Raw genomic sequence first — 115,343 nt, 5'->3', positions numbered from 1 at the left:
AGCGTGGACTCGCTACGCTCCGGTCCACTTCCGGTACAGCCGAACAACCCATATAGGGCGGTGGTCAGCGTAAGTACACGCAGTGTCATGAGGGTTAGATGGATAACAGAAGCTCTTGCAGCGAAGGTATCTATTTTTTGGGTGATCTCAGCACCACGCACGGGCAGCGCCCGGCTACCGCCGGGCGCTGCTAACGTCTTGTCTACGTGTGCACTGTAGGTTCGTCGTGACCGTTGTGTTCAGCGGCCCTGCCGTTTGCCGGTGCCGCCTCCTTACGCACCAGCCCGTCGGGCAGGCTCATGCCGCTCTGCTTCAGGAAGTCGTTGAGCTGCGGTACCATCCCGTACAGGCCCTGCACGAAATTGCCTACCCCCTGTCCGTTGCCACTGTCGTACACGACTACCTTATCGATGTCCACGTCCTTGATGGCATCGGTCTGGATACGGGTCAGCTCGGCCAGTTTGTCGAGCATCAGGTAGTTGATGGCGCTCTGGGAGTCACCTCCTGCGGCGGTGACCAGCTTCTGGAAGCCTTCGGCCTGTTTGCGCAGCAGCTCTTCCATACCCTGGGCCTCGGCCTGGTACTTAAGCAGCGCGGCGTCGGCTTCACCGCGCGCGATCTCGCGCCGCTTTTCGGCCTCGGCCTGGGCGGCGATGATAGCCTTCTGCTTGTCGATGTTGGCTACCACCACCTGTTCGGCTTCCATGCGGGCCTGTTCGGTGGCCGCGCGGGCCAGTTCCGCGTCGCGCTCGGCCTTGTAGGCTTCCTCCCGGGCGTTGGCCTCAGCCACCTTGCGGGCGGCTTCGGCGCGGCGGCGGGCCTCGGCCATGGCCACATCGCGGGCGGCGTTACTCTCGGCAATCTTGATCTCGGAAGTATTTTTACCCTCCGTGGCTTCGGCCCGGGCGGCGGCCTCCCCGATCTGGGCGGTACTCTCGGCCTCCGATACCTTCACGCGGCGTTCGCGCTGGGCCTCGGCCTCCCCGATCTCCGCGCGGCTGTTGGCGGCTGCGATCTGAATGCGCTGGCTCTGTAGGGCGGCGGCCTCTCCAATCTCGGCCCGGCTATTAGCATCCGCTACCTTCGAGCGCTGATCTTGCTGCGCTTCGGCCTCGCCAATGCTACCGGTGCGTAGCTCATTGGCCACCTTGATCTTGGCATCGTTGATGGCCTTGGCGGCCGCTTCCTGGCCCAGCGCTTTGATGTAGCCAGATTCATCCTGGATATCGGTCACGTTCACGTTGATCAGTTCCAGACCGATCTTGTGCAGCTCCTCGCCGACGTTGCGGTACACACTTTCCACGAATTTGTCGCGGTCGATGTTCAATTCTTCGATGTCCATATTGGCGATCACCAGGCGCATCTGCCCCATGATGATGTCGTGGCTCAGGTTCGAAATGCTGGAGCGATCCAGGGCCAGCAGGCGCTCGGCGGCGGCCAGCATCAGGTGCGGCTTGTTGCTGATGCCTACGGTAAACTGCGCCGGTACGCTCACGCGGATGTTCTGCTTCGAAAGCGCATCCTGCAGGTTCACGTCGATGGATAGCGGCGTCAGGTCCAGGTACTGATAATCCTGTATCACGGGCCACACAAAGGTGCCGCCCCCCGCATAACACTTCGCCGAGGCATCACTGCCCGTACGTCCGTAGACGACCAGGATCTTGTCGGAGGGGCAGCGCTTGTACCGGCTTACCAGCCAAAAGACGAATAAGAGAAGTACACCGAGTATCGCGCCCGGGATCATTAAGAGTTCCATGATAAAATAATTTAGGGGTGTATGTGGGTATGAGGTATACGTGCGGGCGGAGCACCGCAGGTGCGAAGTTTAGGTCGTGGGCTGTGGACTGACCAGCAGAATTCCATCCACCCCCAGTTCATCCACCAGAATAGGTGTGCCGGTAGCGATCTCTTCTCCAGCGGCACTGCGCGCTTTGAATTCGCGCATGCCTCCCCGGACACTGACGCGGACGATGCCCTCTCCAGTAGCCGGAATGCGTAGGTAGACCTGCCCCGGCTGCAGTAGTGCGTCGTCCACCGTCCAGTTCACGTTCTCCTCCTGCTGGAGTAGCGTCCAGACTACCCACTTCATCAGGTAGACCGCCACCGCACCTGCGGCCACGCCACTTACAACGGCCAGTACCGGATTAGTCGACGACAGGAGAATGAGCTTTGCCGTCCACGATCCGATGGAGAGAAAGGTGAGCCCCCCCTTCACTACTCCGACGTCCATCCCACCCGCGGCATCGGTGTCCGAATCCAGGTCCAGATCGAAGTCCAGCTCCAATCCGCCGATAATGCCGAGCAGAAGCAGCAGGACCAGCAGGCCGCCGCAGATGATGGAAATATAGGTGAGTACAAGGATCATCGGCCAATCAATTTAATACATATTTAACGTTCGGCCCGGGGGGCATCGTTTTATTACGCCAGTGAGATTGGTCGAGGGGTCCGGCTCCTTGGTCGAGGATCGTTATACTAAAACGGCCCGAATGACCGCAGTAGGATCATTCGGGCCGCCGATACGCTAGGGGTGAGATGCTTTAGCGGGAAGCCTGTCCCCGCACGAACTCCAGGGTGCTGATCGCGCCCATTACCGCCTCCGGACTCTTCGAGTCCGCCGCAAAGCGCAGAAAGACGGGCTGCTCACCCGACGTACTGACCGACACCGGGATGTCCACCTGATTCGCACCGTAAGTAGATACTCCCTGACTGAGCGTAGCCTGGCCGATCACTTCCCCATTACGGGGATCGCCGGAGACAAGCTCGATGGTTCCGCCCGAGGTTACGTTAGGGACGAGCATCACCTCGGCCCGGATGGTACTGATACCGGACAGGTCCATCGCACCGTAGGATACCCAGCTATCGTTAGTAGCTACCAGTATGTCAGCGTCCTCGTCACTGAGGGGATTGTCCTTTGCCTCGACGTGGTACGCCATAACCCGCTGACCGTCCGTAAACTTATGGGCGGCGACCTTGGGTGACCGGAGTACGACCACGTCGGTAGTAGTGAGGCGGGGCAAATTGCCCTCCGCGCCCTTATCCGTATAGCTGGCCTGCAGGTAGTAGCGGCCGGGCACGCCGGTGCGGTGCTTATCCAGGGCGATGCTACCCTTTGCCGGACGGCTTTGCGCATTGGGTGCGGGGCCCGCCAGGGAGAGAATGTAGTCGGCCATCTGTTTGGCTTCGGATTCGGGCAGGTCCGGGTGGGCGCTCATATTTTGCTCGCCCCAGACGCCGTGTCCACCGCTGATGATCTTACCGGCCAGGTAGTCCGTAGCGGCGGGGTCTTTGCGGTAGCGGTCGGCGACGGCCTGGTAGCTCGGTCCGATGCTCGCTTCGGCCTCCATGTGGCAGCCGGCACAGTCGCTGCCCGCGATGAGCTCCTTACCGATCGCGAAGGCGGTATTCGCTCCGGCGACCTGGTGGCCGCGGGCGATCTGTACGAGGTCTTCCCCCTCCAGGTAGTCTACCGTTACGGTCACTGCCTTGGGGTCGATACCGGCGGCCAGGCTACCGTCTTCTGAGTCCGACACGTTCACGCTGTAGTCCAGCTGCTCGCCCGGAAAATAAAAGGAGCGGTTGCCGGACATCGCGATCTGCACCTCCGGTACGCTGTTGCCTACGATCACTTCATGGTCCGTGCTGCTTACGTTGCCTTGCCCGTCGTCGATACTGGCGGTGAGGGTATGCGTACCCTTTTCCGTGATCTGGTAGTCGAGCTGCTTGCCGGTAGCAATTTGCTCGCCGTCGAGCATCCAGGTTACGCTGATGGGATCACCGTCGTAGTCTACACTCTTACTTGCATCGGCCTGCAGCTGGAAGGGAGCTGCTCCGATAGCGGCGATCACCTCTACGGCGGGCACCGGTGGGCGGTTGCCACCATTGTATTTGATGCGCAGTAGGCGGGCATCGGTATTGCGACTAAACCACTTGCGGCCGTACTCGATCACGTAGAGGCTACCGTCGGGACCGAAGAGCATATCCATCGGGTGCCGCAGATCCGTACTGGGCAGGAAGGGCTCGAATTCGGTGACGTAGCCGGTCTCGTCCAGCGTAGCGGCCATAATGTGGTCCCGCATCCAGTCGTAGAAGAAGAACTTTTCGTCGTAGTAGGCGGGAAACTTGACCTCGCTATCGCCAAAGTCAGCCTGGTAGTACACCGGTCCGGCCATAGCATTGCGCCCACCCTCCCCCAGGCTGGGAAATTCCTCGCTCGTCGCATAGGGGTAATAGATCATGGCGGGCTGCGCTGGAGGAAGCTCCCGTGCCCCGGTGTTGTACTTGCTGTCATTGATGGGCGCTGCCGGATCAAAGGCTGCGCCGAGCGTACCGTCGGCAAAGTCGCGCCGGTGGTAGGGCTTATTGTCCCCGATGAACAGGGGCCAGCCGAAGTAGCCCGCCTGGCGGGCTACGTTGACCTCATCGTGTCCGCGTGGCCCCATACCGGTGCTGTCCTCTCCGGCATCCGGACCCACGTCTCCCCAGTATACATTACCGTTGTGCTGATCTACGTGGATGCGAAATGGATTGCGCATCCCCATGGCATAGATCTCTGGCCGACCGACCGATGCGTCCGTAAAGAGGTTCCCCTCGGGGATGGTGTAGCTACCGTCTTCCTCGACGCGAATGCGGACGATACCGCCCCGCAGGTCCATGGTGTTGGAGGATGACCGGCGGGCATCGTAGTTGGGCTCTTCCCGGCTGTCGTCGATGGGTGAGTACCCGTCGGACTCGAAGGGATTGGTGTTGTCCCCGATGGATAAATGTAGCAACCCACTACCCCCAAACTCAACACTGCCGCCGGAGTGGCAGCAGCGGTTGCGATCAGTGGGTACGTCGAGGATGACTTGTTCGGACGATTCATCCAGGGAGTTGTTGGCGAATTTGAAGCGCGACAATCGGTTAACGGATTCCTCCCCATTCGGACTATAGTAAAGATACAGCCAGTGGTTGGTCTTGAAGTCGGGATCCAGCGCCAGGCCGAGCATGCCGTCTTCGAACTCCGTCCATACGTCCATGGTGTGTACCTCGGCTACGGCGTCGAAGTCCGGATCGTAGACCTTGATGGGGCCCTTACGCTCGATCCAGATGGGGCGGCCGTCCGGTAACAACTCCAGCTCCATCGGCTCATTCATGCCGGACACCAGGGTCTCTACCGGAAAGCGGTTCTCCTCCGGGGTGGACTTCACCGCAGCGTAGCTCACCGGCTTATTCTCGCCGAACAGGTAGGTCAGTGCGCCACTGATGTGCTTGACAAAGTCGGGCTCTACGTACGATTCGTTGGTGTGGCCGAGACCGGTGTAAAACATGCGACCGTTACTGATGGGCTTGTACCAGGCGATGGGGTGTACCTCACCGTTCTCGCCGCCCTCGTAGGTACTTTCATCTACCCGCATGAGGGTAGTAAAGTCATCCTTGATGCTCTTGTAGTTGTACCACTCGTCGTTTCTCACCCAGGTATCGTCCAGGAATTCGGTGGCGGGGTGGTTGTGGTTGTCTACCAGAATGGTCGCCTGGGGCTGACCGCTCGGGTGGCTCTGGAAATAGGCTCCCACCAGCTCATTGTACCAGGGCCAGTCGTACTCGGTGTCAGCGGCGGCGTGTATACCCATCCAGCTACCACCGGCTTCCATGAAGCGCTCCAGCTCACGCTGCTGCCCCTCGTCGAGGATGTCGCCGGTAGTGCTCAAAAACACCACCACATTGTACTTGCTGAGATCGTCCTGATTGAATACGGAGGCGTCTTCCGAGAAGTCGACGGAGAAATTCTCCGTCTCGGCCAGCTTGCGGAACATGTCCTGGCCCGCTCCGATGGATTCATGCCTAAACCCCGCTGTTTTAGAGAAGACCAGCACACTGCGGGTGTCCGCCCCGCCCCCGCAGCCGAAGGCGAGAAACAGGATAACCCCTAGAATGAAAAGCACGACAGCTGGCTGGAGTGGCTGAGCGGTGTTATTCGTCATAGTATTTTCGGTATGTGTCGTACTACAAACGGTGTCACCTTGCTTTGGTTTTACCGCTTATTTGTTGGAACCCTTGATTCACCGACGTTAAGTCGGTTGTTTCACACAATACTAGACTAAAATTTTAAACTGTCATATGACAACGTTCGGTATGGCGTAAAAAAAGACGCAAGATCTTCATCTTGCGTCTCGGGAGAATACAGTTTGTCGGCTCAGCTTGGTTTACATCTTGGCTACGATGCCGGCGATGTTGAACTTGCCCTGGATGGTCTTTGCGGCAGCCTGCGCTTCCGTCACGTTGACGAAGGCTCCGGCGTAGACCCGGTTGATTACTTCGCCGTCCGGCTTAGTGATCGCGCGGTAGTACACGTCATTGATGCCCTGTTCTTTCAGCTCCTCTACCCGGCGTAGGGCGTAAGTCTCGTTGTTGTAGGCGGCTAGTTGTACTGCATAGGTACCCGAGGCCGGTGCCGGTGTCGCAGCGATTGCTGCTGGACGGGGGGCCGATGCACCGCGGGCGGCCTGCTGCTCGGGGACGGTGGGCGTGGGAGGATCTACACGTACTGCAGCGGCAGCGGGGCGTGCCACGGCGTAGCGGTTGAAGGTGGCGGGCTGCTCGACGGCGGACTTGGGCGTACTGTCGTTCGTAGTGCCGTAGGTAGCGGGGCTGGCTGCGGTATCACCGGTGGGCACGGGGTTCCAGTTGCTGAATCCGGCGCGCTCCAGGCTGACCGCGCCACGACCGGCGATGCCGAGGCGGGCGGCGGCTGTTTCGCTGAGCGTAACCAGGCAGTCGGTGCACTCCTGTCCCTTATCGGTGACCCGCACGACTACGGTACGTCCATTTTCCGTGTTGGTGACCCGGAGTAGGGTACCGAGTGGCAGGGCGGGGTGACCGCCGGTCATTTCGGTGGCTTCGTAGGTCTCGCCGTAGGCCGTTTGCTTGCCACGGGCGCTAGCATCGTACACGCCGGCTACACCCTGCTCGCGCTCGGGCAGCGTACCGTCGTAGGTCTTTACTTCACTGGCCTGCACTTCCTTGGGGTGTGCAGCGGGGGCTGAATGACTGGTGTTCCACTCGAAGCTCTGCGCACTAAGCAGGGCAGAAGCGGAGAGGAACGTACTGAGGAGAAGAAGTTTCATATGTGACAGGGTTGGGATTCACTAAAAACGGAGCGAATCATCTATATATCCGGGCACGCAAGGCCCGTATGGGTAAATGTAACGGGCCACCGCCCCATTTGCTCGATAAATGACACAAATTATTTGAAATTTAACTTATTGAATGGTCAGCGTGTCCGTCGTCCACTTATCGACTTCGCGCCAGGCGTAGCGCTCGTCTTCCCAGCGCAGCAGCTCCACCGTACTGTAGCCCTTGTAGTTCAGGAACCAAGTTTCGATGATGCGCTTAGCCGCATCGTTACCCAGACTGAAGTCCAGAAAATTATCGGCCAGGTAGACACGGTCGGCCGCCGCTGCGGGCACGGCGATGATCTTGGTGTCGATCTCTCCGCGGTCGCGCAGCAGGAGCGTAGCGATGGGCTGCACGTGCAGTTGCGTACCCGTTGGTACACTCTCCCCGATCACCAGCACGTCGAGCGCGTCGCCGTCCCCACCCCGCGCCCGGTCCATCAGCGTGGAGGGTACGAAGCCGTAGTTGCCCGGGTAGGGCAGAAAGTTGATCACGCGCTGCGCGCCGTCGGCCAGGGTATCGTTAACGTAGCCGCTCTGCGGATGGTATTCGATCTTGTGATTCGTGCCGGCGGGGATCTCCACGATGACATTGAGGTACTCCCCTGCCCTGCTCGCAATCGTATAGGGGTCGACCGTGTCGGCAACTAAGGTAGTCGCGCCGCCGTCCGTCACGGTTGGGTTTGGGTCGCAGGCGAGCAGTAGCCCCAGCAGGAGCAAAAAGAACGTACGCATCATATAGGATAGGACTCAGTAAGGGCACAAGGTCACCATAATTATTCTTCGAAGTAGCCCAGGGTACCCCCCACCCAAGTCTTGCCGGCGTTGTACCGCACACCGATCATCTCCCCCTTCGACAGCCGCACGAGGTTGTTGACCAGAACCGGGCGGTCGGCGTCCGGCGGCCAGAGGTACATCATGCGCAGTTCTACACGTGCCGGCTCGTCGAGCGTCTCTACGATCGGCACGTATGTCACCTTCTTTTGCAGAATGTAGTGCTCGGGCGTATCCAGTGCCTCCAGGTCTGCCACCGTAGGATGAAGGTTCACACCCATACCGGCGAAGCTGTAGAGGGGTTTGAGGACGTAGTCAGTCAGCGGCTCGGGATACTGGTCCAGCTCGGAGACAAAGTGGGTCTCGGGCACGTAGGGCGAGTCCATAAAGGGCAGGCTGTACTTGCTGATGAGGAAGAACCAGTTCGGGTGCCCGGCCCACTCTACATCGACCCGCTCGATCATGTTGAATTGCCGCCTGAGCTCCGGATGAGCCTTGAGGTCGTCAAAGATGACGCGGTTGTAGATCCTGCGCACCTGCGTCCGCGCCCCCTTATTGTCGTAGTAGAGTTTGCCGTCGGTCAGCTCCAGCTCACTGATGCAGAGCTCGGCGATGCCAAGCTCGGCGGCCGCTACGACCAGGTCGATGCGCGTAGTCTGCACCTTGGGGTCTACTTCGAGGATAACAACGTGCTCGGGAGCCTGATCACCCAGGATGGTACGGCGCAAAAGCTCCAAATACTCCTCGGGCGTAGAGCCATCGAAGCGTGCGGAAAAGCCCTTCGGCACGGGGAAGAACTGGCGAAAGCTCCGGTCCAGCAGCGACTGAAAGTGGTACAGCGAGGGAAAGCCCTGTACCTCGACCAGCTGGGGGGTCAGGCTGCCATCCTCGTCGCGGCATACCCCGAAGTCGAGTTGCATGAACAGGGGGCGGTCCGACTGATTGGGTACGTTTTCACCTTCGGGGATGGCCGCCGCCGCCCGCTCGGCGTAGCCAGGTGCGGCGATGACCGATAGTACGTCGTCACAGGCTGCCAGCACCCGCTCGCGGAACGCGCGGGGGAAGAATACGGGGGTTTCCGCAACGTGAAACTTGGGGGTGAGGCCGTACTGTCCGCCCAGCCAGTCCATCATGGCCCGGTAGGCTTCGTTGGTAAAGGCATCGTTGTACTGGCGGCGGAGGGCAGGAATCATAGGTCACCTAACCCCGCGCCGGTTTACTTGTTTGCACCTAGGCCTTGGCGATCGGGTCCTGGTGGTCTACCGTTCCTACTCCGCCGTCGTTGTCGAGGTCCTGGTGAAAGATGCGCTCCATCAGGGCGAAGAGCCGTGGGTGCTTCTGGGCGAAGGCCGCCGGCCGGTTGAAGAAGTACTCGGCGGCTACGGCGAAGAACTCGGCCTTGTTGGTAGTGGCGTAGTTGTCGATATCCGAGCCACCGCGCTCGATGGCTTCCATCTCCCCGCGCATCATCTCCACCCAGGGGATGAGGTACTGATTGTCCAGGAAGTAGTCGGGGATGCCGTCCGTCTCGCCGTCCGCCTTATCGAGCAAGTGGGTAAATTCGTGGATGCCGGTATTGTCGCGTCCGCTATTGGCAAAGCCGCGCCGCAGGGCCTGCTGACTGAGCAGCAGCTTGCCGTTCATGTAGCCGCCGCCCACCATGCCGGCGATATTTCGGCCCTTGCCTTCGGTAGCGAAGGTGTCCTTATTGAAGGTGGTCTTATACAGCAGTACCTCGCGCAGTTTAGGGTACTGGTTCCAGTTCTCGAAGCCGAAGGTGGGGATGAGTCCGCTGGCGGCCACCAGCACCCGGTCCAGCTCGGTCACTTCGGTGTCTACGCCCGTAATGGTCACCCGCTGGAAGAAGTAGCGCATCCGCTGCTGGAAGCGCTTCTTTTGCTTGCGGTCCAGTGTCTTGTAGAAGGTCACCTGCTTGCGCAGCAGCCGCCGCCATTGCTTCCTGAACTCCGGTAGCGGCCCCATAGGCTCCTCGCGAAAGATGTAGTAGAACAGTCCCCCGGCAATCGCCAGTACGAGCAGGGCGACGAGGGTAGCTTCAGTAGTCATAAGGTAGAAGGATGGGGCGGGGTCGCAGGTGCGGTGTGTTGATTAGATGTAGTAAGTGGGGGTGTTTGTTCTGTTGGGTAGTTCTGTAGTTCTGTGGTATTGTAGTTGGGTAGTTCGGTAAGAGTGGTGAGGTTCGGTGGTTGGGCTTGGGGTAGGTAGGCTGGCGAAGTTTGGTAGGTAGTACATTGCCCCTTAGCAATCTCTGCACCTGCGGCCCCGCCCCCCGGTGATGTCTACCACGCCTCCAACATCTACCACATCTCCACCGCCGGCCCTACAGAACTACTCCCCCCCATGAACATCCTACCCCGTTTCCTACGCTACGTGCAGATCGATACCCAGTCGGATGCCAGCTCGCCGACGCAGCCGTCTACCGAGAAACAAAAAGACCTGGGCCGGCTGCTAGCCCGGGAACTGCGCGAGCTCGGCCTGGCGGATGCCGAATTGGACGCCCACGGCTACGTGTATGCGACCCTGCCGGCTAGCCCCGGACAGGAAGCCGTACCCACGATCTGCTTCTGTGCGCATATGGATACTAGTCCGGATGCAAGCGGTAGCGGCGTCAAGCCGATAGTGCACGAAAATTATGAGGGGCAAGACCTGGTGCTGCCCGACGATCCGCGCGTGGTCCTGCGGGCGGATGACTTCGACGGGCTGCGGCAAAATATCGGCCACACGATCGTCACGGCCAGCGGCACTACCCTGCTGGGTGCGGATAACAAATCTGGCCTGGCTGCGATCATGGCTGCCGTGGAGTACCTGCTAGAACATCCAGAGATCCCCCACGGGCGACTGCGGATCCTGTTCACGCCAGACGAGGAGATCGGCCGCGGCGTGAATGCAGTGGATATGAACAAGCTGGATGCCGACTTCGGTTACACCATCGACGGAGAAACGCGGGGCAGCGTGGAGGACGAGACCTTCAGCGCCGACGCCGCCGTGATCAATATCGCGGGCGTAAGCAGTCACCCGGGCTTCGCGAAGGGCAAGCTGGAGAACGCCGTGAAGATCGCCGCTGACATCCTGGCCGCGCTGCCGAAGGACCGGTTGAGTCCGGAAACGACGGCGGATAAGGAAGGCTTTATTCACCCCGTGGCCGTGACCGGCAAGGCCGAGAGCGCACGGATCGACCTGATCCTGCGGGACTTTGTCACGGCCCGTCTGGAGGATCACGCCCAGCTACTGCGAGACGTAATTCAGGAGGTGGGTCCGCGCTACCCCAATAGCTTCATCCACCTGGAGGTGACCGAGCAGTACCGCAACATGAAGGAGGTACTCGACCTGCACCCCCGCGTATTGCAGCTAGCGGAGCGGGCGATCACCGCCGTGGGTTTGGAACTGCGGCGCGCACACATTCGCGGTGGCACCGATGGCTCGCGGCTGAGTTTTATGGGGCTACCTTGTCCGAATATCTTTGCCGGCGAGCACGCCTTCCACTCCCACTACGAATGGGCTAGTGTCTACGAAATGCAAAAAGCAGCTGAGGTCATCGTCGAGATCAGCCGCCTGAATACCCTACCCCACCAATGATCTGGAAAACTACCCCCACCCTGGAAGGCCTCAATGCCATGGGCCCACGCACCCTGGGCGATACCCTGGGCATGAATTTTATCGAGATCGGCGACGACTACCTGGTCGCCGAGATGCCGGTAGACGAGCGCACCGTACAGCCCTTTCGCCTACTGCACGGCGGGGCCTCCGTTGCCCTGGCCGAGACCCTGGGTAGCGTGGCGGGCTTTCTGTCCCTGTCGGAGCCTGATACGCACATCGTAGTGGGGGTAGACATCAATGCCACCCACCTGCGCAGTGTGCCGGAAGGCGGGCGGGTACGGGGCACCGTGCGGCCGGTACGGGTGGGTAATACGGTGCAGGTGTGGGAGATTCACATCCACGATCAACGCGATAAACTGGTCTGCGTGTCGCGCATTACCTGCCAGGTGGTGAAGCGCAGGTAGAAATTTGGAAAAAATATCGCCCCAGCTAAAGCCGGTGAATATTCCGTGACGGTACCGCTGGCCGGGAATTATTTTCTCAATTTACCCCGGCCTCCCCAGCAAATTGCGTATGCAAACCTGAGAGCGGGGCTTACGTTGCACCATATGCACCGATATTACTGCTCAATGCTTTGACGGTCAGTACATAAGGTGCTAATTTCGCACTTACTCATCTACACTACCATGATCACATCCACTTTCGTCAAATCTAAGAAAGCGTACAAGGTATCCTTCGAGCTCGCCCAGGAGCGGGTCGGAGCAGACCGCGACGTACGTGTACTCGGCAACTTCAACGACTGGAGCTGGGACCAGGGCGTAAAGCTCAGCTCGGGCAAGAACGGCTACACCGGAGCTACCGAACTGACCCCCGGCACCTACCAGTTTCGCTACCTGGTCGATGGACACCACTGGGCCAACGACGATACCGTAGACAGCTACTCGGATAGCGGACACGGATCTACGAACTGCTGCTTCACCCTGGACGAGGTCAAGGAAGACAAGAGTACGGACAAGAAGCCCGCCGCGAAAAAGTCTGCCGCTAAAAAGCCCGCCGCGAAGAAAGCAACTGCCAAGAAGGACGATGCCATCGAAGCAGCTACCAGCGCTCCGGCCAGCAAGCCGGTCGTGACCCCCAAGGCCACCGCCAAGAAAAAGCCCGCAGCGAAGAAGCCTGCCGCCAAGAAACCCGCCACGAAGAAGGCCGCCAAGGCCAAAACCGACGACCTGAAGAAGATCGAAGGCGTAGGCCCGAAGATCGCCGGTCTACTCAATGAGGCGGGGATCAACAGCTTCGCCGAGCTGGCCAAGGCCAGCGAGAAGCAACTCGCCGACGTACTACAGAAAGCCGGTGCGCGCTTCCGCCTGGCCCAGCACGATACCTGGCAGGAGCAGGCCACCCTAGCTGCCAACGGCAAGATGGACGAGTTGAAGAAGCTTCAGGACACCCTCAAGGGCGGCAAGAAGTAGGCAGCTACTCCTCCGCGGGTGGATACGCGTATAGTTCGGAATAGTAGCGGTCGTACTCGGGCTTGACCAGTGCGCCGATTACTGCATCGACGATGAATCCAGGCCACCAGAGCAGGTTGACCAGGGTCACGGCGTTGAGTCGCGTGGTCATGAGCTGACTCACGGGCTGATGCCCCTCCAGTTCGAAGGTTACGTAGCGCGAGCGCGTGCGGCGGGGCACCTTGGTGATCAGGGGGGTGCGGCCCAGCGGGTGCCCTTCCAGGTAGACCATCGCGCCGGAGGGCTGGGAGGTGAAGTAGATATCGTCCGCCGTACCGGTGAATACCGTAGCGCAGCTGCTGGACACGAACACGACCAGTAGAAAGGGTAGATACTTGAACATGGCTTTTGCTTGGATTAGCTAATGAATATCGCGATTCATACCCTGCCCAGCCGCTATCCGCAGGAAGTATAGGAAGGATTTAACATCCCCTACCCTTTCACGTTACGGTCCTTAACTATTTACCATTTAACTTCTTTCCGCCCGTGCCCGTCGCTACCTCCGTCACCGCCCACTCCCGCTTTACCGATTACGATATCAACCTGTTCCGGGCCGGCAAGAACTTCCGCCTGTACGATAAGCTGGGCAGCCACGTCATCGAGGTAGCCGGCGAGCGCGGTACCTACTTCGCCGTCTGGGCACCCAGCGCACGCGCCGTACACGTCTTCGGTGATTTCAATAGTTGGGACAAGCAGGCCCACCCCCTTAACGCCCGCTGGGATAGCAGCGGCATCTACGAGGGCTTTATCCCGGGCGTAGAGAACGGCGCTGTCTATAAGTACGCGGTACAGGCACAGAACGGGGACTGGCTCGAAAAGGGCGACCCCTTCGCCCGCCTCTGGGAAGTACCACCCAAGACGGCCAGCGTAGTCTGGGATACCTACTACGAGTGGAACGACACCGACTGGATGAAGGACCGCTACCAGCACAATGGTATCGACCGGCCCTATTCGGTCTACGAGGTGCACCTCGGCAGCTGGAAGAAAACGGAGAAGAATGAGTCCCTCAACTACCGCGACCTAGCCACCGAACTGGTCGACTACCTCACGCGGATGAACTACACCCACGTGGAGTTCCTGCCCGTTATGGAGCACCCCTACTTCCCGAGCTGGGGCTACCAGATCACCGGCTACTTCGCCCCCTCCAGCCGCTTCGGCGGACCGCAGGACTTCATGGCCCTAGTTGATGCGCTGCACGCCGCCGGCATCGGCGTCATCCTGGACTGGGTACCCAGTCACTTCCCCAACGATGCTCACGGCCTGGCGCAGTTCGATGGTACCCACCTGTACGACCACGCCGATCCGCGCAAGGGATTTCATCCCGACTGGAAGAGTGCCATTTTTAATTACGGACGCAACGAAGTGCGCTCCTTCCTCATCTCTAACGCCCTGTTCTGGCTCGACCGCTACCACATCGACGGACTGCGGGTAGACGCGGTAGCCTCCATGCTCTACCTCGATTACAGCCGCAAAGCTGGCGAGTGGATCCCCAATGAGTACGGCGGCAACGAAAATCTCGAGGCCATCAGCTTCCTGCGGGAGTTCAACGAGGCGGTCTACAAGGACTACCCCGACACGATGACCATTGCTGAAGAGTCGACCGCCTTCAGCGGCGTCAGCCGGCCTACCTACGTGGGCGGACTCGGCTTCGGACAAAAGTGGATGATGGGCTGGATGCACGACACCCTCAAGTACTTCAAGGAGGACCCCATTAACCGCAGCTTCCACCACAATACCCTGACCTTCTCCCTGGCCTACGCCTTCAGCGAGAACTTCATGCTGCCCCTGAGCCACGATGAAGTAGTGCACGGTAAGGGTCCCCTGATCGACCGCATGCCCGGCGATGAATGGCAGCGCTTCGCCAACCTCCGGCTCCTGTATGGCTACATGATGACCCACCCCGGCAGCAAACTCAACTTCATGGGCGGCGAATTCGGCCAGACCACCGAGTGGAGCATCGAGCGCGGACTGGACTGGAGTCTCACCGACTACCGGCCCCACGCTACCCTGCAGCAGTTCGTCGCCGACCTCAACAAGATGTACCGCGAGACCACCGCACTCTACGCCCAGGCCTACGATCCCCGCGGCTTCGAGTGGATCGACATCGGCGATCACCAGAACAGCGTACTGAGCTACCTGCGCCGTGGTAAGAACGACCGGGATATCGTAGCCGTAGTGCACAACTTCACCCCCACCGTGCGTGCGGATTACCGCCTTGGCGTCCCCTTTGCGGGCACCTACACCCCCGTCATCAATAGCGACGATGAGCAGTACGGCGGTACCGGCAACTATACCCAGACGTCCCTGCAATCCGTACCCAGCGAGTGGAACGGCCGGCCGAACCACGTCGAGCTTACCCTCCCTCCTCTGGCTACCGTCGTGCTTCGCTTCGAGGCATCATCCAGCGTGGATGCTGTAACGACTGCTAAGAAAAAGCAGCCAGCGGCTAAGAAAGCCGCCAAGTCCAAGACCACGGCAAAGAAGAAATAGTCCGCCTAGAACAGGATACAGACCGGGATGGGGGCTGTCGTACGCGTTACGAAGTCCAGCATCCCGGTCTGTTGGTTTCTGGCTAGGGTGGTGATATTCTTCGACCGCTGGTTAGCGACCAGCAGGTATGCTTCGTCGGGTGAGAGGGCGAAGTTGCGCGGCCAGTCGCCGGCGACCGATTCGTGCTCCAGCGCGGTGAGCGCTCCGGTACCCGCATCGATGCTATATACTACGATACTATTGTGCCCACGGTTAGAGCCATACAGGAAGCGGCCGTCGCTGCTCACGTGGATATCCGCGCAAAAACTCTCCCCCGTAAAGTCATCCGGTAGCGTAGACCAGCTTTCGACTACGGATAGGTCGGTACCGTCCATCGCGATCTGCGTTACGGTACTGTTGAGCTCATTGATCACGTAGATCCACTTCCCGTTGGGGTGGATGGTCAGGTGACGGGGACCGGCGCCGTCTTCCATCTTCACGGCGGGCGGCGTGGCGGGGCGCAGGGTATTCGCGCGTTTATCCAGCGTATAGTGCCATACCTCATCCGTGCCGAGGTCTACGGCGAGTACTTCCGTATCGTCGTTCAGGTAGTAGGACGAGTGGGCGTGCGGCGTTTCTGCTCCCCGCGCCCGATGGTCCTGCACGTCGAGGCGCTCGGAGAGCACGCCGTCGGTGGCCAGTCGCCACAGTTCCAGCGTACCGCCGCCGTAGGTCGCTACGGTGACGTAGCCATCCCGGGTCACGTTAATATGGCAGGGACCGGGGGCACTGGTAGGGCGGCGGTTGAGTAGCTCCAGATCGCTGCCGTTTACCCGGAAGGAGGCTACGCTTCCCCCGCCGTTTACTTCTTCCACCGCCACTAATCGGCTACGGTCGGGCGTGTAAGCGAGGAAGCTCGGACTGGAAGCTTCGGCGACGCGTCCGTTGTTGGTCAGGGTACCGTCGCTGTTGAGCGTGAAATGGTAGATACCGGGTTCATGGACGCCGTCGTCGTTGTAGGTACCCAGAAAGAACCCAGCGGCCGATGCGCCGTCGCGGCCGGGAGCCCCGTCTTTTCCGTCTTCCCCCCTCCCCACGGTACAGGAAAGAGCGAGCAGAAGGGACAGCAGGGCGGGGAGTAGGTAGCGCATGGGGTGAATATACACCCCCGCACGGTTTGCCCTACCGAGGTCGTACCGATAGCCCCACAAATACATTCCGTCCCGGTGCCGGCTGGTAGTACCGGCCACCGAACTGCGGATTGAGGTCGTTGCCAAAACTCATCCGCTCGTCCAGCAGGTTGCTACCGCCGAGGTAGAAGTCGTAGGTCGCAGCGCCCACCCGGCGCCGGTAGCCGATCCGTGCCCGCAGCAGGTGGTAAGCCTCGCCGTACACCGTATTTGCGTCGTTCATGGGGATGGCGTCGGTGTAGTTCTCGGTCAGCGTAGCGTACAGGCCAAGGGGCAGGTGGACGCGCGCCTCCAGATTGACCACGTGCGGTGCCGTGCCGGGCAGTCGGTTGCCGGAGTAGTCCGCACCGCGCTGCTCATAGTCGCCGTAGCGAAAGCGGTGGTAGGTGTAGCTGCCGTACAGCTCCAGCCAGTCGGTCGCTACGTAGTCCAGGCTCAACTCCGTACCGTACTGATCGGTGTTGCCGGCATTGCGGAAGAGGCTGGTGCCCCGCGCATCGGAAAAGGTGCTAATGGTCTCGCTGAGGCGCAGGTAAAACAGACTGGCGGTATAGGCGAGCGCTCCCCGACTCCCCTTGGTGCCCAGCTCGTAGTTCGTGCCCCGCTCGGGACGCAGTCCGGTATTGATGCTGCCTTCGTTCGTCCGGAACTCATCCAGCGTGGGCGGACTGAAACCACTACTCACGCTCCCGTACAGACTGTACCCACCAAAGTCGCGGAGCACCGAAAAGCGCGGACTGAGGACAGTCTGAAAGGAGCTTTCTACTATTCCGGGATTCCCATCCGCGTCAAAGGTGCGGTCTACGCGGTAGCTGAGGTCGTTCAGGCTCAGGCCCACCGAAATTTTCCAGTTTCCGAAGTCCTGACTAGCCTGACCGAACACGTTCTGCTGCCGGCTGGTCACTTCATCACTGAAGTTGAGGTCCGTAGGGCTACCCGCCTCGTTACCGAAGTTGTTGGCCATGCGGTACTGTAGCTGCTGTTCGGTGCCGAGCGAGAGTTTGAGGACGCTACCCGCAAAGGGCATGCGGTAATCCGTGACGAAGCGGCCACCGAGCCCGAGGTTCGTCTCCCGCTTATAGTCGAAGTTGAAGGGGTGATCGAAGTAGAAGCCGGTACCGTAGCCGGTGACCTGACTGCTCCAGCGGCCCCGCTCCCAGTTGTGGGTGACGCCCAGCAGCAGGTTATCGTAGTTGATACTGGCGTTGGTCTCCGCGCTGCCGGGCCGGGCCTGCCGGGGGTTCGCGGCGTACTGCTCGACGTTGAGTCCACCGGGTAGGTCGTAGCCGAGACGGGTGTACAGCAGATGGAGCGACAGTGCACGTCCCGGACTGATCGCCAGACGAGTAGACGACTGCACGGTCTGCCGGCTTAGCGCACTGTGGTCACGGTAGCCGTCCGTCTGCTGGTGGGCTACGCGTAGCTGAGTCATCGCATTACCGGAACGAAACTGCACCTGCGCCCCCGCCCGCAAAAAGCCGTAGGAGCCGGCCGCTACGTCCGCGCGCGCCGGACCGCTGAGTGTATCGGTGGATAGCAGCAGCGTACCCGCTGTACCCGCGCCGTAGATGCTGCCCGACGGACCGCGCAGCAGCTCCACCCGGTCGATGTTGCCGATATCGAGGAAGTTGAGCTGGGTGTCGCCGCCGGGCTCGGTGAGGGGGATGCCGTTCCAGTAGACCTTGATGTTGCGCACGCCGAAGGGGCTGCGCAGGGTGCTGCCGCGCACGCTGATCCGGTAGCTCCCCGGTGCCCGCTCTTCAAAACGCACGCCGGGCAGGCGGTTCATGGCGGGCAGCAGGTCATTGGCCGGATACTGCCGCAGTTCGGCCGTGCGCAGGGTGCTCACGCTGGCGGCTACCCGGTAGGCGGGGGCGTCGTCGCGAAAGCCGGTGACGGTGGCGTCCGGCAGCGTAAAGGTCGTGTCGGACTGGGCACCTACCGTAGCGGTCAGGAGACAACAGAATAGCAGGAATCGCATGGGCGCTGGTTAGCCGCGTTCTACCGGACAGGTCATGCAGTGGCTTCCTCCCCTGCCCCGACTCAGTTCCGCGCTCGGCAGGGTGATGATGGTCTTGGTCAGGTCCGTAACAGCTACTTCGCCCGCTTGGATGCGTTCCAGCAGCCGTTTCGCGCCGGTGATGGTGTAGCCGCTGCGCTGCAGGGTTTCGGCGGTGACCGGATTACGGTCGTAGGTCAGGGCAATGCCGGGGCGCAGGGCGACCAGGTTGCAGCCGTCCGTCCACTGCTCCCGCTCCTGGAAGGGGCTGCGGCCGTTGCCGGCAGCGATGAAGTTGGCCTGTGGATCGATCTCGGCCAGGATAAAGGCCTTCAGACTGGCGTAGGTATCGGACGTACCATCGTGCCGCCAGACTTCCACGCCCGCCTGCCGCCCACCCTCGGCGATGATGGGCTGGTAGCAGACGTAGTCGTGCGTATCGATCTGGGTGAAGATGGTGTCCAGGTGCATGAAGCTGCGCTCGGCCGGCACGCTGACGCGCACGACCTGCTTGACTACGCCCTTCTTAAACAGCAGATCCGCTAGTTTGCGAATGCTGTAGGTATTGCTGCGCTCGCTGTCGCCAATCAGCAGACAGTCAGCATTTAACAGCATCACGTCACCACCCTCCATAAACACCTTCTCGCCGAGTTTGCTAGGGGGGAAGGCGTCTACGTTATTGAGGTTGATGACCCGCCCTTCGTTCCACAGCTTAGCGAACATGGGGTGGGCTACGATCACTAGGCGGGTGAGGAAGTTCTCACGGCTGCGGGCCTGTTTGGCAGCCTTGGTGATGAGCACGTGATCGTTGATGGTCACGGCGATGTCCCGGGTAAAGATGAAGTTGGGGATGGGATCGAAGAGTGTCCGTTCGGCCTGCTTGTCGAAGCCGGTGATCAGTACGTCGGCCAGTTGCGCGGCGGGCAGTTCGGCGAGCTTAGCGGCGTAGGTGACCGGTAGTTCCTCAAAGTTGATGATCAGATCGAGGGTCTCGCGGGTTGCTTCGGCGGAGGCCTCGATGGCTTCGGTCAGTAACGTACCGATCTCTAGCACCCCGTCCTGCCCCACGAAGGCGCGTAGGATAGCGGTGAATACGTCGTGCTCTTCCTGCAGGCGGGGCAGGTAGACGATGTCGTCGAAGAGCAACTCTTCGGCCCGGCGCGGGGTGATGGTGGCGGTACCCGCATCGGGGCGATGTACGATCACCCGGCGCAGGGCGGCAATTTCAGAATTAACTTGGATGGGCATGGTCGCGAAGGTAGTGCGGCAGCGGGGGCGCGACCGCTGGTGCGGAGCAAATCCAAAAAAAAGCTAAAAAAGCGGGTAACATCCCACCATCCGTCCGAAATTAGCCGTTAGCCCCGTAGCTACCGAGACGACACATGAAAGGAGTATTCACCGCCACCCTTATTTTACTGTTCCTGATCCCCCCGGCTGTTGCGGGGGCAATCGACTGGACGACCGATGACAACTCCGACCAGGAGGCCTACATCGAGCGCTTCAAGCGCATCGCTATGGAAGAGATGGAACGCTCCGGCGTACCCGCCAGCATCAAACTGGCCCAGGGCATCCTGGAGAGCAACTCCGGCAAGAGCTACCTGGCCCGCAATGCCAAGAACCACTTCGGGATTAAGTGCGGTGCCAACTGGAACGGCGACAAGGTATACCGCGAGGATGACGACTACGACGACCGCGGCCGCCTCACCAAGAGTTGCTTTCGGCAGTACCGCAATGCGGACGCCAGCTACGTGGCCCATTCTGAGTTCCTGCGCGATCCGCGCAAAAGTTTCCGCTACGGCTTCCTGTTCCGCCTGGAACCCACCGACTACAAGGCCTGGGCCAGGGGACTGCGCAAGTCGGGCTACGCCACCAACCCCCGCTACCCGGAGTTGCTGATCACGCTGATCGAGCGGCACCAGCTGTACCAGTACGACGTGCCCGGGGCCACCACGCCCGTCAATATCGAAGTGCCCGTAGAGGAGGCCATCACGGGTATCCTGCAGCAAAACGATGTGAGCTACTTCGTCAGCGAGGCTCCCCTGAGCGTCCAGGAGGTGGCCCGACGGGTAGACCTCAGCGTGCGCCGCCTGCTCGACTACAACGAGGGGCTGGTCTCGGCCAGTCAGCTGGTCAATAGCAAGGAGCGGATCTATATCCAAAAGAAGCGCCGCAGCTACCGCGGCGGTGAGCGCTATCACATGGTGCGCGAGGGGGAAACCCTCTACGACATCGCCCAGCGCTACGGACTGCGCCTCAGCAACCTGGCCCGTCGTAACCGCGTAGGCGAGCAGGCAAATCCTGCTACCGGTGAGCAGATCAAACTGCGGGGCGGCAGAGTGCGCACCGCCCCCAGGTTGGAACGGTCGCAAACGCCCGCACGTCCACCCACCGACTTCGCACCGGCTCCCGAGCCCACTACTCCTACCACCCCGCCCGCACGGGTAGATGACGACGGATTCCTGGATATGGGCGAACCCGTATCCCCTAATACGCCAATGCCCACCCCCGATCCGCGGCCGGTCACGGCGCCCGAACAACCCGTCATCGTGCCCCCCGGGCAGACGCCCACCACTGCCCCCAACCCAGCTACGGCGGGCTACCATGCGGTGCAGGCCGGTGACACACTCTACGGCATCAGCCGCAAGTACGGCGTGCCCGTCGACACCCTCAAGCGGCTCAACGCCCTGACTGGCAACGGCATCTCGGTGGGCCAGCAGCTCCGCATTCGGTAACTTCGTTCCATGCGTACGTTTTTCTTGCTTTGTTGCCTTGCCCCCGTACTACTCTGTGCGCAGTTGATCGAAGAGGAAGGGGTATACGGAGAAGACTGGGGCGGCTACTTCTACGGTCTGCGGGGAGGTCTCGGACTGGGCAGTCAGGACTGGTCCAATATCGAAACGGAGCTCAATCTAGGTTTCCACGGCGATGTGTTCTACGAGACCCTTTCGCCCAACTCTTCCTTCAGCTTTTGGGCTCAGCTCGGCTACCACCAACGGGGCAGCCGCATCAGTCGGCGACGGGTGCTGACCTTTCAGGGCAACCAGATCCGGCTGCCAGCGGATGATTTCGTGTTCAATAATATCTCGCTGGCACTGGGGGGCAAGCAGGTAGTCAGCTTCCTGGGCCTGGCCGATCTGTACTACCTGCTGGGCGTGCGGGCAGAGTATAACGTGAGTACCAATCTGGGGGAATACGACCGCCTGAATTCTACCCAGGGCGGACTGGCCTTCCGGCAAGATTATCCCGTGGACAGCTATGAGTTCATCAACCGCTTCGTGTACGGTGTCTCCGCCGGCGGCGGGCTGAATATGCCGCTGACGGATCGGCTGGGCGGCTACGTCGAATTAGTCGTGCAACCCGACCTGAACTTCCAGTACAATCAGGGAGCGATCAACAATGTGCTCAACCCCGCCGGCCCGGGCAACCGCACGATCGGGGAGCGCGCAATCCGCAACGTCACCATCGAGCTCTCGGTGGGCCTGCGCCTGCTCAGGAAGTGGACCTACGTAGACTGAGCGTGGCGGTAACGGACTGGTTTCGCGGACTGGGTAGCCTGTTCTTCCCCAATGTATGCCTACACTGTCAGGTGGCTACCGCGCGGGCCAGTGACCTGCTGTGTGTAGGCTGTGAGGCACAGCTCCCCATGACGGACAATTGGCGCCTTCCGGAAAACGATGTGACGGATCGCCTGGCCGGTCGCCTGCCCATCGTATACGGGGCTTCGGCCTACACCTTCCGGGAGGGTACGGTGTGTCAGCAACTCATTCACGCGCTCAAGTACCACCACCGGCCCGACGTCGGGCGCCAGCTCGGGCAGCGGTTCGGGGAGGTGCTGCGGCAGGTCCCGGCCCTAACGGATGTTACCGGTCTGGTCCCCGTACCGATTTATGACCGGCGCCGCCACGAGCGGGGCTACAATCAGGCGGAGGCCATCGCGGAGGGGCTCGGTGAGGCGCTGGGCAAACCTACCTACGCCGATGCCCTACGCAGACGCTCCTTTCAGGGCTCACAGACCAAGCGCAGCAAACTGGAGCGACTGGAGAATGTACAGGATTCGTTCGCCGCGGGGCGGGGCGACTTCCGACAGGACCACCTCGTACTGGTGGATGATGTACTTACTACGGGAGCTACCCTGGACTTCTGCGGAAACGTACTGCTGAGCCGACATCCGGGACTTCGGTTGAGTGTGCTGACCCTGGCGGTGGCCGAGCGCTAAGGGGGTGCCTGAGCCAAGTTTTACATACCTTTGCGCATGGATAACAACCAAAGCTACCCCGACCGCTTCGCTACCCAGGGCCTGACCTTCGACGACGTCCTGCTGCTGCCTGCGTACTCCGAAGTACTACCACGGGAAGTAGACCTCTCCAGCCAGCTGACCCGCGGCCTGCGGCTCAACGCACCGATCGTTTCCGCCGCCATGGACACCGTCACCGATGGGCGGCTCGCTATCGCAATTGCCCGGCAGGGAGGGATCGGGATCGTCCATAAGAACATGACCATTTCGCAGCAGGCCGAGCAGGTCCGCATGGTGAAGCGATCGGAGTCCGGCATGATCGTCGACCCCGTCACGCTGAAGCATGACGCCACGGTGGCCGATGCCAAGAATCTGATGTCCAAGCACCGGATCGGAGGTATCCCCATCGTCAATGACTCCTTCGCCCTGGTAGGCATCCTCACGAACCGGGACCTCCGCTTCGAAACGGCCTCTTCGCGGCCGATCAGCGAAGTGATGACGACAGAGAATCTCGTCACCGCCCCGGTAGGCACCAATCTGGACCAGGCCAAGGAGATCCTTCAGGGCTACAAGATCGAGAAGCTGCCGGTAGTGGATGGTGACGGCATGCTGGTCGGCCTGATCACCTATAAGGATATTTTGAAGGTGCAGGACTACCCCGATGCCTGTAAGGACAGCTTCGGTCGGCTCGTAGTGGGCGGAGCTATCGGTGTCACCGCGGATATGCTCGAACGGGTGCAGGCCCTGGTGGATGTCAACGTAGACGTGATCACCATCGATACCGCCCACGGGCATAGTCGTGGAGTACTGGATGCGGTACGGCGCACTAAGGATCGCTTTCCGGACCTACAGGTCATCGGAGGCAACGTAGCCACGGGAGCTGCGGCTAAGGCGCTGGCGGACGCCGGTGCGGACGGGGTCAAGGTGGGTGTCGGCCCCGGCTCCATCTGTACCACCCGCATCGTAGCCGGTGTAGGCGTGCCGCAGTTGACGGCCATCTCAAACGCAGCCTACGCCCTGCGCGGTACGGGTGTACCGGTCATCGGAGACGGTGGCATCCGCTACTCGGGCGATATCGTCAAGGCCCTGGCCGCCGGGGCGAGTACGATCATGGCCGGCAGCCTCTTTGCGGGGGTGGACGAGAGTCCGGGAGAAACTATACTCTACGATGGCCGCAAGTTCAAGGTCTACCGCGGTATGGGCTCGTTGGGCGCGATGAACAAGGGCAGCAAGGACCGCTACTTTCAGGACGTAGAGGATGACGTAAAGAAGCTGGTACCGGAAGGCATCGAAGGGCGCATCCCCTATAAGGGTAGTCTGGCCGAAGTAGTCAATCAGTACCTCGGCGGCCTACGGGCGGGTATGGGCTACTGTGGCGCCCCCACGATCGAAGCGCTGAAGAAAGCGGACTTCATCCGCATTACGGGTGCCGGCATGACCGAATCGCACCCCCATAACATCACGATCACCAAGGAAGCACCGAACTACAGCCGGCGCTGATCTTCATTTACTACTGTTCCTGATCCAGCGCACGTCGACTTAGTACCGCGTCAGTGAGCGCGCGGGCACGCTGCTCCAGATCGATGGCTAGTACCTCGCGGTTCACCCGCACGACGCGCTCGCGGGTCGGGGTGGGTAATCCGCTGTACCCATGAAGCGCGCCTAGAATAGCTCCGGTCACGGCCGCTACGGTATCGTTGTCCCGGCCGTAGTTCGTCACGAACTCCATGGCCGGTTGAAACTGGTAGTTGGAAAACAGCAGGGCGGTCAGGTTGATGAGGTATACCTCTCCGGCGTGGAAAGGGACGTCCTGACGGGCAGCGGCCAGCAGCTCGTACGCCCGCCGGGTCTGCGCGTAGGTCAGGCTATCGTAGGTGTAAGCGGGTGGCAGTTCCAGGTCCATAGCGCGTGCATCCGCTACCGTGACGCGCCGCGCGCTACGGACGATGGCCCGCGCCTGTTTGAACTGCTGGTAAGCGATACGGCCCAGCAGTCGGGAGCGGAAAAAGCCCCGGGGATCTACCTCGCGAAGTACCCGCGTGAAGTCGGCCGGTCTGGCCGTAGGCAGAAAGGCTACGGAAGTAAGTGCAGCGGTAAGTCCGCTAAGGTCGCGGGCGTAGCCTAGGTCGAAGAGCGCAATACCGTAGGCCGCCTCGTAGGCCTCATCCGGCCGGCCGGGGAAGGCGGCACCCACCACCGGGGCGTAGAGCATACCGGCGCACGACATTTCGCCCCCGTAGAAGCCCGATAGCGCATCGCGGTATCCATCGATGTCGCCCGCAGCATAGGCCCGCGTGATGCGGGCCCACTCCTGGAGCCAGGTCACGCGACGCATAGCGTCTTCAAGGGGCTCGGGTTCCAGGCCACTCGTTTCTTTCAGCTCGGCAATGCTGCTGGCGTAGCGGGTATTGAGAAAGGCACTGAAGCGGCCGGGGTCGAGTATCAGGGGGGTGGCCGGCGGCCGCTCATGGTGCTCCCCCACCACGTACTCCACCAGCAGATCCTTCCACCGGGTGTCGTCGGTACCGGCACCCGGTGGAAGATTATAGTTCCAGGGGCCTTCGGGACTGGGCTCCCGCAACACCAGGTCGAGACTGTCCACGTAGCCGTACTCTTCGCTGATGTCCGTTTGGCTCCACATCTCGGTAGGGGCTCCCATAGCATCGCCGATAGCCGAACCGATCAGGCTACCCAGAATTTTATCGTAGAGTACCGTGTCACTGAGGGCTAGCTCCTGATAGTCGGCTTCGAGGTAGGCGGCGGGTTCCGGCACGGGGGGTGGAGGTATTGTGGGGGAGTCCGGGGTACACGCGCCAAGGAGCACACCAAGGCCCAGCAAAAAGCTAGCTGACCCGGTAGAAGAACTGTTCATGATGGGGTCTAAGGTAGGTCCGGCGACCGGCTCAACATAAAAAAAGGCCCGCCGGAATACCGACGGACCACTTACATACACTCACCTTATTGTATTCGCTTGAATAGTGTTCCTGCATAACTGGATTATGCGCATTGTGTTTAAAATTCTGTCTATATATTAATAGTGTGAATGTATTGCCCACGACGAGGTGTACAGGAAGACAGATCGATCGCCCGCAGTGGTTATCTTTGCGCGCTAACCCTTACCCTATGTTACGAGTCTCCTACGTGTTCTTTGCCCTCATGCTTTTACTGCTTTCCGTCGGATGTGGTGAGGATGAGGATGACTGCCTCAACAGTGAAATGACGCTGGAAGAGTACCGGATCGCCAATTCCATACAGGCTACGGAGGGCACCGGCGGGCTATTCTACGTCATTCTCGAGCCGGGAGAAGCCCTGCGGCCAAGCCCGACGAGCCAGGTGGTCGTAACGTACCGGGGATATACTACGGAGGACGAGACCTTCGACGAGACGCCCAGCAACACTACCCGGACCTTCCAGCTCAACTCGCTGATCGCGGGCTGGCAGCAGGGTATCCCGCTAGTCGGTACGGGCGGCAAGATCCAGCTATTCGTCCCCTCGGCCCTGGCCTACGGTCCGAATCAGGCGGGCAATATTTGTCCGAATACCGACCTGATCTTCGACATCGAGCTCGTCGGATTCAACGATCAATAAGGGCAGCGGCGATCGACCAACTGACGCACGAGGAAGTAGCCCGCAGCGCGCGCACCTATCCCATCACGCTCCTCTGTCCGGACTGGCACGACGCCCGCAACGTTGGCGCGGCCTTTCGCCTCGCCGATGCAGCGGGCCTGGCCGGTCTGGTGCTGAGCGGGAGTACACCCACCCCACCCCATCCGAAAATTGCCAGGACGGCCCGGTCTACGGTCCGGGCCGTGCCCTACGAGGTGATCACCGATCCGCTGCAGTACATCGAAACTGCCAGGCGGCAGGGTAAGCTCATTCTCGGACTGGAGATCACCTCACAGAGCACGTCGCTATTCACGTACCGACTGCCACATGACCGGGAGATCCTTCTTCTGGCCGGCACTGAATCCAGCGGACTCAGCGCCCCACTACTGGCAGCATGCGACGCTACGGTACACCTGCCGATGCACGGACAGAATACCTCAATGAACGTGGCGGCCGCTCTGGGGGCGGCGGTATACCTACTCTTGATGCAGTTGCAGTAGCGCGATCACTTCGGGGTCTTCCGCAAGCTCGGGGTGCCAGTTGAAGAGTTGCTCGCGCTGATCGTAGTAGTTGCTCAGGGCTTCGTTCAGTAGGATGAGGGCCTGCTTGCGGCGATTACAGATCATAAAAATGGCCACCGTGCCGTAGGCCAGGGCGTCATCCATATACCGCTGCTGTACGTCTTCCAGCATACGGACTGCCTCGCGCTCCCGCCCGTGCTCCACCAGAAAGAGGGCATAGGACACGTAGGCATCACTAAACTGCTCTTCCAAGTCTACGGCCTTAAGAAATGCCTGCTCGGCCTCCAGTGGGGCATTGGTGGCCGAGCTGCACAGCGCCAGTCCGAGCCAGCAGTCGGCCGTATGGTTGGGCAGCTCTACGGCGCGGCCGTAATTGTAGGCTGCTACCCCCCACTTCTCCTGCGCTACACAGCACTCGGCGATGTACTGGTAGATATCGTACATCTCCGGGTCGATCTCCAGCGCGCGGAAGTAGGCTCGCTTGGCATTGACGTAGTCTTCTAGCAATTGGTAGCTGCGACCGATGCGCATACTGGTTTCGTAGCTTTCTTCGGCGTCCTCGGCCTCGAAGTAGGCGGTATATGCGCGTAGTGCCGGCTCGTACATTTCCAGGTCGAACAACTTATCGGCGTACTCCAGGTCGTAGCTGCTACGGGCCTCATTGAGCGAGCGGGCACTGGCAAAGGCGTCCAGGGCCGCCAGATCGTTGCCGCCGTCATCGTACCACATTCCGAGGTAAAACCAGGTGATATCATTGAAGGGGTCGCGGTCTACCTGCCGCTGAAGGATGCGACCTATGTCCTGACGGAAGGGGTCGAGCTCGGGAGCGTTGAGCAGCTCATCGTAGGCCGGTTCCTGATAGGGATCGAGGCGGATGGCTTCGGTGAGGGCTTCGAAGCTTTCCCGGAAGCGATTTTCCTGCATACAGAGCAGTCCGTCGAAGAAGGCCAGCAGACTGAGCTTCTCGTCCTGGCTCACTACGTTATACAGCTGATCGAGGGCGGCGCGGGCCTCTTCCTGATGCTCGAAGTGCACGAACACCTCCAGGCGCAGCATCATCACCTCCTCGTCGTTGGGGGCGTAGATATTGAGTTGTTCCAGGGTGGCCAGGGCATCGTCTTCTTCCAGGTTGATCTTGTGGATCAGTGCTTTCCACTTGTAGAAGTCGGGGGTATAGGCATGCTGACTGATGGCCAGGTCGGCGACCTCCAGGGTCTGGTCGTAGTCGTGCTGACCGAAGTAGTGGATGAGCAACTCCTCAAATTCTTCCTCCGCCAGGAAAAGCGGACGTTGCTTCTGCGTAGCGGTTTCGTAGCGGGCCACGAGGGCTATCAGCGCCTTTTCACGCTGGTCGTTACTCTTTCTGTTCATACCGGTGTGCGCCCCCGGCATAGCCTCCTGGGCCATTGGCTGGGGATCGTGGGTAAAATACGAATTCAGGGGCAGAAAGTTGCGCAGTACTTTTACCCCCGCCGCGAAATACCACGACCCCTCCCGGCACGTTTACACCTTCCGCTACCAAACCGACACTATGACCTCCCGCCCTACCCTGATTCTACTCCTTGTACTACTGGCCTGCACCGTCTACGCCCAGGAGCTCTACAACGTTCGCGTCGGCACCTTCCAGGATGCACGCTCCGATGACTTCACCGAACTGCAGGAACTAGGCTTCGTATACGGACTGCCCCGGGAGGGTCAGCTAGTGGAAGTCTACATCGGCAATTACAGTAGCCAGGACAAGGCTACGGCAGTGACCGAGGACCTCCGCAAGCGGGGCTACCGCAATGCCGCCCCCTTCTCGATCCCCGGCACGAGCGAAAGCCCGGTACCCTACATCCAGATCGCCCTACGCGGTCGCAACCGTGCGCTCAACTGGGCCAGCCTGGAGCGCGCCGGCAAACTCTACATCGACGCTACCGATGGTACGACCAAGGTAGTCACCGGTCCGTATGCCTCCCCGGCCGACGCCACCCAGGCACTCGCCGATATCCGGGGGCTGGGGTTCGCCGATGCCTTCGTCAAGTCGCTGCGGCCCAAGAGCCTCATCCCCGTAGGTGTCTTCGAAACCGGGATCAAGAAACCCCTGATCCCCATCGAACTACGTCAGCCACAGCCCGACGCACAAGCCGACCAGGACTCCACCGCACCCGCGACCGCGCCCGCTAACACTCAAACGATGCCGGCCCAGGTGCCCGTGACCAGTACGCCACCTCCGGCACCCGCATCGGCAACGGCACCAACCCCGGCGCCAGCGCCAGCGGAAAACACCCCCCTACTGGGGGAGGAAGCGGTCGCGGCCAGTCAGCCCCCCGCTACCGTCCCCGTAGCGGAACCGATGCGCGTTGACCGTCCCGGCCTGCCCACCATTCAGATGCGGCCTAAGCGGCACAGCACCGCTGAACTACAGCGCGTACTGAAGGAAAAAGGATTCTACGACGGGGCTATCGACGGACTGTACGGCCCCGGAACCACCAAGGCGTACGAAGCAGCCTGGACCCAACTCGCCCCCCTACGTAAGTACCGCATCCTGGCCGCTGCGGAGGGTGACGGTGCGGCCCCCGGCAACGCGCCCGCCAGCTGGCCCGAAGTGGCCGTGGCCCTGGCCGTCGCTGACGACCTGGCCGCCGGACTCGGCGATGCGGAAGTAGCCCAGGCTATGCAGCGCGAGCGTGGCGCCTTACTGAATGCCACGGCTCCTCTGGTAGCCGCTACCGCCGCTCGGGCGAAAACCTGGGAAACCACCGTATGGACCAACCTCGATGAGTGGGCTACGCAGGACCCCCTGCACGCACAGCTCCTGAGTGCGCTACGGGTCGCTTACTACCAGTCGCAAACCCGCCTGGAGGCCATGTATGCGCAACGGGGAATGGACGCCATCGCCGCGCGCGACCTCGCCACTGCCAGCCTGCAGAATCTGCTCGGCGCACAGCTGGACCGGTTTCTGTAGCGGGTTTACTCCTCTTCCATGGCGCGCTGTAGCCCGTCGTATGCTTCGCGCTGCTCGATGATCATGGTGTACAGCAGGTCCTTCAGCTCGGTGATACCCTCGCCGGTGATACTGGAGATGTACAGGCTGGGTAAGCCCTGAGGTACCTCGGCGGCGCGCAGCTGCTTGAGCTCCTCGTCGACCATATCGGCCCGGGTGAGGGCGAGTACGCGAGGCTTATCGAGCAATTCCGGATTGTACTGCTCGAGTTCATGCAGCAGTGTACGGTACTGCCCCTGCAGGTCATCGGCGTCCGCCGGAATGCAGAATAACAGCGTGGCGTTGCGCTCGATGTGCCGCAGGAAGCGATGACCGAGGCCCTTACCCAGGTGAGCGTCCTTGATGATACCGGGAATGTCGGCCATGGCAAAGGATTGGCCGTCGCGGTACTGCACCATGCCGATATTGGGCACGATGGTAGTGAACTCGTAGTTGGCGATCTCGGGCTTAGCGGCGGTCAGTACGCTCAGCAGCGTGGACTTACCCACATTGGGTAGCCCGACCAGACCTACATCGGCCAGCACCTTGAGCTCCAAAATGTACCAGGCCTCGATGCCAGCCTCGCCGGGCTGTGCGTAGTCGGGGCTCTGGTTGGTGGACGACTTGAAGTGGGAGTTACCAAGTCCGCCGCGGCCACCCTGCACCAGGATGCGCTCCGTGCCGTGCTCCGTGACCTCGAAAAGTGCTTCGCCGGTCTCGGCGTCGCGCGCGATGGTGCCCAGGGGTACGTCCAGGATCACGTCAGCCCCGGTGGCGCCCGACTTATTGTTGTCGGTGCCGCGCTCGCCGGATTCGGCGCGGATGTGCTTTTTGTATTTGAACTGCAGCAGCGTCCAGAGATTGCGGTTGCCGCGCAGGATGATGTGTCCGCCGCGTCCGCCGTCGCCGCCGTCCGGACCACCTTTGGGAATGCCCTTGGCGCGATAGAAATGCCTGGACCCCGGTCCTCCGCTGCCGGAGGTGAGGTTGATCTTTACGTAGTCAACAAAATTTGCGCGTGCCATACCCCCCGTTTTACTTGATTAGTCCTGTTCTGCCGGCCGTACGATAGCGGCGATGTCGTTGGCTACTTCCTGCATGGTCTGTGCACCGTTGACCTTATGGGCTAGACCCAGCTTGTCGTAGTAATCGTAGACCGGTGCGGTGTAATTGATGAAATTGCTGTAGCGGGTACGGATCACTTCTTCCTTCGCATCGTCGGCCCGGCCACTGGTGGCCGCCCGGCCGAGGATACGCTTGACGATGGTGTCCACGTCTACGTCCAGTAGGATGAGCGCATCGATACCGGCGCATTTTTCCTCCATGAGGTCGTTGAGGGCTGCAGCCTGGGGATCCGTACGGGGGAAGCCATCGAAGATGATGCCTGGCACGTCCGGGTTTTCCACTACCCGTTTACGCAACATAGCGATGGTGACCTCGTCGGGTACCAGGTGGCCACGGTCCATGTAGTTGCGGGCCTGCTGCCCGAGCGGTGTGTTGCGGCTGAGCTCTTCGCGGAACATATCGCCGGTGCTGATGTGCAGGAAGCCGTGTTGCTCGACGAGGAAGGCGGCCTGGGTACCTTTCCCCGATCCCGGAGGGCCGAAAAGAATCAAATTATACATGGAGTCGAAGCGTGAGTGGGCGGCAAAGATAGGTTTTACCTAGGCACGTTCCAGTAGCGCCCGCAGACTGGCGTAAATCGGCTCGTCTTCGCGTAGCACGTCCTGCAGGCTACGCCACTGCGCCAGCACGATGCCCTCGCCGGCTTCGGGCACCAGTTGCTGCTGTTCGGTCGTCATGCGGAACCAGTAGGTAGGCTTGAGGATGCGGTTGCCCTTTTTGCTCCGGTAGGTGTGGTAGGTGGTGGGCAGGGCCTCCCCTAGCTCGATCTGCTCCAGGCCGGTCTCCTCCTCTACTTCCCGCAGGGCGGCAGCGGCGGCCTCTTCGCCCTCGTCGAGCTTGCCCTTCGGCAGATCCCAGTAGTCGCGCCGGAAGATGAACAGCTGCTTCTCATTCGTCACGTTGGTCACTACGCCGCCGGCGGCCTCTACCCATTTATAGTGCGAGCGGAAGTCGTTCCAGAGCTCCTCCACGTCGGGGGCAGTTAGGGCTACGGAGGTCACCTTAGGGCTCCCTTTTTCCAGCGTATCGGCGTAGTTGAGCAGGCTCTTGCGTTTGCCGGTGTAGCGGGCGGCCAGGTGGGTGGCCGGGTTGCCGTTGATCGGGGGGGCGGCGGCATCCTGTGGCAGCAGGTACAGCGGTCGGTCGTTGATATAGATTACGTACATTGGCGCGAAATTAAGGACCCCATGGACACATCCCGGCACATAGCGCGCCGCCTGCTCGAAGTAGGGGCGGTGAAGCTACAGCCCCGCAAGCCCTTTACCTGGGCGAGCGGTCTGCGGTCGCCCATTTATTGCGACAATCGCGTGCTCCTGTCCTTCCCGTCCATTCGCTCCGAGGTCGTAGAGGCCCTGTGCGCGGCCGCCGGTGCGATGGACGTACAGGGGGTAGCCGGAGTAGCTACCGCCGGCATTCCCCACGGCGCCCTACTGGCCGATCGACTGAGCCTGCCCTTTATTTATATCCGAAGTTCCGCCAAAGCGCACGGCCGGCAAAACCAGATCGAGGGCCGGCTGACGACTGGTGATCGCTACATCGTCGTGGAAGATCTGATCTCCACGGGGGGCAGCAGCCTGAAGGCGATCGACGCGCTGCGCGCCGCCGGCGGACGGGCAGCGGCTGCCCTGGCCATATTCACCTATCAGTTGCCGGCGGCGCAGCAGGCGTTCGAGCAGGCTGCGGTACCCCTGCATACGCTGAGTGACTACACCGCCCTGGTAGAGGTGGCACGGGAGTCGGGTAAGATCACGGCAGATGAAGCGGCAACCCTCGCTGAGTGGCGGTCCGATCCCCGGGCCTGGAGCAAAAACTTTTCGGCCTAGTCAGGGCTTTGCCATGTAGCTACACGCTTTTCTTCCCACCGACACGTATTGTACAAACCGACACCCCATGCCCATTCTAGACGAGCAGGTCGAGGCCTTCCTACACCGCTATCTCAACAACGCCTCCCCCACCGGATTCGAGAGTAGCGGACAGAAGCTTTGGCTTGACTACCTCCGACCCTACGTCGATGAGGTCGCCCTGGATACTTACGGCACGGCGTACGGCGTCATCAATCCCGGTCGGGACTACCGCGTAGTGATCGAGGGGCACGCGGACGAGATCAGCTGGTTCGTACACTACATCACCGATGCGGGCCACCTGTACGTCGTCCGCAACGGCGGCAGCGACCATACCATCGCACCCTCCAAGCGGGTCAATATTCACGGCGATAAGGGCATCGTACGCGGCGTATTCGGCTGGCCGGCCATCCATACCCGCCGCGGCGAGGATGCCAAGCTGCAGCCTAAGCTGGAAAACATCTTCATCGACGTAGGTGCCAAGGACAAGGAGGAAGTACTCGAGATGGGCGTCCACGTAGGCAGCGTCATCACCTACCCCGACGAGCTGGAGATCATGAACGACCGCTACTACTGCGGCCGCGCGCTGGACAACCGCATGGGGGGCTTCTGCATCGCGCAGGTGGCCCGCCTGCTCAAGGAGCGCAAGATCGATCTGCCCTTCTCCCTCTACATCGTTAACGCGGTACAGGAGGAAGTAGGCTTGCGCGGTGCTCAGATGATCACCGACCGCATCAAGCCGCAGGTAGCGATCGTCACGGATGTGACCCACGACACCACCACCCCCATGCTGGACAAAAAGAAGGTGGGCGACGTGCAGGCCGGTAAGGGACCCAGCGTCACCTACGCCCCGGCAGTACACAATAAGCTACTCAAGCTCATCATCGACACGGCCGCCGAACAGGAAATCGACATCCAGCGCGAAGCCAGCAGCCGCGCTACGGGTACTGACACCGACGCCTTTGCCTACTCCAATGGTGGCGTAGCCTCCGCCCTGATCAGCCTGCCCCTCAAGTACATGCACACCACCGTAGAAATGGCGGCGAAGAGCGACGTAGAGGGAGTGATCGAGCTTATACTGGCTAGTCTGACCAAGATCGAAGACGGCATGAGCTTCAACTACTTTGAAGTGTAGTACCGTTCTTGGGAGATTATGCGTAATCCGCTGCTGAACTGGCTCTTCTACGGGCACCTGTGGATCGCACTGGCCGCGCTGGCACTGAGCTGGCAGTCTACCTACCTGGCCACCGGCGATCCAGCGCTATACGCTAGTCACTACTTCGTATTCTTTGCTACACTGGGTGTGTATACCAGTCACCGAGCACTCAGTTTCCAGCGTACCAGGGGCTACCCTACGGGCAGGCGGTACCGCCTGATCTCCCGGCAGCCCGTGGCTTCCGCCCTGGTGGCCATCCTTAGCCTGACCGTGGCCGCAGCCATCGCCACCCAGTTTGCCGCGGCAGCCTTCTGGCCGGTCATCCTGGCCCTGCCCTTCACCTTTTTTTACCTTATCCCCCTGTTCCCCGGCGGACCACGCCTGCGCGACTTACCCTACCTCAAGGTAGTCTGGGTAGCCCTGGCTTGGGCCCTGATGACCGATACCTTCGTAGCCGAAGGCGTACGCTCCGTAGGTAGCGAAAGCTTCATCCGTTTTGCTCTGATCCTGGCCGTAGCCCTCCTCTTCGACTCCCGCGATGTAGTGCTGGATCGCCGGCAGGGCGTACGGACCCTGGCTGCGCAACGCCCCGGTCTGAACCGTTCGGTCGCCATGCTACTGTTGTTGGGCTGCGGACTGCTATCCTACCTGAGCTACCCGACCGCCCAGGGACTACCGCTACTGTTAGCCTATGCCGCGGCCGCACTAGTAGGCCGATTCACCCGGGCGGATCGAGGAGAAGATTTCTATGCCGTCTACGTCAACGGTCTATTGCTCCTCCCCCCCCTATGCCTACTTCTCGGTTTGCTTAGTTAGGCCCCGTACCACAATCAGCGCAGCGCCGAATGCACTGGCCTGTGGGGCATGAGCCACTTCCACCCGCCGGCCCGCCCGCTGAGCGAGCAGTTCGACCCAGCCGGCCGAGCGCGTGAATCCGCCGCTGGCGTAAATGATCTCGGAGGGGCAGGTAGCCGCTTCCAGCTGCCGCAGAATTTCCACCACATTATCCGTCACACCGAGCAGCACGGCCCGCACCAGGTCGACGGGTGTATGGTGACCGCGCAGTCCGGTGAAGGCCGCCGTAGCCAGCGCATCCCAAATGGGTGCCCGCTCCCCGTATAGGTAGGGGGCGAACTGTAAGTCGGTGTCCGGAGCCGCCACCGCTGCCTCGATCATCTCGCCGATGGAGCCGAAGTGTCCACGCAGTAGTTCGTAGGTCCACTCTAGCACCTTGCCCCCGTTGTTGGTCGCGCCGCCCAGCACGAAGTAATCGTCGAATAGGATGTAGTTGAACAGCCGGTCCTCCGTAGCAGCGGCCGTGCCCCGGTGGGTAGCCCGCACGGCTCCGCTGGTGCCGATGGTGAGCGATACCCGGCCGGGCTCCATCAGCCCGCTGCCTAGGTTGGCCAGACAGCCGTCGGAGCCACCGATGAATAGTGCGACGTCCGCTACGCCGAGGCGATCGGCTACCTCGGGGCGCCAGTGCAGGCGGGTCGTGGCTGGTACTACCCGTGGGGTACGCAACGGGAGCGAGGTACCATCACCGGCTAACTGCAGTGCCGGCGGGTGCCAGTCCCGGGTCGTCAGGTCGAGCAGCCCGGTGGCGCTGGCTAGTTGCTCGTCCAGAAGCTTGCCGTCGGTAGTCCAGCGGTCGACGAGGTAGGACTTGAGGTCCGAGAGGTAGGTCGCGGCCGCGATACGCTCGGGCTGCGCTTGTGCGAGCCAGCGCAATTTGACCAGCGGAGACATCGGGTGCACGGGGGTACCGGTACGTCGGAGCAGCTCCCTGCGCTGTGCCTCGTCGAAGTCCTGCATCACCGTTTCGGCGCGGACGTCCGCCCAGGTCAGGATGGGCCCGAGGGGGTTGCCCGCTGCATCCAGTAAGAGCACTCCGTGCATCGGACAACTAATGCTCATACCGAGCGGCCGCCTGGGCAGTTCGGCGATCAGTTGCCCGATCAGCCCCTCGGCTACGGCTACGATGTCCGCTACCTCCTGCACGGCCGCACCCGCTTCGGGGTGATGGAGGGGGTAGGCTCCGGTGCGTTCCTGGATCAGATCACCGGCTGCGGTGAAGGCAGCGAGCTTGGCGGAGGTGGTCCCCAGGTCTAGACCCAGGTAGAGGGGGGCGGTAGGCATGTGCGTGAAGGTACGGCTGGCTTCTTCCGGCGGCGTCGTAGCTTTGCTTGATGAAGCCTACCCTACCCCTCTTCGTTGCCCTTCTGACCTTTCTCTGCACCGGCGTACGCGCCCAGCAGCCCGTTACGGTAGCCGATATGCAGGCCTGGAAACAGCTGCGGGGCGAAGCCCTGAGTGCGGATGGTGAACACGTGGTGTACCGCCTGAGTCCCGACCTGGGCGACGGCGAAACCATACTGTACCGCGCGGCCGACGGACAGGAGCGCCGCTTCCCCCGTATGGACGACGGCCGCTTCTCCTACGATGGCAAGTACCTGGTCGGGATGGTACGGCCCAGCCGCGATACCGTCCTGCACTACAAGCGCCTGGAGGAGGAAAAGCAGCTCAAAACGATGGACACCCTGCTGGTCTACGACCTGGCCACCGCCCGGGAACAGCGCTACCCCGGTGTGTACGAGGTGAAACTAAGTGAGCGCTCCGCCGAGGTATTCGCCTATACCACCGCCTCCATACTAGAGGACAGCCTGCGTAAGGACCTCGATGAAGACGCCCGCCGCCTTGTAGTGCGGCGCTTCGGTAGTCAGGACAGCTTCTACCTGGAGGGGGTGATGGAGTTTCAGGTAGCGCGCGACCGACCCATCGTAGTGGCCCGCCGCACGGCCAAGGACAGCACCTGGACCGACGGCGTACTACGGATCGATCCCAGCGAACTGGAGTGGCAGAACCTCAGCGTGGGCCCGGCCAACTACGCCGGTCTGACCGTGAGCCACGACGGCAGCCACGTAGCTTTCCTGAGTAGCGACAAGCAGGAAACGGAGGGTAAGCAGCTGCCCTTCCACCTGCACTACTGGTCTACGGGCAGCGACTCGGCCTACATCGTAACGGGTCGCGACATGGACTGGCTACCGAAGGGCTACCGGATCAGCGACGACCGGCGCCCGGCCTTCTCCGCCGCCGGCAAGTACCTGTTCTTCGGCACTACGCCCCGCCGGCCGGAATTGGATAGCACCGAGCTCGCCAGCGAACTGGCCGACGTAGAAGTCTGGACCACCGAAGACCCCCAACTGTACACCCAGCAGAACAGCAGCCTGGAGCAGGACCGCAAGTTCACCTACCTGGCCATGTACCGCACGGGGGTGGATGAGTTCGTGCAGCTCGCTACCACGGACTATCCGGAAAGCAGCCGGCCCGCCGAAGGCCGCGGCGACTATATCATGCTGTACACCGACAGCCCCTACGCCAAGGAGACCATGTGGGAGGGCGGACCGGCCGCCCGCGATATCGTACTAGTGAACCTGCGGACCGGTGTGCGCACCCCCCTGGCCGAGGGCGAGCGCGGCTACTACAATTGGTCGCCCGAAGGCAAGTACGTAAGCTGGTATAACCCGGGCGACTCGGTCTACCGCGCCTATAACGTAGACCGTAAAACGCTCGCTACCATCACCTCACTCGAGATCGGCACCTTCTTCGACGAGCGCAACGATCAGCCCAACGATCCCTACCCCTACGGCGTGGCCGGCTGGACCGAAGACGATGACGCGATCGTAGTCTACGACCGCTACGACCTCTGGCAGCTCGACCCCGATGGCTCGGGCAGTCCCCAGCGTCTCACTCAAGGCAGGGAACAAGGCGTCCGCTACCGCTACGAAGACCTGGACCCGGAGCGCCGCGCGCTCGACGAAGTGATGGTACTCACGACCCAGGTCGACAGCACCTACTACGGTGGCTTTGCCGTGCTGAACGACGGGCGCGTGGAGCAGCTCGCTACCGGCCCGTACACCTACAACGACTTCCACAAAGCCCGGCAGGCCGAGCGCTACGTATACACCCGCGAGAGCTACACCGACTACCCCAACCTGCGGCTGACCACCGACCTGGCTGGGGAGGCGACCATGATCTCCGATGCCAACCCCCAGCAGTCCGACTTCAGCTGGGGCAGCATGGAGGAGTACCGCTGGATCGACCACGAAGGCCGCGAACTACGCGGTCTACTGGTGAAGCCGGCAGACTTCGATTCTACCCGGCAGTACCCGATGCTGGTCAATTTCTACGAACGTAGCAGTGAGGGGCTTTACCGCCACCGCACCCCCGTACCCGGCCGCAGTTCCATCAACTATCCCCACTACGCCAGCCGGGGGTACATCATCTTTAATCCCGACGTAGTGTACCGCGAAGGCTACCCCGGCGAGAGTGCCTACAACTGCGTGATGAGTGGGATCAGTAGTCTGCTAACGAAGGGCTACGTAGACCGTGATCGCATCGGCCTGCAGGGCCACAGCTGGGGCGGCTACCAGGCCGCCTACCTGGCGACCAAGACGGACCTCTTCGCCGCCATCGAATCCGGTGCCCCGGTCGTGAATATGTTCTCGGCATACGGCGGTATCCGTTGGGGCAGCGGCCTGAGCCGGCAGTTCCAGTACGAGCGCACGCAGAGCCGCATCGGCGGTACCCCCTGGGAGTACCCGCTGCGCTACATCGAAAACTCCCCCATCTTCACCACTGACAAGATCAACACCCCGATCCTCATCCTGCACAACGACGAGGACGGTGCCGTACCCTGGTACCAGGGCATCGAGTGGTTCACCGCCCTGCGCCGTCTCGGCAAACCCGCCTGGTTCCTCAACTATCGCGGTGAACCGCACTGGCCGGTCAAGACGCCTAACCGTGCTGACTTTCAGACCCGTATGGCGCAGTTCTTCGACCATTACTTACTGGATCAACCCATGCCGCTATGGATGCAGAAAGGCGTGAGTCCCCTGGAGCGCGGCATCGATCAGAACCTGGAGCTGACCGAGGAATAGCCTAGCGCAGGCGTACCTCGCGCAGCGCAAAGGTCCGCTTCACTCCCCCGTGCAGGAGGATCAGCCGTCCGTCCGGGTCCACCCCCTGTATGCAGGCACTTAGCCGCTCCCCAGTTGCAGTTACTTCGAACTCTGCCATCTGTTCGCGCAGGTAGAGCCGCTCGTGGTAGGCGTCATAGAGTGTGGCGTAGCGCCCGGCCTCCAGTACATCGTACCAGGCGGTGAGATGAGCGAACAGGGTATCCCGTACGGTGTCAAGCGAAAGTGAAGTACCCAGTTGCAGGGCCAGCGAAGTTGCCGTTCGGTCGAGGGGCGCGGGAAAGTGACTTTCGTTGACGTTGAGACCGATACCGGCCACGGCCCACTGCAGTTGCGTGCCGCGCAGTCCGTTTTGCAGCAGTACGCCGGCGATCTTTTGGTCGCCTACGTACACGTCGTTCGGCCACTTGACAGTGACGGCCTTCCCGGGCAGGTGCTGCTGTACGGTATCGGCTACGGACAGGGCGATGAACTGCGTGAGGGCCAGGAGCCGGTCGACTGACAGGTGGTCAGGTCGCAGCAGCACACTTAGGGTCAGATTGGCACCCGGGCTACTGTGCCAGTGATTGCTTCCCTGCCCGCGGCCGGCGGTTTGTTCGTGGGTGAGGTAGACGGCCCCGTGGGGCGGCGGTGCGCTGGTGCCAAGGTCCGTGACCAGGGCGGTATTGGTGGAGGCTAGCCGTGCGAACTGTTTGGCAACTTTAGGAACCAGCACTCTGTTTGATTTGTACGATTCCTAACGGAACGATTATTGCTACCTTACAGTACCCAACGTATCAGTTTGACTACATCCACCACTACTACGCGTAAGACGGTCAGCCCCCACCTGGAGCAACGACTAGACGTGATCCTGGACAGCATCCAGGATATCAAAGGTAAAAACATCACCCGGCTCGACTTACGCAAGCTCGACGATCGGCCCGCGGAATTCTTCTTCATCTGTGAGGGTGACTCCACCACCCAGGTGCGGGCTATTGCGGAAAACATCCACCGGCGCATGAAGCACGAGCTCGGCGAGTTGACCAAAAACCCCATCGGCAGTCGGCCGGCTAACTGGGTGTGCCTGGACTACTTCGACACCGTGGTCCACGTTTTCTACCCGGAGACGCGCGCCTACTACCAGATCGAAGATCTGTGGAGCGACGCCATTGCGACAGAATACGAGAGCCTCTAGCGGGCCCACCACCAAAATAAGTGTGGCGTGCCAACGAAAAGCACTTCCGCACGTTAGCCATAAGATATGAGCACAAATAATAAGAACGCCAACCCCGAGGAAACCGGCGGTCCGAAATTCCAGAGCTACTGGATCTACGCGATCATGTCCGTGGTCCTGTTGGCCCTCGTGCTGACGAACTGGGGCACCGGTGCGTCCAGTGAGATCCAGCTCAACCGCCTCAACGATATGATCAAGGACAACGCCGTCCAGTCGATCAAACTCGTCAACAGTGACCGGGCCGAGATCTTCATCAAGGAAGACAAGAAGTCCGAACCCGCCTACGAAGACGCTGCCCCGGAAGGTATGGGCGGCTCCCGCTACGATTACTACCTCGAAGTAGCCGACCCCGGATCGTTCAACGACTTCATCAATAAGGCCTACGAAGAGCAGGGCGTCCCCTTCGCCGAGCGCGTCCGCGTAGACGCCGAGCGCCGCACCGACTACCTCGGTAATGCCCTACAGTGGCTGCTCCCCCTGGCCGTGATCGCATTCATCTGGATCATCCTCATGCGCCGACTGGGTAGCGGAGGTGGTGGCCCCGGCGGACAGATCTTCAACATCGGCAAGTCAAAAGCCACCCTGTTCGACCAGAACAGTAAGGTGAACATCACCTTCGCCGACGTAGCCGGTCTGGACGAAGCCAAGGACGAGGTCATGGAGGTCGTCGACTTCCTCAAGAATCCTAAGAAATACACCGCCCTGGGTGGTAAGATTCCCAAGGGTGTACTCCTAGTAGGCCCTCCCGGTACCGGTAAGACCCTACTCGCCAAGGCCGTAGCCGGTGAGGCGGGCGTACCATTCTTCACGATGTCGGGCTCCGACTTCGTAGAGATGTTCGTCGGCGTAGGTGCCAGCCGCGTCCGCGATCTGTTCAAGCAGGCCCGCGAGAAGGCCCCCTGTATCATCTTCATCGACGAGATCGATGCCATCGGCCGTGCCCGTGGCCGCGCCAATATGCAGGGCGGTAACGACGAACGGGAGAATACCCTGAACCAGTTGCTGGTAGAGATGGATGGTTTTAGTACCGACAAGGGGGTCATCCTCATGGCTGCTACTAACCGCCCCGACGTACTCGACCCCGCGCTGCTGCGCCCCGGCCGTTTCGACCGGCAGATCGGTATCGACCGGCCCGACCTGAAGGGACGGGAAGCCATCTTCAAGGTGCACCTTAAGACGATCAAGACCAACGATACGGTCAACCCCGAGGTACTCTCCGAGATGACGCCCGGCTTCGCCGGTGCCGAGATCGCCAATATCTGTAATGAGGCTGCCCTCATCGCCGCCCGTCGCAATCAGGATAGCATCGGCCTGGACGACTTCAACTACGCCCTCGATAAGGTCATCGGCGGACTGGAGAAGAAAAACAAGCTCATCAGCCCCGATGAAAAGAAGATCATCGCCTACCACGAGGCCGGTCACGCCATCTGTGGCTGGTACCTGGAGCACGCGATGCCCCTGGTGAAAGTAACGATCGTACCCCGCGGTGTTGCCGCCCTCGGCTACGCTCAGTATCTACCCAAGGAGCAGTACATCACCCGCACCGAGCAGATGCTGGATATGATGTGTATGACCTTTGGTGGACGTGCCGCCGAGGAGGTAGTGTTTGACAAGATCAGCACCGGTGCCCAGAATGACCTGGATAAGGTGACCAAGATGGCCTACGATATGATCACGGTCTACGGTATGAACCCCAACGTAGGGCAGGTCAGTTTCTACGGTATGAGCCGCGACGCCTACCAGCGCCCCTACTCAGACAGTACCGCTACGCTGATCGACGATCAGGTGCGGGAGTTGCTCGACGGACAGTACCAGCGCGCCAAGCAGTTGCTGGTGGTCAAGCGGGAAGAAGTCAACAAGCTGGCCGAGGCACTCCTCGAGAAGGAGGTGCTGAGCCGCAAGGACCTCGAAACGCTGATCGGCCCCCGCCCCGCGGATGCCGAAGAAGGCTACCAGGAATGGGCCGGCGTAGTCGATAACGCCCAGGACCTGGATGCTACCGGACTGATTACCCCCTAGTCTGGCATAGTCCCCTGTACGATGGCCCCGTTACCCTTGCGTAACGGGGCCATCGTTGCTTTAGGTGGGCTTTGCGCTCCGTGTGGTATCTTCACGTACCGAAATATCGAGCCTAGTTCACTTGCCTTTGACCGATACAGTACCAGCCGTTGACGCCCTGCTTCAGATGCATCAGGATGCCTTTGACTTAGTCACTGAGGGCGTGCTGTGGGTCGACGTGACCGGGCGGGTGCAATTTGGTAACGAGAGCGCGGCCACACTGCTGGGTTACAGCCGCAACGCACTCGTGCGTACGAGCTATTTCGAGATCAACCCCCACTTCAGTATGCTGGGGTGGAAACGGTTCTGGAACCGCCTACAGGAGAACACCAGCGAGCGCCTGGACACGGAGTTTGTAAATGCCGACGGTAAGCTGTTCAGCATCCGGGGGCGGGCCGGCTTCGATATCTACAGCATCGATCCCGAGCTGTGCCTGGTGATCTTTCATGCCACCGAAGCAGGCAAGCGCGATGCGGACCTGCTCGATGTAGTGCAGCGCGACGGCAAGATCGGCGCCTGGGAAGTCAACCTGACCACTAATCAGGTATTCATCACTCCCATCATCCGCCGCTGGCTGGGCCTGACCCCGGATCGCGCCTTCTACCCCGCTATCGAGTTTCTGACCCTGCTGCAGGGTCGCGTCGTTTCCACGGTGTACGGCGACCTGCGTATCGCCTACAAGAAGCTACGGGGTACTACGGACCACGTGACGGTAGAACTACCCGTCGTCACCACCGCCGCAGATAAACAGACCTCTCCCACCATATACACCGCCCGCGCTCAGTCGGTCGAGAATGAACTGGAAGTGTATAAGGTATATGGCACCCTTACGCGCGGTGGAGATGTGTTAGCCGACGCCCTCCCGCATCAATCCGCAGACGAGGAGCTACTGCGTACCGCGCTTGACCGGCAGACGGACGCCGTATTCTTAGTGAGCTATGCCGACCGTAAGATCGCCTACGTCAATGACCGGGCTAGTGAGCTGACGGGCTACTCCCGCAATCAGCTGATCGGATCACCCGCCTCCCGGCTCGCCGACCCTGCACGAGCCGAAGAGATCGCAGCGCTCTACGAAGAAGTGCGGGAGCGGAAATATATAGAGCGACAGACCGTTGTGGCCCACCGCGACGGGACGCACAATCCCCTGTTCTCCCGCATCTATTACTACGGTAAGGACGATCAGGAATACCTGCTCATCATCGCACAGGACAGCCGGGAAGAGGTCCAGCTCTCCGAGAACCTGCAACTCTACGTAAAGACGCTCGACGCACTCAATGAGTGGGTGATCTGGCTGAACCCGACCAACGAAGTGGTCCTCCTGAACGAGGCGGCACGCCGCAAACTACGGCGCAAGACCAGTCGGTCCCTGGAGGGCCTGTCCATCAGCGAGTTAATGCCCGATCTGACCATCCCGGCCCTGTCCGATATCAGACAGGAGCAAATCGACGGACGCTTTCGGGCAGCGCTGGATTACATCTACACCAATCCCAGCGGCGAGGACCGCACCCTACAGGTCCGCTTCGCCCAGGTAGCAGCCGGCGCGCAGTTTTTTCTATGCCTGATCTGCCGCGACGTGACCCAGCAGTACAACAACAAGCGGCGACTACAGAATACCAAGCGCCGCGTGGACGAGCTCACCCGCCAGCTGCAGAGTGAGAACGAAACCCTGCGCGAACAGGTCGAGCAGATCAATACCTCGGGTTCTATCATCACCGCATCGACCAAATACCAGCAGGTACTCGGTCAGATCGCTCAGGTGGCCGACACGGACGCGACCGTCCTGGTCACCGGAGAGACGGGTACCGGTAAGGAATTGCTGGCCCAGTCGATCCACAAATTCAGCCGGCGTAGCCGCAAGCCACTCGTGAGTGTCAACTGCGCCGCCCTGCCCGAATCCCTGATCGAGAGTGAGCTGTTCGGTCACGAACGGGGGGCCTTTACCGGGGCCATCGCCCAGAAGAAGGGCCGCTTCGAACAGGCGGATGGCGGCACGATCTTCCTCGACGAGATCGGAGAGCTTCCCCTGGACATGCAGGCCAAGCTCCTGCGCGTACTGCAGGAAGGCGAAATTCAGCGCATCGGCTCCACCGATCCCATTACGGTGGACGTACGCATCGTAGCGGCTACCAACCGCGATCTAGAACAGATGATCGGCCTGGGTACCTTCCGGGAGGATCTCTTCTACCGGCTCAATGTATTCCCCATCCATAACATGCCCCTGCGGGAACGGAAGGAGGACATTCCCGTACTGATTAAACACTTTGCCAAAGTGTATTCCGACCGGATGGGGCGCAACATCACCCACATCAATCCCAGCGACATTGAAACGCTGACCAACTACGAGTTTCCCGGCAACGTCCGCGAACTGATCAACCTGGTCGAGCGGGCCGTCATTACCTCCACCGCCTCGACCCTCAACCTGCGCGCCAGCCTGAATGCCCTGCGGCGACCCGACCGCAATGACGAGACCTCCTTTCGCAGCGAGCGCATCATCCCCTTCGAGGCGATGCAGAAGCAGTACATCACCGAGGCACTGAAGCGCACGGGCGGCAAGGTTACCGGCCCCGGGGGCGCGGCGGAGCTGCTGGACCTCAACGGCCGCACCCTGATGTCCAAGATGAATAAGCTCGGCATCGACCGGAACAAGTTCACGGGCTGATCCACTCCCCGCCTACCGGGCTACACCGCATCTTAGGGGCATGAAACTGCAACTGGACCGTACGGACCTCGTCGTATTCGAAAGCGCGCTTTTCCGTACCGTCTCTACCCTGATCGTAGGTCAGGACTACCTACTCCTGGTTGACCCCAACTGGCTCCCCGGCGAAGTACAGACCATCGCCGACCGGATCGCTCCGCTGACCGCCGGACGGACATGCTACCTGCTCTTTACGCATTCCGACTACGATCACATCATCGGCTACGGCAAGTTTGCGGGATTCAAGACCATCGCTTCACGCGCATTCGTAGAAAATACGGGGCAGAATAAGGTGCTCCAGCAGATCCGGGACTTCGACGACGAGAACTACATCACTCGCGACTACCCCATCAGCTACCCCGCGATAGACCTACCCATTGAAGGAGATGATGTAGAGCTACAACTCGGAGGCGACACCTACGTATTCTACCAGGCGCCCGGGCACAACGCGGACGGACTCCTAACCTTCAACCGCAGTCGCGGTATCCTTATCGTAGGCGACTACCTGAGCAACATCGAGTTTCCATACATCTACCATTCGGTAACCGACTACCGGGCTACATTAGATAAGCTGGAAACACTGATCCAGACGGGGAACGTGAAGGTGCTCGTAACCGGACACGGCGATCACTCCAGCGACCGGTCGGAAATGGCGCAGCGTATCCAGGAGTCGCGCCAGTACATCAATGCCCTTGAGCGCAGTGTGCTGGAGGAAACCCCCTTCGACCTGGAAGCCCTTTTCCGCCGGTACGCCTACCCGGGCATCATGCGCAAGTTTCATGAGGCGAACGTGCAGTTGGTCACCGCTTCCGCACCGGCGTTCCCCGCCCTGCTGCACTACGAGGTGGCCCACCGGATACTGACGGGCTACATGAACTACTACTACCGCTTCAAACTGATCACGAAGCGGGCACGGATACGCTTCGAGGAACGCGACTGGCACGGCACTCAGGCCGACGCCCGCAGCCGCATCACGCTGTACCGCGACGAGGTGAATGCCACCACCCGGCAGCTGCAGGAGCTGATGGTGCAGCAGGAAGAAGATCACGCCTTCTGGGGCAAGGTGCGCGAGGCCTTCGCCGAGGATATCGCCCACTTCAATACGCGCAACATCGCCGAAACCTTCTTCAACTCGGTCTACCGCTTCGCCTACGGGATCGGCGCTGATCCGGAGGTGATGTTCGTAGTGCGCACGGGCAGCTACCGGGAGTACCGGGGGCTGTCGACGATCACCTTCGACTTCGCGCTGGCCGCCTACGAACTGACGGACATCGTTCGTGAAGTACTGGACCGCTTCCCATTTGCCGTAGCCTGGGACAATCGGGAGCGGGATATTACGCTGGTAGCCGATCGCTGGCGCGGCTTCATCCGCGAGCGGGGCGGGCGGCACCCGGGCGATCAGATCGAGGTACTGCAGTCGGTGTTCTACCGCAACAAAACGGCCTACATCGTGGGGCGCTTTCTGTCGCGCGGGGCGGTGTTTCCTTTCATCCTGCCCCTCCTCCACCCTACCGGCCGGGGCGTGCTGATCGACGCGCTGCTGCTGGAGGCTGACCAAGTCGTGTCCATCTTCAGCTACCACCGCTCGTACTTCCTGGCCGACATCAGCGTACCGAGCGATATGGTCGACTTCCTGCAGACCTTTATGCCCAGCAAGCGCATCAGCGAGCTGTACAATGCGATCGGCTTTGAGAAGCACGGCAAGACGGTGTTCTACCGCGAGCTGCTGCGTCACTTCAACCGGCACCCGGCACGGGATGAGCCCTTCGAGAGCGCGCCCGGAATCGCCGGCATGGTGATGTACGTCTTCACCACGCCGAAGCTCAATATGGTCTTCAAGGTGATCCGCGACCACTTCGCTCCCCCCAAGCAGGTGACGGCCGCTACCGTAAAGGCGCGCTACGACCTGGTCAAGCGGCACGACCGGGTGGGCCGCATGGCCGATAGCTACCTGTTCGAAAAGCTGGTGCTGCCACGCGATCGCTTTAGCGAAGAATGTCTGGCCGAACTGCTCCACACCGCCCCCTCGAAGGTGGTGGTGCAGGACGATCAGGTACTGCTGAGTCACGTGTACATCGAAAAGAAAATGACGCCGCTGAACCTCTACCTGCAGACGGCCGACGAAGCCATGGCCCGCAAGGCATTGCGCGACTACGGCCGGGCCATCAAGCAGCTCGCCGCGGCCAATATCTTTCCGGGCGATCTGCTGCTGAAGAACTTCGGAGTCACTCGCGTCAACCGGGTCGTCTTCTACGACTACGACGAGATCGAGCACGTCACCGACTGCAACTTCCGCCACATCCCCGAGCCCCGTACGCCCGAACAGGAGATGGCCTCCCAGCCCTGGTACTACGTGGGGCCGCGCGACGTGTTCCCCGAGGAGTTCCCGGGCTTCCTGATGCGGGCCGGCCCCCACCTGGACTACCTCCGCGCGCAACACGGGGAGATCTTCGACGCCGACTTCTGGAACGACCTCAAGCAGCGACTCCTGGCCGGTGAGATCATGGACGTGTTCCCCTACCGCACCGGCTGGCGGTTCCTGCAGTAACCGGCTACCGATCGGGCACCACCCGCCACTTGGTGCGTAGGGTGGTCGTCTTTCCGTAGCTCAATTTGCGGTAATCACCCTGTAATTCCAGCTCCACGAAGCCCCGGGGGGGATCGATATATACCTCCAGGGGGGCATGTCCAGGAGCCACGCGGTAGAAGTCCTGCACCACCGTATGCTTTTCCAGGATCAGCCCATCGGTATAGTAGCGCACCGGCACACTATCCAGATCAGCGAACACCTTGGTCGTGGCCGTATGCCGTTCGTCAAAGTGAATGACTCGCAGGCTGTCTTGTGATTCCACCACCCGCCGGGCATCCCCCACCGTGCGCACTGAGTCGGCAAAGAACACTATCCGACCGGTGTAGGGCAGTCGGGTCACTTCCCATGCCGCTACACTGCGCGTGGTGGGTCCGTTGTATGTCAACCAGTAGGTGAGGCCGATGTCGCTGTCCGGACCGAGGCGGTAGCGCTTCTGCAGGACCAGCCCGCTGCTGTCCTCCCGACTCTCCAGTAAGATCGAGTGCTCCTCTACTTTTTGTACGGTATAGGGTTCGCGGTCCAGGGTGGCGGGCGGCGGCCAGTCCCAGTCGGCCTGCGGGCTCGGCCAGGCGGTACTGCCATAGGTGAAGCCACTGCTATCGCGCACTACGTACAGCAGTTCGCGGTCTCCATACGTCACGCTAGTGAGGCGGGCGCCGTAGGCGGGGTCTACCGTCAGGCTGATGGAGTCGCGGGTGATCGTCAACGGCCCTCCATAATCTACCTCCGTAATATCCTGGGGGGCGGGGTCGCAGGTGCAGAGCAAAATGACAACTAGCAGTAGCGCGGCGCGGCTTATCATACGGGGGCGGTTGACACCTCGGCGGGGGCGGCGACGGTCTCCGGAGGAGTGCCTTCCTGAACGTAGCTGTAGGTGATATTGAGGTTGCGTACCTGGGAGAAAGGAATGACCAGGTACTCCCCCGGCATATCGTAGTTAGGCGGTTGACGTGTGGTACCCTCGTCGGCCGGTAGCACGCCGGACAGGTCGAGGTTGTGCCGGCGGATGGCGCTGCTGATAAATACCTGATCAATGACCTGTTCCCGGTTCAGGGAGTAATTCTCGAGTACCCCGGAGTAGAGGACGGCATTGCCGCCGCTGCCGTCCACCAGAATGTCGACCCAGATGAAATTGACTTTTCCGCGCCGCTCGGCCGGTAGTACGTAGCCGGTGAAGTAGCGGTCCCAGTCGTTGAGTACGCGCAAACCCTTATACCGCTGGTCGTAGCCGCGGCGCAGCACCACTTGCTGTAGCGCATACCCCAGGCCCACGCCGGTAGCCGAAAGAAACAGGGTGTAGCCCAGAAAAGGGACGACCGAATCCGTCAGGACTTGATAATCTTCGGCGGCAAGCGCGCCACCGGTACCGAGTAGATAGAGGATACGGGCGTCGGGAGGGGATCCGAGCGCCTGGGTCACCAGACCGCCCAGGGTGTGCAGAACGAGGGCGACGACAACCATGATGACGGCCTCGCTGAGCAGGCTGAAATCCAGACTGCGGCGGATGGAATTACTGCGTATGTAGGCGTAGCGAAAGCCAATGCCCGGCAGCAATAGTAAAATGGTCAGTAGGGCGCCAAAGGCCAGGCTCACGCTTCGGCGTCCGTTGATTGTTGCAGTTGCTCTGACGTGAGCTCACTGACGGAGACGGTATGGTACACCTTGCCGTCTACCTCGAACGCGCGCTTGAATCCGCTGCTGGGATCCTGGGCGGCAATGGCCGACTTCAGGGCCGCACGCTTGGCCTCCGGGGAGAGCTTGCGGAATTCTTCAGACTGGTAAGCGCGCATGATAGAAACGGTTTGCGGGGGAAAGTAAGGGCTTTATTTGTAATCTTACAAACTAACGCTGTTCCCCAGCCCCTGGTTTGCCCGACCCCCTATGACCCCCACCGATCGCCTGCTCCAGCTCGCCCCCGACGCCAAGACCCTCGAGAGCGGCCGCCGCCTGTTCTACAGCCGCCGCTGGCGGCTGCTGGGCGGAGACGGCGAATGGCTCTGGGGAGAGTTCGACGTGAACAGCAAGCGGCCCATCCAGTCGGCCGTACAGGTCGTAGAGGGCAAATTCCACTGCAGCTGCCGCGCCCGCGCCCGCCCCTGCGCGCATGACCTGGCCCTGATCCTGATCCTCAAGAATAACGCCGACCGCTTCACCGTAGGCCAGCCGCCGGACTGGCTCCGCTCCGTACAGTTTCAGACCACCAAGGCACCACGGGTAACTAAGGACGTAACCAAGGCGGACGACCGGCTCACCGCCCGGCTCGTCCTCATGGACAGCGGCATCGATGAGCTCGAACTGCGGCTGCTCGACGTGGCCCGCCGCGGACTGGCCGATACCCTGGCGCAGGGTGACGATAGCTGGCTTACGACCGCCGCCCGCCTCACCGACGCCAAGCTGCCCGGACTAGCCGGGCGGGTGCGTCAACTGGCTAGTCTGGACACGGACGGTACTACGAGCGAACTGGCCCGCGGACTGGGCGATCTCTACCTCTTTCTCCGCGCCTGGCGGATCCGGGATGAGCTTACCCCCGAGCGGCAGGACGAGCTCTACCAACTCGCCGGAATCACCACTAAGAAAGACGAGCTGCTTCGGCGACCGGTCACCTCTGACCACTGGCTGGTGGTAGGTACGGTAAATGGACAGGAAGATCGCCTACGCTACCGCCGCGTGTGGCTCCGGGGGGAACAGAGCCGTCGGTATGCCCTGATCCTGGACTTCGCCTTCGGGGAATTTCCCTTCGAGCAGTCGTGGCCCCTATCGGCCTCCTTCGAGGGTGGGTTGCACTACTATCCAGGCAATTATCCCCAGCGGGCGGTGTTCCCGGAGCCTCGACCCGGGGGTAGGCCCTACGACGGACTCAGCGGCTACGATACCTTCACCGGCATGCTCGACAACTACCGCAGGGCCCTGGGGGTGAACCCCTGGCTGCAGCAGTATCCGGTATATCTCAATGGGGTGCGACCGGTCAAGGGGGGTGAGCAGTTCCTGATAGTCGATGCGGATGGGCTTTCCTTCCCGCTGCCGTCTGACTACCCGGACTTCTACCGCCTACTGGCCGTCAGCGGGGGAGGTCCGCTGGCATTGTTCGCCGAGTTTGACGGCTACCGCCTGCGGCCCCTCAGCCTGCTTACGGAACTGGGTTTGGTGCCTGCATAGCTTCCAGCGTAGCGCGTAGCATGCGCCACTTGCCCTGCAGATCGCGCTTTCGTTGCACCTGCGTGTATCCGCCCGAACGGAATAACTGCAGGACTTGCTCGCTATTGTGGGCATTGGTTTCTACGTACACCATGCCGCCGGGGCGGAGGAGGATTTTGCCGGTGTTGAATACGTGGCGGTAGAACAAAAGTGGATCGTCTTCCGGCACGAAGAGGGCCAGGCGGGGCTCGAAGGCGAGCGTGGACCGGCTCATGTGCTTTTCCTCCGAGGGGGGGATATAGGGCGGGTTCGACACCAGTAGGTCATACTGGGCGGCAGGAAGTACCGCGCTCGCCTCCGCCATATCCTGCTGGTGGAAGGTGATGTGTACGTCTCTCTCCCTAGCATTCTTGCGGGCAACGGCGAGGGCGGCTTCGCTGACGTCGAGGGCTTCCAGTGTCCACTCCGGACGGCGCATCTTGAGCGCCAGGGGGATGCAGCCCGAACCCGTGCCCAGATCGAGCGCGCGCCGCTGACTACCGCCCACATGCTCTTCCAGGATCCATTCGACCAGCTCTTCGGTCTCCGGGCGGGGGATGAGGACGGCGGGGGTGACGTGAAGCTGCAAACCGTAGAAGTCGGCCACCCCCGTGACGTACTGCACCGGCTCACCGGCCAGCAGCCGGTTGAGGGTGGCCCAGGCCAGCACCTCTTCGTCGGGACTGAGCAGGCGCGGCCGCTGTCCCTGCCGGTAGCCGAACACGTCTTCCAGCACCAGCCGAGTGACAGAGCGGGCCTCTCCCCTACCCAGCAGGGGGCGGAGGGTCTTGGCAAAGTGGGTGGTCAGCTCATCGGTACGCATGGTCGCCTAGAAGCTGTTCTTCCACATCATCGACTCCATGGGCCGCTCGCTGACGCGATTGTACTTCGCATTGGGCTTCTTGTTGTAGTAATTCTCAATGTCGCCCTCTACGGCAAAGTAGATCAGCTGTCCGATCGGCATACCGGCATACACGCGCACGGGGTGGGTGCAGCTGATCTCCAGCGTCCAGTGGTTGCAAAAGCCTACATCGCCCTTTCCGGCCGTGGCGTGGATGTCGATACCCAGCCGGCCCACGCTGCTCTTACCCTCCAGGAAGGGCACGCTGCTGTGCGTCTCGGTATACTCCAGGGTGACGCCGAGGTAGAGGGTATTGGGGTGCAGCACGAAGCCCTCCTCTCCGATCTCCATTTCTTCGATCTCGTTGTGCTTGCGGGCGTCCAGGATGTGATCCTTGTAGCGGGCCAGGTGCTTGCCGAGGTGTACGTCGTAGCTGTTGGTCCCCAGGTTGGCCCGGTCGTAGGGGCGTATCACGATCTCGCCCCGGTCGATGGCGGTCAGTATTTTCTTATCACTCCAGATCATGCGGGCAAGATAGGCTACTAGATATCGGAGAAGTCGCCGCTACAGGGTCACCTCGTAAGGTCCGGCCGGCACGAAGTCTTCCAGCCAGTAATCTGTACTGTACACTGTGATCCGAAAGCTTCGCTCCCCCTGCGGCTCGCTTTTGATCTGGTAGAGCAGATTCTTCGCGGCGGCAAATTCACCGCTTTTCAATTCGTCTTCGTACAGCCGGTGTAGCAGGGCGTGTCCGTCCATGGCGGGTGCCATCAGACGCAGGAGCAGGGCAGCCTTGGGATTTTGCAGACGCTTGGCCCCTTCTTCATCCTTAGCGGTGACGGTGAAGACTACTTCCCGACCGTCGGGCTTGGGGTGTCCGCCGTTGTAGGCGGCGTAGAGCAGGGTACCTACGCGGAAGAAATTGCGGTGGTGCACCGGTTCGGGATACTCCTCCCAGAGCCGCTCGGTGTCCATCTCGTGGCTGCTATTCTGTCGCTGACCGGGCGTCAGGGCATCCTCGGGAAAGACGTACTTCATGAGCAGATCGGCCGCCTCGGGCTTCTCCAGGTCGGCGATGGACATGAACGCCATCTCCTGCACTTCCTTGTCGGATAGTTCGGAGGCATCACCGTAGTCGGTCAGCTCGAGCAGTTTGCGGTAGTCGTCCGTTGTCCAGTCGCCGGGCAGTTCACCGATCGATTCGGAGGAGACAGGCGTGATGGCAAAGGTGTGGGTGTCGGTCATAGTATCCGAACACGGGGCCGGGTAGCTTGTGCGGGCGGGGCCGCGGGTGCGGGCTTTTGCGCGCGGGCGGACCAGTCAGGCCGCAACACCCACCCGCGCCAAATCGTTAACGCACAACAAGCCGCACCGATGTACCGTAAACTCCCCCTGCTGTTCCTGCTCCTCGTCCTGACCACCGTGGCCCGTGCCTCTACCATCCTGATCCCGATGGACGATACCCAGACCGATCACCTGAAGGCCTACGGCATCACCTACTGGGTACTCGACAACAATATCGAGGCTTGGTGGCTACTCAATTATCGCGGCGGCAGTTTCGCCTTCCAGCACAGCCGGGCCTTCGAGCGGGAGTGCCTGACGCGGGGCGTAAAGTACGAGGTCATTCCCGACGCCCGCTTCAACGGCATCCTGGCCGAGATCGCGAATCCGGAAAAGAATATGGACGCGATGAAGCTCGATAAGGCCCCGAAGATCGCCGTCTATACCCCCGACTACAACTTCCGCGAGGGCACCGACGTGCAGCCCTGGGACGATGCCGTGACGCTGGTACTTACCTACGCCGAGATCCCCTACGAGACCGTGTACGACAACGAGGTCCTGGACGACAAGCTCGCCGAATACGACTGGCTGCACCTGCACCATGAGGATTTCACCGGGCAGTTCGGCCGCTTCTACCGCAGCTTCCACACCGCCCCCTGGTACCGCCGGCAGGTCGCCTACCAGGAAGAGCTCGCCGCGGCTAATGGCTACGAGAAGGTCAGTCAGCTTAAGCTCGGCGTGGTCAAGAAGGTCAAGGAGTACGTCGGCGGCGGCGGCTTCATGTTCGCTATGTGCTCGGCTACCGATAGCTACGATATTGCCCTGGCGGCGGACGGCACCGACATCGCAGCCCAGTACTACGACGGCGACGCGATCGACCCCAATGCACAGTCCAAACTCGACTACAGCAAGACCTTCGCCTTCGAAAATTTCCAGCTGGAGCGCAACCCCTTGGAGTACGAGTTCAGCGACATCGACCACAATCCCCGTCCGGTCACCGAAGAGCAGGACTACTTCAGCCTCTTCGAGTTCAGCGCCAAGTGGGATCCGGTCCCCAGCATGCTTACCCAAAACCACGTGCGCTCCGTCAAGGGCTTTATGGGGCAGACCACCGCCTTCACCAACAGCCATATCAAGAGCAACATCCTAGTCCTCGGCGAAAATAAACCCGCCCAGGAAGCCCGCTACCTCCACGGGCAGTTCGGCGAGGGCTTCTTCACCTTCTACGGGGGCCATGACCCTGCGGATTATCGCCACCTGGTCAATGATCCGGAGACGGATTTGAGTTTGCACCCTAATAGTCCGGGGTATCGGTTGATCTTGAATAATATTTTGTTTCCTGCGGCTAAGAAGAAGGAGCGGAAGACTTGAGTTTTTTTTGGGGGGGGGGTGCCTGCGGCACTCTGGGAGGGGTTTAAACACGGATTGCGCGGATTTTGGGCACGGATTCGCACGGAGGTAACGTAGGTGAGAATGGGAGACGTTAGATGATGTAGCGTTTTATGCCTTGTTGTAGATTCTCTACATTGAAGTTGATGAGTAGGCCCAGCCGGATATCGGATAGGCGCATGTAGGTGAGCAACTGAGCGGTGAAGATGGGCGCAAGGGTATCGACTGCTTTGAGTTCCAGAATGACTTTATTGTCTACCAGAACATCTAGCTTATAGGCGGATTTAACGTGAATTCCGCGATAGAGTAAGGGTACTTCCAATTGATGTTGCACCTGCAGCCCAGTCTCTTTTAGTTCGTGGACTAGGCAGGCTTCATAGGCAGATTCCATTAGTCCAGGTCCGAGTGCCTTGTGCACCTTGAATGCCGCGCCGCGTATAGCGTAGGTCAGTTTTTCGTGTAGCATAGCACAAAAGACCGGCACACCACTCTACTATTTGTAGAGTGCCGTTAAATTATATTGTCGCGAAGTACCTATCACGTATCCGTGTTAATCCGTGCTCCAAATCCGCGCAATCCGTGTTTAGCCCTCACCCACAGGCAACTCCTCCAACACCACCGGATCATACACAAAACTATGCTCCGGCACCAGCCCCTGCACCCCATCGAAGTACCGGTAGATAAAATCAAAATCCGCCCGTACGTCGCCGGTAGGATAGAAAGGCTCCGAAAACTCGATCACCTTATTGCCGAAGTCGAACTTGGCGAAGACCATCGGTACACCGGCTTCGCGGGCGATCCAGTAGAAGCCCGTGCGGAAGCGGTCGACCTTCTTGCGGGTGCCCTCCATGGCGATACAGAGCTTGAACTCCTCGCGTTCGGCAAAGATCTTGGCTACGGCCTGGGTGAAGTTGGTCCGCTTTTCGCGCACGACCGGCACACCGCCGAAGCCCTTCATGATCAGGCCGGCCGGCCCCTTGAAGAGGGTGGACTTGGCCACAAACTGAATATACTGCCCCAATACCGCCCGGGAGTAAAGGCCGTAGGGGAAGTCTCGATTGGTGGTGTGCGGACCGGTCGGCACGACGCATTTCTTGGGCCAGTTGCCCTTGTTGTGGTCCACTACACGCATGCCATTGAGGCGCAGCATAAAACGGGCTAACCAGGCGGGCATCATGGGCGGGCGGGGGTTTCAATGGCTTCAAAAAATCCGGTCGCGCGGTTTTTCCGCACGCCATCCCAGGTAAAGTACCTACCATTCATGGCGATGTAGACACCCGCCGGTAGGGACTGCACAAAGGCCAGTGCGCTACCCAAGTTAAAGAATCCGTCGGACGAGCTGCCAAAGGCATACGGGATCATTGCCCCGGTGATGACGATGGTCTTGCCGCGAATGTCTTCGCTAGCCAGGTAGTGGGCGGTCTCCGACATGGTATCCGTGCCGTGGGTGATCAGGATCTGATTGGTGCCGACGGACCGGCAGTTATTGGCAATATTCTGGCGGTCCTGATCCGTGAGTTCTAGGCTATCGACCATCATGAGCGTACGGATACTCACATCGAGGGTCGACCGACCTACCTCCAGCATCTTGGGCAGACTACTGTCCTTGAAGTACAGCTTGCCCGTGACGAAATCGTACTCCTTATCGAAGGTGCCGCCGGTGATAAAAATCTGGATCACGCGCCGTACTTTTCAATAACCATTGCACTGGCGCCCCCGCCCCCGTTGCAGAGGGTGGCCAGACCGTACTGGCCGTCGCGGGAGTGGAGCGTGTTGATCAAAGTGACCAGGATGCGTGCGCCGGAGGTGCCCAGGGGGTGGCCCAGGGAGACGCCGCCGCCGTTCACGTTCATGTTCTTGCCGTCCAGGCCGAGCTCCTTACTGAAGGCCATGGGTACTACGGCGAAGGCCTCGTTGACCTCCATGTAGTCGATATCGCTCATGGCCAGTCCGGCGCGCTCTACGGCCAGGGGGGCCGCCTTGGTGGGCGCGGTGGTGAACCACTGCGGCTCGTGGGCGGCATCGGCGAAGGACATGATCTTGGCGATCGGCTTAAGGCCCAGCTCATCGACCACTTTCTGACTGACGAGCACCAGAGCGGCGGCACCGTCGTTGATGGTGCTGGCGTTGGCGGCCGTGACCGTCCCCTCCTTGCCGAAGGCGGGGCGCAGGGAGGCCATCTTGTCGAACTTGACCTTCTTGTACTCCTCGTCTTCGGTGACCACCACGTCGTCGCCCCGGCGCTGGGGTACGTGCACGGCTACGATCTCGCGGCCGAAGGTGCCGTTGGCGGTGGATTCGGCACTGCGTTTGTAGGACTCGGTGGCGTAGGCATCCTGCTCCTCGCGGCTGAAGCCGTACTTCACGGCGGTGGCGTCGGCGCAGGTGCCCATGGCATTCTGGTCGTAGGCATCGGTGAGGCCGTCCTTGCTGAGTCCGTCGATGAGCTTGCGGTCGCCGTACTTGGCACCCCAACGGGCGTCGGGGACGTAGTAGGGGATGTTGCTCATGCTTTCCATGCCGCCGGCGACGACCACGTCGTTGTGGCCGAGCATGATGGACTGGGCGCCGAACATGACGGTCTTCATGCCGCTGCTACACACCTTGTTGACGGTCGTGCAGGGCACCGTGTTCGGGATACCGGCACCAAGGGCAGCCTGCCGGGCGGGGGCCTGGCCGAGGTTGGCACTTACCACATTACCCATATAGACCTCCTGTACCCGATCGGGGGCGATACCGGCGCGCTCCAGGGCACCCTTGATGGCTGCGGTACCCAGCTGGGTAGCGGACAGGGAGGATAGTACTCCACCGAACGACCCGATGGGAGTACGGACGGCGGCAACGATGTAGACGGGGGGATGGTGGTGTGCGGGCATGAAGGACAGTATTTTGGCCAAAGATAGTTGCCAAGTCAACAGTGCCAAGCCGTAAATGGCTGGCTGGGGGGCCGGTACCCGCGCGTCCCTCCCGGGACCGACTTACCTTCGCGGCCATGAAGCACATCAGCGAGCTCCTCACCCTACTCGACCTCGATCGCCTGGAGGTCAATCTGTTCCGCGGCCAGAGCCGCTCGGTGGGCTCGGCGCGGGTGTTCGGCGGACAGGTACTGGCCCAGTCGCTGGCTGCGGCCATGCAAACCGTACCCGAAGACCGCTACGTGCACAGCCTGCACGGCTACTTTGTGCTGCCAGGGGATCTGGACATTCCCATCGTTTTCGAGGTAGACCGCATCCGCGACGGCGGCAGCTTTACGACCCGGGCGGTACGCGCCATCCAGAACGGCAAGGCGATCTTCTTTCTCACGGCCAGCTTCCAGCTCGACCAGCAGGGCTTCGAGCACCAGGCCACCATCCCGGACGTACTCTCCCCGGACGAACTAGTGAGCTACGAGGGCATGGCCAAGCAGTTCGGCGAGCAGCTGCCCGAAAATATCCGGCGTATCCTGAGTATTGAACGTCCCCTGGAATTCCGTCCGGTCGAATTCCTCAACCCCTTCGCCCACGAAAAGTATGCCCCCAGCCGCAACGTCTGGCTGCGCACCAAGGGGGAGATGCCCGACGACCGCCGGCTCCAGGCCCTGGTCCTGGCCTACACTAGCGACTACAACCTGCTGACCACCGCCCTGCTCCCCCACGGTCGGGCCACCGACTACCGCAATCTGCAGATGGCCAGCCTCGACCACGCCATGTGGTTCCACCGCCCGTTTCGGGTTGACGACTGGTTGCTCTACAGCATGGACAGTCCCAGTGCCAGCGGCGCACGCGGTTTTACCCGGGGCAACATCTTCGACCAAGAGGGTAAGCTGGTCGCCAGCGTAGTACAGGAAGGCCTCCTGCGCGAGAAAGCCTAAGCCTGCGGACAGACCGACATACCAGTCAGATTCTCAGTACCTTTGCGCCCGTTTAGCCCCTCACCCGCACAGCGGTCTACCGAGCGAAGCGATCTACCCCGCGAAGCGGTCTACCAGCCGAAGGCGTCTAACGAGCCGAAAGCGATCTAACCCCCCTACCCTATGTTAAGCGCCACCGGCATCTACCAGCAGTACGGCGACCGGATCCTCTTCGACCGGGTCACCTTCACGATCGGCACCCGCGACAAGCTCGGCCTGGTCGGCCGCAACGGAGCCGGTAAGTCGACCATGCTCAAGATCATCGCCGGTGATATCAGCCCCGACGAAGGCAAGGTGGAACGGGAAAGCGGCTCCACCCTCGGCTTCCTGCACCAGGAAATGGATATGCCCACCGGCAATACCGTCATGGAAGAGACCCTGACGGCCTTCGCCCACATCACCGAGATGGAGGAGCGGCTGGAGGAACTCAACCAGGAAATGGAAGTCCGCACCGACTACACCTCCGATTCCTACTCCGAGATGCTGGAGGAGTTTACTCACTTGACGGAGCGCTTCGCCCTGGTCGGCGGCATCACGATGGAAGCCGAGGCGGAAAAGGTACTCAAGGGACTGGGCTTCAAGAACGGCGACTTCGACCGGCAGACCACCGAGTTCTCCGGCGGCTGGCAGATGCGCATCCTGCTGGCCAAGATGCTGCTGCAACGCCCCGACTACCTGCTGCTGGACGAACCGACGAACCACCTCGATATCGAGTCCATCATCTGGCTGGAAAACTGGCTGTCTAGCTACTCCGGCGCGGTCATCACGATCAGTCACGATAAGCAGTTTCTGGACAACGTCACCAACCGCACCCTGGAGATCGAACTGGGGAGCGTCTACGACTACAAGGCCGGCTACTCCAAGTACGTAGAGCTTCAGGCCGAGCGCCGCGAAAAGGCCGAGTCTGCCTACCTCAACCAGCAAAAGGTGATCGCCGACAAGGAGCGCACCATCAGCCGCTTCATGGCTAAGGCCACCAAGACGAAGATGGCGCAGTCCATGCAGAAGCAGCTCGACAAGATCGAGCGCATCGAGCTCGACGTGACCGACAAGTCGGTCATGAACCTTCGCTTCCCGCCCGCCCCCCGCTCCGGCGCGATCACCATGAAGGCCCGCCACATCACCAAGACCTACGGCAAGCTCAACGTACTGCGCGGCGTAGACCTCAAGGTGGATCGCGGCAACCGCGTGGCCTTCGTCGGGCAGAACGGTCAGGGTAAGACCACCCTGGCCAAGATCCTGATCGGTAAACTGCCCGCCACCCAGGGGGAGGTCGAGCTCGGACACAACGTCAGCGTAGGCTACTACGCCCAGAATCAGAGCGATGCCCTGGATGGCAACAAGACGCTACTGGAGACGATGGAGGAGGCCAGTCCGCCCGAAATGCGCACTCGCCTGCGGCAGACCCTCGGCGCCTTCCTCTTCTCCGGTGAGGATCAGGATAAGAAGGTCATGGTACTCTCCGGCGGCGAGCGCGCCCGTCTGGCCCTGGCCTGTATGCTGCTGCGCCCCTTCAACCTGCTGGTGCTCGATGAGCCGACCAACCACCTGGACATGGCCAGTAAGGATATGCTGAAGTCGGCCCTGATGGATTACGACGGCACCCTGCTCGTAGTGAGCCACGACCGTGAGTTCCTAGCCGGTCTGACCGACCGCACCGTAGAGTTTCGGGACCATAAGCTGTACGAGCACATTGGCGATGTCAATACCTTCCTGGAAAAGCGGCAGCTGGACGATATGCGCAGCGTCGAGCTGCAGAAGCCGGTGGATAGCCAATCCGCCGCTCCCGCGTCGAAGCCGAAGAATAGCCCCAGTCAGGACGAACAGCGGCGCCTGCAGAAGGACGTCGCCAACGCGGAGCGCAAGATCGAGCGCCTGGAGGGAGAGATCGAGCAGATCCACCTCAAGATGTCAGACCCCTCCTTCTACGACGATGAGGCGCGCGTAGCCTCCGTCACGGCCAAGCTCAAGGACAAGCAGGACAAGCTGGCAAGCGTCATGAAGACCTGGGAAGCGGCCAGTCTGGCGCTGGAATAAGCCGGTCTACGAACTCCCTACGGGACGTCGGATTGCGGACCGTTTCCTCCGCCCACCACCGAATATTCTGTCGGTACGGGTAACCGACTTAATTTATTCCTAAATCCCCGCCTCTGCTTATACTTTTCACTTGTGGCAAACGTATATTACGAAGAAGCGAGGGCGAGTAATTCCACCGCCCCGCCGTTCGTAATCTTCCTGAAGCTAAGCCCCGAATGAAACGTATTGCCGCCCGGCTGGTCATCCTTCTTACCTGCGTACTGGCCTTTGCCAATACGAACCTGACCAACCTCGGCAATCCCGATGCGTACCAGCGCTTCTCCATCCCCTTCTACACCCAGGCGGTCGACCTGACCTACGACCCGGGCATGCTGATCGAAGACCCCAAGGCGCTGACCAATGCCTCCATCCGCGCGACCTACAATCAGCTCGAGCGCCGCCCCACCCAGGTCCTCCTGAACCACCTGCTGGCCGCCAAGGCACACTACCGCCTCAACGACTTCCTGTTCTACAAACTGGCCAAATCCACCGTCGAGGCGGTCTACCGCGGCGAGTCCGTCAATGCCCAGCGGATCACGCTCTACAAACTATTAGTTGATAGTGGCTTCGACGCCCGCCTGACCTTCCGGGGCGAGGAGGTATTCATCAACGTGTACACCACCCAGGAGCTCTTCGAGGTACCCATCATCGAGACCGATGGTCGCCCCTACGCCAACCTCAGCTGCCTGGGCGGAAGCTGCGAGGGCCGCCAGCGGCTATATATCTTCAACGACCACCCCAATCCCCGGGGCAAGTCCTTCGGCTTTCAGCTCCAGAGCTGGCCTACCCTGGCCGAGCAGCCCGTGGCCAAAGACCTCGAGTTCACCTTTCACGGCGTACGGCAGCAGCTACAGGTCACCTTCGATCAGACGATGGTCGACATCATGTCCGACTACCCCTTCATCCACGAGTACTGCTACCTGGAGACCCCGCTGTCGCCCATCCTCACCGAGAGCTTGCTGCCCCAGCTCAGTGGCTACATGCAGGGTATGGATACCCAGCAGCAGCTGGAGCTTTTGGCCAGCTTCACCCGCTCGGCCTTCGCCTACAAGGAAGACAACGAGTACTTCGGCCGCTCCAAGCCGATGGTACCCGAAGAGCTGTTCGGGTACAGCTACTCCGACTGCGAGGATCGCTCGGCGCTCTTCTTCGCCCTGGTGCGTGACCTGCTCGACTTGCCCATGGCCGTCATCGCTTACGAGGATCACCTGACGGTAGCCGTCGGCTCCGATATGGAGGGTGATTCGTTCCACTACAAGGGGCAGCGCTACGTGTTCTGCGATCCCACCGGTCCGCGCAATAGCAGCCGGATCGGACAGGTTCCCCCCGGCTATGAAGATAAATCTTTTACCGTCATTGGAACCTACAACTAGCTGATTATCAGCTTTCTATACCCCGGTAAATTTACTATTCGGTACAGTTAGCGCCAATTGCTACATTTGCGGCCTGAAACACGGGGAACAATTCACTACCTCGCGGCTTTTTTAGGTACTTAAACTTCTACCCGTATGTACTGGACGCTCGAACTCGCTTCTCACCTAGAGGACGCTCCCTGGCCCGCCACCCGTGATGAACTCATCGACTTTGCCATCCGCTCCGGTAGCCCCCTGGAAGTGATCGAGAACCTCCAGGCCATGGAGGACGAGGGCGAGACCTACGAGGCCATCGACGATATCTGGCCCGATTATCCCCGCAAAGACGACTTCCTCTTCAACGAGGACGAATACTAGCCCCCCCAGGCGGTCACTAGTGCACAAAGCCGGTAGGTAACCCTTACCGGCTTTGTTCGTATCATGCCCCGTCCTCCGTGAAGTAAACTCCGTGTATTCCGTGTTTAACAAGCCCCTCACCATTGCCATCGACGGCTACTCCGCCTGCGGGAAGTCTACCCTAGCCCGTGCCCTGGCCAAGCGGCTGGGCTACAGCTACATCGATACCGGCGCCATGTACCGTGCCGTCACCCTACACCTCCAGCGCCAGAACGTAGATCTTGACGACGAGGGCGCGGTCGCCGGTGCCATGCAATCCCTCCGCATCACCTTCCGCCCCTCCGACAATCACGTGCTGCTCAACGGCGAGGACGTCGAGTCCGAGATTCGCGGACTGGCAGTAAGTAAGCTGGTCTCCCCCGTCGCCGCACTGTCCATCGTACGGCGGGCCATGGTGGAGCAGCAACGGCAAATGGGCAAGGACGGCGGCGTCATTCTCGATGGTCGCGACATCGGCACGGTGGTGTTCCCCGATGCAGACCTCAAGCTGTTCGTCACCGCCGATCTGGATACCCGGGTCGACCGCCGCCTGCGGGAACTGCGCGGAGCGGGCCGGGAAGTACAGCGGGTGGACGTAGCCGCCAACCTGGAGGAACGCGACTACATCGATAGCCACCGGGACGATAGCCCCCTACGGCAGGCAGACGATGCCATCCTCCTCGACAACACCGACCTCGGACTGGACGAACTCGTAGATCGCGGCGCCGCCCTGGTAGCCGACCTCAGAGCAGACCGATAAGGAACTGGAAGATCTGCACCGTCACGTAGACCAACAGGATCATCATCAGCAGGATCGAGCCAATCACGGCCAGCACGACCGGCCAGACGCTGCCGGTGTGCTTGCCTTCCTCATAGTACTCCCGCATCAGCTCGGCGTTGCGGTAGTTAGCCTTGTACACCAGGTCGAAAATGTTGCCCAGCACGGGGATCGAGCCGACGAAGGCATCCAGGATCACGTTGACCATCATGCGCGCTACCAGCAGTGGGCTGGCACCGTTCTTGGCCATCGTCGCAACCAGCGTGCCCGACATACCCAGTGACAGGATATCCCCCGCACCGGGGACCAGACCGAGAATGAAATCCAGCCCGAAGCGCACGCCGGTACCGGGGATACGGAATTTGGTATCCAACACCCGGCTGAAGGTATCGACCCAGCGGAGCTGGGGAATACTGCGTTGCTTTTCGGTAAGAATGGGGTGGTCGGGGGTATGCATAGGGGATGATCGGGCTGACTGATAAAGCGCAGCGGTGCCACCGGTGTTCGCCGCTGCGCTCGTTCGCTCGCCCTTACTCCGTAGCGAGGAAGCTGGCTTTGTCCGGATAGGTGATCTGCTGCTCTTCCGCTACCCCTTCGTTCAGGCGCCGGACCTCGGCGAGCAGTGCATCTACTTCCTCCTGCAATGCGGCGATCTCTCCACGCAACCGCCGGGCCTCCGCAACCTGACTGTCAGAGGGTTGGCCGGGGAAGCCCGCTACGTTACCGTACAGACTAGTCACTGATTCCCCGAGTTGCTCGCCTTCATTCACGTAGCCGTCTCCGCCCAGGAACACAAGCTGCGATTGAAGCTGTCGGGCCTGCTCGGTCAGCGCGGTATGACCGGATGTATCGGCCTGCTCGGCTACGTGCTCCAGTACGGCGTGTAGGTAGGCGACCTGTTCGGTATCGTCGTACAGCTGCAGCAGCAGTTCGCGATGACTGTTGCGGTCGGCCAGGGAATACGGGCTACCCGGCCGCGGGGCCAGCGTGAAGGCCGTCTCGTAGGTATTCTTTCCCTTAATCAACTTGACCCGATAGGTGCCGGCTTCCAGGCTTGGGCCCGTACGTGCACCCCAGCGAGCCATCCTGTTGTCAGTGGGCGGCGACTTGGGTTTTTCCGTAGTGATGGGTAACGATACGGCATTGAGGCCCGCACTCTTACCCGCCTGCAGCGTACGGATCAGCTGGGTGTCGCGGTAAATCTCCACGTACATCTTGCCGAAGGTGTGCCGCTTGTCGGCGTAGTACAGAATACGCGCGTCGTTACTGGGGTTCTGCCCCACGAAGTGGCCGCTGCCGCCTAGCCGACCCGTCCCGCCGCTCAGGCCGTCATAGAAGTAGGTCGTATCGGTTTGTAAAAAGGTGATCCCGTTGCCCATCAGATCGGGGTAAGTTGCCGGAGGGCCTCCAAGTCATCCAGGATGATCACGCCACGGCCGTGGGTGGCCATCACCAGGTCCCCGTCGCGGGGGTGAATCACCATATCGCGGATCCCGACCGGGGGCACGTTATTGCGAAACGGTGCCCAGCTAGCGCCGCCGTCCAGGCTGATGTACAGTCCGAACTCCGTACCGAGAAAGAGTAGGTCGGGGTTCACCAGATCCTGACGTACACTGAGGGCATAGCCTGAGAGCGATTCATCCGTGAGACGCGTCCACTGCTGGCCGCCATCGTCCGTCCGGTAGAGGTAGGGGGTCTGGTCGCCCGTCCGGTGGGCATCGAAGGTGACCAGCGCCGAGAGGGGGTCGTGCGGACTGGGCTCCACAAAGGTGACCCAGGCACCGGCGGGCAGCTCCGGATCGCTGGGGTTGACCAGGGTCCAGCTGGCCCCGCCGTCCCGGGTGAGTTGCAGGTTGCCGTCGTCGGTGCCTACCCAGACGATAGCATCATCCAGGGGGCTTTCCGCGACGCTGTAGATCGTCGTGTAGTTCTCGGCACCGGAGTTATCGATACTCAGTCCACCACTGATATACTGCTTCTGGTAGCTGCTGTCGTTGGTGGTCAGGTCGGGACTGATGCGTTCCCAGCTGTCACCGTCATCACTGGAGCGGTACAGGTACTGACTGGCGAAGTACAGCCGCTCGCCATCCTGACTGAGGTGGATGGGGGCGTTCCAGTTGTAGCGCAGCTCGTCGGTGTCGGCGGTGCGGTAGGGGGTGATGGTCTTGGACTGGCCCGTGCGCTCGTCCCAGCGTCTGAATGTACCGCCCTGGTACTCGCTGAATACGATATGGGGTTTGGCGGGATGGCGGAAGCTGTAGAATCCGTCGCCGCCGAGGGTGACGGTCCAGTCGCTGTTGGTGATACCGCCGGAGCTCTGGCTGGGACCGTACCAGCTGCCATTATCCTGTAGTCCGCCGTAGACGCGGTAGGGCTCCGCGTTATCGACGCTCACGTGGTAGAACTGACTGAGCGGCAGGTTATTCCACATGCGGAAGGTATAGCCGCGGTCGGTGCTTTCGTACACGCCGCCGTCAGTGCCCACCAGGATGTGCTTACCGTCGGTGGGGTCGATCCAGATATCGTGGAAGTCGGAGTGCACGTGGCCCGGCATATCCCGCCAGAGCTCACCGGCGGTCTCCGTGATGATGCCGGTCAGGCCGCACTTGGCTACGATGCTGTCGTTGGAGGGATCTACGGTCAAACTGGCAAAGTAAAAGGGGCGGATCTGGTTGTTGAAGCTGCGGTCCACCAGTTTCCAGGTATCGCCGCCGTCGGCACTGCGGTACATGCCCTTGGTTTCCTTCGTGCCCGTTTCTATGGTAGCGTAGACGACCTCGCTATTGCTGGGCGCCACGGCTACCCCGATACGGCCCAGCGTCTCCTGGGGTAGCCCCTCAGTGAGTTTGTCCCAGTTCGCTCCGCCGTCCTGCGTACGGTATAGTCCGGAGGTACCCTTATAGCCCGAGTCGAAGCTATAGGGCGTGCGCCGATGACTCCACATCGCTACGAAGAGCACGTCCGGTTGCTGCGGATCGAGGCTGATACTGGCGGCCCCCGTGCTCTGGTCCAGGTAGAGCACCTTGGTCCAGCTCGCTCCCCCGTCAGTAGTCTTGAACACGCCGCGCTGGGTTCCATCGCTCCAGAGCGGTCCCATGGCTGCTACGTAGGCGACGTCGGGATTTTCGGGGTGCACGACGATGCCGCTGATGCGCTCCGTGCTGTCTAATCCGACGGACTGCCAGCGCCGCCCCCCATCGCTGCTGCGGTACACGCCCGTTCCCACGCTGACACTATTACGCACCCAGGCCTCCCCGGTACCTGCATAGACCACCTTCGGATCGCTGGGCGCAAGAGCTAGTGCACCGATACTCTGACTGTAGTCGTCGAATATCGGTGTCACGGTATTCCCACCGTCGGTCGTTTTCCAGATGCCGCCGCCACCGGCGCCTACGTAGACCGTATTGGCATCGTCTGGGTGGACGACCAGGCAGCTTACCCGTCCGCTCATGGCAGCCGGGCCGATCTGGCGGGCGCGCAGGTCACCGAACATGGACGTGCTGGTGGTGAAGTCCTGAGCGGACAGGCCAAAGGTCACGGCCAGTGCCGCGAGGAGGGAACAAAAACGTTGCATAGTGGGATGCGCTAACGTGAGGAGCGGGGTCGCCATACCGGATAAATCCTGCACCTGCGACCCCGCCCTAAAAAATAGATGAGTGTACGTGTATGGTGGCGGCTTACTTCAGGATGAACATGCTGTCCTGTACCTCGGGATTGATCTTCACCTCGGTGAAGGTCATCTGCATGAGGGTCTGTCCGTTCGCCTTTTGCTCCATGTACATGGGTATCATGAGGTCCTCCACTTCCTGGTAGTCACTCATGTAGCTCTCTACGATCATGCCCTTCATCTGGCCGCCCTGACTGACCTGCTCGGCCATGATGGGTACCATGGTCTCGGTGTCGAAGTAGTAGGTACGGTCGTAGCCCTCGTCGTTGGTGACCTTCACGCCGTAGGTGGGGGTGCCCTCGATCTCCTTGCCTTCGACGGCCGTGAGGGTGAAGCCACGCGCTTCGCTGTCAATAAACTCGCTCAGGAAGGGGCTATTGGCCAGATCGGCGGCCTCCTCCTCGCTCATCTGCTTGGGCTCGGTGATGCCCTGCATGGGAAAGAGGATGTAGCCCGTGGTGCCGTCGTAGGTCTGCGTCATGGGGCTACCCTGGATGTCTAGGCTGAGGCGCATTTTGTCTCCCTCGGCGGTGGTGATGGTCATGGGGAACTCCATGCCGCCCATCCCGGCCGTGCCCTGCATGGTGGTGGCTTTGACGGCTAGCCAGGCGTCTTTGCCGCCGATCATTTCGATGTAGGCGTCGCCGATCTCGCGGGGGCTGGGCGTGACCGCATCCTGCGCCAGCAGGGCAACACTCATGAAGAGGAGCGTGAAGAGGGTAGTCAATCGTTTCATAGGGTGGATTGTTGTGTCGTCAAATATAAGACGGGCGGGGCCGCGGGTGCGCCGTTTTTCGATGAATGCGGGCTAGCGGGGGATCAAATGCGCCACATCGTGCAGGCCGTGCCGGCCTGACCTGACAAAGTTTCCGCACCGTCGCCTTGGTCCTACATTTGCCCCCCAATGGCGTGCTAAAACGATTTTTGAAGATGAGCAAGAAGAACCCCGAACAACCCATCGTCGACGATGAGATGCTGAACCATAGCGATGCCGCCCCCGAGGACCAGGTACTCGAACAGGACCTGAAGACCGACGGTGATCTGCAGCAGGAGCTGCCCGATACCGTTGATATGGAGGAGCTGCAGCAGCGCCTCCAGGAAAAGGAAGACCGCTACCTGCGCCTGTATGCCGAGTTTGACAACTACAAGCGGCGGACCCAGCGCGAGCGGCTCGAAATGATGGATACCGCCGGCAGCAAGACCATGAAGGCCCTGCTACCCGTACTGGACGATTTCGACCGGGCCGCCCAGCTCGCCACCGAGGATGAAGCCACGGCCGAAATATGGAACAACGGGATCGGACTGGTCCAGAAGAAGTTGCTAGCGGCCCTATCCTCCCAGGGGCTCAAAGCCATGGACAGCACCGGAAAGGACTTCAACGCCGACCTGTACGAGGCGGTCACCGAGATCCCCTCCCCCGACATGGCGGGCAAAGTAGTGGACACCATCGAACGCGGATACACCCTCAACGGCCGCATCATTCGCCACGCCAAAGTGGTGGTAGGTAAGTAGCCCACGCGCTCCCCTACCCTAATACATTAAGCAATAGCCCGATGGCCAGAGATTATTACGAGGTACTCGGCGTGCCCAAAAACGCCGATTCCGATGCCCTAAAAAAGGCCTACCGCAAGCTGGCCATGAAGTACCACCCTGACCGCAACCCGGATAACACGGTCGCGGAGGAGAAATTCAAGGAAGCGGCCGAGGCTTACGATGTCCTCAACGATGGGGACAAACGGGCTCGCTACGACCGCTTCGGCCACGCCGGCGTGAACGGCCAGAGCGGATTCGGCGGCGGCGGCCCCGGTGGTATGACGATGGAGGATATCATGTCCCAATTTGGCGACATGTTCGGCGACGGCGGCGGTGGCGGCGGCTTCGGCTCTTTCTTCGGCGGTGCGGCGGGCGGCGGCTCCCGCCGGCAGCCCCGGGGCGAGCGCGGCTCCAATCTGCGCATCAAGGTCCCCCTGGAGCTGGAAGAGATCGCCGAGGGCGTAGCCAAGCGCATCAAGGTCAAGCGGCAGCGCGAGTGCGAAGTCTGTGACGGCAGTGGTGCTAAGGATGCCGAGAGCGTCGAGACCTGCCGTACCTGTGGCGGTGCCGGCGTCGTACGCCAGGTACGCTCCACCTTCATCGGACAGATGGCCACCACGGCCACCTGCCCGACCTGCTCGGGCACCGGCACGCAGATCAAGGCGACCTGCAACAACTGTAAAGGCGACGGCCGCGTGTACGGCGAAGACACCATCGAGGTCAATATTCCCGCGGGTGTAGAAGAAGGTATGCAGCTCAGTATGCGCGGCAAGGGCAATGCCGGCCGCCGCGGCGGACCTCCCGGCGATCTGCTGATCAACATTCAGGAGAAGCCGCACGAGGAACTCCAGCGCGACGGACAGAAGCTGATCTACGATCTCTACCTCAACTTCGCCGATGCCGCCCTGGGCACCTCCGTAGAAGTACCCACCATCGGTAGCAAGGTGAAGATCAAGGTGCCGGCCGGTACGCAGTCGGGCAAGATCTTCCGCCTGCGCGGTAAGGGTCTGCCCGCCCTGCAGAGCCACGGCCGCGGCGATCAGCTCATCCACGTCAATATCTGGACACCCAAGAAGCTCAGTCGCGAAGAGACCGAGCTACTCGAACGCATGCGCGACATGGAGAACTTCGACCCCAAGCTCGAAAAGGGCGATAAGGGCTTCTTCGAACGCATGAAGGAGTACTTCACGTGAACCCCTGGCGTAGCGGCTTAGCCCTCGTGCTCTGCATGCTCTGTGTAGCGTGTGGACCGGATATCGTCTATGAGGACTCCTCCGCACTACCCGCTACTGGTTGGCCCTACGGTGATAGCCTTACCTATACCTTCCCGGTTACGGATACGAGCAGTCGCTACGACCTGGTCCTCACCGTCGAGCACACCGAAGACTTCGCCTTCCAGAACTTCTACGTGCGATTGAACACTCAGTTACCGGGTGGCACCCAGCGGATTCAGCCGCTGTCGCTGCAGCTGGCGGATAACTTTGGAGAATGGTACGGAGACTGTAGCGGTGGTAACTGCACGACCGAAATCGCCCTACAGGAAGGTACACGCTTTACGGAGCTAGGGGAGCACCGACTAGTGGTCACCCAATTTTCTCGCGAGGAGATACTACCGGAGGTTACCGGTATGGGCTTTCGTATCGTGCGGCACTAGTACCCAGCGAATAGCACCTCGGCCCTAGCCCAGGTAACTCCGCAGCAGATTCTTGTTCCGGCTACGCCGTAGCCGTCGGATGGCGCGTTCCTTGATCTGCCGTACCCGCTCGCGGGTGAGGTCGAAGCGGTCGCCGATCTCTTCCAGGTTGAGCTGCTCTTCCCCGTCTAGTCCGAAGTAGGCGGCCAGTACGGCGCGCTCGCGGGGGGCCAGCAGGTTCAGGTTGGCGGCTACCTCCTTGCTGAGGCTCTCTCCCATCACCTTGAGGTCGGGATTAGAGTTTTCGTCGTTGGCCAAGGTATCCAGCATGGTGATGTCGGAGTCGTCTCCGGCCACGGGGGCATCGAAGCTCAAATGGCGCATACGGCCTCGCATGGCACGCTCAACGTCGGCTACGCTGATCTGTAGTACTTCGGCGAGTTCCTCCGGTTCCGGGTCGCGCTCGAACTGCTGCTGAAAGCTGGCGATGGCCTGCGTCACTTTGGTATAGCCGGCCGATTTGTTATTGGGCATGCGCACCAGTCGGCTGTACTCGACGATGGCCTGCATGATGCTCTGGCGGATCCACCAGACGGCGTAGGAGATGAACTTGAAGCCCCGCGTCTCGTCGAACCGCTTGGCGGCCTTGATGAGTCCTACGTTGCCTTCGTTGATCAGGTCGGACAGGCTCAGGCCCTGGTTCTGGTACTGCTTGGCCACAGAGACTACGAAGCGCAGGTTGGCCTTGGTGAGTCGTTCGAGGGCCAGCTGATCGCCGTCGCGGATGCGGGCGGCGAGTTCGGCTTCGTCTTCGGGCGTCAACAGGTCGATCTTACCGATATCGGTGAGATACTTTTCCAGGGCGATACTCTCGCGGCTGGTGATTTTATTACTGATCTTTAGCTGACGCATTCTGACTTACCTTTTCAAGGGCTGGGTTTTATGCCCCCGGCACACTCCGGAGGGGGTTACACGAATTAGAGTCCTAATATAGAACAACTTTAGGCGCTACCCTACTATAATGCGTATACCCTACCTAAAAGTTACTATGGGCCGGTATATTCCGCTTACTAGCACCGTCGATGCCCTAACTTTCCAATACGTCCGTCCGTTGTATCGGCACCCCATCCCCGAATTAGCCCGTACACTATGGCCAGCAAACTGTACAGTATTTTTTCCCTGAAGTGTCCGACCTGCCACCGGGGAGAGCTTTTCCCTACGCCCTCTTTCTCCTTCAGCCGGCCCTTCGATCAGTACACCCACTGTCCGGCCTGCGGGCAGACCTACTTTCCCGAGCCCGGCTTCTACTACGGCTCGATGTTCATCTCCTACATCGGCTCGGGCTTCTTCTGCCTGGGCATCGTCATGTTCTTCCGCTGGATCCTGGACTGGTCCATGATCGGCTCCTTCATCGCCCTGCTGGTCATTGTGGGTGTCTTGTTCGTCTGGTGGTTCCGCGTGGCCCGTTCGGTCTGGCTCGGCATGGTCTACGGCTTTAAGCCAGACGTAGCTGCCGCCGTCGACGCAGGCACTCTGCACATCCCCCCTCCCGAAACGTCCAACCGCACCTAAGCCATGGCCAAGAAAAACTACGCCCCCAAGCAGCCCGTCAGCCAGGACAATCCCTTTGCCGCCCTCTCCCGGCTCACGGATCTCCCCCCTCCCCCCAAGAACCTCCCCGATCAGTCCAACACCGAGGGCGGGGACGCAGGTGCAACTATGCATGACGCCCTCCGGGTGCAGGTAGACCGCAAATACCGCCGCGGCAAAGCCGCCACCCTGGTCACCGGCTTCACCGGCCCCGACGATGTCCTCCAGGCCCTCGGCAAATCCCTCAAAGTACAGTGCGGCGTAGGCGGCTCGGTCAAGGACGGCACCATCATCATCCAGGGCGATCAGCGTGAGCGGGTCATCGAGCTGTTATTAGCCGAAGGCTACGTAAACACTAAGCGTAGCGGGGGGTAGGTCGCCTTCGGCTTGTTAGATCGCCTTCGGCTCGTTAGACCCTTCGGGGTAGATCGCTTCGCTGGTTAGACCCTTCGGGGGTAGACCGCTAAAGCGGGTAGACGGTACGAGGCAGGCCGTCTACCCGCGTAGCGGTCTACCCCGCCGAAGGTGGTCTACCCGCGACAGCGGTCTAACGAGCCGAAGGCGATCTACCCGCGAAGCGGTCTAATAAGCGCAGCGACCCTACCCTTTGAAGCTAGACTTGAGTCCCACAGTGAGGTTGAAGACCGGGCGGTCGGTGGTGCTGTCCGGGTCGACGGTGAAGTAGCCCTGGCGGAGGAACTGGAAGCTCTCCCCTACCCCGGCGGAGGCTAGCGCCTGCTCACCCTTGGCGGTGACTACGGTGAGGCTGTTGGGATTGATGAACTCCAGGAAGTCCCGGTCGGGATGGTCCATGGGGGTGGGATCGGTGAAGAGGGGCTCGTACAGGCGGACCTCCAGATCGGTGGCGGTGGCAGCATCCACCCAGTGGAGGGTGCCCTTTGCCTTGACGCCGCTGGTGTCTTCGCCGGAGCGGGAGTCGGGGTAGTATGTGCAGTTGATCTGAGTGACGTTGCCCGCTTCGTCCTCCTCGTGGCCTTCGCAGTGGATGATGTAGGCGCTCTTCAGGCGGACGTCCTTGCCCGGGGCCAGGCGGTAGTACTTGCGGTTCTGGGGTTCCTTGCGGAAGTCACTGCGCTCGACGTACAGTTCGCGGCTGAAGGGCAGGGCGCGGGTGCCGCGGCTCTCGTCTTCGGGGTTGTTTTCGGTATCCAATTGCTCGGTTTGTCCGTCCGGGTAGTTGGTGATGACGAGCTTGACCGGATCGAGGACGGCCATGTAGCGGTCGGCATCACGGTTCATGACCTCGCGGACTTTGAACTCCAGTAGGTCGAGCGTCTGCTGGTTGTCGCGGCGGGTGACGCCGGTGTCGATGCAGAAGTTGCGAATGGCCTCCGCGGGGAAGCCCTTGCGGCGCAGACCGGCCAGGGTGCTCATGCGGGGATCGTCCCAGCCGTCGACCACGCCTTCTTCGATCAGGAGTTTCAGCTTGCGCTTGGAGGTAATGAAGTAGTCGACGTTCATGCGGGCAAACTCGATCTGCCGGCTGGGAAAGATCTCCAGCGCCTCGATGAGCCAGTTGTAGAGATCGCGGTGGTGGCGGAACTCCAGACTACAGAGCGAGTGAGTGATCTGCTCGATCGAGTCACTCTGCCCGTGGGCGAAGTCGTATAGGGGGTAGATGCACCAGGTGTCGCCCGTGCGGTGGTGGGCTTCGTGCTTGATGCGGTACAGGACCGGGTCGCGCAGGAGTAGGTTGGGGTGAGCCATATCGATTTTGGCCCGGAGCACCTTCGATCCGTCCGTAAACTCCCCGGCCTTCATGCCTTCGAACAGGCGGCGGTTCTCCGCCGGACTGCGGTCCCGAAACGGACTATTAGTACCCGGCACGCCAATATCCCCCTTCTGGGCTTCGATCTCGGCGGCGGTGGAATCATCTACGTAAGCCAGTCCCTTATCAATCAGCCGCAGGGCCAGTTGGTACAGCTCGTCGAAGTAGTCGGAGGCGTAGCGGGTGTCTCCCACCCAGGTGTAGCCTAGCCACTTGATGTCGTTCTGGATGTTGTCGACGAACTGCGTCTCCTCGGTGCTGGGATTGGTATCGTCCATCCGCAGATTGGTCGTGCCCCCGAATTTCTTGGCGATCTCGAAGTTGATGACGACCGCCTTGGCGTGACCGATATGGAGGTAGCCATTGGGCTCGGGCGGGAAGCGGGTATGGATACGACCGCCGTGCTTGCCGTTCGCGAGGTCTTCTGCGATGAGTTCCTCGATGAAGTTATCGCTGGTCTTGGGGGGGGTGGACATGGGCTACGTGCTGTGGACCGGCAAAGGTAGGTCAGCCCAATGGTACGTAGCACCCTGCTGCGGGGATTGGTTCACCAGCTCAGGCAGCATGGAAAGCAACGAAATGCGAAGTACGCGACCACGCCCCGGCAGGATGCCGGGAACCACTAGTGCTGCCAGCCATCCCGTTCCAGCTTGGTGTATTTCTTCTCTACTGCCGCCCGGAGTTCTTCCTGGTAAGCTTCCATGCGTTCGCGGATCGCTACATCCTGTGCCCCCAGGATACGCGCGGCCAGCAGACCGGCATTCTTACCTCCATCCAGTGCAACCGTAGCCACCGGTATGCCCCCCGGCATCTGTAGGATCGACAGCACCGAATCCCAGCCGTCGATGCTGTTGCGACTCTTAATGGGTACCCCGATCACAGGCAACGGGCATAGGCTGGCCACCATCCCGGGCAAATGCGCCGCTCCGCCCGCTCCCGCGATGATCACCTGCACCCCGCGCGCCGCCGCCCCCCGGGCATACGTGTAGAGCCGCTCCGGCGTGCGGTGGGCCGATACCACGGTCACCTCGATCGCAATGCCAAAGTCCGTCAGCACCTCCGCCGCCGGACGCATAATGGGCAAATCGGAGTCAGACCCCATAATGATGGATACCATAGACTGCTTTATTTCTGCGTAAGGTAGAGCGCGCTGCGCGCTTGGATCGCCTACGGCGGGTTAGATCGCTTCGCTCGGTAGACCGCTAACGCGGGTAGACCACCTTCGGTGGAGTAGACCGCTACGCGGGTAGACAGCCTGCCTCGTACGGTCTACCCGCTTTAGCGGTCTACCCCCCGAAGGGTCTAACGAGCCGACAGGCGATCTAACGAGCGAAGCGATCTAATTAACCCTCCCAGCTTCTTCTTCGAGGCCGGATTTGCGTTCGCGGCTCTTGATGCCCTGCTTGCCAAAGGTGTAGGTGAGACTGAGGCCGATGCGGCGGCTATCCCAGTTGCCGTTGCCTTGGCTGACGAGGCCGGCAAACTCGCTGCGGCCGCGCCAGCCGGTGGTGTAGAGGATGTCGTTGGCGCTGAGCTTGACGTTGAGCTGATCGTTGAGGAACTTGCGCTGCAGACCCAGGTTGAGGGAGCCGTTGTCCTGGTACTCGAATACGCCGCCCCAGACGCCGGGACCGGAGTAGTAGCCACTGACCTCGCCGGTGAGGCCCCAGGGGAGCTTGAAGGTGTTTTGTACGAATGCGTTGTAGGTGAAGGCCTGGAGGTCGATGGTGACGCCGTCGCCGTAGTCGGCCTGGTTGTCGAGGTGACTGGCCGAGGCGTTGACGTACAGGTTCCACCAGGGGCTGACGGTGACCGGTGCGCTGACGTTGAAGCTGATGACGCGCTGACTGGCCAGATTGTCCCAGGAAATGAAGCTGGCGCGGGGGTCGTCCCGATCCGGACCGATGAGGCGGGTAATCTGGTTAGCGGTCTCGCTGTAGCCCAGCTTGAAGTTGTAGCGGTAGGCCAGGGTGTAGCCCAGCTCGATGTTGTCTACGATCTCGGGGTTGAGGAAGGGGTTACCGCGCTCGTAGCTCAGTTGGCTAAGCTGGATGCGGAAGGGGTTGAGGACGTTGTAGTCGGGCCGGTTGATGCGGCGGCCGTAGTTCAGGGATAGGCTATTGCCCTTCTCGGCATCGAGCTGGTAGGTAATGCCGGCACTGGGGAAGAAGCTCAGGTAGTTGAGTTCGACGGGGGGCTCGCGCAGGTCTTCCTCGAAGGCGCGGAGGTCGCCGGTGGCGTCGGTAAGCTCGCTGCGTACGCCTAGGGAGTAGCTGACCGCTTCGCTGAGCTGACCGCTGTAATTGAGGTAGGCGGCGTAGACGTTTTCGGTGTAGTCGAAGCGGTTGCTCCGCGATGTACTCAGCACCTGCGTGCCCGCCAGAATATCGTAAAAGAGGAAGGCGTTTTCGGTGGCGACCCGGCTCACCTTGAGACCGGTGCCGAACTGACCGCCGGCCAGGGGTTGCTCGTAGTCGGCCTTGGCGGTGTAGATGTCGATGTCGGTGGGGGTATCGAAGAAGTTGATGGTCTCGCTGAGGGCCTCGCCGCCGGGGGAGAAGTAGCGGTTGGGCTGATCGAGCAGGGAGGCGTTGCGGAAGCGGCCGTAGTCGAGGTCTACCGTCAGACTGCGCGCCTCGTCCATGCGGTACTGGTAGTTCAGGTTGTAGGTCTGCTGATTGCGGTCCCGATCGGCCAGGTTATTCGCCCGCAGGATGCTATCGGGCTGCACGGCGGTAGGGCTACCGTATACGATGACCTGGTTGCGGGTGGTTGCGTCAATGTCGCTGAACCGGCCGTTGACCAGGAAGCCCAGGGTGTGTTTGTCGGATAGGAAGACGTCGGTGCCGAAGCGGAAGGAGGGGGTATTGTTATCCGTGTAGAAGGAGTTGGTTTCCCGCAGGCGCAGACCGTTCTGGATGCCGGTGAAGGCGAAGGCATTCCAGAATTGAGAGGTGTAGTGGTTCAGGGAGCCGAAGGTATTGAAGCGCTTGTTGCGGTAGTTGCCGCTGAGTCCCGAGCTGAGTCGGCTGTACCTGCCCTGACTGAAGGTGCTCGTAGCCGTTCCGTTGGCCCCCTCATTCTCCGATTTTTTGAGGCGGATGTCGATGATACCGGCATTGCCCTCGGCCTCGTATTTGGCGCCCGGGTTGGTGATGATATCGATGCGGTCAATTTGCTCGGCGGTGAGGTTGCGCAGGTAATTGCTCAGGTCGGTGCCGGACAGGGGCAGGCGTTTACCGTCAACGTATACGAGCACGCCGGAGCGGCCCAGTACATTGATGTTGTCATTGTTGTCGACGTTGACGCCGGGGGCCTTGCGGAGCAGGTCCAGCCCGTCATTACCGACCGCGTTGATCGTACCCTCTACATTGAACACCGTGCGGTCCGGCTTTACCTCCACCAGGGCGCGTTGGGCAGTTACGGTCGCTTCGGCTAGCTCGATGCTGGCGGGGGCCATGCGGAGTACACCCAGGTCCAGATCCTGGAATATGTCCAGCAGGCGGGTCAGATCCGGCGCACCGAGGTAGGTTATGACCAGCCGGTAGCTGCCGCCGGCTACCCCCTGCATGCGGAAAAGACCGGCTTCGTCGGTGGTCTCTACCTTGACGAGACTCGAGTCCGAGGCGGCATACAGGGCCACGTTCGCAAAGGCTACGGCCTCGGATTCGGCATCCTGTACCTGGCCGACTACGCTGAATGCGACCCGATCCGGCAACGGACTAGCGATGGCATAGCCAGAAAAGAAGGATAAACAAAGTGCGAGCGTAAAGAGTGAATGTTTCATGCTGGTGTCGGTAAGTCCACTGGAATACCGCGAAACTCCACCCTTAGCGGTCATTCACCACTTATTTTTCGGCAAACTGCACGTTATGACAGACTATCGCCCAGCCGCCGGCAAAAAGAAGCGTAGACCGACCGTGCCCTGTAGGCGGCGTTGTGGCTGGTTATTGGTCCAGCTGTCTCTTAGGCGCTTGGTGGTCCCCCGCTGATATACCCCGGAGAGGTCGAGCGCGAGCTGTGGAGAAAGGATGTACGATAGCCCCGCTCCCGCCCGCCAGGGCAGTGCCCGGAGCTTGGGACCATCGACTAGGACAGCGCGCATACCGGTGTGATTGCGCTGCTGCAGGTAGCTCAGCCCGACCTCCGCGTAGGGCAGCAGGCGACCGCGCTGTAGCACATAGTACCGCGCCGTCAGGCCTGCATCAAGGGCATACGAGTCGAACGCTGCGGCGTAATGGAAGCGGTAGCGGGAATCGCTCCGGTAAGTCCTATAGTCGAAGGTCACGGCAGCTTCCAGCAGGAGGCCGTCGAGAATAAAGTACCCTAGCTGGGGCGACAATCGAACCTGAAGTTCCGCTGCTACATCATCCCCGCTCTTGTTGCGGCCATAGGCCACGGAACCTAGCCGGCCGGACGTAGTGAAGGTGCCACGGCGCAGGGGAGCGGTGGCCGGACTATCCTGGAGCTGTCCGGTGAGCACGTTGAGCCCCAGGGTAAGGTTAGTAAAGTTGATCCCCCAGGCATTGGCGTCATAGTTCAGGTTGGCCGTCCCGAGAATTCCCGGCGCCAGGGGGAGTTCGGCACCCAGTCCGAGGTGAAAGTCTGTTTCGTAGCGGTCTCCGGCGCCAAAGCTGATGGTGCCAAAGCCCAGCTCACCGAATACGGCCAAAGAGCGACGGGAGCTACCGTCCAGTATATAGTAGCGCACGAAGGGCTTTAGGCTCAGCCGGTTGCTCTCGTTCGTAACGTAATAATCTCGGGCGATCGTCCGCAGGTAATCCAGCCGCGTACCTACCAGGAGCCGGTTGCTGAGAAAGTAACCGCTACGAAAGGACGTGGCCGACAGATTGCTGCGCCCGTACAGTTCGGCAGTGGGCGAATACACAGATGTTTGGGTGCCGGTAACGTGCTGCCCCGCCACGGCCGTATTGCCGCTGAGGTACCAGTTGCCCTTCCTGGTCTGACCGCACAGGCCAATACTGATTAATAAACAGATAAGTAGGATTAGGTGCTTCATTATACTAGATATGAGATATATCCAATAAGACGAAGAGCGACGTAGTAACGTTGCCTGCGGCTTGGTAGATCGCTTCGCTCGTTAGATCGCCTGTCGGCTCGTTAGACCCTTCGGGGTAGACCGCTTACGCGGGTAGAGCGCCTGCCTCATACTGTCTACCCGCTTTAGCGGTCTACCCCCCGAAGGGGTCTAACGAGCGAAGCGATCTAATCTGCCGAAGGCAGTCTAATTAACCCGCCCAGCCGCCTCGTCCAGCCCCGTATCACGGCGGCGACTATTAACCTTCTGATTACCGAAGATATAGCTCATACTGAGGGCTACACGCCGGCTATCGCGGAATACATCGCCGCGTACGAGCAGACCGCCAAAATCACTGCCCCCGCGTATGACGAGGTTGCGAAACAGGTCGTTACCACTGAGCTTCACGTTGAGCTGCTTGTTCAGAAAGCGGCGCTGCAGACCGATGTTTACGTAGCCCAGGTCGTCATATTCGAAGATACCCTGCGAAATTCCCGCGCTGATGTAGCGGCCGGTGAGCTCGGCGGTGAGGGCCCAGGGCAGGGAAAAGGTATTCTGCACCAAGCCGCTGTAGTTATACTGCTGCACGTCGACTACGGCCTGGGGCCCGAAGATTCCCTGTTCGGCGTAGTCGGCCTGGTTGTCGATGTAGCGGGCGGTCACCGAGACGTAGATGTTCCACCAGTCGGTCAGCTCTACCGGGGCACTGCCGCTAAAGGAGTAGATCGACTGCCTGTTCAGGTTGTCGTAGGTAGCAAAGCCGGCCTGGGGGTTGAACTGGTCGGGACTGAACAGCCGCGCGATGGCCGCCTGGGTGTGGCTGTAGGCCAGCTGGAAGTTGTAGCGCTGGGCGATGGTGTAGCCCAATTGGAGGTTGTTGACGATCTCCGGACCCAGGGTAGGATTGCCCGCCTCGTAGCTCAGCTCGTTGAGCTGTACGCGGAAGGGGTTGAGCACGTTGTAGTCGGGCCGATTGATGCGGCGGCCGTAGCGCAGACTCAGCGTCTGCTTATCGCTGAGCTGGTAGATCAGTCCGGCGTTGGGGAACAGACTGAGGTAGTTGGAGTCGATCGGGGTGGTGATCGCATTGTCGGACCGCTCCAGTAGCCGGCCCTCTGCCTCCGTGGCTTCCAGGCGGAGTCCTAAGCTGTAGGTGAGCCGTTCGCTGACACTGCCGGAGTAGGTGAGGTAGGCGGCATAGACCGTTTCGTCGTATGAAAATTCGTTGCTGCGGTCGGCCCGAAACTGGCGCACCTCGGATAGCCCGTCGTAGGCCGAGAAGGTATTGTCGGTCATAACGCGGGTATACTTCGCACCTGCGCTCGCGGCACCTTGTCCTAATGGGAAATCGTAGTCTAGCCGAGCGGTATAGATGTCGATGTCGGTGGGGGTCTCGAAGTAGGCGTCGGCTACGCTCAGGAGCTGGCCGTCGGGGGTGATATAGCGGTTGGGCTGGTCGAGCACGTCGGCGTTGCGGAAGCGGCCGTAGTCGACGTCTACGTTCAGGTTATGGCCGGCCGCGATGGCGAAGTTGTAGTTGAGGTTGAGGGCGTTCTGGGTGTGGTCACCGCGACCGTCTACCCCACCGATCAGGATGCTGTCGGCAACGCCCTTGGGCGGAGTGGCGCCGATCCCGAAAGACGAGTCGGCGTAGATGCGTGTCTGGTTGATGACGTCGCGTTCGCCAGACTGGTACTGCCCGCTGTAGAGCCCGCCCAGCGTGTGGCGCTTGCCGAGGTAGAGGTCCAGGCCCAGGCGGGCCGAGGGGGTGCGCAGGCGGGGCTGACTGTACTGCTCGTCCAGCAACAGAAAGCCGTTCTGGGTGCTGCGAAAGTCGTTGTCGGTATAACTGTCTGAAGAGGTATAGCCCAGGTTACCGAACAGGTTGAAGCGGCGGTTGCGGTAGTTGGCCCCGGCGTTGAGGGCATAGATCGCGTAGCGTCCCTGACTGCCCGAGGCGGTGAGGGTGCTGTTGATGCCTTCGTTCTCCGCTTTTTTGAGGCGGATATCGATGATACCGGCATTACCCTCGGCCTCGTATTTGGCGCCGGGACTGCTGATGATATCGATGCGGTCGATCTGCTCGGCGGTGAGGGTGCGCAGGTAATTGCTCAGGTCGGTACCGCGCAGGGGCAGGCGGCGGCCGTCGACGTAGATGATCACGCCCGAGCGACTCAGTACGCTGATGTTGTCGTTGTTGTCCAGCGTGACGCCGGGGGCCATAGCCAGCAGACTCAGCGCGTCGTTGCCGGCGGAGTTGATGGTGCCCTGTACATTAAATATCGTGCGGTCGGGTTTTACTTCTACCAGGGCACGGGTGGCCGTCACGGTGGCACCCTTGAGGTCGATACCTGCGGGGGCCAGGGACAGGATACCGAGGTCGAGCGGTCCGTGCACCTCCACGGCCCGGCGGCGTAGCGAGGGTGCCCCGATGTAGCTCACGACGAGGTCGTAGGTATCGGAGGCGAGGTTGACAAGGCGGAAACTGCCGTCGTCGGCCGTGGTCTCCACCTTGATCAGGCTGGAGTCAGCGGTGGTGTAGACGGCTACGTTGGCGAAGGCTACGGCGGTGCCGCTGTCGTCTTGCACCAGGCCCGTCAGGGTATGCTGGGCGCGAACGCAGGTGCAGAGTAAGCATAGGAAAGCTAGGCTAAGCGAAAATCTCATATGGGTAGGTGCAAACACGGGGTTAAGGTCCCCGACGAAGATACACCAGCATCCCCTACAGTGGGTAGTCCTTACCTTACCAAAATGGATTTATACGCGCTGCGCAACTATTGCCTGGCTAAGTCTGCCGTCACCGAGGAACTCCCCTTCGGCCCCGAAACGCTGGCGTTCAAAGTGGGGGGCAAGCTCTTCGCACTTACGGGACTCGAGCAGCCCGACCTGAGCGTCAACCTGAAGTGCGATCCCGAGCGGGCGCAGCAACTGCGCGAGCGCTATCCGGACACTATCATCCCCGGTTACCACATGAATAAGCGGCACTGGAATACGGTGTATCTACACGACGGTATACTCTCCGACCAGCAGCTGGAGGAGCTGATCGATCATAGCTACGCACTAGTAGTGGCGGGCATGAGCCGGAAGGTGCGCGAGCTACACGGACTATGAATAGACCGGTGCGTGCAGTACTTCCTTGGCCGTACGCGGGTTAGCCGCCCCCTGGTGCAGGTGATCGGGCAGTGCCCGCAGCTTGGCGAGGTTATAGAAGGCGAAGCCCGACTTCGATACGATCGGTAGAATGATAAACAGCACGGAAGTGAGGGTGGGGTTGAATACAGCAAGTCCCGGCGAGCCCAGCGCCCATACCAAGGGGTACAGCAGCCACTGCACGCTCAGGTAGACCGCCGAGGCCTTGTAGGCCGCCGTAAGCTCCGGTCCCTGGATCTTGGCTTTCGCGTACAGTTCCTTCCACATCAACCGGAACACGACCAGCAGGGCAACGCAGCCGGCGATGTACCAGAACCAGCGGTTTTCGGTCGCAGACAGGTCAGCGATCAGGCCGGTGAGGATCATGATGATCTGTGAGCCCAGGAGTCCGGCCGTGATGGAGCCTTCGAGTTTGAGGGTGTACTTGCCGGTCAGTACCAGCGAGAGCAGCAGCAGCGGAGTGGAGACCACCCAATCGAGGTAACGGGCAAAGTAGACGGTCTCGCCGCCCACCGCTACGGTCCCCTGTCCGAGCGCCAGGGCCGAGTAAGCCAGGCCGGACCAGATCACCACGAAGGCATGGATCATGTATTTGTACTGAGGCACCCCCTTGGGGTTGCGGGCCATGACCAAAATGGCGACGGCGCTCAGGGCCATTACGGCTACGTAGCCCCAGTGTAGTAGTACGTCGGTAGTGTCCAATGGAATGCAGTTTAGCTACTGCGGCTAACCCACTGGTTTACCGGGATGTTTGGTGGTGTACGGTCTGCCCTACCCCATCGCCGCGGCGCCCGCTTCGGCCACTGCGTGATCGTCTTCGACCGTGCTGCCCGATACACCGACCGCACCGATCACTTCATCGCCCTGCTTCAGTACGACGCCGCCGGGGAAGGTGATGAGTCCGCCGTTGCTGTGCTCGATGTTGTACAGTGACGCGCCGGGCTGTACCAGGGGTCCCATGACCTTGGTATCCATCGTGAACCAGGCGGCGGTACGGGCTTTCTTGTGGGCGATATCGACCGAGCCGATCCAGGCGCCGTCCATGCGGGCGAAGGCCACCAGGTTGCTGCCGCTGTCGACGACACAGATGTTCATCTTGGTATCGATGGCGGCGGCTTTCTTCTGGGCGGCCTGGAGGATGCGTTGGGCTTGTTCTAGGGTGACGTTCATAGTGAGGGGGTTGGTTTTTGGTAAAGTAGGCAATTAAAGCGGGGCTAGCGGGTAGCTTCCACTACGCCTACCCGCTCCAACTGCAACACATCCGCTACTTCCAGGGGGTAGGCAACAAGCTTGTGACGGCGAGGGATGCGGTAGGGAAAATCCCCCAGTGCCCCGGTGTGTAGATTGATCAGTAGTTCGGTGCGTTTGCGGAACGAGCGTACCCCGACTTGCCGGCGCCGGTCCTCATAGTCCGCCACGGTGGCCGGGGGGTACACTATGCGGTACAGGTCATTGGTACCGTCCTGCAGTAGCACAACCGAGGTAGTGCCGTAGCCCCCGGGGCCTCCCAGATTGGCATGCTGGGTGCTGAGCAGGTCCATGTACGTCTCGGTCTCGATGATGCCGCGACGCGCCAGATACTCCAGCAAGGGTAGGCAGCCGAAGCGGTCGTCGCCCGTACTATTCACGCGCTCCAACTCATGGAGTAAGGGCAGGTAATAGGGATAATTCTCTTCCATCGGATCGTAGCGGCGTACATGCCGCTGCCCCGGGAAGCCGTGGGTAGCAATACAGTCAGTGAGGCCCACCATATTGAGTGAGTCCTGCACCTGTCGAACCGCTCCGGGTGGCTCTGCGGTACGGATCACCACGTCGCGGTAGGCCACCCGTTCATAGCAGTCTGCCAGTTCGACGTTGAAGGACCGCTGGTAGTCCGTTTTGTAGCGAAGTAGCTCGCCGCGTAGGCTGTACCAGTCGAGCCGGGGGTGGTCCAGCTCCGTGCGGTGGCGGTCGACGTACGTCACGGGGATACCCAGCTGGACCAGCTCTCCCAGGTACAGCCGCAGCAGGTCGGGCCGATCGGCGGCACGGGCGGCCAGGGCAGCATTGTACAGATCGACCGTATGGGGATCAGCGGGTACGGCGAAGGCCAGCTGATAATACTCCAGCGCGGTATGCGGGTCGCGGCGCAGCAGGGCGTCTTCAGCCGCCGTAACCTGAGGGTTGTAATCCAGGAACCAATCCACCGCGGTAGATTGAGCGTACGGACACGCACTCCAGAGCAATAGTACTAGTAGGTGCAGCCGGCGCATGCGGTGTGGTCATGGGTTTACCGTAAGATAATGAATTTGGGGGTTGAAGCGATCTTGTCTGTGTATAACATTAATCGAATATCACGGTCGTGCTCTTATCGATTACCTGAACAGTATGGTACTATGCTCGAACAGTAGTCTACCGGTAGTCATACACCTCCCTCCGCAACTCAAACACCATACACCGGTCCCCAGCAAAATCTCGCTCATCCACGTAGGCAAAGCCCAGCTTGCGGTAAAACCGGTGTGCATCGGTATTTGAACTCAGGGGGTCGACCAGTATCCCTGAAACATCCGGATCGGCGAAAATACGGTCTGCGATCAGTGTCATGATCATCGTACCGTAGCCCTTGCGCAGATCACTCTCTTCCCCGATCCAGATATCGACCGCGCGTTTGCCGGCGTCTACCGTTCCCCAGTACCCAGTTTCTTCTTGCAATGGATCGATGATCTGTACAAATCCGATCGGACGTCCATTCCACTCGGCCATGAGTTGCTCACGCCACGGGGGACGCCGATTCAGCTCAACGGCCCAGTTCCAATCCCCCGTAGGATCGCTGTCGATGACGTGCTGCTTGCCGTCCCAGTACACCAAGACGGCCAGGTCCTCTATCGTCGCTTCGCGTAACTGCATCATGGTGGAGCATAAGGGTAGTGGCAGGTCTTACGCCACGTTACTTCCTATTGGGATGGAGGGGCGGGGTCGCAGGTGCAAGATTATTGATGAGGCGGTTGCGACTTCTAAGCCCGCTGGCTTAAAACGCCTGGAGACGCTTTATACAATATTCCCCGTTCCGTATTCTAAAATGATTCGCCTGTTTGAAAACACTACACGATAAGCATCAGAAATGCTTGGATATATCATCGAAGGAATCCATAAGGTATTTCTTGGCCGCATCGATGTCCGATTGACAGTACGTATACTGTAGTTGCTTCGCCACATCCTTTTCTAGCTGCTCGAATTGGTTGGTCATCGCGTTCAGACTTTCCCAGATACTACGCTGATCCAGTAGGGGGTAAGAGTTACGTAGCTTTCTCCACGCCGCTTCGTCCAAATACCGCTTCAGGAACCTATACTCACTACCAAGATTGACAGCAAAGTCAAATGCACAGCCGACCTTCCACGATAGCATCAGCAACAACATGTCTCGTAGCGGTCGTTCCAGCTTGCCCTTCGCGTAGAGTAGTTCAGCCCGCAGTAAGCCTTTGGTAACGTAGGTGCTCACCCACCAGAATTCGTTACAGCAGTCGCTAAACTCCCTCTGACTAGGTTTAGTGACCAGGAAATTGTCGGCACTATACGCATCAACCGCACTCCCTAACACACCTGCTTTATCGATGAGCACATCAGCCGGAGTGTCGACACATGAACCCAAGGCCTCCAGTTCAACCAGCGTCAGATCAATTCGTACATAGTCCGCAAACAACATCAGATATGCGTACCGCTGCGTGGTATCACCAGTTACAGGATCCCCTCTCGGGATCACCATACTGTCTGGAGTCTGCATCAGTATGGGGTCACCGAATACGGTGATCCACTGAGCATCGGCAACGACTTCCTTGATATCATCTACCACATACATGATATCGTAGTCTTGGTATTTGTCACCTTGAATATCCTGGTTAGCTCGCGACCCGACTAGTAGCGCGGCCAATACGCGATCGTCGTGCTTAGCAATCGTGCTTACCAGATTGAGTATTTCGTGCGGTGTCCTCATTGGTTGATTGGCGCTATGTGGTAGTCTGCTTGTGGGTTGGTTTTTAATGGGCCAGGAGTCTGAATTACGATACTCTGCAGTCTGCAAATCTGAGCATGCATCCTTCAGCATTACATCTAGACCTGTACACTCGTACGATGTCAGCAACATAGTAGCAGTAGGTTATCGATTGCTTTGCAGTTAATGGCTAACCGTTAGTAAACGTCTTGGTTTTGAGGCCGACTTCAATGGTATTCTTAGTAGAGCAAATTGGCGCCAAATTGTGGCTCGTCACCATCAGCCATTTGGTTGATCCAACCCGCAGCCAGCTTCTGAGCGTGTGGCAACGACCAGAACTTGGTGCATGCCTTAATATATTCCAGCACCGCGTTCTTCTCTCCTAGTCTTAGCAGGTCCCGGCCGAGTATCATGTTGGGCCCGAAAGAATTCAACTGGGGAGAACCGGGAGTAGCGGAGGCTGCCATCAAATATTGACGAGCGTGAGAGATGTTCCCCTGCTGTAGGGCAACTCTACCCAACAAGAGATTTGCGTGATGGATAGCATTTCCGTAGTTCCAGTCATCCGGAAAAGACGCTGCCGCCACTAGGTACTCCTTCGCCATCTCTTCGGCGATAGAGAATTCTCCCGCACTGAAGGCTATTTCCATGGGAAGACGAAATTGATAAAATTGCTCCTTTTCCATCTTGCTATATGTATCGCTGTTGAGGTCGGTTAGTGGAGTCAGTTGCTCCAAAGGCGGTTTGATGTAAAATAGCTTTCGCGAGCAGTAGATACAAACTGTAGATGAGCTCACCGAGCTCTCTGGCCCTTTCTGGGGTGAGAGCTTAGATATGAGGTCGATAATCGGTGAGATCAGTTTGCTTTGACTCCCGTTGGATAATCGTCCAGCTGACAGCTATTCTAGTTATCAGTGGTCGCGCTTTTTAAGGGAGGGGTCAAGTACTAGCCAGACCCGGTTGACGATGGGCGCGGTGTTCACGGCCATTAAGCTAAGCATTTGACGGCATTAGTCTACTGCCGAACTTAGGAGCATGACCCACGCCCTGAGCCGCTATCTGACTCTCCTGCGCAACTTCCCTGACCTCACCACGGAGGCCCAACGCGCGCAGTATATCGTCGAGCCCCACCGCCACTTCACTCGCTCCAGCCCCCTGACCTTCCGCCGCACCGTAGCCTTCATCCTGCAGCTGGTCCGTAAGTCCACCGCCGTGGAACTACACGACTTCTTCGGCTCCCTCGGTCGGGCCCCGGTCACTAAGTCCGCCTTCGCCCAGCGCTGGCGGGCCATCCGTCCGGCCTTCTTCCGCGATTTCTTCTACCGCTCGGTCCAGGACTTTTACACTTGCTTCGGCCACGCACGCCGCTGGCGATCTCATCTGCTTTTCGCCGTGGACGGCACCGGGCAGACCCTACCCCGCGAGCAATGGATCGGCCAGGCCTTTGGCTTTCATCAGAACCAGCACGATAAGGTGCCCTCCACCCGTATCCTGCTGACCTACGATCTGCTCAACCGCATCATTCTCCGGGCGGACCTGCATACTCAGCACAGCGGCGAGATCCGTCATGCTTATCCCAATGTCGAGCACCTGCCTCAACGGGCTATATATATTTACGACCGTGGTTACGCCGGCTACGGGCTGCCCTTCCTGCACCGCCGCCACGGTTCCGATTGCATCATCCGCCTCCCCGTGACCATGAGTCCCGAAGTCGTAGACTTCGTCCGCAGTGGTCAGCCCGACCGGCTCATCACTGTCCCGCTGCTGGGGCGAGCCCTGCGTACGCTGCGACAGTTGGGACTCCGCCCTGAGGAGCGTCACCCCCTGGAGCTCCGCCTGGTGCGCGTCGAGCTGCCTACCGGAGAGGTAGAGGTACTCCTGACCACGCTGATGCACCGCCGCCGCTTCCACCACCGGCGTATCGGGGAGCTCTACGGCCTGCGCTGGGGCGTGGAGACCGGCATCTCTCACCTCAAGTCCTACCTGCAGCTAGCCCTGATCTCCGCCTACACCCAACCCGGAGTAGAGCAGGATCTCTGGTCCACTTTCTGGTTCTACAACGTACAGAGCGCCTGCCTACTCGATCGCGAGCGGGCCAAGAAAGCACGTACCCAACACCGTTATTACAGCTACCGCATCAACCGCAACGTGACCGCCGGGCTGATCAAAAGGTGGCTGCCCACCCTGTTTTTGGAAGGTATCTGGCGGTGGCGCGCCCGGACCAAGGTTCTCCTGGACGAGCTACTTACCCACCTCGAACCCTATAGGCCCCGCCCGGGCCGTGTACGCATCAGACGGATCATGCGGAGTCAGGACCGACACGTTTACGAACCAAACTATCGCTCGGCATTCTAATCGTCTACCAAGGCAGCAGGTCACGGCACGGGCCGCCTCACGGCCGGACGGGGACACTATGCTTTAAAGATACGGAGCGGACGACGTGACTGGAAAACAGCGCTAATCCGAGGCGGGGCCGGCAACTCAAATACCCCAAAATTCCCTTAGCTTAATGGAGTTGGCGCAGTGTTGGGCAATTTTCTTCTTATGTCTTTGACCACTCTAATCAATGACGAGATAGGTTACATCCAGCGATAATCCAATTGTGTCCAGCACCCTAGTAGTCGTTTCATAAAATCTTTCGACCAAAGCAGTAGGCTTAAACTTGCTCACTATCCGTATTACAATCTTCTTTCCCATATATCTAGGTTCGACTTTATAAATTTGACCACTTTCGTAAAACGATACATATGCATTAACTTTTTCTTGCAAGTGATAGAGGTCAACGAGTTCATCCTCCCAGTTTAAATGATTAGAGATTGTTAATATAACCCTATCTAAACTTGGATCATATCCCATCATATCGATTACAGATGCATCACTCACTGACATGTACCTTTGACTTTAGATGACTCAGGTTATAGAATAGGTTAACGAAACAAATCTTGCGGCTACACTTCATATGGTATATTCTACCTAAAAAAGCTTATAAGCAATCCTTCGGGATAGACATTCACTTTCACAAAAAAAATAAGCGATTAAAGATTCCGATTGTAACTTAACCGCCTATTAGAGGGTATACGTGAGGTCGTCGGTGAAGCTGACTGAGCCACCCATTGATGTGATATTTAATCATGTCTACAAATTGATCTCCTGGATCGATCAACTCCATTGATGCACATAAATCTCTAAGAAATTTGATGCACTGGATGGGTTCAAATTCAGGCGGTATTGAAAAAGTTGGTGACTTCGAATTTTTAGTTTTGTGGTGTACAAGGTTATTCCTGAGCCTAAAGAGCTGCCTCATTTGCTCCAAAATATGAGAATCTTCTGGAATACCTTTGGTCGCAAATAGACGTGTTCCTATCACGAATTTCGATATAGTGTCCATTTTCTCAAGATACTTGTTAACGTAATTTGCAGACTTCCGTCTGACGCAATAGTCATAGATAAATGCTTCAAGAAATACCGCCGTCATGATTACGCAAACTATCTGACACTCTAGTTTTTCTGCAATTTTCTCAGACGTGTATGTTATTTGTCTAAAGCCATCGGTTGGTTCTTCTTCGACAAATTATATGATAGCAATTCTTCTGACTTGATTAAATATTATTTGTAGATAACTTATCAGTAAACCTGACCTTATATCTAGCGAGCCGTCCTCGTTAACAGTGATCATAATTTATTCAATTGAACGACAATATACTCATACCAGGAGTATTAATTAGAGTGAGCCAAATGGAAGGAGGATTTAAAAGGCAATATTACCCAGAGATGTTGGCAGGTATTGGCCCTAATTGTATGTCGTATGTATGAAAGCATCCATTATCCGGCCGCCTAAAGCGGCTGTCGCCCAACGAGAGGCTGTGCAAAAGCTCACGCCCAAGCTAAGCAAATTTCCGCCTACCCAGCTTTACTTCCAGTATTCCCGGATAATGGTCGCAAATGACTGTCATGAAGCGCTCAAATAGACCTATAAACGCCAAAACGGAGTCATTTCCCGCTAAAACACGCCCCCGCAACCGCCGTAGCAGTTCCGGAACGCCAACAATGGACACACTCCGCCGTAGGTTGTAGCAGCAGGCCAGCAAACTGAACTCCCCGTCTACGGCTTCCAGCCCCTTAACTAGGGTGAAGTAAGCGCCCCAACTTCGTTTGATGGTACCAAACGGGTGTTCTACGATGGCCTGCCGACTGGGATACACTTCCGGCCACTCCTGCAGCCGCTGGCGGTTGCGTGCTAGCGCCGCGGCGTGCTCGTGGTGGTGAAGCACTTTGCCGTGGCGGTTGTTTCTCGCCGCCTCGCTCAGGCACTGCTCCCGGATGGGACACTGCGCGCAGATCGTGTGGCTAATCCGGTAGCGCCGGAAGCGCCGCTCGGTTGGAGTGCGCCCCCCGCGGCTCTCCCGCTGCTGGTACCACCGCCCGTTGCTCGTCAGCTCCTCCCCCTCGGGACACACGTACACGTCCGCCTCCTCGTCGTAGTCGAACTCCCGCGCCCCGTAACCCCCGGCTGCGCGCGGCTTCGTCTTGCGTTCGGCTACGAAGGGTTCCATACCCAGGGCTTCTACTGTGGCGAGATTAGTGGCATCATAGTATCCCTTATCTGCTAGGATGTCGATCGGCTCCTCCGATTGGTCGGGCAGATCGAGGATGTCCTTGGCCGCCCCGGCCAGCCCTCCTAGGGCCTGGATGTCGTTTACGTTGGTCGCCTCCGTATGCACGATCAAGTTGTGCGCATCATCTACCACCGACTGGATGTTGTAACCCACCAGTGACTCCGTTCCCTTCACCATCATACTACGGGCATCCGCATCGGTCTGGCTTAACTGGTTGGCTCCGCTCTCGGCCAGATCCGTCTGCATCTCTTCGTACACTGCCTTGCGCTCCCGTAGCGCCGTCAACTTATCCAGTGCTTGCTGCTGTAGTTCCCTCTTGCTATCGCTGGCTTCCTGAACGTCCCGGTCGGCAAACTCCTGCAGCGCAGCGGCGATGCCCCGCTCGATCCGCTCCAGCTTGCGCTGCAGCTTGGCCCGGTTGAAGTTCTGCTTGCGCGCGTTCTGCGCGTGGATCTTCGTGCCGTCCACCGCCAGGCGTTGGCCCGCAATGAGCTCCCAGTCCTTTAGTAGTAGCACGTACTCCCGGAAAACGGCCTTGAGCGCCTTGGGGTGGTGCTTGCGGAAATCCGCGATCGTGTGGTACTTGGGCTTGAGGTTACCTATCAGCCACATCACCTCGATATTGACCGCGCAGGCCCGCTCCAACTGGCGGCTGCTCCGAATGCGGTTCAGGTAGCCGTACAGGTAGAGCTTCAGCAGCAGCTCCGCACCGTAAGCACTGGCCCCGTCGGCCTGCACGGGCTTGAAGCCGAGGGCGGGTAGGTCCAGTTGATCTACAAAAGCGGCTACGACCCGCACTTCGGCATCCGCCGGGATCATCGCTTCGAGTGGAGTAGCAAAAAGACCGAACTGGGCGGGGTTGAGACCTATCTTTTTAGGCATTTTTTGCGGGTATCGGTGAAGTACCCTGAAGATACGGTAAGAAAATAGGAAACCATACTTTTTGCACAGTCTGATGGGTGTGTTTGCGCCCGTGCGCCACCGCCACTTTTAATCGTGAAACTACTTTCCTTAGATCACGAAAATAGCTCTATCGAAGCGTCACAAAGCTAGCTCGGCGCATGGACGTAAACACATTGTTGGGCGATGCGCTCCTTCTTTTTTTAATCTGTTAGACGGGCTTTTATTTTTATTCACTATTCCCCACTGAATACTTGCTAAGTTGTTAGCGTCTCCTTGTGATGGTTTGTACAGCCGTGTCTACCCTAACATCCCAGCGATTCGTAATCCAGAAGTGAGAAATCTGCCAACATCGAAGTGAAAAATCTTAGAACCAACGATTAAGGATTGGCCGGTAAGGAGCATGGACCAAAACCCCGTAGGGAATTTTGGGCCATAGCGACGGCCGGACAAGACCGACTTCATCGCCACTTACAAATTTTGAAATTCCTTCCTTACAGCAATCTTCAGGTGGCAGTAGCCAGCAATCAGCTTGCTCTGAGTATTATTTGCTGCAGTTGTAGAAGCTTATCAGTTCTAACTTTCTACCCGGGTGCTTTACCAGCTAGCTTTTCGTCTGTCCCTGTGCGGTAGCCTTTATTGCGTGCCGCTCTTCCTTTTCTGATCTTCCAATTTTATGGCGGCAGCCAGCAATCAGCTTGCTCTAAGTAATATTTGCTGCAGCTGTATAGGTTTATCAGTCCTAACTTTCTACCCGGGTGCTTTACCAGCTAGTTTTTCGTCTGTCCCTATGCGGTAGCCTTTATTCCGTGCCGCTCTTCCTTTTCTGATCTTCCAATTTTACAGTGGAACTTACTCAGTTTATCTTCCTCAATTTTTAATGTCGCTCGGTCACCGGCTTCATTTTTGATCTGCGCGGTAGCTTTTTCTTCAACGTTCCACCAACTACAATCTTCGGTCACTTAGCTATGTCTTAAACAGATTTTTTTGAGCGTTTCGCCCAACAACCGCACCAACGATTGCGTGTAGCCCCCCAATCTACGGCAACCCATCGACGTGGACAGCTCAGTGGACGGGTAGCCGCAACGTGTCGTGTAGCCACGCAGGTTGCGTGTAGCCACCTCCCGCATGTTGTATACACGCAACCCTACGGCTTCGCCCCCCATGCGTCGCAACGCCTGCCCCGAGCCCGTACCAGCAGAGTGAAACGCCTAGCACTGGCTCAATATAGAACATCCCTGCTGCTTCCGTACTCCGCGCTCCACACCGCACCCGCGGCCCCGCCCCCTACCCCACCTCCACCATCCGTAACCCCATCTCCCCCTAACCCCTTGCCCCCTACCCCAACTTCCGCAACTGCTTCACCATCGCCCGCATGTCCTTGGGGAGTTCCGTTTCAAAGTGTAGCCACTCCTGGGTCACGGGATGGGTGAAGCCCAGGCGGGAGGCGTGGAGGGGGACGCGGGAGAGCAGCGGCCGCTCTACCTCGTGCTTGCCCTTGTTGTAGCGCCGGCCCTTGACCTCGGAGAGCATGAACGCGCTGCGCTTGCCGTAGAAGGGATCGACGATCAGGGGGTAACCGATGTAGGCCAGGTGCACGCGGATCTGGTGGGTGCGGCCGGTGAAGATCTGTACGCCGACCAGACTGAATTTGCCCAGCGGCTCCATCACCTTGTAGTCGGTGCGGGCCACCTTGCCGTTGCGGTTGGTGACCATCATGCGGCCAACCTTGGAGGGGTGGGGCGCGATGGGCTCGTCGATGGTGGCCTCGTCCGGCTGGGGTACGCCGTCGACGAGGGCGAGGTAGACCTTCTCCACGTCGCGGGCCTCGAACTGCATGCTCAGGCCCCGGTGCGCCTCGGCCGTTTTGGCGAAGACGAGCACGCCGGTGGTGGGCCGGTCCAGCCGGTGTACGGGGATGATGCTGCCGTGCTGGGCAGCCAGCATGTGCTTCAGGTTGGGGAGCTCCGGATCGTGGCGGTCCGGTACGGTGAGTAGGTCGGTGGGTTTGTTGACGACGATCAGGTGGTCGTCTTCGTGGAGCACGGGCAGTTTCATCGGCGCAAGTTAGGGTGCCAGCACGCCGGCGAGCAGCAGCAGCCAGTTGCCGGATAGCACCTGCTCCACCTCCGCCTCCGTATAGCCCCGCCCGCGCAGCAACGGACCGATCCGCTGCAGGTCCGCCACCGTATCCAGGTCGTAGGGCGACTGCTCGGTGCCGAACAGCCCGTCTAGGTCCGAACCGATGGCGATGTGGTCGGCATTGCCGGCTAGCTGGCACACGTGATCGTAGTGGTCTATGATGCGCTCCAGACCGATACCCAGCGCCCGCGGTGACTGCCCCCGCACGTAGCCGGCCTGCAGCATCCACGCATCCAGCGCGCCGCCGACCACCCCTCCCCGCTCGATCACCGCCCGCAGCTGCGCGTCGCTGAACTGCCGCTCCCCCGGCACCAGCGCGCGACAGTTCTGGTGACTGGCCAGCAGCGGACCAGTATATAGCTCCAATGCCTCGTAAAAGCCCCGGTCGGTCAGGTGGGTCACGTCGAGTAGCATATTCAAGGTATTCATCTCGCGGACTAGTTCCCTGCCCGCGGCGGTCAGACCGCTACCGTCCGAATTCGTCCCCGCCGCATACCGCCCCGGACCGAAGTGTGCCAGACCCACCGACCGCAGCCCCTGTGCGTAGTACTGATGCAGATGATCCAGCGTCACGATCGAGTCGGCCCCCTCTAGGGCCAGCACGTAGCCCACCGGCAGGGCATTCGTTGTCTCCGCCGTGCGCCACAGCTCCAGGTGCCGCTCCAGTCCCGCGCGATCGCTGATTTGCACCATCTCCCCCAGCCGCTCCATCTCGCGGTACCAGGCCAGCTGCCCCTGCGCACTGGCGTAAGCCTGGGCGGGGGAGTGCCAGCCGGGCAGGGCCAGGTTCTTCTGCCGACTCCCCGTAGCGGAGTAGCGCGCGATGAGGGTAGCAAACACCAGCCCTACCCCACCCCGCCGCAGTTCTGGTAGCGCTACGGTGCCATGGCCGCGGTCGGGGTAGTCGTCCAGCCCGAGGGCCAGCTCGCGGGCGCGGATCTCGTGCACCGGCCGCGTCAGGTCGCGGTTCAGTGTCATGGCGTTGGTGGCCAGGTCCAGGTGGGCGTCGACGATGAGGGGGAGCGGTGGCATGATGCACTGAGTTTACACGCTGATCATCCGGTCGCGGGCAACCACGCGCCAGGGCGTACCGACCCGGCCGTCCGTCACGGGCAGCAGCCGCTCGTAGGCGCTTACGGTCGGACACACGTGCACCGGCACCGCAAAGTGCACATCCCCCACCCGGTGGCGCCGCGCGTCGGGTACGGTCACCACGAGGTGCTCCTCCGACTGTCCGCGGATCGTATAGTCGTCCAGCGTAGGGATCACCACCCGGGGCTGCGGCATCTCGGAGGCAACGGCCTTGTGGCCCAGGTCCAGACAGATCGTCCGCCCGTCCACCACCGAAAGCACCCGCGTCAGCAGCAGCGCCGCCGGCACGAAGCCCAGCTCCGGATAGGCCGCCCCGTAGCCCGCGTCCCAGAAGTAGAAGGTGCCCGGGCTCACCGTCGTATCCGGCCGCCCCACGTAGTACGCAAAGGTCGGCGAGCCCCCCATCACCAAGTGCAGGTCGCGGCCGACTAGGGCCTGAAGTTCCGTCCGTAGTGCAGCTACGCGTGCGTAGACCTCGTCCGCCCGGGCCCTCCGGATCACTGGATCATGGTCGTGCAGGTGGCCGTCGTATACGTGCAGTCCGGCGATCCGTAGGCCCGGCAGGTCCTTGATCCGGCGCAGTAGGTCGGGCGCGTCCGCCGGTGCGATGCCGGTTCGGTCCATCCCGATGTTGATGTCCAGGTACACGGTCAGTGAACGGTCCGCAAATACCTCCGAGGCCAGCGCGGCACTGGCGTAGTTGTCGACCAGACTGCCATAGTCCGTGGCCGGATACTTCTCCCGCAGCGCCGCCCAGCGCCTAGCCTTCGGGCCAGAGAGCTGGTAGCTCAGCAACACCTCCCGCGCCCCCACCTCACCCAGCAGCTCCCCCTCGCTCACGGTGCTGCACTTGAAGCAGTCGATGCCCCGTGCCAGGGCCATACGCGCTACCTCGCGGCACTTAACGGTCTTGATGTGGGGGCGCAGGCAGTGGCCACCATTGGCCGTAGCCGTAAGGGCCAGGGCGCGCTCTATATTCTGGGCGACGAGCTCGGGGAATACGAGCAGAGCCGGTGAGTCGATGGTCTCCACCGCATCGACCCGGTATCGTGCGTCGAGCGTCCACTGCAGCGGCCGGCTCACCGTGCGGCCAGACTGACCACCACGTCGATCTCCACCTTGATGCCGTGGCCGAGTACCGACTGCACCGTAGTCCGCGCCGGCCGCACCCCCGTGAAGTAGGTGGCATAGACGGCATTGAAGCGTGCGAAGTCATTGACATCCGCTAGGTGTACGGTACTCTTGAGGGTATCTTCTAGCCTGGCTCCGGCTGCCTCTACGATGGCCTTCACGTTGTCCAGGGTACGGCGGGTTTCTTCCTCGATGGTCCCCAGCCGGTATTCGGAGGTCGTGAAGTCTACGGCCGCCTGTCCGCTCACGAACAGCAGGTCGCCGCAGACGACGCCGTCGGAGTATGCACCAGTGCTGAAGTCGGCCGCGCGCTGGGGGTGGGTGATCTGTGTCTTCATATCCCGTGAATGTACGAATAAGCACAGGTCGAGTGGCCTCCGGTCCGAGACTCCGACACCCGCCTGCAGTGGCTTTGCCACTTCCTCGGTGCTGTACTCGGACCGGAGGCCACTCGACCTTTTATCCCCCCGTCGAGCGTACGATCACATCCCCCACGGCCAGCACCCCGGTACCCGAATGCACCAGATTCACGCCAAAGTTGATCTTGCGCCCTACCTTTCGGTAGGTACTCAGCGTAGCCAGCGGCTCGCCGGCTGCGTGGACCTGCGCAGTCACCGGATCGACGTTCGGCACCCCGCAGCGGGCGCAGGGCTTGACCGCCGCGAAGCCGATGCCGTTGATCGTGAAGTCGCCGAAGCCATCCTCCGCGTAGGGAGCCGCGCCGCGGCAGACGATATTCGGTCGAAAGCGCACGACATCCAGGGGCGACGCGGGGGCGAGCCGGTCGTTGAGGTCCTGCATGGACGCCTCCCCGATCAGCAAAAAGGGGTAGCCATCGGCAAAGGAGGTGAGGATGCCGGCGTTGCGGGGTTCGCGCAGTTCTACCGGTCGGTGACTCGCATCGGGCATATACACCAGGTGGCAGTCCACCCCCAGCCGCTCGGTGAACCAGCGGTCGGCCGCGTCGCTCACCGTACGGGCGCGGACGGTATCGTCCCAGACGACCACCTGCAGTGCCCCACCCGGCCCGTGCTGCGCCGGTGCTGGCAGGTCTAGCGTACTACCCTCGAAATCTACCGACACTCCACCCTCCTTGTGCAGGGCGGTGCGGAAGCGGGTCAGCACCGGGTGCTGGCGGATGGTGATAAATTGCCCCTGCGGCGTCACGAGCATATAGCGGCGGTCGTGCGCCAGGCCGCGATCGGTCACCCGCGCGGATGCCACGGAGATACCCGCCAGGCTCTTAATGGGATACACATACAATTGACTCAACGTAAGCATACGGCAAGGTAGTCAAGTCGGGCGGGGCCGCGGGATGAAAAAAGGTGGCGGGGGCCTCCCGATATTCACGCTGGTATTCCAATAGCAGTTCAGTATATTAGCCTAGGAACGCGCCGGTAGTGCATTACCGGCCCTTTCGTTTGATACTACACCCCGCTTTCTGATCACCTACCTAATACCAATACGCTATGGCCTACTTTACCCGATCGTGTTTACTAGTAGCGGTGTGCCTCTGCTGCGCTACCGTACTCCCGGCGCAGGGCGGGAACTTCAATTTCCTGACGGGTGTGTACATCGAACCCGAATGCCTCAACCTACACGGCACCAACTTCTTCGTGGGTACCGACGTACTGGCCTCCCAGGAGCGCTACGTCGCCTACCAAAAGCCGCCCGGCGATATGCCGCCCGACACCCAGTTCTTCCGTCGCTCGATCGACATCGGCAACCTGTCCGACCTGGACATTCCCGATATCGACCTGGGTAGCCTTGGCATCCCCCCCGATCTGGACGTCAGTCTCCTCCTCCCTTTGATCAACCTGCTGCGCATCGACGTTTACGGCCGCCTGCGGGCCACCGAATCCAGCGAGAGCTACCTCATGGTGCGCGTCAACGAGCAGGACTGGTTCACCTTCCAGGGGGTCATCGAACCGACCGACGACTTCGAGTGGATCGCCGCTCCCATGCAGCTCCCGGGGCTTCGCCTGGGGGTCAATACCATCGACATTGCCATCCTGCAACGGGGCACCCAGCTCGATAAGGTCTTCCTCACCCTGACCGGAGCGGTACCCAGCGGCAAGGGCGGCGAGGCCTTCAACTGCGGCGACTTCGACTTCGAGCCCAATCTGCCCCCCATGGCCGTAGCCCGTTCCGAGCCTACGAGCGGACCAGCGCCCCTCACGGTACAGCTGGACGGCAGCGACTCCTTCGACGACGACGGCACCATCGTGAGCTACGCCTGGTCGTGGGAAGATGGCGGCAGCGCCAGCGGTCCTACCCCCATGGCCACCTTCGCTGCGCCCGGCACCTACAACGTAGCCCTGACGGTAACGGACGACTTCAATGCTACGGATACCGACACCGTAGTCGTAACGGTCACCGACCCGGCCCCCGAACCGACCATGAATACCTTCTGGCTGGAGGCCGAGTGTGCCACCGTGGGCGAGGCCTGGGAGACGGTCCTCACCGAGCAGGCCAGCGCCAACCAGGCGGTATCGGCTACCACGACCTCCCGCATGGCGGTTCCCGATGACGTACCTGCTAACCGCGTCCGCTTCGCGGTACCCAATGCCGAGGCGGGGATGTACAGCCTCTTCGCCCGGGTCAACGCGCCGGACGGACTGAACGATTCCTACTACGTGCGCATCAACGACGGGGAATGGTACAGCTGGAGCAGCGGCTTTCCGCAGGGGCAGGGCTACCGCTGGAAGCAGTACCCCGACGGACCAATCACCCTGGAAGGCGGTACCAACTTCATCGACTTCGCCTTCCGCGAGGCCGGCACGGAACTGGACAAGCTGCACCTGAACATGACCGGCGAGGCTCCTCCGGTGACCAGCTTCGGCGACGTAGCTACCAACTGCGACGACCAAGAGGACGCAGCCACCGTGTTTGCCCTGGAAGCCGAGTGCGGTATCCGCGGACCCGGCATGGGCTGGCAACCCTATACCGCACCGACGGCCTCCAATGACAAGGCCATGGTGTACGTGGGCCTGCGCGACAAGTTCGAGCCGGTGAACCCCGATCCGAAGCGTACTCTGACGTTCACCATCGACGTCACGGTACCCACCACCTACTACGGCTTCGTACGCCTGAATGCCCCCGATGTGGGCAGCAACTCCTTCTGGTTGCAGGTAGACGGCGGAGACTATATCCTGATGGGCAACGAGCTGGACGGCAGCGCCCTGCTGACCAATGGCTTCGAGTGGCGCACGCTGGCCGACGCCGGCACCCAGGTGTCGTTCGATCTGGGTGTAGGTCCGCACACCGTGACCATCGTACACCGTGAGTCGAACACCCGACTGGACAAGCTGCTCTTCCGGGCCACGAATACCGTACCGCAGGGGCTAGGCCGCGCGGCCACTAACTGCACGGGAGGCCCACCACCGGTCGTCACCCTGCCGGGAGGACCGGAACTTCCCGCCCTAAAGACAGCACAGGCCGACGCGCCGGAGGTATCCGTCTACCCCAACCCCACCACCGCCGCGCTCACCCTCGACCTGACGAGTGGATACGCCGGTCGGGTAGTGGTACGGCTGACCGACTTCACCGGCCGGCAGCTACGCAACCTCGCCTTCGATAAGGCAGGCGATCAGCTGCGGGAAACGCTCGACGTGAGTGACCTCGCCCCCGGCATGTACCAGCTACAGCTACTGGAGGGTGATCGTATGACGGTCCGGCAGTTCGTAAAGCAGTAAGTCAGTACAGACCTGCACCCCCTCAACAGGGCCGCTTTCCTTGGGGAGGCGGCCCCGCTTTTGTTGACCCTCATCGCACCTGCGGCCGCGCTCTACCTCCTACCCAAATGGGCTTCGCAAAAAAGTTTTCCCCCGTATGCTGTGGATAACTTTTTGTTTGAAAAAGGTGTTTTCTGGGTACCTTGTCGGGGCCAAAATAGTCCGCTAGATGCCCGAATTCTGCCACCTCCACTGTCATACCCAGTACTCGCTACTCGATGGCGCGTCGGAGATCGGTACGATGATGGACAAGGCGCAGGCTGACGGACAAAAGGGGGTGGCCCTAACCGATCACGGCAATATGTTCGGTGCCTTTAAGTTCGTCGCTGAGGCCGATAAGCGGGGCATTAAGCCGATGGTGGGCTGCGAATTTTACCTGGTAGACGACCGCCGCGTGCAGGCCTTTAGCCGCGCCAAGGGCGAGAAAGACAAGCGCTACCACCAGCTGATGCTGGCCAAAAACAAGACCGGCTATCAGAACCTGGCCAAGCTGTGCAGCCTGGGCTACATCGAGGGGCTGTACGGCAAGTACCCCCGTATCGATAAGGAGTTGCTGGTACAGTATAGCGAGGGGGTCATCGCCAGTAGTTGCTGCATCGGTGCCGAGATTCCGCAGCTGCTCATCCAGGGCAAGGATGAGGAGGCGGAGATCGCCCTCAAGTGGTGGCTCGATGTATTCGGCGAGGACTACTACATCGAGCTGCAACGGCACCGCGGACTGGATAATATCGACAAGCTCGGCGTCAGTCAGGAAGACATCAACCAGAAGCTGCTCGGCCTGGCCCGCAAGCACAACGTGAAGGTGATCGCCACCAACGACTCCCACTACGTGGAGGAGGAGGATTTCATGCCCCACGATATCCTGCTGTGCGTCAATACCGGTAGCCTGAAGGAGGATATGAGCCGCTTTCGCTTTCCGAGCTCCGACTTCTACTTCAAGTCGCAGCAGGAGATGTCGAAGCTCTTTCTCGACGTGCCCGATGCCGTGGCCAACACCATGGAGATCTACGACAAGGTCGAGCACCTGAAGCTGACCAGCGACGTACTGCTGCCCAACTTCCCCATGCCGGCCGGCTTCAAGACGCAGGACGACTACCTGCGCTACCTCACCTACGAGGGGGCCAAGAAGCGCTACGGCGAGCTCTCGGCCGTCGTGACGGAGCGGCTGGATTTCGAGCTGTCCGTCATCAAGGCCTCGGGCTACCCAGGCTACTTCCTGATCGTGCAGGACTTCACCGACGCGGCCCGCAAGATGGGCGTCAGCGTAGGCCCCGGCCGGGGATCGGCCGCCGGATCGGCCGTCGCCTACTGTACGGGGATCACCAATATCGACCCCATCAAGTACGACCTGCTCTTCGAGCGCTTCCTCAATCCGGAGCGGGTGTCGATGCCCGATATCGATATCGACTTCGACGACGTAGGCCGCCAGAAGGTGATCGACTACGTGATCGACAAGTACGGACAGCAGCAGGTGGCCCAGATCATCACTTATGGTACCATGGCCGCGCGCTCGAGTCTGCGCGACGTAGGGCGGGTTATGGACGTGCCCCTGCACGAGGTCGATAAGGTGGCTAAGTCGTTCCCCACCCAGCTCGGCGCCACCCTGCGCGACGTGCTGGCCCCGAAGGACATCCACCCCAAGCTCAAGTCTAAGCTCAACAGTGACGATAAGGAGAAGGCCTACCAGTTTCGGCAACTGGCCGATCAGCAGGACGAGATCGGCGAGCTGATCCGCACGGCCGCCAAGCTGGAGGGCAGCATCCGCAATACCGGCGTGCACGCCTGTGGGGTGGTGATCACCCCTACCCCGGTGACCGACCACGTGCCCGTCACGGCCGATAAGGAGACCGGCATGTACATCAGTCAGTTCGACAACTCCGTAGCGGAGATCGCCGGCCTGCTCAAGATGGACTTCCTGGGCCTGAAGACGCTGAGCATCATCAAGGATGCCCTGACCATGGTGCGGGACAACCACGGCGTAGACATCGACATCGACGCCATCCCCCTCGACGACAAACTGACCTACGAGCTCTTCCAGCGGGGGGAGACGAACGCCATCTTCCAGTACGAGTCTGGCGGAATGCAGAAGCACATGAAGAACCTCAAGCCGACGACCTTCGACGACTTGATCGCCATGAACGCGCTCTACCGCCCCGGCCCCCTGGAGTACATCCCCGAGTTCATCGACCGCAAGCACGGCCGCAAGCCCATCCTGTACACCCTGGAGGCGGAAGAGCAGTACCTGAAGGAGACCTTCGGGATCTACGTCTACCAGGAGCAGATCATGCTGCTGTCGCAGTCCATCGCCGGTTTCTCCCGTGGCCAGGCCGACGTGCTGCGCAAGGCCATGGGCAAGAAACAGAAGGCGGTACTCGATAAGATGTACCCCACCTTCATCGAGGGTGGCAAGGAGAAGGGCCACCCCGAGGAAAAACTCGGTAAGATCTGGAAGGACTGGGAGGCTTTCGCCAGCTACGCCTTCAATAAGTCGCACTCCACCTGCTACGCCTTCGTGGCCTACCAGACGGCCTACCTAAAGGCCCACTACCCGGCCGAGTACATGGCCTCGGTGCTGACCCACAACCGCAGCAACCAGGAAAAACTGACCTTCTTCCTCAAGGAGTGCCGCCGCATGGAAGTGCCCGTGCTGGGCCCCGACATCAACGAGAGCCAGGCCGAGTTTGCCGTCAATAAGAAGGGGGCCATCCGCATCGGACTCACCGCGCTCAAGGGCGTCGGCGAGGGACCGGTGGAAGAGATCCTGCGGGCGCGCACCGAATGCGGTAGTCCGTTCACCTCCGTGTTCCACCTCATGCAGTGCGTGGAGCCCGGCACGGTCAACAAGCGGGTGCTGGAGGCGCTGGCGGACGCCGGCGGGTTCGACTGCTTCGATACCATCCACCGGGCGCAGTACTTCGCGCCCAGCGAGAAGTACGACAGCTACCTGGAGCACGTGACCAAGTACGCCAACGCCTACCAGAGCCAGCTGGCCTCGGCCGCCAATTCGCTGTTCGGCGATATGCAGGAGGAGATCCTGCCCGATGAGCCCTCCCCCCCCGAGGCCCGGGAGTGGAACCTGCCCGAGAAGCTCAACCGCGAAAAGGAGGTCACCGGCATCTACGTCAGCGGCCACCCCCTGGACGGCTACAAGCTGGAGATCGACAACTATGTTACCTGCTCCATCGGCGATCTCAATCCCGAGAAGTACGGTAAGATCACCATGCGGCTGGCCGGCATGATCAGCGGCTCGCGCCACATGGTGAGCAAGAATGGCAACGGCTGGGGCATCTTCGAGCTCAGCGACTTCGACGACATGATCGAGTTCAAGCTGTTCGGCGAGGACTACGAGAAGTACAAGCACGTGCTCAGTCAGGGCAAGGCCGTATTCGTCAAGGCCAACTACCGCCAGAAGTGGAACAGCGAGGAGGTAGAGGTCAATATCAGTGAAGTAAAATTACTAGAAGGTATCGGACGCGAACTCACGGAGGCCATCGTCCTCAAACTCCCCCTACGCGACCTCAGCGCCCAGCTCGTCGCCGATCTCGACACCCTCTGTGCCAAGTACAAGGGGCAGCAAAAGCTCCGTATGGTCTTCTACGACGCCGAGGAAGACATCAAGCTCAAGATGGTCAGCCGCGAGCGCCTCGTCGACGCCGACACCGACTTCATCAACGGCATCGAGCGACTCGGCATCAAGTACCGGGTAGCCTAAACACAGCAGCGACCCCACCGTATCTATCGGGCGGGATCGCTGGTGCAACGTCCATTCCTGTATGGTCGCTACTGGTAGCCCGGGTTTTGGGGATAGCCCCCCAGGGTGCGGTCGATCTGGTCCTGCGGGATGGGCCGCAGGACGTGAAAATCCTTGATGTTAGGCGCGGCCTGTTCGTTGTACTGCTGTACGCGCTCTACCAGGGTCATGGTGCGGGTCAGGTCGAACCAGCGGTGCCCCTCACCCACCAGCTCCCGGGCGCGCTCATCGAGCAAAAAATCCAGGTCGACCTGGTCGGCGGTGACCTGGTTGGCTTCTTCCTGTCCTTCGACCGCGGCGCGGGTGCGGATCACGTTGATGTCCTCCGCGGCACCTTCCCGGTCACCTTGCTGTAGGCGGGCTTCGGCCCGCAGTAGGTAGGCATCACCCAATCGCATGAGGACGTAGTCGCGCTGCCCCTGCGTATGCTGCCGGTTGGGCCGCGTGGGGTCGAGCCACTTGCTCAGCGTTGGGAACAGGCGCTCGGTGTATTCGTCACTGGTGATCACCTGGTAGCGGGTCGCGGCCTGCCGCTCCTGCGGCCAGGCATCCTCCAGCTGGGGACCGGGGATGTAGATCGCCGTATCACCGGGCTGGAATTTGGGCTGTCCCTCCCCCCCGTAGCCGGCAGCGGCTTCCTCGGCGGTGTAGGTGGGGATGGTGCCCTCGTTATTGGCCAGCCAGACGGATTTGAAGGAGCCGTCGTAGCGGGTATCGACCGAGCGGTCCCAGAGTTGCAGGGTGTAGGGCGTGGGCCGGAAGCGCTTCCAGGGCCGTCCGTTCGCGATGTCCCGCGTCAGGCCGGGCTGGTTATCGTATTCCATCAGGAAGTAAAGGTGACCGCGGTTGCCGTTGCCGTCCAGTCCCTCGTCGACCTGTGTCTTCGAATTTTGGATGGCCCAGACCACTTCGGCGTTGCGCTCGTTGGTGATTTCCCAGAGGTCGGCATAGTTATCCAGCAGGCGGAAGCCATAGTTTTCGATCACGTTGGTGAACAGCTGCTCGGCCCGGCTGGCGTCGTCGCCCTGCGCGTAGTCGGTGTAACTGCGGGTGAGCAGCACCTTACCGAGTAGGAACTCGGCGGCGGGTTTAGTGGCCCGGCCGTAGTCGGACTGCTCGTCCGGAAGGTTGGCGATGGCGAATTCCAGATCGGGTACGATGGCCTGGAGGTACACCTCGGAGGCTGCCGTGCGGTTGGCGGTGACCTCTACCCCCTGGGTCTCCTCCAGTGTCAGGTGCACATCGCCGTAGAAGCGTACCAGGTCGAAGTAGTACAGCGCGCGCAGGAAGCGGACCTCCGCCACGCGGGCGGTTTTCTCCTCCTCCGTGAGGCCCTCCAGGGCGGGTGCCCGGTCTACCACGGCGTTGGCCTGGTTGATGCCGCGGTAAAGATCGCGCCAGGTGCCCTCGATGACGTTGTCGGTGGGGTTCAGCTGGCCGTCGTAGAGGTTGATCCCCTTGAAGCTACCATCGGCGCCGTTGGTATAGGTATCGGTGCCGAACACGGTCATGGTATAGCCGCGCTCCACGCCGTAAAACGGCTTGGTAAAGGAGTAGACGGCCTTGACCGCGTCCTCAAAGCCGGCCGGCGTGGGATAGTAGGTATCCGAGGAGACGGTACTGATCAGCTCTTCTTCCAGGTAACTGTCGCAGGAAGGGAGTGCGAATACCAGGGTACCCGCAACAAGCATAAATATAAGCGTACGAATAGTCATGGTGCGATGGGATTAGAAGGTGGCACGAATGCCGCCGAGGAAGATTTTGGTGCTGGGAATAACGTCGTCGATCTCCGGATCGAAGCTGTCGTACTTGGAGGCAAACCAGAGGTTCTGTCCGGACATATATACCCGCAGGCGGCTCAGGCCCAGCCGGCCCACGAAGGAGTCGGGCAGGTTGTAGCCCAGCTGTACGTTGCGCAGCTTGACGAAGCTGCCGTCGAAGTAGGTCAGGGTCGAGACGTTGCGCGGCCGCTCCTGATTTTCGTTCGGCCGCGGATTGGCGTTGCTGGGGTTGTCGATGGTCCAGTAGTCCACGTCCAGGTTGTTGTAGCGTCCGAAGAGGTTGTTATTGCCATTGTGAAACCGGCTGCTGATGGTCTGTCCCTGCCGGAAGAAGACGAAGACGGTCAGCTCCAGTCCGCGGTACGAGAAGCGGTTCGTGATGCCCCCCAGGAAGTCGGGCACTTCGGAGCCGATCACGAGGCGGTCATCGGGTGTGATCACCCCGTCGCCGTCGATATCGTCCAGTTTGATCTCTCCGGGTTCCTTGGCCTCGCGGACCTCGGCGATGTCCGCCTCGTCGGCCTGGTAAATGCCGATCTTGCGGTAGTCGTAAAAAGCGGTAATACTCTCGCCGATGAACCAGCCGTTACCAACGTCGTCTACGGGGTTGCCATCCTCATCTCGCAGGGCCAGTTCGGTGATCTCCTCGGTATAGCGCGAAATATTGAAGTCTACGCTCCACTGAAACCCTTCCGGCTGGGTGAACAGCGCCGCGCCGAGGGTAAACTCCGCGCCCTGCGTACGGGTAGAGCCGATGTTCTGGAACACGCTACCGTAGCCGGAGGTCGGGGGCAGGTTACGCGCCAGAAGCAGGTCGGTGGTATTGGTACGGAACAGCTCGATCGATCCGTTGAAGCGGCCGTTGAGCAGGTCGAAGTCGACGCCGAAGTTGAGAGTCTTAGAAACCTCCCAGCCGAGGTTCGGATTGGGGATATCCTGCAGGGCAAAGCCGAAGGCGGGCGACTCCCCCCAGGCGTAGACCGTGCGCTGCAGGCTACCCTGGGTCTGGTAGGGGTCGATGGCCGTATTGCCCACCTCGCCGTAGCTGGCCCGCAGTTTCAGGTCATTGATGAAGTCGATGCCGGCCATGAAGGGCTCCGCACCAATGCGCCAGCCCAGGGATACGCCCGGAAAGTAGGCCCACTTATTGCCCTCCGCCAGGCGGCTCGAGCCGTCGGCCCGCATACTGGCCTGAAACAGGTACTTGCCCTTGTAGGAGTAGTTTGCCCGGGCCATAAAGGAGGCCAGCTTCCACTCGATCAGGTTGGAGAACAGATCACCCTTCACCTCCGCCGTACCGATGTTGTAGAACAGCTGATCCTCGTAGGGCAGGTTCAGGACGGAGTTGCGGAAGTCCTCCTGTCGGAAGCTCTGGATGGACTGCAGGCCCGTAAGTCCGAGCGTGTGATCTGCGCCGAAGTCTTTATTGTAGGTCAGCAGGTTCTCCCAGGTATAGCCGAAATCCTGCACGTTGGTCGTTTCGGCATCGGAGGGGCCCCCGCGGTTATCGTTGGTCAGGCTCGCCCGGAACTCCCCCCGCCGGTAGTAGCGGATATCGGGGCCGAAGGTGGTCGTAAAGGTAAGTCCCGGTGTGATCCGGGCCTTCAGGTAGACGGGCGCGAAGAGCCGCGTGACCCGCCGCTCGTCCAGGTAGGCATTGGGCTGGATCTCGGCCAGCGGGTTGGTACGGATACCGTCATTGGTGGGCAGGAAGCGTACGCTGCCGTCCTCATTGTAGGGTATACCGAGCGGGTTATTGGCCAGGGCCTCCCCTACCGTGGCGTTGGAGCCGAAGTTCTGCAGCGAATTAGAGGCGGTAAAGGAGATACCCGCCTGGAATACATCGCTGATGGTTTGATCCAGATTGACCCGCGCGGTATAGCGGGAGAAGTCCATATTACTGATGATACCCTGCTCGTCGAAGTAGCCGAGGGATATATTGAACTGGGTGCTTTCGCTACCTCCGCGGACGCTCAGCTGGTGGTTCATCTGATTGCCGGTACCGAGTACGAGATCCTGGAAGTCGGTGCTGCGGCCCTGGGCGATGCTTTCCAGTTCGGTGGGGTCCAGAAAGACCTCCTCATCGGAGGGGATGGTCCCGTTCCAGCCCAGGCGCCGGCTCTCCCGCTTGAGGTCGGCAAACTCGGCACCGTTCATCATGTCTACGGTATTGAGCGGACTGGTCACGCCGTAATAGCCATCGTAGGATACGATGGTACGGCCCGACGAGCCGCGCTTGGTAGTGATCAGCACTACCCCGTTGGCGCCACGACTACCGTAAATGGCCGTACCGGCCGCATCCTTAAGGATCTCCATAGATTCGATATCCTGGGGATTGATATCGGCGATGGCGTTGGTACCACTAGTCTGCGGAATACCGTCGATGACGAATAGTGGGTCGTTACCGGCGGAGAGCGAGCGCCGCCCCCGGATACGGATCGTCGGGTTGGCGCCGGGCCGGCCGCCGGCGCTCACGATGTCTACGCCGGCTACCTGCCCCTGCATGGCCTGCACGCCGCTGGCGGTAGCGATCTCGGTGATCTGCTCCGATTCCAGACTGGAAATGGAGGCGGTAACGTCGCGTTTACGCTGGATACCGTAGCCTACTACGACGATCTCGTCGAGGGTTTCGGAGTCTTCGAGCATGACGATCTTTACTTCGGTAAGGTTACCGAGCTGAATGATCTGGCTGGCGTAGCCGGTATAGGTCACTACGAGGTGGGGATCTTCCCCCGTGACGTCCAGGGAGAACAGCCCGTCTACATCGGTGACCGTACCCGTGGTAGTGCCTTCCTGGATGACGGTGGCTCCGATGAGGGGCTCGCCGCTTTCGTCCGTAATGACACCGGTAATCAGGATAACGGGTAGCTCGGCGGGCGGTGGGGGCAGGGGCGAGGATACCGCCATCAGCGTAGCGCAGCCCGCCGTGAGACAGAGTAGCAAAAGTCGTTGCATGATGTTGATTAAATTATGGTGATACAAACTAGTGCGTCGCCGCAGCGAACAATTGAATGTACTGATAAAATTTAATTCAACCGGTTTAATTTTTATGTAAAGCCTTTTATACAGGTTATAAATTGCTAATCTACATATACCGCACCTGCGTACCCGCCCGATTGAGCAGGTCGGTTCGCATGGTGTACCGCCCCGTGACCTCCCCGTCGCGTATGCTGCCCCAACGGGCGACTATTCCGGGCAAACGGTAGATCGTAGGTCCGCCGGGCGGCTGCTTCCCCGTACATTAGCAGTCTCCCCCCCCCTAGCGAGCTACGCGCATGACTCAATTTTTTCAGCGGCACAAAAAGATTATCCTACACGCTGCCTTCTGGATGGTGTACGCTTCGCTCTTCCTCTACACGATCAGTTTCGGTAAGGACGGGGAGCCCAACTGGGGCCGGCTCGTATCGGACGGCAGCTTTCACGTGCTGGCGCTACTGTCCATCTCCTACCTCAACTACTTCTACTTTCTGCCCCGCCTGATCCGCCGCCAGGAACTGGGCCGCTACCTGCTCAGTTTCGGTGCGGTATTCATCGGGTTTAGCTTCCTGTTCCTGTACGGTAAGCAGCTCATTCTGCGCGCCTACTTTCCGGATAGCGACTGGATGTACTCCCCCCGCTTTGTGGTCAATGTGATCATGAGCGGCTTTTTTGCCGTGGTCTGCGTGGGTCTGCTGCGCTTCGTGGAGGACTACTTCGAGCTGGAGGCCCGCCGCAAGGAGCTCGAAAACCAGCAACTGAGCAGCGAGTTGCAGTTCCTCAAGGCGCAGATCAACCCCCACTTCCTGTTCAACACCCTCAACAACCTGTACTACCTGGCCGTCAACCAGAGCCCCCGCACGCCGGACGTGATCGCCAAGCTCTCCAGTATGATGCGCTACATGCTGCACGACAGCAACCACCCCCTGGTACCGCTGGAGCGCGAGATCGAGTACATCGAGAACTACCTGAGTCTGGAACGGCTGCGGCTGGAGGACCGCATCCCCATCACCTTCGAAGTAGCCGGCGCGGTGGAGGGCGTACGCATCGCCCCTCTGATCCTGATCACTTTCCTGGAGAACGCCTTCAAGCACGGCGTGAGCGGGGCGGGCGACGACGTATTCATCACCGTGCGCCTGGACGTCAATGCCGGCAGCTGCCACTACCAGGTCACGAACAGCAAGCTGGCCGCCAGCAACAAGACGCTGCCCGAAAAATCCGGCATCGGACTACAGAACGTGCGCCGCCGGCTCGAACTCAGCTACCCCGAACGCTACGTGCTGCATACGGACGACACCGAAGACCGCTACCGCGTAGACCTCCAACTCCAACTCACGTGACCCCTCCCCCGCCGCCGCCGCTCAGTTGCCTGGTCGTCGACGACGAACCCATGGCCCGTGCCCTCCTCGAGCAGTACATCGGCCGGCTGCCCAGCCTGACCCTGGCTGGCTCGCTGGGAAGTCCCGTCAAGGCCCTCCAACGGCTACAGACTGACCCGCCGGACGTGGTCTTCCTGGACGTGCAGATGCCCGAGTTGACCGGCATCAGTCTGCTGCGGGTACTCAAGACCAAGCCGGCCGTAGTACTCACCACCGCCTATGCCGACTACGCCATCGAGGGCTACGAACTCGACGTCACCGATTACCTGCTCAAGCCCATCACTTTCGAGCGCTTCCTGATGTGCGTAGATAAACTGTTGCCTACCACCACCACAGCACCGCCGGTACCGGAAGACACCCGTAATTACCTATTCGTGAAGGATGGCACGAAGTCGGTACGCGTCAGACTCGCCGACATCCAGTACATCGAGGGGCTCAAGGATTACGTGCGCATCCATACGCCCCAGCGCAACATTACTACCCTGCAGAGTCTGCGCGGGCTCGTCGAGGCGCTGCCGGCCGACCGCTTCCTGCGCACCCACCACTCCTACATCGTGGGGCTGGACTGGGTGGAGGAAGTCTCGCGCGACAGCCTGAAGATCGGGGAGACGCAGGTGCCCATCAGTGACAGCTACCGCAAGGAGGTCAGGCAGTTCGTCGAGGAGCGCTACCTGAAGTAGGGTACACCTCCGGCAGCCACCCGGTGTGTGCAGTAGTCTATCTTGATGCGCAAATACATCGCAATGCACTACCTGGTCTCCCTTCTCATCCTGTTACTTGTTGGCTGTGCCGACCGGGACGCTAGCCCCCAAGCGTCGGCAGCCACCGCGGAGCCCGCCGGACTTAAGGACGCTGCAAGCTTCCCCATCGGTGGGGCCATCAATATTCGCCGGGTAAACGAGGATGCGAAACTCCGCGCCATTACCACCACTGAATTCAACAGCATCACGTCGACCAACGACATGAAAATGTACCGCATCGCGGCCAGGGAGGGGCAGCTCGACTTTGCGCGGGCGGATTCGACCGTTGCCTTTGCCGAGGCGCAAGGTATGCGCATGTTCGGTCACGCCCTGGTATGGCACTACGGTCTGCCGGACCATATTGCCGGTCTGCAGGGTGCTGCGATGGCGGATTTTCTTACGGCGTACATCGATACCGTGGTCAACCACTTCCGGGGCCGGATCGACGGCTGGGACGTAGTCAACGAGGTGCTCGATACGAAAGGCGGCGGCATGCGGCGGTCGCCCTTTTACCAACAGCTGGGTACGGACTACATCGGCCTGGCTTTCCGCACCGCCCGGCGGGCCGATCCGGACGCAAAGCTATTCATCAACGACTTCGGCACGGAGCGCGATACGGCTAAGGTCACCGGTCTGCTAGCCCTGGTAGACTCCCTGCGCGGGGCCGGGGTACCCATCGACGGCATCGGCCTGCAGTGGCACCAGCAGATGGGTGACGATACGGCGGTGGTACGCAGCACGCTCCGGCGGGCGGCGGCTACCGGCCTGCTCATTCACGTCTCGGAGCTCGACCTGATCTTCAACACCCACAACGACGAGGCCGGTGGCGGGACGGAGCACGTACAGGCCGTCACCCCGGCCATGCTCGAGCAGCAGGCCGAGCGCTACGAGGCCCTCGCGCGGATCTACCGGCAGGAGGTACCCGCGCCGCAGCAATACGGGATCACCTTCTGGGACTTTACGGATCGCGATACCTGGATCAAGGGCTTCTTCGATATGGGTGACTGGCCCACGGTGTACGACGAGAACCTGGAGCGTAAGCCGGCCTACTTCGGCTTCCGGCGGGGACTACAGTAATAAAAGGACGGCGGGCCAGTGTGTACCGGTCCGCCGTAGCCTGGATAAAGGTTCATAGTATTTCAAACGCGTCTCTCAGAAATCTATAAACATAGTCGTGGTATCCCCCACAGGAAGTAGCCCTCAGGGGTACGTACGCCCTAAAGACTACGCCCCGGGAGGGCGGTCACATGGTCCACGAAAATATATTTTAGGCTAAGCCGCAGGGTCCTCCACCACCAGGACGGGGTGGGTGATGAAGAGCTGGGTGGGTAGGATCAGCGTCTCGGTAGGACTCACCTGCAGGGTGATGGACAGCCCCGACATGGCCGTGATCCGGCCCCGCTGCCCGTCCACTTCTACGAGCTGACCAACGCGCACCGTGCGCCGGGTGAAGTAGCCCGCCAGGATATTGGTCAGTACGTGGCGACTCGCCAGTCCGTAGGCAATCGCGGCGGCCAGCATGATGGCCCCCACGATGACCAGCATATTGGAGGTGATGATGCTGGTATCTACCCCACCCTGCTCCAGGGCGGTAAGGGTGACGATCACCAGCAGCAGATAATACACGACCGAAGAGACGATACGGCCCGCACTGATGCCCAGACTAGAGGTAGCTCCGCGGATTACGTCGCGGATAAAGGTGGCGATGTAGAAGCCTACTACGAAGAAGATCAGGGCGGACAGCAGCCTGGGCAGGTACGCCAGCAGCTTACTGATCTCCGTACTGACGGCCGTCCAGCCTACCGTATCGGCCGCGGTGATCACTACGATCAGCATGAGCAGGTAGTACAGCAGGCGGCCGAGTAGCACCGAGGCGCTATCCTGTACACTGGCCTTATGGAGTAGGTCGGTAATGCCGGAGCGCTCCGCCAGCCGGTCAAAGCGCGTAGCGCGTAGCACCCGGGCCAGTCCGCGGGCCAGTAGCCGCGCGATGAGCCAGCCCACTAACAGGATGAACACGGCAGCCAGAAGGCGGGGCAGCACCGCCAGGGCGGAGCGGGCCATGCCCTCCAGGCTATCGAGAAACAGGTAGGTGTAGCCGCTGGATTCATTCATGGGTGGGGGGAGCTTGTCGTTCGGTGGGTGGTGGCGGGGGTGACGGGTGACCTTCCCCGGTGGGGTCTTCGAGCAGGTCGATGAACTCCGCAGCGGTGCCGATCAGGGTACCGGTGAAGAGAGCGCCGACCTCCCCGATCGTATCGAGCAGGTCGAGGGTGCGAAACACCTCCTTTTTAAGGTCCGGCGGCGGGGCGCTCGTGGCCCGCCGCTGGCTGGCCAGTTGCTGCAGTCGGGCTTCCAGCAGCAGATCCATGGTGTTCTTAGGCATGTGACAGTCCGTTGAGCAGTTTGGCGAGGCGTTCCCGACAGCGCAGCAGACGCATCTTCACCGCACTTTCCGAGAGTTGTAAAATAGCGGCGATCTGCTTGACGCTCATCGCCTCCTGGTACTTGAGGGTCAGCAACACTTCATCTTCCCGGGGCAGTCGCTTGAGTAGCCGGTCGAGCTGATCGAGCTGCAGGTCGTGCAGCAGCTTCTCGTGCAGTGCATCCTGGCTGCCGTCGACGGCATCGACCGATTCCTCCATCGTATCGAAGCGCAGTCGCTTGGCCTTCTTCAGGTGAGATACGCAGTGGTTGTAGGTAATGGCGTAGATCCAGAACGACAGATCGGCATTCCCCTGGTACTTGTGCAGGTTGGTGAACACCTTGATGAACACATCGTGGGCCAGGTCCTGGGCCTGACTGGCATCGCGCACCATACCCAGGCACTTGTAGTACACCCGATCCTGGTAGCGGCGGTAGAGCTCATTGAGGTACGCGCGTTTGCCGTCCAGAATGACCGCCACCAGCTCGCGATCGGTCAGGCCGGCGGCAGCGGCGGGGGGCACGGCAGTGGGCGAGGAATACGTCATTGGGGTAGGCTAAAGATAGTACGCTAGCCGCGGGGGCTACTTACCTTACCCCCCATGCTAGAAATTCTCCGCGAGGGCCCGGGCTGGGCCGTCATCAACAAACCCGCCGGCATCGCCACGGAACGTCACTTTCAGTACGATACGGTAGAGGCGCGGGCGCAGGTGCAGTGGCAACGCGCGGGGGCCAAGAAAGCTGCCTACGTCGGCATCGTGCACCGCCTGGACCGCCCCGTCAGCGGCGCACTGCTGCTGGCCCGTAAGAAGTCGGTACTGATCAAGCTCAACCAGGCCTTCGCCGAGCGGCTTACACAGAAGGTTTACCGGGCGGTCACCCAGCAGCCGCTGCCCGCCGCGAATGGCGAGTTGGTACACTACCTGGGCCGTACGCCGGACCGTAAAAAGGCCTTCGCCAGCACCCGCCCGGTACCCGATACCCAGGAGGCCCGCCTGAGCTACCGGCTGCTCCGGGAAGTGGACGGACGGTATGAATACGAACTTCAACCGGTCACGGGACGCTTCCATCAGCTCCGCATTCAGCTGGCCACGGTAGGCGCCCCGATTGTGGGCGACCTTACTTACGGTAATATGCTGCCGCTGCGCGATAACATCATCGCGCTCCACGCCTATTCGCTAGCGTTTCCCGACCCCGGTACCGAAGCTACGATCGAGGTGGAGGCGCCGCTGCCGGACTACTGGCCCCTACCTCTGTAGCGGCATCGGATGAAGCGCGAACCATTCCGGCCGCCCCGGCTGTTGGGTAGTGCATGCGGTATATGTTACTTCTTTACGGCTTGGTGGTATTACCGGCGTGCGACCCACCGGCACCCGCGGTCACCGCCCCCGTGTCTTCCCTACTCGCGCCGGACCCACTGGCTGGTGATATACCCAGGGTGTATGACCGCTACGAGGCACTGGCCCCCATACTTGCCCAGCGCAACGACACTACCTACCTGATCAACTTCTGGGCCACCTGGTGCAAGCCCTGCCTGGACGAACTGCCGCTGCTGCAGGAGCTATCGGATGAAACAGACGGTCCGCTACGGCTGATCCTGATCAGCCTGGATACGGACACGGCAGCCATCGCGCGCATCCCCGACTACCTGGCCCGGCGCGGCATCGACCTGCCTACCGTGGTGCTGACGGACGACCGGCAGGACTGGAAGACGGCGCTGGACGAACACTGGGACGGCACCCTACCGACCTCCTTCATCTACCGCAACGAATTGCGGTACATCTACCGGCGTAATTTCCGTACGCTACCGGATGTGCGCGAGGCGGTCCGGCCCCTACTTGGCGGGTAGCCGACTTTTCATTGGGTGAAGTGGGTGAACAGCCGACCAAATGTGGTATTTTACGGAGCACCAAGGGCACTACGTATGCGGCACTATTACCTACTGATACTCATTCTGTTCTCTAGTCTGGCCTCGGCCGAATCGTTCCGCGGCTTCCTGCTCACGAAGGACGGCTACCAGCTTACGGGCTACCTCAACGTGCTGCAGTACTCGCCGGGGGGCAATATCATCACCTTCACCAATGACTTCGGGGATGAATACTCTATCCACCCCTTTCTGGTCAGTGGCTTCGGCTTCAACTACAACGGAGAGTCGATGCGCTTCGTGAGCCGGCAGCACGAGGGGATGTGGTACTTCCTGCAGGAGGAGGTACGCGGACGGTCGATCAGCCTGTTCCGACTGCCCAAGGGCGGCGGCCGCTGGGTAGACGATAGTATGCTGCGCATGTTCTCCACGCCCCCGCCGGAGTACTACCTGGAGTACGGGCAGGGGGAATTCCTGGCCGTGCCCCGCGGAGGGTATAAGCGCAATCTGCGGGAATTTCTTCGCGAGGCTAGTCCCGAGCTCGCCAAGAAGATCGGCAGCAGGGGCTACCGCTACCGGAACATGGACGCAATTGTTACCGAATTTAACGAGCGGAGTACGCGCCGACGGCGCAGGTTGTAGCAACCCAGCTTCCCTCCGTGACGTTAGCTAGCTACCACACCTTTCGCTTCTTCACGCATGCTAAAAAAAGACCTGGCCGGCTTCTTCGCCTTCTTCCTGGGCATCTTTGGCGTACACCGCTTTTACCTCGGGCAGTGGTGGCGGGGCGCTGCGCAGTTCGTAGGCTTCTGGGCCATCATAGCCATGCTGGCCGAGACCGGCGGTGAAATGCCCCTACCCTTCATCCTGGTCGGTTTTGTGCTGGCTCCCCTGATCACGGCCATTGTCTTCTGGTCCACTCCCTACGAACGCTGGGCCGCCAAGTACGACCCCCAGGCCCTGGCCGCTCCGGGCTACGTGCTCTCCTCCCTCGATCACCCCTCCTGGAAACGGCAGCGCGGCCAGCAACGTCCTAGCCTGGAAGCCCTTAAGCAGGAAGGCGTGAAGTATTACCAGTCAAGCGATTATGACCTGGCTACGGAAGCCTTTCTGGAAGCCAGTGAGCTGGCCCCCACCGATCCGGTCGTGCAGTTTAATCTGGGCTGCTGCTACGCGCTGCTGGGCCAGTACGCCAAGGCGCTGCGCGCGCTGGAAGTAGCCGTCACCCACCAGCTTCCCCGGCCGGACCGTATCGAGAGCCACCCCGCCCTCAAGGAGCTACGGACCAGCGCCGCCTACGCCCAGTTCCGCAGCAATAACTACCGCCTACTCAACCTGGTCACCCCCCCGGCTACCGATGATCTGCTGCAGGCCGACCCCGTCGGCGAAGACGAGGTCCCCCCCGACCTGCTCGCGCAGATCAACCAGCTGCGGGAGCTCCACGACTCCGGTATCCTCACCCAACGCGAGTACCGTACGCAGCGCGAAAAGCTGCTGGGTTGAGTCTGCCGGAGCTCCTCTACCGCGGCAGCACCGCCGCCTATCACCTGGGCATCGCCGCCGCCGCCCGACTGGGCAACGCCCAGGCCGCCAAGTGGGTAGCCGGCCGGCGGCAGGACGTGCGGCAGTCCATCCAAC

Annotated in this window: 100 protein-coding genes (2 of these 100 running past the window's edge); 43 read left to right on the top strand and 57 right to left on the bottom strand. The window is 60.5% G+C overall.

The window, feature by feature from the left end; genetic code table 11:
• The 8 genes from MJQ68_RS04665 to MJQ68_RS04630 all read right to left on the bottom strand — a co-directional run.
• A protein-coding gene (locus MJQ68_RS04665; protein WP_238749842.1) for an ABC transporter substrate-binding protein crosses the window boundary here: on the bottom strand, positions 1 to 89 show its beginning. The gene continues 1,669 nt to the left of window position 1, outside the view; only the first 89 of its 1,758 coding nucleotides appear in the window; it begins with the start codon at positions 87 to 89; its stop codon lies beyond the left edge, outside the window.
• A 113-nt stretch (positions 90 to 202) separates the two neighbouring features.
• Positions 203 to 1,756, bottom strand: coding sequence for a flotillin family protein (locus MJQ68_RS04660; protein ID WP_238749841.1), 1,554 nt, complete (start codon positions 1,754 to 1,756; stop codon positions 203 to 205).
• Positions 1,757 to 1,825: 69 nt separating this feature from the next.
• Positions 1,826 to 2,365 carry a hypothetical protein gene (locus tag MJQ68_RS04655; RefSeq protein ID WP_238749839.1) on the bottom strand — a complete coding sequence of 180 codons (540 nt, stop codon included), beginning with the start codon at positions 2,363 to 2,365 and terminating at the stop codon, positions 1,826 to 1,828.
• Positions 2,366 to 2,537: 172 nt separating this feature from the next.
• Positions 2,538 to 5,960 carry a ThuA domain-containing protein gene (locus MJQ68_RS04650; protein ID WP_238749838.1) on the bottom strand — a complete coding sequence of 1,141 codons (3,423 nt, stop codon included), beginning with the start codon at positions 5,958 to 5,960 and terminating at the stop codon, positions 2,538 to 2,540.
• A gap of 222 nt (positions 5,961 to 6,182) precedes the next feature.
• On the bottom strand, positions 6,183 to 7,103 hold the full coding sequence (locus MJQ68_RS04645; protein WP_238749837.1) for an RlpA-like double-psi beta-barrel domain-containing protein: 921 nt from the start codon (positions 7,101 to 7,103) through the stop codon (positions 6,183 to 6,185).
• A gap of 135 nt (positions 7,104 to 7,238) precedes the next feature.
• A complete protein-coding gene (locus MJQ68_RS04640) occupies positions 7,239 to 7,889 on the bottom strand; it encodes an inorganic diphosphatase (protein WP_238749836.1) in 651 nt (216 codons plus the stop codon).
• Positions 7,890 to 7,927: 38 nt separating this feature from the next.
• Positions 7,928 to 9,118, bottom strand: a complete 1,191-nt coding sequence (locus MJQ68_RS04635) for a hypothetical protein (RefSeq protein ID WP_238749835.1) — start codon at positions 9,116 to 9,118, stop codon at positions 7,928 to 7,930.
• A gap of 37 nt (positions 9,119 to 9,155) precedes the next feature.
• Entirely contained in the window at positions 9,156 to 9,992 is an 837-nt protein-coding gene (locus MJQ68_RS04630; protein WP_238749834.1) for a M90 family metallopeptidase, read from the bottom strand.
• Positions 9,993 to 10,286: 294 nt separating this feature from the next.
• Here MJQ68_RS04630 and pepT point away from each other — a divergent pair, with 294 nt between their 5' ends.
• From pepT to MJQ68_RS04615, 3 genes are all read left to right on the top strand, one after another.
• Positions 10,287 to 11,522: a peptidase T gene (gene pepT / locus MJQ68_RS04625; protein WP_238749833.1), complete on the top strand. Its 1,236-nt coding sequence runs from the start codon at positions 10,287 to 10,289 to the stop codon at positions 11,520 to 11,522.
• The gene (locus MJQ68_RS04620; RefSeq protein WP_238749832.1) at positions 11,519 to 11,947 is read left to right on the top strand and encodes a hotdog fold thioesterase; all 429 of its coding nucleotides are present in this window, start codon (positions 11,519 to 11,521) and stop codon (positions 11,945 to 11,947) included. Before pepT ends, MJQ68_RS04620 begins: the two co-directional genes overlap by 4 nt.
• A 222-nt stretch (positions 11,948 to 12,169) precedes the next feature.
• Positions 12,170 to 12,952: a DUF4332 domain-containing protein gene (locus MJQ68_RS04615; RefSeq protein ID WP_238749831.1), complete on the top strand. Its 783-nt coding sequence runs from the start codon at positions 12,170 to 12,172 to the stop codon at positions 12,950 to 12,952.
• 4 nt (positions 12,953 to 12,956) lie between these two features.
• Here MJQ68_RS04615 and MJQ68_RS04610 read toward each other — a convergent pair whose 3' ends face one another.
• Positions 12,957 to 13,334, bottom strand: coding sequence for a PEGA domain-containing protein (locus tag MJQ68_RS04610; protein WP_238749830.1), 378 nt, complete (start codon positions 13,332 to 13,334; stop codon positions 12,957 to 12,959).
• A gap of 143 nt (positions 13,335 to 13,477) precedes the next feature.
• On the opposite strand from MJQ68_RS04610, the gene glgB reads away from it, so the two are divergent.
• Complete coding sequence (glgB, locus tag MJQ68_RS04605) at positions 13,478 to 15,481, top strand: 1,4-alpha-glucan branching protein GlgB (RefSeq protein ID WP_238749829.1); 2,004 nt, start codon at positions 13,478 to 13,480, stop codon at positions 15,479 to 15,481.
• A 5-nt stretch (positions 15,482 to 15,486) separates the two neighbouring features.
• Here the strand turns inward: glgB and MJQ68_RS04600 are convergent, their stop codons facing one another.
• The 3 genes from MJQ68_RS04600 to MJQ68_RS04590 are packed head-to-tail and all read right to left on the bottom strand — an operon-like array spanning position 15,487 to position 19,897.
• Positions 15,487 to 16,611: a lactonase family protein gene (locus MJQ68_RS04600; protein ID WP_238749827.1), complete on the bottom strand. Its 1,125-nt coding sequence runs from the start codon at positions 16,609 to 16,611 to the stop codon at positions 15,487 to 15,489.
• Between the two features lie 31 nt (positions 16,612 to 16,642).
• The gene (locus MJQ68_RS04595) at positions 16,643 to 18,631 is read right to left on the bottom strand and encodes a TonB-dependent receptor family protein (RefSeq protein ID WP_238749825.1); all 1,989 of its coding nucleotides are present in this window, start codon (positions 18,629 to 18,631) and stop codon (positions 16,643 to 16,645) included.
• 9 nt (positions 18,632 to 18,640) lie between these two features.
• A complete protein-coding gene (locus MJQ68_RS04590) occupies positions 18,641 to 19,897 on the bottom strand; it encodes an arginine deiminase family protein (protein ID WP_238749824.1) in 1,257 nt (418 codons plus the stop codon).
• A 134-nt stretch (positions 19,898 to 20,031) separates the two neighbouring features.
• Between MJQ68_RS04590 and MJQ68_RS04585 the strand changes: the two genes are divergently transcribed.
• From MJQ68_RS04585 to guaB, 4 genes are read left to right on the top strand one after another with little or no spacing between them, the layout of a single operon-like run.
• Positions 20,032 to 21,381, top strand: coding sequence for a glucosaminidase domain-containing protein (locus MJQ68_RS04585; RefSeq protein WP_238749822.1), 1,350 nt, complete (start codon positions 20,032 to 20,034; stop codon positions 21,379 to 21,381).
• A gap of 9 nt (positions 21,382 to 21,390) precedes the next feature.
• A complete protein-coding gene (locus MJQ68_RS04580) occupies positions 21,391 to 22,164 on the top strand; it encodes a hypothetical protein (protein WP_238749821.1) in 774 nt (257 codons plus the stop codon).
• Positions 22,146 to 22,865: a ComF family protein gene (locus tag MJQ68_RS04575; protein WP_238749819.1), complete on the top strand. Its 720-nt coding sequence runs from the start codon at positions 22,146 to 22,148 to the stop codon at positions 22,863 to 22,865. The genes MJQ68_RS04580 and MJQ68_RS04575 overlap by 19 nt, the downstream gene beginning before the upstream one ends.
• A 36-nt stretch (positions 22,866 to 22,901) precedes the next feature.
• Positions 22,902 to 24,383, top strand: a complete 1,482-nt coding sequence (gene guaB, locus MJQ68_RS04570; RefSeq protein WP_238749817.1) for an IMP dehydrogenase — start codon at positions 22,902 to 22,904, stop codon at positions 24,381 to 24,383.
• A 10-nt stretch (positions 24,384 to 24,393) separates the two neighbouring features.
• Here the strand turns inward: guaB and MJQ68_RS04565 are convergent, their stop codons facing one another.
• Positions 24,394 to 25,656 carry an ADP-ribosylglycohydrolase family protein gene (locus MJQ68_RS04565; protein ID WP_238749816.1) on the bottom strand — a complete coding sequence of 421 codons (1,263 nt, stop codon included), beginning with the start codon at positions 25,654 to 25,656 and terminating at the stop codon, positions 24,394 to 24,396.
• A gap of 350 nt (positions 25,657 to 26,006) precedes the next feature.
• Here MJQ68_RS04565 and MJQ68_RS04560 point away from each other — a divergent pair, with 350 nt between their 5' ends.
• Positions 26,007 to 26,471, top strand: coding sequence for an FKBP-type peptidyl-prolyl cis-trans isomerase (locus MJQ68_RS04560; RefSeq protein WP_238749815.1), 465 nt, complete (start codon positions 26,007 to 26,009; stop codon positions 26,469 to 26,471).
• A complete protein-coding gene (locus MJQ68_RS04555; RefSeq protein ID WP_238749813.1) occupies positions 26,414 to 26,989 on the top strand; it encodes a TrmH family RNA methyltransferase in 576 nt (191 codons plus the stop codon). Before MJQ68_RS04560 ends, MJQ68_RS04555 begins: the two co-directional genes overlap by 58 nt.
• Here MJQ68_RS04555 and MJQ68_RS04550 read toward each other — a convergent pair.
• Positions 26,966 to 28,381 carry a tetratricopeptide repeat protein gene (locus tag MJQ68_RS04550; RefSeq protein ID WP_238749812.1) on the bottom strand — a complete coding sequence of 472 codons (1,416 nt, stop codon included), beginning with the start codon at positions 28,379 to 28,381 and terminating at the stop codon, positions 26,966 to 26,968. The two genes, MJQ68_RS04555 and MJQ68_RS04550, sit on opposite strands and share 24 nt — an antisense overlap.
• Before the next feature lie 160 nt (positions 28,382 to 28,541).
• Here MJQ68_RS04550 and MJQ68_RS04545 point away from each other — a divergent pair, with 160 nt between their 5' ends.
• Positions 28,542 to 29,957 (top strand): hypothetical protein, encoded by a 1,416-nt coding sequence (locus MJQ68_RS04545; protein WP_238749810.1) that lies wholly within the window; start codon positions 28,542 to 28,544, stop codon positions 29,955 to 29,957.
• A gap of 5 nt (positions 29,958 to 29,962) precedes the next feature.
• On the opposite strand, the gene obgE is transcribed toward MJQ68_RS04545, so the two are convergent.
• From obgE to MJQ68_RS04530, 3 genes are read right to left on the bottom strand one after another with little or no spacing between them, the layout of a single operon-like run.
• The gene (obgE, locus tag MJQ68_RS04540; protein ID WP_238749808.1) at positions 29,963 to 31,000 is read right to left on the bottom strand and encodes a GTPase ObgE; all 1,038 of its coding nucleotides are present in this window, start codon (positions 30,998 to 31,000) and stop codon (positions 29,963 to 29,965) included.
• 18 nt (positions 31,001 to 31,018) lie between these two features.
• The gene (locus MJQ68_RS04535; protein WP_238749807.1) at positions 31,019 to 31,600 is read right to left on the bottom strand and encodes an adenylate kinase; all 582 of its coding nucleotides are present in this window, start codon (positions 31,598 to 31,600) and stop codon (positions 31,019 to 31,021) included.
• Between the two features lie 39 nt (positions 31,601 to 31,639).
• Complete coding sequence (locus MJQ68_RS04530) at positions 31,640 to 32,266, bottom strand: NUDIX domain-containing protein (protein WP_238749806.1); 627 nt, start codon at positions 32,264 to 32,266, stop codon at positions 31,640 to 31,642.
• 21 nt (positions 32,267 to 32,287) lie between these two features.
• On the opposite strand from MJQ68_RS04530, the gene pyrE reads away from it, so the two are divergent.
• The 3 genes from pyrE (at position 32,288) to MJQ68_RS04515 (ending at position 34,913) form a co-directional block, all read left to right on the top strand.
• Positions 32,288 to 32,923, top strand: coding sequence for an orotate phosphoribosyltransferase (pyrE, locus tag MJQ68_RS04525; protein WP_238749805.1), 636 nt, complete (start codon positions 32,288 to 32,290; stop codon positions 32,921 to 32,923).
• A 67-nt stretch (positions 32,924 to 32,990) separates the two neighbouring features.
• Positions 32,991 to 34,076, top strand: coding sequence for a M28 family peptidase (locus MJQ68_RS04520; protein WP_238749804.1), 1,086 nt, complete (start codon positions 32,991 to 32,993; stop codon positions 34,074 to 34,076).
• Between the two features lie 18 nt (positions 34,077 to 34,094).
• Positions 34,095 to 34,913, top strand: coding sequence for a UbiA prenyltransferase family protein (locus MJQ68_RS04515; RefSeq protein WP_238749803.1), 819 nt, complete (start codon positions 34,095 to 34,097; stop codon positions 34,911 to 34,913).
• Here the strand turns inward: MJQ68_RS04515 and MJQ68_RS04510 are convergent.
• Positions 34,890 to 36,236, bottom strand: a complete 1,347-nt coding sequence (locus MJQ68_RS04510) for a gluconokinase (RefSeq protein ID WP_238749802.1) — start codon at positions 36,234 to 36,236, stop codon at positions 34,890 to 34,892. The genes MJQ68_RS04515 and MJQ68_RS04510 overlap by 24 nt on opposite strands.
• 50 nt (positions 36,237 to 36,286) lie before the next feature.
• On the opposite strand from MJQ68_RS04510, the gene MJQ68_RS04505 reads away from it, so the two are divergent.
• On the top strand, positions 36,287 to 39,037 hold the full coding sequence (locus tag MJQ68_RS04505; RefSeq protein ID WP_238749801.1) for a S9 family peptidase: 2,751 nt from the start codon (positions 36,287 to 36,289) through the stop codon (positions 39,035 to 39,037).
• 1 nt (position 39,038) lies between these two features.
• Here MJQ68_RS04505 and MJQ68_RS04500 read toward each other — a convergent pair whose 3' ends face one another.
• Positions 39,039 to 39,791: a biotin--[acetyl-CoA-carboxylase] ligase gene (locus tag MJQ68_RS04500; RefSeq protein WP_238749799.1), complete on the bottom strand. Its 753-nt coding sequence runs from the start codon at positions 39,789 to 39,791 to the stop codon at positions 39,039 to 39,041.
• 66 nt (positions 39,792 to 39,857) lie between these two features.
• Between MJQ68_RS04500 and rsfS the strand changes: the two genes are divergently transcribed.
• The 4 genes from rsfS to aceK all read left to right on the top strand — a co-directional run bounded on the left by rsfS (position 39,858) and on the right by aceK (position 47,590).
• Positions 39,858 to 40,250, top strand: coding sequence for a ribosome silencing factor (rsfS, locus tag MJQ68_RS04495; RefSeq protein WP_238749798.1), 393 nt, complete (start codon positions 39,858 to 39,860; stop codon positions 40,248 to 40,250).
• 66 nt (positions 40,251 to 40,316) lie between these two features.
• On the top strand, positions 40,317 to 42,308 hold the full coding sequence (ftsH, locus tag MJQ68_RS04490; RefSeq protein ID WP_238749796.1) for an ATP-dependent zinc metalloprotease FtsH: 1,992 nt from the start codon (positions 40,317 to 40,319) through the stop codon (positions 42,306 to 42,308).
• A gap of 127 nt (positions 42,309 to 42,435) precedes the next feature.
• Entirely contained in the window at positions 42,436 to 45,006 is a 2,571-nt protein-coding gene (locus MJQ68_RS04485) for a sigma 54-interacting transcriptional regulator (protein WP_238749794.1), read from the top strand.
• A gap of 40 nt (positions 45,007 to 45,046) precedes the next feature.
• Entirely contained in the window at positions 45,047 to 47,590 is a 2,544-nt protein-coding gene (gene aceK, locus MJQ68_RS04480; RefSeq protein ID WP_238749793.1) for a bifunctional isocitrate dehydrogenase kinase/phosphatase, read from the top strand.
• Positions 47,591 to 47,594: 4 nt separating this feature from the next.
• Here the strand turns inward: aceK and MJQ68_RS04475 are convergent, their stop codons facing one another.
• From MJQ68_RS04475 to MJQ68_RS04465, 3 genes are read right to left on the bottom strand one after another with little or no spacing between them, the layout of a single operon-like run.
• Positions 47,595 to 48,434 carry a DUF4380 domain-containing protein gene (locus tag MJQ68_RS04475; RefSeq protein WP_238749791.1) on the bottom strand — a complete coding sequence of 280 codons (840 nt, stop codon included), beginning with the start codon at positions 48,432 to 48,434 and terminating at the stop codon, positions 47,595 to 47,597.
• Positions 48,431 to 49,225, bottom strand: coding sequence for a hypothetical protein (locus MJQ68_RS04470; protein WP_238749790.1), 795 nt, complete (start codon positions 49,223 to 49,225; stop codon positions 48,431 to 48,433). The genes MJQ68_RS04475 and MJQ68_RS04470 overlap by 4 nt, the downstream gene beginning before the upstream one ends.
• Positions 49,222 to 49,422 (bottom strand): hypothetical protein, encoded by a 201-nt coding sequence (locus tag MJQ68_RS04465; protein ID WP_238749789.1) that lies wholly within the window; start codon positions 49,420 to 49,422, stop codon positions 49,222 to 49,224. The genes MJQ68_RS04470 and MJQ68_RS04465 overlap by 4 nt, the downstream gene beginning before the upstream one ends.
• Before the next feature lie 91 nt (positions 49,423 to 49,513).
• Here MJQ68_RS04465 and MJQ68_RS04460 point away from each other — a divergent pair, with 91 nt between their 5' ends.
• Complete coding sequence (locus MJQ68_RS04460) at positions 49,514 to 50,788, top strand: hypothetical protein (protein WP_238749788.1); 1,275 nt, start codon at positions 49,514 to 49,516, stop codon at positions 50,786 to 50,788.
• Here the strand turns inward: MJQ68_RS04460 and prmC are convergent.
• Genes prmC through MJQ68_RS04445 form a run of 3 tightly spaced genes read right to left on the bottom strand, consistent with a single transcriptional unit; the run spans position 50,760 to position 52,892 of the window.
• Positions 50,760 to 51,629, bottom strand: a complete 870-nt coding sequence (gene prmC / locus MJQ68_RS04455) for a peptide chain release factor N(5)-glutamine methyltransferase (RefSeq protein ID WP_238749786.1) — start codon at positions 51,627 to 51,629, stop codon at positions 50,760 to 50,762. The two genes, MJQ68_RS04460 and prmC, sit on opposite strands and share 29 nt — an antisense overlap.
• Before the next feature lie 6 nt (positions 51,630 to 51,635).
• Positions 51,636 to 52,172: a dCTP deaminase gene (gene dcd, locus MJQ68_RS04450; protein ID WP_238749783.1), complete on the bottom strand. Its 537-nt coding sequence runs from the start codon at positions 52,170 to 52,172 to the stop codon at positions 51,636 to 51,638.
• 39 nt (positions 52,173 to 52,211) lie between these two features.
• Complete coding sequence (locus tag MJQ68_RS04445; RefSeq protein WP_238749782.1) at positions 52,212 to 52,892, bottom strand: RNA-binding protein; 681 nt, start codon at positions 52,890 to 52,892, stop codon at positions 52,212 to 52,214.
• 129 nt (positions 52,893 to 53,021) lie between these two features.
• Here MJQ68_RS04445 and MJQ68_RS04440 point away from each other — a divergent pair, with 129 nt between their 5' ends.
• Positions 53,022 to 54,299 carry an asparagine synthetase B gene (locus MJQ68_RS04440; protein ID WP_238749781.1) on the top strand — a complete coding sequence of 426 codons (1,278 nt, stop codon included), beginning with the start codon at positions 53,022 to 53,024 and terminating at the stop codon, positions 54,297 to 54,299.
• A gap of 112 nt (positions 54,300 to 54,411) precedes the next feature.
• Here MJQ68_RS04440 and MJQ68_RS04435 read toward each other — a convergent pair whose 3' ends face one another.
• The 4 genes from MJQ68_RS04435 to MJQ68_RS04420 all read right to left on the bottom strand — a co-directional run bounded on the left by MJQ68_RS04435 (position 54,412) and on the right by MJQ68_RS04420 (position 57,193).
• Positions 54,412 to 54,783 (bottom strand): GxxExxY protein, encoded by a 372-nt coding sequence (locus MJQ68_RS04435; protein WP_238749780.1) that lies wholly within the window; start codon positions 54,781 to 54,783, stop codon positions 54,412 to 54,414.
• A 117-nt stretch (positions 54,784 to 54,900) separates the two neighbouring features.
• Complete coding sequence (locus MJQ68_RS04430; protein ID WP_238749779.1) at positions 54,901 to 55,494, bottom strand: 1-acyl-sn-glycerol-3-phosphate acyltransferase; 594 nt, start codon at positions 55,492 to 55,494, stop codon at positions 54,901 to 54,903.
• On the bottom strand, positions 55,491 to 55,997 hold the full coding sequence (locus MJQ68_RS04425) for an asparaginase domain-containing protein (protein ID WP_238749778.1): 507 nt from the start codon (positions 55,995 to 55,997) through the stop codon (positions 55,491 to 55,493). The genes MJQ68_RS04430 and MJQ68_RS04425 overlap by 4 nt, the downstream gene beginning before the upstream one ends.
• Entirely contained in the window at positions 55,994 to 57,193 is a 1,200-nt protein-coding gene (locus tag MJQ68_RS04420) for an acetyl-CoA C-acyltransferase (RefSeq protein ID WP_238749777.1), read from the bottom strand. Before MJQ68_RS04420 ends, MJQ68_RS04425 begins: the two co-directional genes overlap by 4 nt.
• A 116-nt stretch (positions 57,194 to 57,309) precedes the next feature.
• Between MJQ68_RS04420 and tesB the strand changes: the two genes are divergently transcribed.
• The 5 genes from tesB (at position 57,310) to cmk (ending at position 62,790) form a co-directional block, all read left to right on the top strand.
• Entirely contained in the window at positions 57,310 to 58,167 is an 858-nt protein-coding gene (gene tesB / locus MJQ68_RS04415) for an acyl-CoA thioesterase II (protein ID WP_238749776.1), read from the top strand.
• A 162-nt stretch (positions 58,168 to 58,329) separates the two neighbouring features.
• On the top strand, positions 58,330 to 60,243 hold the full coding sequence (abc-f, locus tag MJQ68_RS04410; RefSeq protein ID WP_238749775.1) for a ribosomal protection-like ABC-F family protein: 1,914 nt from the start codon (positions 58,330 to 58,332) through the stop codon (positions 60,241 to 60,243).
• Positions 60,244 to 60,458: 215 nt separating this feature from the next.
• Positions 60,459 to 61,655, top strand: a complete 1,197-nt coding sequence (locus MJQ68_RS04405) for a hypothetical protein (RefSeq protein WP_238749773.1) — start codon at positions 60,459 to 60,461, stop codon at positions 61,653 to 61,655.
• A 135-nt stretch (positions 61,656 to 61,790) separates the two neighbouring features.
• Complete coding sequence (locus MJQ68_RS04400; protein ID WP_183494890.1) at positions 61,791 to 62,012, top strand: DUF2795 domain-containing protein; 222 nt, start codon at positions 61,791 to 61,793, stop codon at positions 62,010 to 62,012.
• 100 nt (positions 62,013 to 62,112) lie between these two features.
• The gene (gene cmk / locus MJQ68_RS04395) at positions 62,113 to 62,790 is read left to right on the top strand and encodes a (d)CMP kinase (protein WP_238749771.1); all 678 of its coding nucleotides are present in this window, start codon (positions 62,113 to 62,115) and stop codon (positions 62,788 to 62,790) included.
• Here the strand turns inward: cmk and MJQ68_RS04390 are convergent.
• The 4 genes from MJQ68_RS04390 to MJQ68_RS04375 all read right to left on the bottom strand — a co-directional run bounded on the left by MJQ68_RS04390 (position 62,774) and on the right by MJQ68_RS04375 (position 67,211).
• Positions 62,774 to 63,265, bottom strand: coding sequence for a DUF4112 domain-containing protein (locus MJQ68_RS04390; RefSeq protein WP_238749769.1), 492 nt, complete (start codon positions 63,263 to 63,265; stop codon positions 62,774 to 62,776). The two genes, cmk and MJQ68_RS04390, sit on opposite strands and share 17 nt — an antisense overlap.
• 73 nt (positions 63,266 to 63,338) lie before the next feature.
• Positions 63,339 to 64,187 carry a hypothetical protein gene (locus tag MJQ68_RS04385; protein WP_238749768.1) on the bottom strand — a complete coding sequence of 283 codons (849 nt, stop codon included), beginning with the start codon at positions 64,185 to 64,187 and terminating at the stop codon, positions 63,339 to 63,341.
• Positions 64,187 to 66,382 (bottom strand): WD40/YVTN/BNR-like repeat-containing protein, encoded by a 2,196-nt coding sequence (locus tag MJQ68_RS04380; RefSeq protein WP_238749767.1) that lies wholly within the window; start codon positions 66,380 to 66,382, stop codon positions 64,187 to 64,189. The genes MJQ68_RS04385 and MJQ68_RS04380 overlap by 1 nt, the downstream gene beginning before the upstream one ends.
• Before the next feature lie 103 nt (positions 66,383 to 66,485).
• Positions 66,486 to 67,211 carry a LolA-like protein gene (locus MJQ68_RS04375; protein WP_238749765.1) on the bottom strand — a complete coding sequence of 242 codons (726 nt, stop codon included), beginning with the start codon at positions 67,209 to 67,211 and terminating at the stop codon, positions 66,486 to 66,488.
• Positions 67,212 to 67,405: 194 nt separating this feature from the next.
• On the opposite strand from MJQ68_RS04375, the gene MJQ68_RS04370 reads away from it, so the two are divergent.
• Genes MJQ68_RS04370 through MJQ68_RS04360 form a run of 3 tightly spaced genes read left to right on the top strand, consistent with a single transcriptional unit; the run spans position 67,406 to position 69,662 of the window.
• On the top strand, positions 67,406 to 67,987 hold the full coding sequence (locus tag MJQ68_RS04370) for a nucleotide exchange factor GrpE (protein WP_238749763.1): 582 nt from the start codon (positions 67,406 to 67,408) through the stop codon (positions 67,985 to 67,987).
• Between the two features lie 41 nt (positions 67,988 to 68,028).
• The gene (gene dnaJ / locus MJQ68_RS04365) at positions 68,029 to 69,201 is read left to right on the top strand and encodes a molecular chaperone DnaJ (protein WP_238749761.1); all 1,173 of its coding nucleotides are present in this window, start codon (positions 68,029 to 68,031) and stop codon (positions 69,199 to 69,201) included.
• A 35-nt stretch (positions 69,202 to 69,236) separates the two neighbouring features.
• A complete protein-coding gene (locus tag MJQ68_RS04360) occupies positions 69,237 to 69,662 on the top strand; it encodes a gliding motility lipoprotein GldH (protein WP_238749760.1) in 426 nt (141 codons plus the stop codon).
• A 24-nt stretch (positions 69,663 to 69,686) separates the two neighbouring features.
• On the opposite strand, the gene MJQ68_RS04355 is transcribed toward MJQ68_RS04360, so the two are convergent.
• Positions 69,687 to 70,553, bottom strand: coding sequence for a sigma-70 family RNA polymerase sigma factor (locus tag MJQ68_RS04355; RefSeq protein ID WP_238749759.1), 867 nt, complete (start codon positions 70,551 to 70,553; stop codon positions 69,687 to 69,689).
• A gap of 237 nt (positions 70,554 to 70,790) precedes the next feature.
• On the opposite strand from MJQ68_RS04355, the gene MJQ68_RS04350 reads away from it, so the two are divergent.
• Positions 70,791 to 71,213 (top strand): DUF983 domain-containing protein, encoded by a 423-nt coding sequence (locus MJQ68_RS04350; RefSeq protein WP_238749758.1) that lies wholly within the window; start codon positions 70,791 to 70,793, stop codon positions 71,211 to 71,213.
• Between the two features lie 3 nt (positions 71,214 to 71,216).
• Entirely contained in the window at positions 71,217 to 71,606 is a 390-nt protein-coding gene (locus MJQ68_RS04345; protein ID WP_238749757.1) for a translation initiation factor, read from the top strand.
• Positions 71,607 to 71,831: 225 nt separating this feature from the next.
• On the opposite strand, the gene MJQ68_RS04340 is transcribed toward MJQ68_RS04345, so the two are convergent.
• The 5 genes from MJQ68_RS04340 to MJQ68_RS04320 all read right to left on the bottom strand — a co-directional run bounded on the left by MJQ68_RS04340 (position 71,832) and on the right by MJQ68_RS04320 (position 80,725).
• Positions 71,832 to 73,496, bottom strand: coding sequence for a glutamine--tRNA ligase/YqeY domain fusion protein (locus MJQ68_RS04340; protein ID WP_238749756.1), 1,665 nt, complete (start codon positions 73,494 to 73,496; stop codon positions 71,832 to 71,834).
• A gap of 146 nt (positions 73,497 to 73,642) precedes the next feature.
• Positions 73,643 to 74,137 carry a 5-(carboxyamino)imidazole ribonucleotide mutase gene (gene purE, locus MJQ68_RS04335; protein WP_238749755.1) on the bottom strand — a complete coding sequence of 165 codons (495 nt, stop codon included), beginning with the start codon at positions 74,135 to 74,137 and terminating at the stop codon, positions 73,643 to 73,645.
• 222 nt (positions 74,138 to 74,359) lie between these two features.
• Positions 74,360 to 76,807, bottom strand: coding sequence for an outer membrane beta-barrel protein (locus MJQ68_RS04330; RefSeq protein ID WP_238749754.1), 2,448 nt, complete (start codon positions 76,805 to 76,807; stop codon positions 74,360 to 74,362).
• Positions 76,808 to 76,900: 93 nt separating this feature from the next.
• Positions 76,901 to 78,040 (bottom strand): porin family protein, encoded by a 1,140-nt coding sequence (locus MJQ68_RS04325; RefSeq protein WP_238749753.1) that lies wholly within the window; start codon positions 78,038 to 78,040, stop codon positions 76,901 to 76,903.
• Positions 78,041 to 78,265: 225 nt separating this feature from the next.
• Positions 78,266 to 80,725 carry a TonB-dependent receptor domain-containing protein gene (locus MJQ68_RS04320; protein WP_238749752.1) on the bottom strand — a complete coding sequence of 820 codons (2,460 nt, stop codon included), beginning with the start codon at positions 80,723 to 80,725 and terminating at the stop codon, positions 78,266 to 78,268.
• Between the two features lie 84 nt (positions 80,726 to 80,809).
• Here MJQ68_RS04320 and MJQ68_RS04315 point away from each other — a divergent pair, with 84 nt between their 5' ends.
• Positions 80,810 to 81,169, top strand: a complete 360-nt coding sequence (locus MJQ68_RS04315; RefSeq protein ID WP_238749751.1) for an MmcQ/YjbR family DNA-binding protein — start codon at positions 80,810 to 80,812, stop codon at positions 81,167 to 81,169.
• Here MJQ68_RS04315 and MJQ68_RS04310 read toward each other — a convergent pair.
• The 6 genes from MJQ68_RS04310 to MJQ68_RS04285 form a co-directional block, all read right to left on the bottom strand.
• A complete protein-coding gene (locus MJQ68_RS04310) occupies positions 81,164 to 81,910 on the bottom strand; it encodes a bacteriorhodopsin (protein WP_238749750.1) in 747 nt (248 codons plus the stop codon). The two genes, MJQ68_RS04315 and MJQ68_RS04310, sit on opposite strands and share 6 nt — an antisense overlap.
• Before the next feature lie 69 nt (positions 81,911 to 81,979).
• A complete protein-coding gene (locus MJQ68_RS04305; protein WP_238749749.1) occupies positions 81,980 to 82,378 on the bottom strand; it encodes a GlcG/HbpS family heme-binding protein in 399 nt (132 codons plus the stop codon).
• 44 nt (positions 82,379 to 82,422) lie between these two features.
• Positions 82,423 to 83,460: a hypothetical protein gene (locus MJQ68_RS04300; RefSeq protein WP_238749748.1), complete on the bottom strand. Its 1,038-nt coding sequence runs from the start codon at positions 83,458 to 83,460 to the stop codon at positions 82,423 to 82,425.
• A gap of 139 nt (positions 83,461 to 83,599) precedes the next feature.
• Entirely contained in the window at positions 83,600 to 84,097 is a 498-nt protein-coding gene (locus MJQ68_RS04295) for a GNAT family N-acetyltransferase (protein WP_238749747.1), read from the bottom strand.
• A 205-nt stretch (positions 84,098 to 84,302) separates the two neighbouring features.
• Positions 84,303 to 85,328: an aminoglycoside 6-adenylyltransferase gene (locus MJQ68_RS04290; protein WP_238749746.1), complete on the bottom strand. Its 1,026-nt coding sequence runs from the start codon at positions 85,326 to 85,328 to the stop codon at positions 84,303 to 84,305.
• An 86-nt stretch (positions 85,329 to 85,414) separates the two neighbouring features.
• On the bottom strand, positions 85,415 to 85,912 hold the full coding sequence (locus tag MJQ68_RS04285) for a hypothetical protein (RefSeq protein ID WP_238749745.1): 498 nt from the start codon (positions 85,910 to 85,912) through the stop codon (positions 85,415 to 85,417).
• Positions 85,913 to 86,210: 298 nt separating this feature from the next.
• On the opposite strand from MJQ68_RS04285, the gene MJQ68_RS04280 reads away from it, so the two are divergent.
• Positions 86,211 to 87,530, top strand: a complete 1,320-nt coding sequence (locus MJQ68_RS04280; protein WP_238749744.1) for an IS4 family transposase — start codon at positions 86,211 to 86,213, stop codon at positions 87,528 to 87,530.
• 204 nt (positions 87,531 to 87,734) lie between these two features.
• On the opposite strand, the gene MJQ68_RS04275 is transcribed toward MJQ68_RS04280, so the two are convergent.
• The 7 genes from MJQ68_RS04275 to MJQ68_RS04245 form a co-directional block, all read right to left on the bottom strand.
• Positions 87,735 to 88,064: a DUF6572 domain-containing protein gene (locus MJQ68_RS04275; RefSeq protein WP_238749743.1), complete on the bottom strand. Its 330-nt coding sequence runs from the start codon at positions 88,062 to 88,064 to the stop codon at positions 87,735 to 87,737.
• A 995-nt stretch (positions 88,065 to 89,059) separates the two neighbouring features.
• Positions 89,060 to 90,673, bottom strand: coding sequence for an IS1182 family transposase (locus MJQ68_RS04270; protein WP_238749742.1), 1,614 nt, complete (start codon positions 90,671 to 90,673; stop codon positions 89,060 to 89,062).
• Positions 90,674 to 92,029: 1,356 nt separating this feature from the next.
• Positions 92,030 to 92,749 (bottom strand): RluA family pseudouridine synthase, encoded by a 720-nt coding sequence (locus tag MJQ68_RS04265; protein WP_238749741.1) that lies wholly within the window; start codon positions 92,747 to 92,749, stop codon positions 92,030 to 92,032.
• Between the two features lie 9 nt (positions 92,750 to 92,758).
• Positions 92,759 to 93,865, bottom strand: coding sequence for a dipeptidase (locus tag MJQ68_RS04260; RefSeq protein ID WP_238749740.1), 1,107 nt, complete (start codon positions 93,863 to 93,865; stop codon positions 92,759 to 92,761).
• 12 nt (positions 93,866 to 93,877) lie between these two features.
• Positions 93,878 to 95,008, bottom strand: coding sequence for a D-TA family PLP-dependent enzyme (locus MJQ68_RS04255; RefSeq protein ID WP_238749739.1), 1,131 nt, complete (start codon positions 95,006 to 95,008; stop codon positions 93,878 to 93,880).
• The gene (locus MJQ68_RS04250) at positions 95,005 to 95,394 is read right to left on the bottom strand and encodes a Rid family detoxifying hydrolase (protein ID WP_238749738.1); all 390 of its coding nucleotides are present in this window, start codon (positions 95,392 to 95,394) and stop codon (positions 95,005 to 95,007) included. Before MJQ68_RS04250 ends, MJQ68_RS04255 begins: the two co-directional genes overlap by 4 nt.
• Positions 95,395 to 95,515: 121 nt before the next feature.
• Complete coding sequence (locus MJQ68_RS04245) at positions 95,516 to 96,337, bottom strand: MOSC domain-containing protein (protein ID WP_238749737.1); 822 nt, start codon at positions 96,335 to 96,337, stop codon at positions 95,516 to 95,518.
• Between the two features lie 188 nt (positions 96,338 to 96,525).
• Here MJQ68_RS04245 and MJQ68_RS04240 point away from each other — a divergent pair, with 188 nt between their 5' ends.
• Together MJQ68_RS04240 and dnaE are read left to right on the top strand one after the other, a co-directional pair.
• Positions 96,526 to 98,751 (top strand): T9SS type A sorting domain-containing protein, encoded by a 2,226-nt coding sequence (locus MJQ68_RS04240; protein ID WP_238749736.1) that lies wholly within the window; start codon positions 96,526 to 96,528, stop codon positions 98,749 to 98,751.
• Positions 98,752 to 98,959: 208 nt separating this feature from the next.
• Positions 98,960 to 102,502 carry a DNA polymerase III subunit alpha gene (gene dnaE, locus MJQ68_RS04235; RefSeq protein ID WP_238749735.1) on the top strand — a complete coding sequence of 1,181 codons (3,543 nt, stop codon included), beginning with the start codon at positions 98,960 to 98,962 and terminating at the stop codon, positions 102,500 to 102,502.
• A 68-nt stretch (positions 102,503 to 102,570) separates the two neighbouring features.
• Here dnaE and MJQ68_RS04230 read toward each other — a convergent pair whose 3' ends face one another.
• Both MJQ68_RS04230 and MJQ68_RS04225 read right to left on the bottom strand, forming a co-directional pair.
• Entirely contained in the window at positions 102,571 to 104,256 is a 1,686-nt protein-coding gene (locus MJQ68_RS04230; RefSeq protein WP_238749734.1) for a RagB/SusD family nutrient uptake outer membrane protein, read from the bottom strand.
• Positions 104,257 to 104,268: 12 nt separating this feature from the next.
• Entirely contained in the window at positions 104,269 to 107,277 is a 3,009-nt protein-coding gene (locus MJQ68_RS04225; protein WP_238749733.1) for a SusC/RagA family TonB-linked outer membrane protein, read from the bottom strand.
• A 320-nt stretch (positions 107,278 to 107,597) separates the two neighbouring features.
• Between MJQ68_RS04225 and MJQ68_RS04220 the strand changes: the two genes are divergently transcribed.
• The 3 genes from MJQ68_RS04220 to MJQ68_RS04210 are packed head-to-tail and all read left to right on the top strand — an operon-like array spanning position 107,598 to position 110,494.
• Positions 107,598 to 108,638: a sensor histidine kinase gene (locus MJQ68_RS04220; protein WP_238749732.1), complete on the top strand. Its 1,041-nt coding sequence runs from the start codon at positions 107,598 to 107,600 to the stop codon at positions 108,636 to 108,638.
• Complete coding sequence (locus MJQ68_RS04215) at positions 108,635 to 109,357, top strand: LytR/AlgR family response regulator transcription factor (RefSeq protein WP_238749731.1); 723 nt, start codon at positions 108,635 to 108,637, stop codon at positions 109,355 to 109,357. The genes MJQ68_RS04220 and MJQ68_RS04215 overlap by 4 nt, the downstream gene beginning before the upstream one ends.
• Before the next feature lie 45 nt (positions 109,358 to 109,402).
• Positions 109,403 to 110,494 (top strand): endo-1,4-beta-xylanase, encoded by a 1,092-nt coding sequence (locus MJQ68_RS04210; protein ID WP_238749730.1) that lies wholly within the window; start codon positions 109,403 to 109,405, stop codon positions 110,492 to 110,494.
• A 195-nt stretch (positions 110,495 to 110,689) separates the two neighbouring features.
• On the opposite strand, the gene MJQ68_RS04205 is transcribed toward MJQ68_RS04210, so the two are convergent.
• Genes MJQ68_RS04205 through MJQ68_RS04195 form a run of 3 tightly spaced genes read right to left on the bottom strand, consistent with a single transcriptional unit; the run spans position 110,690 to position 112,389 of the window.
• Positions 110,690 to 111,532, bottom strand: coding sequence for a mechanosensitive ion channel family protein (locus MJQ68_RS04205; RefSeq protein WP_238749729.1), 843 nt, complete (start codon positions 111,530 to 111,532; stop codon positions 110,690 to 110,692).
• The gene (locus MJQ68_RS04200) at positions 111,525 to 111,803 is read right to left on the bottom strand and encodes a hypothetical protein (RefSeq protein WP_238749728.1); all 279 of its coding nucleotides are present in this window, start codon (positions 111,801 to 111,803) and stop codon (positions 111,525 to 111,527) included. Before MJQ68_RS04200 ends, MJQ68_RS04205 begins: the two co-directional genes overlap by 8 nt.
• On the bottom strand, positions 111,796 to 112,389 hold the full coding sequence (locus MJQ68_RS04195; protein WP_238749727.1) for an RNA polymerase sigma factor: 594 nt from the start codon (positions 112,387 to 112,389) through the stop codon (positions 111,796 to 111,798). Before MJQ68_RS04195 ends, MJQ68_RS04200 begins: the two co-directional genes overlap by 8 nt.
• A gap of 54 nt (positions 112,390 to 112,443) precedes the next feature.
• Between MJQ68_RS04195 and MJQ68_RS04190 the strand changes: the two genes are divergently transcribed.
• The 5 genes from MJQ68_RS04190 to MJQ68_RS04170 all read left to right on the top strand — a co-directional run.
• Positions 112,444 to 113,100 (top strand): RluA family pseudouridine synthase, encoded by a 657-nt coding sequence (locus MJQ68_RS04190; RefSeq protein ID WP_238749726.1) that lies wholly within the window; start codon positions 112,444 to 112,446, stop codon positions 113,098 to 113,100.
• A 131-nt stretch (positions 113,101 to 113,231) separates the two neighbouring features.
• On the top strand, positions 113,232 to 113,690 hold the full coding sequence (locus MJQ68_RS04185; protein WP_238749725.1) for a TlpA family protein disulfide reductase: 459 nt from the start codon (positions 113,232 to 113,234) through the stop codon (positions 113,688 to 113,690).
• A gap of 75 nt (positions 113,691 to 113,765) precedes the next feature.
• The gene (locus MJQ68_RS04180) at positions 113,766 to 114,347 is read left to right on the top strand and encodes a hypothetical protein (RefSeq protein WP_238749724.1); all 582 of its coding nucleotides are present in this window, start codon (positions 113,766 to 113,768) and stop codon (positions 114,345 to 114,347) included.
• Positions 114,348 to 114,404: 57 nt separating this feature from the next.
• Positions 114,405 to 115,208 (top strand): NINE protein, encoded by an 804-nt coding sequence (locus MJQ68_RS04175; RefSeq protein ID WP_238749723.1) that lies wholly within the window; start codon positions 114,405 to 114,407, stop codon positions 115,206 to 115,208.
• Positions 115,205 to 115,343, top strand: partial view of a 3-deoxy-D-manno-octulosonic acid transferase gene (locus MJQ68_RS04170; protein ID WP_238749722.1) — the beginning only. The gene runs 1,916 nt beyond the window's last position; 139 of the gene's 2,055 nt are visible here — the first part of the coding sequence; the start codon lies at positions 115,205 to 115,207; its stop codon lies beyond the right edge, outside the window. The genes MJQ68_RS04175 and MJQ68_RS04170 overlap by 4 nt, the downstream gene beginning before the upstream one ends.

Origin of the sequence: Neolewinella maritima, from assembly GCF_923081025.1 — a bacterium.
In the GTDB taxonomy this organism is placed as follows: domain Bacteria; phylum Bacteroidota; class Bacteroidia; order Chitinophagales; family Saprospiraceae; genus Neolewinella; species Neolewinella maritima.
This window is presented reverse-complemented; position numbering and strand designations above follow the sequence as displayed.

Bases quoted from the DNA above. Each gene is read 5' to 3' on its own strand.
- MJQ68_RS04350 (WP_238749758.1), top strand. From the start codon at position 70,791: ATGGCCAGCAAACTGTACAGTATTTTTTCCCTGAAGTGTCCGACCTGC.
- prmC (WP_238749786.1), bottom strand. From the start codon at position 51,629: ATGCGTACCGATGAGCTGACCACCCACTTTGCCAAGACCCTCCGCCCC.
- MJQ68_RS04330 (WP_238749754.1), bottom strand. From the start codon at position 76,807: ATGAAACATTCACTCTTTACGCTCGCACTTTGTTTATCCTTCTTTTCT.
- purE (WP_238749755.1), bottom strand. From the start codon at position 74,137: ATGGTATCCATCATTATGGGGTCTGACTCCGATTTGCCCATTATGCGT.
- MJQ68_RS04295 (WP_238749747.1), bottom strand. From the start codon at position 84,097: ATGATGCAGTTACGCGAAGCGACGATAGAGGACCTGGCCGTCTTGGTG.
- MJQ68_RS04580 (WP_238749821.1), top strand. From the start codon at position 21,391: ATGCGTACGTTTTTCTTGCTTTGTTGCCTTGCCCCCGTACTACTCTGT.
- MJQ68_RS04615 (WP_238749831.1), top strand. From the start codon at position 12,170: ATGATCACATCCACTTTCGTCAAATCTAAGAAAGCGTACAAGGTATCC.
- abc-f (WP_238749775.1), top strand. From the start codon at position 58,330: ATGTTAAGCGCCACCGGCATCTACCAGCAGTACGGCGACCGGATCCTC.
- MJQ68_RS04250 (WP_238749738.1), bottom strand. From the start codon at position 95,394: ATGAAGACACAGATCACCCACCCCCAGCGCGCGGCCGACTTCAGCACT.
- dnaE (WP_238749735.1), top strand. From the start codon at position 98,960: ATGCCCGAATTCTGCCACCTCCACTGTCATACCCAGTACTCGCTACTC.
- MJQ68_RS04620 (WP_238749832.1), top strand. From the start codon at position 11,519: ATGATCTGGAAAACTACCCCCACCCTGGAAGGCCTCAATGCCATGGGC.
- MJQ68_RS04210 (WP_238749730.1), top strand. From the start codon at position 109,403: ATGCGCAAATACATCGCAATGCACTACCTGGTCTCCCTTCTCATCCTG.
- MJQ68_RS04590 (WP_238749824.1), bottom strand. From the start codon at position 19,897: ATGCCCATCCAAGTTAATTCTGAAATTGCCGCCCTGCGCCGGGTGATC.
- MJQ68_RS04520 (WP_238749804.1), top strand. From the start codon at position 32,991: ATGCCCATTCTAGACGAGCAGGTCGAGGCCTTCCTACACCGCTATCTC.
- MJQ68_RS04225 (WP_238749733.1), bottom strand. From the start codon at position 107,277: ATGCAACGACTTTTGCTACTCTGTCTCACGGCGGGCTGCGCTACGCTG.
- MJQ68_RS04440 (WP_238749781.1), top strand. From the start codon at position 53,022: ATGTACCGTAAACTCCCCCTGCTGTTCCTGCTCCTCGTCCTGACCACC.
- MJQ68_RS04545 (WP_238749810.1), top strand. From the start codon at position 28,542: ATGACCTCCCGCCCTACCCTGATTCTACTCCTTGTACTACTGGCCTGC.
- MJQ68_RS04640 (WP_238749836.1), bottom strand. From the start codon at position 7,889: ATGATGCGTACGTTCTTTTTGCTCCTGCTGGGGCTACTGCTCGCCTGC.
- MJQ68_RS04195 (WP_238749727.1), bottom strand. From the start codon at position 112,389: ATGACGTATTCCTCGCCCACTGCCGTGCCCCCCGCCGCTGCCGCCGGC.
- dcd (WP_238749783.1), bottom strand. From the start codon at position 52,172: ATGATCTGGAGTGATAAGAAAATACTGACCGCCATCGACCGGGGCGAG.
- MJQ68_RS04535 (WP_238749807.1), bottom strand. From the start codon at position 31,600: ATGTATAATTTGATTCTTTTCGGCCCTCCGGGATCGGGGAAAGGTACC.
- MJQ68_RS04550 (WP_238749812.1), bottom strand. From the start codon at position 28,381: ATGAACAGAAAGAGTAACGACCAGCGTGAAAAGGCGCTGATAGCCCTC.
- MJQ68_RS04245 (WP_238749737.1), bottom strand. From the start codon at position 96,337: ATGCTTACGTTGAGTCAATTGTATGTGTATCCCATTAAGAGCCTGGCG.
- pepT (WP_238749833.1), top strand. From the start codon at position 10,287: ATGAACATCCTACCCCGTTTCCTACGCTACGTGCAGATCGATACCCAG.
- MJQ68_RS04240 (WP_238749736.1), top strand. From the start codon at position 96,526: ATGGCCTACTTTACCCGATCGTGTTTACTAGTAGCGGTGTGCCTCTGC.
- MJQ68_RS04530 (WP_238749806.1), bottom strand. From the start codon at position 32,266: ATGTACGTAATCTATATCAACGACCGACCGCTGTACCTGCTGCCACAG.
- MJQ68_RS04370 (WP_238749763.1), top strand. From the start codon at position 67,406: ATGAGCAAGAAGAACCCCGAACAACCCATCGTCGACGATGAGATGCTG.
- aceK (WP_238749793.1), top strand. From the start codon at position 45,047: ATGAAACTGCAACTGGACCGTACGGACCTCGTCGTATTCGAAAGCGCG.
- MJQ68_RS04190 (WP_238749726.1), top strand. From the start codon at position 112,444: ATGCTAGAAATTCTCCGCGAGGGCCCGGGCTGGGCCGTCATCAACAAA.
- MJQ68_RS04265 (WP_238749741.1), bottom strand. From the start codon at position 92,749: ATGAAACTGCCCGTGCTCCACGAAGACGACCACCTGATCGTCGTCAAC.
- MJQ68_RS04290 (WP_238749746.1), bottom strand. From the start codon at position 85,328: ATGTTGCTGACATCGTACGAGTGTACAGGTCTAGATGTAATGCTGAAG.
- MJQ68_RS04205 (WP_238749729.1), bottom strand. From the start codon at position 111,532: ATGAATGAATCCAGCGGCTACACCTACCTGTTTCTCGATAGCCTGGAG.
- MJQ68_RS04510 (WP_238749802.1), bottom strand. From the start codon at position 36,236: ATGCCTACCGCCCCCCTCTACCTGGGTCTAGACCTGGGGACCACCTCC.
- MJQ68_RS04400 (WP_183494890.1), top strand. From the start codon at position 61,791: ATGTACTGGACGCTCGAACTCGCTTCTCACCTAGAGGACGCTCCCTGG.
- pyrE (WP_238749805.1), top strand. From the start codon at position 32,288: ATGGACACATCCCGGCACATAGCGCGCCGCCTGCTCGAAGTAGGGGCG.
- MJQ68_RS04560 (WP_238749815.1), top strand. From the start codon at position 26,007: ATGTTACGAGTCTCCTACGTGTTCTTTGCCCTCATGCTTTTACTGCTT.
- MJQ68_RS04320 (WP_238749752.1), bottom strand. From the start codon at position 80,725: ATGAGATTTTCGCTTAGCCTAGCTTTCCTATGCTTACTCTGCACCTGC.
- MJQ68_RS04220 (WP_238749732.1), top strand. From the start codon at position 107,598: ATGACTCAATTTTTTCAGCGGCACAAAAAGATTATCCTACACGCTGCC.
- MJQ68_RS04435 (WP_238749780.1), bottom strand. From the start codon at position 54,783: ATGCTACACGAAAAACTGACCTACGCTATACGCGGCGCGGCATTCAAG.
- MJQ68_RS04420 (WP_238749777.1), bottom strand. From the start codon at position 57,193: ATGCCCGCACACCACCATCCCCCCGTCTACATCGTTGCCGCCGTCCGT.
- MJQ68_RS04280 (WP_238749744.1), top strand. From the start codon at position 86,211: ATGACCCACGCCCTGAGCCGCTATCTGACTCTCCTGCGCAACTTCCCT.
- MJQ68_RS04660 (WP_238749841.1), bottom strand. From the start codon at position 1,756: ATGGAACTCTTAATGATCCCGGGCGCGATACTCGGTGTACTTCTCTTA.
- MJQ68_RS04275 (WP_238749743.1), bottom strand. From the start codon at position 88,064: ATGTCAGTGAGTGATGCATCTGTAATCGATATGATGGGATATGATCCA.
- MJQ68_RS04180 (WP_238749724.1), top strand. From the start codon at position 113,766: ATGCGGCACTATTACCTACTGATACTCATTCTGTTCTCTAGTCTGGCC.
- MJQ68_RS04650 (WP_238749838.1), bottom strand. From the start codon at position 5,960: ATGACGAATAACACCGCTCAGCCACTCCAGCCAGCTGTCGTGCTTTTC.
- MJQ68_RS04305 (WP_238749749.1), bottom strand. From the start codon at position 82,378: ATGAACGTCACCCTAGAACAAGCCCAACGCATCCTCCAGGCCGCCCAG.
- MJQ68_RS04515 (WP_238749803.1), top strand. From the start codon at position 34,095: ATGCGTAATCCGCTGCTGAACTGGCTCTTCTACGGGCACCTGTGGATC.
- MJQ68_RS04175 (WP_238749723.1), top strand. From the start codon at position 114,405: ATGCTAAAAAAAGACCTGGCCGGCTTCTTCGCCTTCTTCCTGGGCATC.
- MJQ68_RS04465 (WP_238749789.1), bottom strand. From the start codon at position 49,422: ATGCGCGCTTACCAGTCTGAAGAATTCCGCAAGCTCTCCCCGGAGGCC.
- MJQ68_RS04315 (WP_238749751.1), top strand. From the start codon at position 80,810: ATGGATTTATACGCGCTGCGCAACTATTGCCTGGCTAAGTCTGCCGTC.
- tesB (WP_238749776.1), top strand. From the start codon at position 57,310: ATGAAGCACATCAGCGAGCTCCTCACCCTACTCGACCTCGATCGCCTG.
- MJQ68_RS04355 (WP_238749759.1), bottom strand. From the start codon at position 70,553: ATGCGTCAGCTAAAGATCAGTAATAAAATCACCAGCCGCGAGAGTATC.
- MJQ68_RS04325 (WP_238749753.1), bottom strand. From the start codon at position 78,040: ATGAAGCACCTAATCCTACTTATCTGTTTATTAATCAGTATTGGCCTG.
- MJQ68_RS04600 (WP_238749827.1), bottom strand. From the start codon at position 16,611: ATGCGCTACCTACTCCCCGCCCTGCTGTCCCTTCTGCTCGCTCTTTCC.
- MJQ68_RS04655 (WP_238749839.1), bottom strand. From the start codon at position 2,365: ATGATCCTTGTACTCACCTATATTTCCATCATCTGCGGCGGCCTGCTG.
- MJQ68_RS04430 (WP_238749779.1), bottom strand. From the start codon at position 55,494: ATGATGCCCGCCTGGTTAGCCCGTTTTATGCTGCGCCTCAATGGCATG.
- MJQ68_RS04635 (WP_238749835.1), bottom strand. From the start codon at position 9,118: ATGATTCCTGCCCTCCGCCGCCAGTACAACGATGCCTTTACCAACGAA.
- MJQ68_RS04270 (WP_238749742.1), bottom strand. From the start codon at position 90,673: ATGCCTAAAAAGATAGGTCTCAACCCCGCCCAGTTCGGTCTTTTTGCT.
- MJQ68_RS04230 (WP_238749734.1), bottom strand. From the start codon at position 104,256: ATGACTATTCGTACGCTTATATTTATGCTTGTTGCGGGTACCCTGGTA.
- MJQ68_RS04585 (WP_238749822.1), top strand. From the start codon at position 20,032: ATGAAAGGAGTATTCACCGCCACCCTTATTTTACTGTTCCTGATCCCC.
- MJQ68_RS04390 (WP_238749769.1), bottom strand. From the start codon at position 63,265: ATGCATACCCCCGACCACCCCATTCTTACCGAAAAGCAACGCAGTATT.
- obgE (WP_238749808.1), bottom strand. From the start codon at position 31,000: ATGGCACGCGCAAATTTTGTTGACTACGTAAAGATCAACCTCACCTCC.
- MJQ68_RS04405 (WP_238749773.1), top strand. From the start codon at position 60,459: ATGAAACGTATTGCCGCCCGGCTGGTCATCCTTCTTACCTGCGTACTG.
- MJQ68_RS04375 (WP_238749765.1), bottom strand. From the start codon at position 67,211: ATGAAACGATTGACTACCCTCTTCACGCTCCTCTTCATGAGTGTTGCC.
- MJQ68_RS04340 (WP_238749756.1), bottom strand. From the start codon at position 73,496: ATGTCCACCCCCCCCAAGACCAGCGATAACTTCATCGAGGAACTCATC.
- MJQ68_RS04460 (WP_238749788.1), top strand. From the start codon at position 49,514: ATGACCCCCACCGATCGCCTGCTCCAGCTCGCCCCCGACGCCAAGACC.
- guaB (WP_238749817.1), top strand. From the start codon at position 22,902: ATGGATAACAACCAAAGCTACCCCGACCGCTTCGCTACCCAGGGCCTG.
- MJQ68_RS04360 (WP_238749760.1), top strand. From the start codon at position 69,237: ATGCTCTGTGTAGCGTGTGGACCGGATATCGTCTATGAGGACTCCTCC.
- MJQ68_RS04300 (WP_238749748.1), bottom strand. From the start codon at position 83,460: ATGCGCCGGCTGCACCTACTAGTACTATTGCTCTGGAGTGCGTGTCCG.
- MJQ68_RS04345 (WP_238749757.1), top strand. From the start codon at position 71,217: ATGGCCAAGAAAAACTACGCCCCCAAGCAGCCCGTCAGCCAGGACAAT.
- MJQ68_RS04260 (WP_238749740.1), bottom strand. From the start codon at position 93,865: ATGCCACCGCTCCCCCTCATCGTCGACGCCCACCTGGACCTGGCCACC.
- MJQ68_RS04385 (WP_238749768.1), bottom strand. From the start codon at position 64,187: ATGGGCAACGGGATCACCTTTTTACAAACCGATACGACCTACTTCTAT.
- MJQ68_RS04505 (WP_238749801.1), top strand. From the start codon at position 36,287: ATGAAGCCTACCCTACCCCTCTTCGTTGCCCTTCTGACCTTTCTCTGC.
- MJQ68_RS04475 (WP_238749791.1), bottom strand. From the start codon at position 48,434: ATGATAAGCCGCGCCGCGCTACTGCTAGTTGTCATTTTGCTCTGCACC.
- MJQ68_RS04610 (WP_238749830.1), bottom strand. From the start codon at position 13,334: ATGTTCAAGTATCTACCCTTTCTACTGGTCGTGTTCGTGTCCAGCAGC.
- ftsH (WP_238749796.1), top strand. From the start codon at position 40,317: ATGAGCACAAATAATAAGAACGCCAACCCCGAGGAAACCGGCGGTCCG.
- MJQ68_RS04630 (WP_238749834.1), bottom strand. From the start codon at position 9,992: ATGACTACTGAAGCTACCCTCGTCGCCCTGCTCGTACTGGCGATTGCC.
- MJQ68_RS04645 (WP_238749837.1), bottom strand. From the start codon at position 7,103: ATGAAACTTCTTCTCCTCAGTACGTTCCTCTCCGCTTCTGCCCTGCTT.
- MJQ68_RS04380 (WP_238749767.1), bottom strand. From the start codon at position 66,382: ATGCAACGTTTTTGTTCCCTCCTCGCGGCACTGGCCGTGACCTTTGGC.
- dnaJ (WP_238749761.1), top strand. From the start codon at position 68,029: ATGGCCAGAGATTATTACGAGGTACTCGGCGTGCCCAAAAACGCCGAT.
- MJQ68_RS04595 (WP_238749825.1), bottom strand. From the start codon at position 18,631: ATGCGATTCCTGCTATTCTGTTGTCTCCTGACCGCTACGGTAGGTGCC.
- MJQ68_RS04445 (WP_238749782.1), bottom strand. From the start codon at position 52,892: ATGACCGACACCCACACCTTTGCCATCACGCCTGTCTCCTCCGAATCG.
- MJQ68_RS04200 (WP_238749728.1), bottom strand. From the start codon at position 111,803: ATGCCTAAGAACACCATGGATCTGCTGCTGGAAGCCCGACTGCAGCAA.